The sequence below is a fragment of the Streptococcus mitis genome (assembly GCF_005144795.1).
Taxonomy (GTDB): Bacteria; Bacillota; Bacilli; order Lactobacillales; family Streptococcaceae; genus Streptococcus; species Streptococcus mitis_BB.
This window is the reverse complement of the sequence record NZ_SWFJ01000001.1, coordinates 57,672-173,014: the sequence shown is the minus strand read 5'-3', so window position 1 is coordinate 173,014 and position 115,343 is coordinate 57,672. Positions and strand designations below refer to the sequence as shown.

The window sequence follows — 115,343 nt, the reverse complement described above, 5'->3', positions numbered from 1 at the left end:
GCTTGCCAAAGTTGAAGAGAATACCAATGGCTGCCCAGGTCAGTGTGCAGTAGAGCAAGACCAGGGCACCGTGAACCTGATGTTGAGCCATCACTTGGCCGATGAGAGAGTCGGAACTTAGTGGTGCGTAGGTATTTGGTGCATAAATGAGTGAAAAGATGATAGAGAGGATGAGGCCGATAAGAACACCAGTGACTGCATCGTGAAATACTTGTTTTTTCATAGTTCTAATTTCTCCTTGATGGTTTTTAGGTAACGGCGTGAAGAGTAGGTGAAGCTTTCGTTTTTCAAGAAAATTTCTACTAGGCCGTTGGGGGTGAGCTTGAGATGAGAGATGTAATCGATATTGATGATTTCTGATTGGGAAATTTGGATAAAATTGGTTGGCAGAATTTCAAGGACCTGATAGAGTCGCAAATCAATGCTGTAGGTCTGACTCGCCGTTTCTGCTAGAACCTTCCGATTCTCGATATAGAAGCGTTGTATCTTACCAACCTTAACTAGATAGACTTGATCATCAATCTTTCCTTTGATTGTTTCTTTTTGGTCAAGATTTTCTGCGAACTCGATGACTTTCTGGACTTTATCTGTCGGCTGAGGTGCTTGAACAATCAGCTTTTCCTCTTCGTAAGTTTCACTAATCTGTAGTTCTACTTTCATAAATTTCTCTCCTTGTTTTTCATACAAAATTGTGATCACTTCTTGTACACCTTTATTAAACACTATTTTACGACACCTAGCAAGGGACTTTGTCTATGTGGAGGGATTTGTATCCTATGTGGTGGAGCTTTTCTGTCCTATCTGAAATATGGTATAATAGCACTAATCAATTTCTAGGAAAATAGATACAGAAAGGGGCTGAAAAATGTCTCATATTATTGAATTGCCAGAGGTGCTGGCAAACCAGATTGCGGCAGGAGAGGTCATTGAACGTCCTGCCAGTGTGGTCAAAGAATTGGTAGAAAACGCCATTGACGCGGGTTCTAGTCAGATTATCATTGAGATTGAGGAAGCTGGTCTCAAGAAGATTCAAATCACAGATAATGGTCATGGAATTGCCCACGATGAGGTAGAGCTGGCTCTGCGTCGTCATGCGACCAGTAAGATAAAAAATCAGGCAGATCTCTTTCGAATTCGGACGCTTGGTTTTCGTGGTGAAGCTCTGCCTTCTATCGCATCCGTCAGCGTTTTAACTCTTTTTACAGCAGTTGAGGGCGCAAGTCACGGAATCAAGCTAGTCGCGCGTGGGGGAGAAGTTGAAGAAGTCGTCCCAGCGACTAGTCCTGTGGGAACCAAGGTTTGTGTGGAGGATCTATTTTTCAACACGCCTGCCCGCCTCAAGTATATGAAGAGTCAGCAAGCAGAGTTGTCTCATATCATTGATATTGTCAACCGTCTGGGCTTGGCCCATCCTGAGATTTCTTTTAGCTTGATTAGTGATGGCAAGGAAATGACACGGACAGCAGGGACTGGTCAACTGCGCCAAGCTATCGCAGGGATTTACGGTTTAGCTAGCGCCAAGAAGATGATTGAAATTGAAAATTCTGACCTTGATTTCGAAATTTCTGGCTTTGTGTCCTTGCCTGAGTTAACTAGAGCTAATCGCAACTATATCAGTCTCTTCATCAATGGCCGTTATATCAAGAACTTTTTACTCAATCGTGCTATTTTAGATGGTTACGGAAGTAAGCTCATGGTGGGACGTTTTCCACTGGCTGTCATTCACATCCATATCGACCCTTATCTAGCGGATGTCAATGTGCATCCTACTAAGCAAGAGGTGCGAATTTCCAAGGAAAAAGAACTGATGACGTTGGTTTCAGAAGCTATTGCAAATAGTCTCAAGGAACAAACCTTGATACCAGATGCTTTGGAAAATCTTGCTAAATCGACTGTGCGCAATCGTCAAAAGGTGGAGCAGACCATTCTTCCCCTCAAAGAAAATACTCTCTACTATGAGAAAACAGAGCCGACAAGATCTAGCCAAGCTGAGGTGGCTGATTATCAGGTGAATCTGACTGAAGAGAAACAGGATTTAACCCTGTTTGCCAAGGAAACCTTGGATCAATTGACCAAGCCAGCAAAACTGCATTTTGCAGAGAGAAAACCTGCTAACTACGATCAGCTAGATCACCCAGAGTTAGACCTTGCGAGTCTTGATAAGGCTTATGACAAGCTGGAGCGAGAAGAATCATCAAGCTTCCCAGAGTTGGAATTTTTCGGGCAAATGCATGGAACCTATCTCTTTGCCCAAGGGCGAGACGGGCTCTACATCATAGACCAACACGCAGCTCAGGAACGGGTTAAATATGAGGAATACCGTGAAAGCATTGGCAATGTTGACCAGAGCCAGCAGCAACTCCTAGTGCCCTATATCTTTGAATTTCCAGCGGATGATGCTCTGCGTCTCAAGGAAAGAATGGCACTTTTGGAGGAAGTGGGCGTCTTTCTAGCAGAGTACGGGGAAAATCAATTTATCTTACGTGAACATCCTATTTGGATGGCAGAAGAAGAGATTGAATCAGGCATCTATGAAATGTGTGACATGCTATTCTTGACCAAGGAAGTTTCTATCAAGAAATACCGAGCAGAGTTGGCTATTATGATGTCCTGCAAACGGTCTATCAAGGCCAACCATCGTATTGACGACCATTCGGCTAGACAGCTCCTCTATCAGCTCTCTCAATGTGACAATCCCTACAACTGTCCCCACGGACGTCCTGTTTTGGTGCATTTCACCAAGTCGGATATGGAAAAGATGTTCCGACGTATTCAGGAAAATCACACTAGTCTTCGTGAATTGGGGAAATATTAATACTCTTTGAAAATCTCTTCAAACCACGTCAACGTCCCCTTACCGTACTCAAGTACAGCTTGCGGCTAGCTTCCTAGTTTGCTTTTTGATTTTCATTGAGTATACAAAGTACAAAAAGTCTGGGAAAAATTTTCAAAATCAGAAAAACGCATAAAATCAGGTGTTCAAAAACCTTGATTCTATGCGTTTTATCATGGAAATATTTACTTTTTTTTCTTCCGAATACTCGTCAAAAATCTCTTTAAACTATGTCCGTTTTATCAGTAATCTCAAAATAGTGTTTTGAGCTAATTCTGCCAGTTTTGTCTGTAACATCGAAGCTGTGTCTTACCAATCTGCGACTGACTTCCTAGTTTGCTCTATGATTTTCATAGAGTATTAAATTGCGATTTTGCTTAGTTTCTTTATTCGTTTAAAAGTAGAGTCTGTTCTATGCATCCAATGTGCGAATTAGGTTGACCATTTCAATAGCTCCTTGTGCACACTCAGAACCCTTATTTCCTGCTTTAGTGCCAGCTCGCTCTATGGCTTGTTCAATTGTATCTGTCGTTAGCACACCAAACATAACTGGGATTTCGCTATTTAAACTGATTTGGGCGATTCCCTTAGATACCTCGCTACATACATAATCATAATGACTTGTACTACCTCTAATGACAGCTCCCAAGCAGATAATTGCATCATATTTTTTACTTTTTGCCATTTTTGATGCAATCAGTGGTATTTCAAAAGCTCCTGGAACCCAGGCTATTTCGATATCTTTCTCGTTTACATTCTCTCTTTTGAGATTATCTAGTGCTCCAGATAATAATTTTGACGTTATAAATTCATTAAATCTCGCTACAACAATACCGATTTTAATATCGTTCGCTACTAAATTACCTTCATAAGTGTTCATTTATTTTTCCTCCATATTTAAAATGTGACCCATTCGATTTTTCTTTGTCTTTAAATAAAAACTGTCGTAAGGATTAGCTTCTATTTCGATTGGTATTCTACTGGAAATGGTAATTCCATATTTTTCTAACTGTTCAACTTTGTCAGGATTATTTGTCAGTAAATGTAGTGACTGTAGTCCCAGGTCTTTAAGCATTTGTGCTCCAATATGATATTCTCTTAAATCACCTTCAAAGCCTAAGGCAAGATTGGCATCAAGCGTATCCATTCCTTGATCTTGTAAATGATAGGCTTTTAATTTATTGATAAGTCCAATTCCTCGTCCCTCCTGTCGTAAGTAAAGTAAGACACCTGAACCATTCTCAGCAATCATTTTCATAGCTTTATCGAATTGCTGTCCACAATCGCACCGTAAAGAGCCTAAAACATCCCCTGTTAAACATTCAGAGTGGACACGACATAATACATTGGCTTCGTCCTCTATATTTCCTATAATAAGAGCAAGATGATGTTCCCCATTTAATTTATCTATATAGCTAATTGCTTTGAAATTACCGTATCTAGTAGGCATATTGACAGTTGAAACTCGTTCTACCAGCTGATCATATATTTTCCTATATTCTTGTAATTCTTTGATGGTAATTAGTGGAATGTTGTGTTTCTTCGAGAACTGAATTAAATCATCTGTTCTCATCATTTTGCCATCATGATTCATTATTTCACAACATAGGCCACACTCTTTTAGTCCAGCTAATTTTAATAAATCAACAGTTGCTTCTGTGTGTCCATTTCTTTCTAGAACACCACCTTTTTTTGCAATTAAAGGAAACATATGTCCTGGCCTGCGAAAATCAGAAGGTGTTATATCTTCAGCTACACACATACGTGCGGTCAGTCCTCTTTCCTCGGCAGAAATACCTGTGGTCGTTTCTTTATAATCAATTGAAACTGTAAAAGCAGTCTTATGATTATCTGTATTGTTTTCAACCATAGGTGAAAGCATTAATTGATTAGCTAAACGTTCGCTCATAGGCATACAAATTAATCCTTTGGCATAAGTAGCCATGAAATTAACATTTTCAGTTGTAGCTGCTTGTGCAGAACAAATTAAGTCTCCTTCGTTTTCTCTATCCTTGTCATCTATAACAAGAACAAGTCGTCCCTTCTGCAATGCTTCTAATGCTTCTTGTATTTTTCGATATTCCATTGACTGATCATCCTTTCTGCTAAAATCCATTTTGATATAATAGTTCCTTAGATATTTCTGATTTTGGAGAGTTATCCATCAGTTTTTGCACATATTTACCTAAGATATCATTTTCAAGATTTACTGTACTCCCGACTTGTTTACTCTTAAGAATGGTTTGTTCCAAGGTATGAGGGATAACAGATACTGAAAAGTTTACTTTGGAGACTTTAGCGACAGTCAGACTAATGCCGTCAATTGTAATAGATCCTTTTTCAACTATTAAATCTAAAATTTCTTTTTGTGTGTTGATTTGATACCATACAGCATTATCATCTTTTTTTATTGACGAGATTTTTCCTGTACCATCAATGTGTCCTGTAACGACATGACCCCCAAGTCGACCGTTGACAGATAAGGCTCTTTCTAGATTTACCTCACTTCCATGTTTTAATAGAGTAAGAGCTGTTCGACTCCATGTTTCATTCATTACATCAACTGTAAAGGCTTGATGATTGAAATGAGTAACTGTAAGACAGATACCATTTACTGCTATACTATCGCCTAAATGAATATCCGTTAATATTTTTGAGGCTTTAATTGATAGTTTACAATTACGAGAGTCTTTCTGTATTCTTTCAACTTTTCCGATTTCTTCAATTATTCCTGTGAACATGGATAAATCACTTCACTTTCTATGAGATAGTCATCTCCTATTTGAGAAAAAGCATAAGGTTTCAAGCTAATAGCGTCATTTGGCAAAGAAATACCTTCGCCTCCGACAGGAAACTTGGCACGGCCTCCAAAAATTTTTGGTGCAATATATATTTTCAGATCATCAACAATTTGTTGTTCCAAAGCACTCCAATTCATTAGACTGCCCCCTTCTAGAAGTAGGATATCAATCTGCATGTTTCCTAGATGTTGCATTAAACTTGATAAGTCTATATGATTGCCTCTTTTCTTTATGGAAAGTATTTCACAGCCATGATTTTGATATAGCTTCATTTTATTTTTGTCTTCAGAGGAAGTGGCGATGTAAGTTTTAATATCATTTGCTGTTTTTACGATTTTAGAGGTAAGAGGAGTTCGTAAATGTGTATCGCATATGATACGGATAGGATTTTTCCCTTCCTCCAATCTACATGTTAGCAAAGGATCGTCTTGAATAACAGTATTGACTCCCACCATAATCGCACTGACATGGTGTCGTAACTGATGAACATGCTTTCTTGCCTCTTCTCCAGTAATCCATTTGGATTGATTTGTTTTAGTGGCTATTTTTCCATCCATTGTCATTGCATATTTCATAAAAACATAGGGTACATGCTGGGTAATATACTTTCTAAAACTTTTTATTAAGTTAAGACACTCATTTTCTAAAACTCCAACAGTAACTTGAAGATTATTTTCCTCAAGTATCTTTACTCCTTTTCCAGATACAATAGGATTACAGTCTAAACTTCCAATGACTACTCTTGTAATACCACTATCGATTATAGCATCTATACAAGGAGGTGTTTTCCCGAAGTGACAACAGGGTTCAAGTGTTACATAAAGCGTTGCTCCGACAGGGGATTCTCTACAGTTTTTAAGAGCATTTCTCTCAGCATGTGGGCCACCAAAAAACTCATGATATCCTTGTCCGATAATGTGATTATCTTTTACAATAACTGCGCCGACCATAGGATTGGGATTGACGTAACCAGCCCCTTTTTGTGCCAGTTTTATTGCTAATTTCATATATTCTGAGTCGCTCATCTCACTACCTCCAAAAAATATACCTTGAATAGGGGACTATTCAAGGCATACAAAAGAAAACTTATGCGATTAACAAAAATGCTCTGAAATGACAAGTAATCATTTCAGAGCACACAAAAAGCACAAATATACTTTTATCTTCTTTCATCCAGACTATACTGTCGGCTTTGGAATTTCACCAAATCATGCCTTTCGGCTCGTGGGCTATACCACCGGTAGGGAATTGCACCCTGCCCTGAAGATAGTTATTCAATTACAGATGATTATAGTACTTAATTTTGAATATGTCAACAGATAAACATAAATTATTTTTGATATACTGTATTTGTGATAATCAATTCTCGCTCCTCGGATAAAGAAAATATGATATACTAGATAAACGAAATAAGAGAAAAGGAAAACTATGTACGAATATCTTAAAGGAATCATTACCAAAATCACTGCCAAATACATTGTTCTTGAAGTCAACGGTATCGGTTATATCTTGCATGTGGCTAATCCCTATGCCTACTCAGGACAGGTCAACCAAGAAGCTCAAATTTATGTGCATCAGATCGTGCGTGAGGACGCTCATCTGCTTTATGGATTTTGCTCAGAAGACGAGAAAAAGCTCTTTCTCAGTCTGATTTCGGTTTCTGGGATTGGTCCTGTATCAGCTCTCGCTATTATCGCTGCCGATGACAATGCTGGCTTGGTTCAAGCCATCGAAACCAAGAATATCACTTATTTGACCAAGTTTCCTAAAATTGGTAAGAAAACAGCCCAGCAGATGGTGCTAGACTTGGAAGGCAAGGTAGTAGTTGCAGGAGATGACCTTCCTGTCAAGGTGGCAGTGCAAGCTAGCGCTGAAAACCAAGAATTGGAAGAAGCTATGGAGGCCATGTTGGCTCTGGGCTACAAGGCAACAGAGCTCAAGAAAATCAAGAAATTCTTTGAAGGAACGACAGATACAGCAGAGAACTATATCAAGTCGGCCCTTAAAATGTTGGTCAAATAGGAGCAGAGCATGACAAAACGTTGTTCGTGGGTCAAGATGACCAATCCGCTCTATATCGCCTATCATGATGAGGAGTGGGGCCAACCCCTCCATGATGACCAAGCATTGTTTGAGTTGTTGTGTATGGAAACCTATCAGGCAGGCCTGTCTTGGGAAACGGTACTCAACAAACGCCAAGCTTTCCGAGAAGCCTTTCATGGCTATCAAATTCAAGCGGTCGCAGAAATGACAGATGCCGAATTGGAAAACTTGCTGGAGAATCCAGCCATCATCCGAAATCGAGCGAAAATTTTTGCTACACGCGCTAACGCCCAAGCCTTTCTACGGTTACAGGCAGAATATGGCTCTTTTGATGCCTATCTTTGGTCTTTTGTTGAGGGGAAAACTGTCGTTAACGATATTCCTGATTATCGCCAAGCCCCAGCTAAAACACCTTTGTCTGAGAAATTAGCTAAAGATTTCAAAAAACGAGGCTTCAAGTTCACAGGCCCAGTCGCCGTCTTGTCTTTTTTACAAGCAGCAGGCCTGGTTGATGACCATGAGAACGATTGTGAGTGGAAAAGCGGTCATTAGTGTGTACAGGTAACTCGCATATCTGAGAATAGAATATAGAAAAAAGCTGAGAAACTTTTCCCAGCTTTTTATATATACTATTAGATTTGTTAGAGTGAAGTCAAAAAAGTGATTCCACCTAAAATAACACCAGCTGAATTTGGAATGATTAGTATCCAATCCTTCTTAGGTTCCTTTGTCCATCCATAAATAACCCAGATTAAGCAAGATATAGCAGCTGATAAAGGTTGAAATGGTTGAGCTTTATTTCCCTGTAAATTAGCGATAATTTGAGGTATGTAGGCAATAAATACTATAATTCCAATAAAGGCACCAATAGAACCTACGATTCGATTAATTTTTTGTTTTGTCATATACACCTCCTTCAAAAGGATAACATAGAAATTAGCGAAATGCAATAAATTCAGATACAAATTGTAACGAAAACGAATACAAAAGCACAAAAATAGAGAAACTATTTATTTTTTGTTATAGTCAAAGCGAATGACTTGCTCCTGTGCATCTACATGGGCATGGACGCCAAAGGGGACAATTGCTCTTGGAGTTGCGTGGCCGACATTTAGATTATAGAGAATCGGAATATTGCTGTCAATAATATCCAATAGTGCCTCTTTATAGTCGTCATAGAAAGTTTCATCCATAGGTTTTCCGACCAGGAGTCCACTGATGGCCTCGAATATACCAGTGTTCTTTAAAGTCTGCAACATCTTTTTGAAGTCTTCTGGCTCAGGCTTTTCTTCGCTTGTTTCTAGTAAGAGGATTTTGCCTTCCCAGTCTGACAAGTCAGGGAAAAGTTTGTATTTTTGACAGAGCTCCGTGCTATCTGCGTATCGAGAGTTGTCAAAGATATCGTAGAGGGATTCGAGGCAACCACCGAGGATTTTTCCCTCGAACTGGGCAGTTCCTTGCAACAAGTCAAAACCAGTATTTGCATGACTGATACGATGTGTCCCCAGAGCCTTGGGACTAAAATCCGTTCGTTCCTCATACCAAACATTGCTAGGGCGGATTTCTGAGATTCTTCCCGTCTCAATCAATTCTTTAAAGTAGTGAAGGCTATAGGCTAACATTTCTTTGTCTAATTCACAAATGTCAGCTAAAAAGGATTGGCCATAAAAAGTCTTGATTCCTAGTTTATGCAACATGAGATGGTTCATGGTTGTATCCGAGAAACCAAGAAATATTTTTTGGTTGATAACCTTTTGTAGTTGGTCATTTTCAAAAAGATAAGGTAGTAAGCGATAGGTATCGTCTCCACCGATGGCGCATAGGATTATGTCGATGCTATCATCAGAAAAGGCATGCATCAAATCCTCTGCACGCGCTTCAGGATGGTCTTTGATAAAGTCTAATCCTTTTAGCGAATGGGGCAAAAAGATAGGATTGAGTCCCAGATCCTTGAGACGTTGGACACCCAAGTCAACTTCATGTTTGACAAAGTCCTCTCCGATAATGCCACTAGATAAACTAACAATACCAATAGTAGAAACCATATCTTATCCTCCTAGAAATAGATTGAGCCTATTTTATCACAAAAGATAAGAGAAAGCTATGTGGGATGTCAGAAGAATACTTTTAATACTCTTCGAAAATCTCTTCAAACCACGTCAGCTTTGCCTTGCCGTATATATGTTACTGACTTCGTCAGTTCTATCTACAACCTCAAAGCACTGCTTTGAGCAACCTGCGGCTAGCTTCCTAGTTTGCTCTTTGATTTTCATTGAGTATGAGCCTATTTTATCATAAAAGATTAGATAGGGCTATGTGGGATTTCAGAAGAATGCTTTTAAATCAAGAAAGTAGTAAAAAAGCAACCGCACCTGCAGTTGCTTTTATCATTCTCTTAATAGCGTGTTGGTCCTGCACTTGCGCTGCGGATGTTCAAGCGCTTCTTGAGATAGAAGCGAAGGGCTAGGAGGGCTGCTCCGATAATAGCTAGTGGCAATGGAGCAAGTACGGGGTTAAGGTTAGCTGGTAGGAAGCTTGTTGCAAAGAAAACAAGCAACCAAAGGAACATAGAAGCTAGGATAACCAGTACAGATTTCCAGAAAGGTGGACGTTGACTGCGGTCCATATCTGGTCCATAGTATTGGTAAACAAAGTAGTACATCAAGTAGAAGGCAAATCCACCAACCAGTCCAACTAGCAGGAGGGTGACAAATCCATAGCCGAAAGCTTGATCTGCCGCAAAGAAGGTTGTGAGGGCGCTGACGAGGGCAAAGAGGCTAGTGATGAAAAGAGCTGAGTCCATAATCATCAGTTTTGGATCATCATTTTCTTTTGGATGCTCTTTTTCATATTGTTCCTTGACAGTGAAACTATGAGCCCAATGAGTTGGCGCGCCATAGAGGGAACGAGCAGTCGTACCCTTGGCTTGCTCTTCAAGGATTTGAGGAATGACTTCCTCAAAAATAGTCTTGATTTCAGCGTCTGTTTTCCCATCTTTGATGAATTGTTGGGTAGCGATGTGGATAAACTCTTGGTTTTTCTTAGTTAATTTTTGTAGATCAATCTGAGACATAAATATTCCTCTTAGAACCATTTTTTATGGATGAGATAGAGAGTGAGCGAGACACTCATAGCAAAGGCGATAAAGACGATTAACCAGAAGGCATTTGGCTCACCGTTTAGGGGGATTTCATTATCCTTAAAGTTCATCCCGTAGGCAGAAAAGACCATGGTTGGGATGGACATGACGATGGTCACAAGGGCCAAGGTTTTCATGATGTTGTTCTGGTTGTTGGAAATGATAGAGGCAAAGGTCTCTGTCATAGAGTGTAAGACATTTCCATAAATATCTGCCATCTCGATGGCCTGTTGGGTTTCAATCAGGGTGTCTTCAAGCAGATCTTCGTCCTCAAGGTATTTCTTGATATTGCTGGTTGAGCTGGTCAATTTCTTAATCACACGCTCATTTGTTTTGAGGGAAGCCTTGAAATAGACGATGGTTTTTTCCAATTCCATGAGCTCAATCAATTCTTCATTACGAGTTGATTGATGCAGTTGACTTTCGATTTGTTCACTCTTACGGTCAATCGAACGAAGGGCTGTTAGGTATAGTTCTGCATTGCGATAAAGAATCTGAAAGATAAAACGCGAACGCATGAAAGTGTAGAAATTACGCAAGCGACGGTTGATAAAGACATCAAGGACTGGTAATGGTTCCAAACACGTAGTGATAATGGTTTCCTCGGTGATGATAATACCAAGCGGGATGGTTACGTAGTAGGTGCGGTTATTTCTTTCCTCTGTGACTGGCACGTCAACGATAATCAGGGTGTACTCGTCTTCAATGGTAATACGAGACATTTCTTCCGCATCGAGCGGTGCTCGAAGGTCGGCGATATCAATATCGAAGGCGTTGGCGATTTCGAGTGATTCATTTTGAGTCGGATTGACGAGATTGATCCAAGTACCCGGTTCAAGCGTATCGATCTCTTTAAATTCAGTTGTTGTAGAGAGAAAAACTTGTTTCATATCCCTTATCCTTTCTCATTTTTCAGATTTTTTCACACCGTACTATTATACTACAAATTCAGCCTTTTGGGTAATAGAATCTCACTTTTTTTGGTATAATGGTAAGCAATAATGGACTAGAAAGAACAAAGATGCAAGATAAAATTGTCATTCATGGGGCGCGTGCCCATAATTTAAAAAATATTGATGTGGAGATTCCACGAGACAAGTTGGTTGTCGTGACAGGCTTGTCAGGTTCAGGGAAATCCAGTCTGGCCTTTGATACCCTCTATGCCGAGGGACAACGGCGCTATGTAGAGAGTTTGTCAGCCTATGCTCGTCAATTCTTGGGAAATATGGAGAAGCCTGATGTAGATGCTATTGATGGTCTCAGCCCAGCTATTTCCATCGACCAGAAAACGACTAGTAAAAATCCTCGCTCGACGGTGGGAACAACGACTGAAATCAATGACTATCTGCGTCTCCTCTACGCACGTGTGGGGACGCCTTACTGTATCAACGGGCATGGGGCTATCAAGGCCTCTTCGGTGGAGCAAATCGTTGATAAGGTTTTGGAGTTACCTGAACGCCAGCGCTTGCAGATCTTGGCCCCTGTCATCCGCAAGAAAAAAGGCCAACATAAGGGTGTTATCGAGAAGGTTCAGAAAGATGGTTATGTTCGAGTCCGTGTGGATGGGGAAGTCTATGATGTGACCGAAGTACCAGAGTTGTCTAAGAGCAAGCAACACAATATTGATGTCGTGGTTGACCGTATTGTCATCAAGGAGGGCATCCGTAGTCGTCTCTTTGACTCCATTGAGGCTGCCCTTCGTATCGCAGAAGGTTATGTCATTATCGACACTATGGACGACTCTGAGTTATTGTTCTCTGAGCACTATGCCTGCCCAGTTTGTGGATTTACTGTTCCAGAGTTAGAGCCTCGTCTCTTCTCTTTCAATGCACCTTTTGGTTCTTGTAGTGAATGTGACGGCTTGGGCATCAAGCTGGAGGTGGATATCGACCTAGTAGTGCCAGATGCCAGCAAAACGCTACGTGAGGGGGCGCTAGCACCTTGGAATCCTATCTCATCTAACTACTATCCAAATATGCTAGAGCAGGCCATGACAGCTTTTGGAGTGGATATGGATAAGCCTTTTGAGGACTTGTCAGAAGAAGATAAGAACTTGATTCTCTATGGATCAGATGGTAAGGAATTCCATTTCCACTATGAGAATGAATTTGGTGGCGTGCGTGATATCTATATTCCTTTTGAGGGAGTTGTTAATAATATCAAACGTCGCTACCATGAAACCAATAGTGACTACACCCGCACCCAGATGCGCCTCTACATGAATGAGCTGACCTGCGGAACCTGTTACGGCTATCGTCTCAATGACCAGGCCTTGTCTGTCCGTGTGGGTGGCGAGCAAGGTCCACATATCGGAGAAATTTCAGACCTGTCTATCGCAGATCACTTGGACTTGGTGAGTCAGCTAACCTTGTCTGAAAATGAAGCTATTATTGCTCGTCCCATTCTCAAGGAAATCAAGGACCGTTTGACTTTCCTTAATAACGTGGGTCTTAACTATCTAACCCTGTCACGTTCGGCAGGAACCCTTTCAGGTGGGGAAAGTCAGCGTATTCGCTTGGCGACCCAGATTGGCTCTAACTTATCAGGTGTCCTCTATATCCTAGACGAGCCGTCAATCGGTCTTCACCAGAGGGACAATGACCGTCTGATTGCCAGTCTCAAAAAGATGCGTGATTTGGGCAATACTCTTATCGTGGTGGAACATGATGAAGATACCATGCGTGAGGCGGATTATCTGATTGACGTTGGTCCCGGTGCCGGTGTTTTTGGTGGGGAAATTGTTGCGGCAGGTACGCCCAAACAGGTGGCTCGTAACAGTAAGTCTATCACAGGCCAGTACTTGTCAGGAAAACGTGCCATTCCAGTGCCAGAAGATCGCCGTACCGGAAATGGTCGTTTTATCGAAGTGACAGGAGCGCGTGAGAACAACCTGCAAAATGTCACAGCTCGTTTCCCACTAGGAAAATTCATCGCGGTGACAGGGGTATCAGGTTCAGGGAAGTCGACCTTAATCAACAGCATCCTCAAAAAAGCTATTGCCCAGAAGCTCAACCGTAATTCAGATAAGCCTGGTAAATTCAAGACCATCACAGGGATTGAGCATGTAGACCGCTTGATTGATATTGACCAGAGTCCAATCGGACGAACGCCGAGGTCTAACCCGGCTACCTATACGGGAGTTTTTGACGACATCCGTGACCTCTTTGCCCAGACAAATGAGGCCAAGATTCGAGGTTACAAGAAGGGGCGTTTCAGTTTCAACGTCAAGGGTGGTCGCTGTGAAGCCTGCTCAGGTGACGGGATCATCAAGATTGAGATGCACTTCTTGCCAGATGTTTATGTGGCTTGTGAAGTCTGCCACGGAACCCGCTACAACAGTGAGACCCTAGAAGTTCATTACAAGGAAAAAAATATCTCGCAAGTCTTGGACATGACCGTCAACGATGCGGTGGAGTTTTTCCAACACATTCCAAAGATTCAACGTAAACTTCAGACCATCAAGGATGTGGGACTTGGTTATGTGACATTGGGGCAACCTGCTACCACCCTTTCTGGAGGAGAAGCTCAGCGTATGAAGCTGGCTAGTGAACTCCACAAACGCTCGACAGGTAAGTCATTCTACATTCTGGATGAGCCGACGACAGGTCTTCATACCGAGGATATTGCTCGCTTGCTTAAGGTTTTAGCTCGCTTTGTAGACGATGGCAATACAGTCCTCGTCATTGAGCACAATCTAGACGTTATCAAGACAGCAGACCATATCATCGACTTGGGACCTGAGGGCGGTGTCGGTGGTGGAACCATCATCTCAACGGGAACTCCAGAAGAAGTAGCGGCCAACGAAGCCAGCTACACAGGACAGTATTTGAAAGGAAAGTTACATCATGAATAAACGCGTACAAGCATTTCTATCTAAAATGCAAGAAAAGGAACTGGATGGCATTATCATCAATAACCTTAAAAACGTCTATTATTTGACTGGTTTTTGGGGTTCAAATGGAACAGTATTCATCAGTCGTGACCGTCAGGTTTTGGTGACAGACTCTCGCTATATCATTGCAGCCAAGCAAGAAACCAGTGGTTTTGAGATTGTGGCTGACCGTGATGAATTGGCTGTCATTGCAGGAATTGTCAAGGACATGGGCTTGTCTCGTATCGGTTTTGAAGATGAGATTTCAGTCTCTTATTATCACCGTATGCAGGCAGCTTTTGCAGGTTTGGACTTGCTTCCACAAACTCAGTTTGTTGAAGGCCTTCGAATGATTAAGGATGAGGCAGAGATTGCAGCTATTCGCAAGGCTTGTTCTATCTCAGACCAAGCTTTTCGCGATGCGCTTGACTTTATCACACCAGGAAAAACTGAAATTGAGATTGCCAACTTCCTTGACTTCCGTATGCGTGAGTTGGGAGCATCTGGCTTGTCTTTTGACACTATCCTAGCTAGCGGTATCAACTCTTCCAAACCTCATGCTCATCCCATGCACAAACCAGTGGAGCTAGGGGAAGCTATTACCATGGATTTCGGTTGCCTCTATGACCACTATGTTAGCGATATGACACGAACTATCTATCTGGGGCATGTCAGCGACGAGCAGGCGGAAATTTACAATACGGTTCTGAAAGCCAACCAAGCCTTGATTGACCAGGCTAAGGCAGGATTAGCTTTCCGAGACTTTGACAAAATTCCTCGTGATATTATCATCGAGTCAGGCTATGGCGACTACTTTACCCACGGTATTGGACACGGTATTGGACTGGATATCCATGAAGAGCCTTACTTTAGCCAAACTTCTACAGAAATTATTAAGGCAGGTATGGCCTTAACCGATGAACCAGGTATCTATATCGAAGGCAAATATGGCGTTCGTATTGAGGATGATATCTTGATTACAGAGACAGGTTGTGAATTATTGACCCTAGCTCCAAAAGAGTTGATAGTCATTTAATAGTCAAACAGCTCAAATGATTGACTTTTAAAATTTAAAGGTTTATACTGAAAGACGAAAACGGTAGGTGAGGCTACCATAGGGATACGGATGACTACCGCAAAGCAGTGGAGACACTACTCGTTGGTCAACAGTTTTGGTCGCGAAGGCTAAGACTAAGCTCATTACATTGCCCTATGGAGTTAAAGCTTGAACGAAAAAACAGATAATTAGTTTTTTAATCCTGCCATTTTTTGATGGTAGGATTTTCTACTGTTAAAAATAAAGAAAGGAGAAGAGTATGCAAATTGATGATCATCCAGAGCCGCAGTATATGAGTCAGTTACTGTTTTGTATACTCGCCTTTGAGATTTATACTCTTCTAAAATCAAATTCAAACCACGTCAACGTCGCCTTGCCGTACTCAAGTACAGCCTGTGGCTAGTTTCCTAGTTTGCTCTTTGATTTTCATTGAGTATTAGACAGTGAGTGACTCCTTGTTTAGAGTGAGAAAGTGAGTAAAAATTGCTATTCTCACTAAGGAAGGAGAATACATGAAAACTACAAAAGAAAGATTAGCGACAGCTATTCAAGTCCCTTTAGACGAGAGTCTAACTTTTTATCATACCAGTTTAAACGGATTGACAGAGGAACAAGTCGAAAAAAATCGTAGCCTCTATGGAGAAAATATGATTACCAAAGGCCAAGAAGATTCGATTTTGAAAAAGATTTACGAATCGATTATCAATCCTTTCACAATTATCTTGCTTGTCATTGCTACTATATCTTTAGTGACCAATGTTTGGTTGGCAAAATCAGGTCAAGAGGATCCCACGACTTCTATTATCATTGTTGTCCTAGTCCTCATTTCTGGTGGCATTCGATTTGTTCAAGAACTCCGCAGTGATAAGGCAGCCACCAATCTTTCAAAAATGATTGTTAACACAGCGACTGTCATTCGTCAAGGGGAAATTCAAGAAGTACCTATCGATGATTTGGTAGTAGGTGATGTGGTTAAATTAAGCGCTGGTGATATGATTCCAGCAGATCTTCTTTTATTTGAGTCGCGCGATTTCTTTGTACAACAGTCTGGTTTGACAGGAGAAAGTGATGCAGTTGAAAAATTGGCCTTGACCAGGGCAATAGACCAACAATCTGATAGCCTTCTCGAAGCTGAATCCTTGGCCTTTATGGGAACCAATGTCTTGTCTGGTAGTGCTAAGGCTGTAGTTTTGGCGGTTGGTGATGCTACCATGATGGGAGCCATTGAGCAGACTCTAAACACCTATGATGAGCCTACTTCGTTTGAACGGGAGATGAATAGTATTTCTTGGCTCTTGATTCGCTTGATGTTGGTTATGGTTCCCATCGTTTTCTTGTCCAATGGTTTAACAGATGGTGATTGGTTAGAGGCAGGTGTATTTGCACTGAGTGTCGGTGTTGGATTGACACCTGAGATGCTGCCTATGATTATTACCGCTAGCCTAGCAAAGGGTTCTATTATCATGGCCAAGGAAAAAGTGGTTATCAAAAAACTCAATGCCATACAGGATTTAGGGGCGATTGATATCTTGTGTACAGATAAAACAGGAACTTTAACCCAAGATGAAATCGTTCTAGAATATCCCTTGGACATCCACGGGCGCTTGGATTTGACCGTCTTGAGACGGGCCTATCTCAATTCCTATTTTCAAACTGGTCTGAAAAATTTGATGGACAGAGCTATTATCAAGCGGACTGAAAAGGAAGCAAAAGAACACGCCCTCTTGCAAAATCTGGCTCAAACCTTTCAAAAAATAGATGAACTTCCCTTTGATTTTGAACGTAGACGGATGAGTGTTATCGTTAAGGATGAACACGAAACGGTTAGTTTGGTAACTAAGGGAGCCCTTGAGGAAATGTTGATGATTTCCAGTCATGCGGAATATCATGGAATGATTACTCCCTTGACAGATGCTATTAGAGAAGAAATCTTAGCAGAAGTCAGACAGCTAAATCAACAAGGTTTGCGTGTCTTGGGAGTGGCCTATAAGTCAGGTTTGAGGGAAGGTCATGCCTATACAGTTGATGACGAAGGAGATATGATTCTAACTGGTTATTTAGCTTTCCTAGATCCTCCTAAACCATCTGCAGCACCAGCAATTAAGGCACTGTTAGAGCATGGGGTTCAAACAAAGATTTTGACGGGAGACAACGAAAAAGTTACCCAAGCAGTCTGTGAAAAGGTTGGTTTGGATATCAATCAGATGCTGTTGGGGTCTGAAATTGATCAGATGAGTGATCAAGAATTGGCCCAAGCCGTAGAGGAGGTAACAGTCTTTGCCAAACTTTCTCCTGATCAAAAAGCAAGGATTATTTTGCAATTTAAGGCCAATGGTCATGCTGTTGGCTATATGGGAGATGGAATCAATGATGCTCCTTCTATGAAAGTTGCAGATGTGGGGATTTCTGTTGATACAGCAGTAGATATTGCCAAAGAAACAGCTGATGTTATCCTGCTTGATAAGGATCTAATGGTGCTTGAAAAAGGACTTGTTGAAGGTCGTAAGGTTTATGCCAATATGACCAAATATATCAAAATGACAGTGAGTTCTAATTTTGGAAATATCTTATCCCTATTGGTCTCTGGAATCTTTTTACCATTTTTACCGATGGCTCCAGTTCATTTGATTATCCTAAATCTAGTCTATGATTTGTCTTGTATTGCCTTGCCTTTTGACAAGGTGGATAAAGATTTTTTGAGAAATCCGCATACCTGGGAAGCTAAGTCCATCACACGTTTCATGATTTGGATGGGACCTATCTCTTCTGCCTTTGATATTTTGACCTTCAGTTTGCTTTATTTTATCATTGTACCTATGACAACAGGTCAAACTTACGTTCATGGGGCAGAGTCTGCCGTAGGCTTTATTGTTTTGTTCCAAACGGGTTGGTTTATCGAGTCCATGTGGTCGCAGACCATGGTTATCCATATGTTGCGTTCAGCCAACATTCCTTTTTTACAAAGTCGTCCAGCTTGGCTAGTCCTTGTGACAACCTTATTGGCTGCAGCCTTTGTGACCTTCCTTCCCTACAGTCTACTAGCTAGCTTTCTTCATTTAACTCCTTTGAAACCGATTTATTTCATCTTTTTGATTTTTATCATCATTTTGTACATGATTAGCGTGACAATTGTGAAAAAAATCTATATCAAGAAATATAAAGAATGGCTGTAAATTTCATTTTGTCAAGAAAAAAGTACGAAAATGACGAAAAAAGTCAAAAAAATTTAAAAATAGGTCGCAAGTCGGATGTTTTTTATGGTATAATAGACTAAACTGATAGTAACATGTAGCGAAAGGGGTAGGTACATGATTAAAATTTATACAGTCTCAAGTTGTACTAGCTGTAAAAAAGCGAAAACCTGGCTCAATGCCCACCAGTTAAGTTATAAAGAACAAAACCTTGGTAAAGAAGGAATTACTAGAGAAGAATTACTGGATATTCTAACCAAAACAGATAACGGAATAGCCAGCATTGTTTCATCTAAAAATCGCTATGCCAAAGCCCTTGGAGTGGATATTGAAGATTTGAGTGTCAATGAAGTCCTCAATCTGATTATGGAAACACCGAGAATTTTAAAGAGCCCAATCCTTGTAGATGAAAAACGCCTGCAAGTTGGCTATAAGGAAGACGATATTCGTGCCTTCCTACCACGCTCTGTCCGTAATGTAGAAAATGCAGAAGCACGTTTGCGTGCAGCTCTATAAACATCAAGGCTGGGAGTGCTTCCTAGCCTTGTTTACTCTTTTAATTCAAAAATGATGTGAGGAATTATGAAAAAAATACTGATTACAAGTTTTGCACTACTTTTCTTGCTTGCTGGATGTGGGCAAAAAAAAGCGACAACTGCGTCCTCTAGTAGTGAATCTGAAACGTTACAGTCAACCTTACCTGTCCTAGAGAATGCTGAGAAGAATACAGTAGTTACAAAAACATTTATGCTACCGAAGTCAACAGACGGTAGTCAGCAGATTCAAACGGTCACATATAAAGGAAAACAATTTTTAAGTTTGACTATTATTCAGAAAAGACCAGTTACCGATGAATTGAAGACTTTTGTAACTGAGCATGGTGTAGAGGCTACCCAAAAAGCCCTTATTGAAGCTGAAGGTAAAGATACCTCGATTCAGGAAGCACGCAAGTTGCCAGGTTTTACTCTTGAGACGAAGCTACTAAGTGAAACAGAAATTCAAACAACAACTACTTATGATTTTCAGGTTTTAGATATCAAAAAAGCTTCACAGGTTGAATATCTAAAGAATATTGGCTTGGAAAATCTTTTGAAAAATGAACCGAGTCAATATGTAGCAGACAGATTGGCAAATGGCGCGACAGAACAGTAGAAAATCCAAATCAATAGACTGCCTGAATTGTAGAACGTAAGGAATTATGCTATAATGGTACTATTCTAAGGAAAGAGGGTGTTAGAATGGGATTTACTGAAGAAACAGTACGTTTTAAATTGGACGATTCCAATAAAAAAGAAATTAGCGAAACTTTGACTGATGTCTATGCTTCGTTGAACGATAAGGGCTACAACCCAATTAACCAAATCGTAGGTTACGTATTGAGTGGAGACCCTGCCTACGTTCCTCGTTATAATAATGCACGAAATCAAATCCGTAAGTATGAGCGTGATGAAATCGTTGAGGAATTGGTTCGCTACTACCTAAAAGGACAAGGAGTCGATCTATAATCTATGAGAATTATGGGATTGGACGTCGGTTCAAAAACGGTAGGGGTGGCCATTAGCGATCCGCTCGGTTTTACAGCTCAAGGGCTTGAAATCATCCAAATCAATGAGGAACAAGGCCAATTTGGTTTTGATCGCGTTAAAGAGTTGGTTGATACATACAAGGTGGAACGATTTGTAGTGGGCTTGCCTAAAAACATGAACAATACAAGCGGACCGCGCGTGGAAGCTAGTCAAGCTTACGGAGCAAAGTTAGAAGAGCTTTTTGATTTACCAGTAGACTATCAAGATGAACGCTTGACAACAGTTGCCGCAGAGCGCATGTTGATTGAACAAGCAGATATCAGCCGTAACAAGCGTAAGAAAGTCATTGATAAGTTAGCAGCTCAGCTGATTTTACAAAATTATTTAGATAGAAAATTTTAATACAAAGGAGAGGCTATGTCACACGATCATAACCACGACCACGAAGAACGTGAATTAATTACACTAGTAGATGAGCAAGGAAATGAAACCTTGTTTGAAATCCTTTTGACGATTGACGGAAAAGAAGAATTTGGTAAAAACTATGTTCTTCTAGTACCAGTTAACGCAGAAGAAGACGAAGACGGACAAGTTGAAATCCAAGCTTACTCATTCATCGAAAACGAAGATGGAACAGAAGGCGAATTGCAACCAATCCCAGAAGACTCAGAAGACGAATGGAACATGATTGAAGAAGTCTTCAACAGCTTTATGGAGGAGTGATACAGTCTGGGAGACTGTATCAGCCCAACTCCCAGAAATTGGGAAGAGTTGGAACGTCCAGTGGATGTTTTTATCCCTGCGCCCGAAATTAGAAACGCAGGAACGTCCAGTGGACGTGTTTAGCCTTGCACTAGAAATTAGAAATGCAGGCACATTCAGTGGATGTTTTTAGCCCAGCTCTTTGAAATAAAAAAGAGCTGGTAAGTCCGGGGACGTTTTTACCCTTACGCTAAAAATAAAGACCGTAAGTAAGTCTGGGAGACTGTATCACTAAAACTCCTAGAAATTGGAAGAGTTGGAACATCAAGTGGATGTTTTTAGCTCAAGTTAATATTCATAGTAGCTAGTTATTAGCTAACCAGGTTAGAGGTCGGGACGAAAATCCTGGCCTTGTTTTTATTAGTCATCATGCTTTGATGTGGTAATTGATTGGACTTTTGTCAAGGAGATATATATGTTTGAAGTAGAAGAATGGCTTCACAGTCGGATTGGTTTGAATTTTCGATCAGGTTTGGGGCGAATGCAACAAGCGGTGGATTTGTTAGGAAATCCCGAAAAGTTTTACCCTATTATCCACGTCACTGGGACTAATGGGAAAGGATCTACCATTGCTTTTATGAGGGAGTTATTTATGGGGCATGGCAAAAAAGTTGCGTCCTTTACCTCCCCTCATATCGTCTCTATCAATGATCGAATCTGCATTAACGGGCAACCTATAGCAGACATAGACTTTATTCGTTTGGCTGAGCAGGTCAAGGAGATGGAGAAAACGCTTCTGCAAACCCATGATCAGTTGTCCTTTTTTGAATTGCTGACCTTGATTGCTTTTCTTTATTTTAGAGAGCAAGAGGTTGATTTGGTTCTACTGGAAGTGGGAATTGGTGGCTTACTTGACACGACCAATGTGGTAACCGGAGAGATTGCTGTCATCACTTCCATCGGACTTGACCATCAGGAGACTCTGGGCGATAGTCTAGAAGCAATCGCAGAGCAGAAAGCTGGTATTTTTAAGGCTGGTAAGAAGGCAGTGATTGCGAAGTTGTCTTCAGAAGCTAGGCTTGTTTGTCAGGAAAAAGCCGAATCTTTAGCTGTTGACCTTTATCAGACAGGTCAGGATTTTTCAATGTTGAATGGTGATTTTTCAAGTTCTTTACTAAATATTTTGCAGCTGAAAATAGGTTTAGAAGGAGCTTATCAGCAGGAGAATGCGGCCTTGGCGTTGCAAACTTTTCTTCTCTTTATGAGGGAAGAAAAGGAAGTTGTTAATGAGCAGGCTGTAAGACAGGCTTTGGAGAAGACCTATTGGGCTGGTCGTTTAGAGCGTATTCGTCCTCAGATTTATTTGGACGGTGCTCATAACCTCCCTGCCTTGACCCGCTTGGTTGAATTTATCAAAGAAAAAGAGCAGGAAGGTTATCGTCCTCAAATCTTATTTGGAGCCTTGAAACGTAAGGATTATCAAGGGATGTTAGGTTATCTGACTGAGAATTTGCCTCAGGTGGAACTCAAGGTAACTGGCTTTGATTATCAGGGTTCTTTAGATGAGACAGATATAACAGGTTACGATGTAATTCTTTCTTATCGCGAATTTATCAGCAGTTTCGAAGAAAGAGCAGACACTCAAGACTTGTTATTCATTACAGGGTCTCTCTATTTTATCTCAGAAGTACGGGGCTACTTGCTGGCCCATGAGCAGATAAATTGACCTCCTTTTTTGAACTTGTTATACTAGTGGAACCACCAGTTAGAAGAAACATTCTCTAAATTGGTAGAAGAAAGGAAATTCATCATGAAATTAAAAATATTCACACTTTCTCTTGCTTCTCTAGCAAGTCTTAGTCTCTTAGTAGCTTGCTCACAAAGAGCTCAACAGGTTCAACAACCAGCAGCTCAATCGCAAACTCAACAAACTCAGCAATCACAACCTGCTGCTTCATCTTCGGCAGAAAATTCAAACCAGGCAACAACAAGTTCTTCACAAAATACAGTTACAGCCCAACCAACTAATATTGATGGAACTTATACTGGTCAGGACGAAGGAGACCGTATCACTTTAGTGGTAACTGGAACAACTGGTACATGGACACAGGTAGAAACTGACGGAGATCAAGAAATCAAGCAGGTTAGCTTCGATGCCGCCAATCAACGCATGATTATTGGGGATGATGCCAAGATTTATGCAATTAATGGAAATCAGATGATTATTGACGATATGGATAGAGACGCTTCAGATCGTATCGTTTTATCTAAGTAAAGCTTATTTATCAAAAATTCCGATAGATTCTATTGGAATTTTTTGGTTTTAAAAGTCTCAAACATTATCTAAAAAGATTTGTTGAAACGTACTGAAATTTCCAAGGTAAAATACCTTAACTACCTTTCTAGGGATATTTTAATTTTATCAAAGCTTTCCTATGAAGATAAAATCAAGTGGATGGTATATTTGAAAATAGAGCTTATCATAAAAAGAAGGATTATCTTGAAAACTCTTTTTATATCATGTAAGATTAGGATATTGATTTCCCATACTGGTACTGGGATTGTAAACTTGATCGAATGCCTACTAAATTCAAGGAGAAAAAGAGTAAATTGTTGCCATCTAGCTGTGAACTGATGTATACTAATGGAAACAACTATTAACTAGGTGGTTAGGGAGAAGGATAAAAAAGAAAGGGGATGTATGAAAACTAGAAAAATACAGTTGCTCATGTCCAAGTATGGTTTTAGTATTACCATTATGCTGACTGAGTTAGTTCTTGTTTTTGGTGTATTTCTCTATCTGGGGCGAATGGCGCCTATTATTTGGATTATACTTGTTATTTTAGTGAGTTTAGCGACCATTGTATCGATTGTTAATCGTTCTATGAATCCCGAGAGTAAGGTAACATGGCTTTTAGTAGCCTTTGTTCCAGTGTTTGGGCCTTTGCTGTATATCATGTTTGGAGAACGTCGTTTGTCCAAGAAAGAAATGAAGCAACTGGAACAATTGCAATCCATGGTTCATCGTGAGGATAACAGTAGAGCTTTGCGTTTGGAATTAAAGGAACAAGACAAATCTGCTTATGGAGTTATTAAATCACTTCTCAGTATGGATACAAATGCAGATGTATATGATCAAACAGATACAAAGTTTTTTGCTTCTGGAGAAAGTATGTGGCAACAGATGCTGGAGGATCTTAGGAAAGCAGAAAAGTTCATCTTCTTAGAGTATTATATTGTAGAAGAAGGTTTGATGTGGAATAGTATTTTAGAGATTTTGGGAGAAAAAGTCGCCCAAGGTGTAGAAGTGAAAATGCTTTATGATGACATCGGTTGTATGGCAACATTACCTGGTGATTATACTATTCAGCTTCGGGGAAGAGGAATTGAGGCCCATAAGTTTAACAAGGTAATTCCTCGTTTGACAGTTGCTTATAACAATCGTGATCACCGTAAAATCTTAATTATTGATGGTCAGATTGCCTACACTGGTGGTGTTAACCTTGCAGATGAGTATATCAATCATGTAGAGAGATTTGGATATTGGAAGGATAGTGGTATCCGTTTAGATGGTTTAGCGGTCAAGGCTTTAACAAGACTCTTTTTAGCAACTTGGTATATAAATTGTGGGGAAATTAGTGATTTCGATCAATATCACCTTGAGAATCAACCGAGAGATGGTCAAGGGTTTTGTATACCATATAGTAGCGGACCTAAACCCATTTATCGAGCTCAGGTGGGAAAAACTGTTTATCAGAATCTCATCAATCAGGCGACAGATTATATCTATATTACGACCCCTTATCTTATCATTGACTATGATTTGACTGAAAGTATTAAAAATGCTTCCCTGCGAGGGGTAGATGTGCGAATTGTTACACCTTATATTCCAGATAAGAAAGTAATACAATTAGTTACTAGAGGAGCGTACTTAGATCTGCTTTCGGCAGGAGTCCGTATTTACGAATACAGTCCAGGTTTCCTTCACAGTAAACAAATGATCGTTGATGGCGAGGTAGCAACCGTTGGGACTATTAATTTTGATTATCGTAGTCTGGTTCATCACTATGAAAATGCAGTGTTGTTATATCGAACCCAATCAATTCTGGATATTGCGGAGGATTTTAGAGGAATTTTCCAAGTTTCACGAGAAATCAATTCCTACACCATTAAACCAAGGTGGTATCAAACTCTTATCAAAGAAATTGTGCAATTATTCGCACCGATGCTTTAAAAACAAAAAGATTTGACCTTGAGTTAAATCTTTTTTATATGGTTAAGGGAGACTTTCAATTCGGGAGGCTAGATTGTTTTTGTAGCATCAAATGAATCGCTATTCTAGATAGGATATAAGGTAAATATCAATCCCGGGCTGACATTCCGGTAAGATTTTGATATACTAAAACAGATAAACTTGGAGGAAAAATGAATGAATGTATATGGAAAAAAAGATGAGAGCTATGAAGAATCTCGTTATCCAGATTGGACATTACCAGAAAAAAAGGAAACTCTGCTTCCGCTTTTTAGTATTTTGATTGGAAGCTTGATTGCAACAGTGATTTCTGTTGTCCTACCTTTTATTTTTGATTTAATGAGCCCTCAACAGACTCAGGACCTTTATATTGGATGGGCCTTGCATCAAACTGGTCAGATTTATACAGACTACTTTGGGACTAATGGCTTGCTTTATTATTTAGTAGCTTATCTTTTGAAAGGGAGTGTTTTAATTTCTCTTGTGGAATGGTTGGCTCTGTTTGGGGCAGGTATTTTCCTTTTTAAAGCAGCAGATACTCTTACCGACCAAAGTGAGCAGGCCAAGCAAGTTGTGTTTGTATTTTATCTCCTCGTTGCAGGACTTGGTTTTGGTGGAGGTTATGCCCTTTTCCTAGCATTACCATTTTTATTTTACTCTTTGCACATTGTGACGCAGTATTTGTCTTATCCGGATAGTGATAAAGGATTTTTGCGACTTGGAATGAGTTTTGCTCTAGCATTCTTCCTTGCTCCATTGCCTACAGCTTTATTTGTAGCTACGATTGCCTTGGCATTGATCGGTTTTAATGTGGCGGAGCATCGATTTGTTCATGGATTGTATCAATTTTTTGCAGCTGCTCTTGGATTTTCTATTGTCTTTTATCCTTTAGGTTATTTTACGGTCTTGCAAGGAAGTTTTGGTGATGCGATTAGTCAAACTTTTTACCCCTTAAATACAGTGAGTCTGTTTGCAAATAATCTTTTGATTGAAAATGCAATTTTCTATGGATTGCTTGCTATTGGGGTTGGTTTTCTCACTCTTCTCTTTAAGGGCTTATTCCAATTAAAACCAGCCAAGCAATATTCATTATCACTTGTTGCTAGTTTAGGATTGCTGTTTGTGTTGTCTATGTTGATTTTATCTAAAGAGTCAGCGTATGGTTCACGTTTAGTCCTGCTGATTCCATTCTTGATATTACTCCTTATAACAGAAATTAAGGGTAAGGATAGAGTGAATCGTCGTCGGAGAAATGATGGCGATGGTTCTTTCCTAAAAAGTAATTTATATTTACCGCTTGTTGCAATAGCTTATTTATTGCTTCTACCAGTTTTGAGTCGTTATGTTTTTCATCCATCAGCATATCAAGAAAGAGCCCGTCTTGCGAGTGTCGTCAAAAAGGAAACGAGTGTTGAAGATCGTGTATATGCGTGGGATAACCGTCCCGAGTTTTATCTAGAAAGTGAACGTCTAGCACCAAGTTCTTTATTGATCCCAACTCTCTATACTGCAAGCGATGAGAATAAAACCAAGCTTATGAATGACCTGAAGGAGAATCAACCGAAGATGATTATGGTTAATCAACAGGTGGCTTTGTGGTCAGATGTAGAGACTTTGCTTAGTGAAAAATATGAACTTATTAAGACGGATACGAACGAATTCAAACTATATAAATTAAAATAATCAAATCAATATCTTGTGTATTTTTAAAAATTTTAGGATTTTTACCACAAGATATTGATTTTTCTTTTTAGAGTGGTATAATACTTTTTAGAAAGAACATTTTAGAAAAGAGCATGCATATGATTGCACTAGAAGAAAAAATTACAATTTTGACAACTCTCTTCGTCGAGAAACGAGATGGGAGACGTGTTGTATTTGATGTGGACAAGATTGACAAGGCTCTCCACAAGGCGGCAGACAAGGTTATGGATGTGACACCCTTGGTCGAAAAACGCCTCAATGCTCTGACCGAGCGAATTGTCATAGAAATTCATAGTCGCTTTCCACAGGGGGTTAAGATTTACGAAATTCAAAATATCGTAGAACATGAACTCCTTGAAGCCAAAGAATATGCGCTAGCTGAGGAGTATATTACTTATCGGACACAAAGGGATTTTGAGCGTTCAAAAGCGACGGATATCAACTTTAGCATCCATAAACTTCTCAACAAAGACCAGGCCGTTGTCAATGAGAATGCTAATAAAGACAGTGATGTCTTTAATACCCAGCGTGATTTGACAGCGGGTATCGTTGGGAAATCAATTGGACTGCAAATGCTGCCTAAGCATGTAGCCAATGCTCACCAAAAGGGAGATATCCACTATCACGATTTGGACTACAGTCCCTATACACCTATGACCAACTGCTGTTTGATTGATTTCAAGGGTATGTTGGAAAATGGTTTTAAGATTGGAAATGCAGAGGTAGAAAGTCCTAAGTCTATTCAGACTGCAACAGCTCAGATTTCGCAAATCATCGCCAACGTTGCTTCTAGCCAGTACGGTGGCTGTTCAGCTGACCGTATAGATGAAGTTTTGGCGCCTTATGCAGAGAAGAATTATCAAAAACACCTCAAGGATGCGGAAGAATGGGTCTTACCTGACAAACGGGAAGATTACGCTTGGAAGAAAACCCAAAAAGACATCTACGATGCCATGCAATCTCTTGAGTATGAAATCAATACTCTCTTCACTTCAAATGGACAAACACCTTTTACTTCGCTAGGTTTTGGTCTGGGAACCAATCGTTTTGAGCGTGAAATTCAAAAGGCAATTTTAAATATTCGCATCAAGGGTCTTGGTTCGGAGCATCGTACGGCTATCTTTCCTAAACTCATCTTTACGCTAAAAAGAGGACTCAATTTAGAGGAAGGAACTCCAAACTACGACATCAAGCAGTTGGCTCTAGAGTGTGCAACCAAGCGGATGTATCCAGACGTCTTATCTTATGATAAGATTGTTGACTTAACAGGATCCTTCAAGGTGCCTATGGGATGCCGTTCGTTCCTCCAAGGATGGAAGGATGAAAATGGTGTCGAGGTCAATTCAGGTCGGATGAATCTAGGTGTTGTGACAGTTAATCTGCCTCGTATCGCCCTCGAATCTGAAGGTGATATGACCAAGTTCTGGGAAATCTTCAACGAGCGGATGAATATCGCAGAAGATGCTCTGGTTTACCGTGTCGAACGGACCAAGGAAGCGACACCAGCCAATGCTCCTATCCTGTATCAATACGGTGCTTTTGGTCATCGTCTAGGTAAAGAAGAAAGTGTTGACCAGCTCTTTAAGAATCGTAGAGCAACAGTATCACTGGGCTATATCGGCTTGTATGAAGTAGCGACTGTTTTCTTTGGTAACAGCTGGGAAAGCAATCCAGATGCTAAGGAATTCACGCTAGACATCATTCGCGATATGAAACGCCGTGTAGAAGAGTGGTCAGATCAATATGGCTACCATTTCTCTATCTACTCAACACCATCTGAAAGTTTGACAGACCGTTTCTGCCGACTAGATACAGAGAAGTTTGGTTCTATTCCTGATATTACAGATAAGGAATACTACACCAATTCTTTCCATTACGATGTTCGTAAAAATCCAACACCGTTTGAAAAATTGGACTTTGAGAAAGTCTATCCAGAAGCAGGTGCGTCAGGTGGCTTTATCCACTATTGTGAGTATCCAGTCCTTCAGCAAAATCCAAAGGCCTTGGAAGCTGTCTGGGACTATGCCTATGACCGTGTCGGCTATTTAGGCACCAATACACCAATTGACCGTTGCTACAAGTGTGACTTTGAAGGGGATTTTGAACCAACTGAGAGAGGATTTGCTTGTCCAAACTGTGGAAATAGCGACCCTAAAACAGTAGACGTTGTTAAGCGGACTTGTGGCTATTTAGGTAATCCTCAAGCTAGACCTATGGTCAATGGACGTCACAAGGAAATCGCTGCACGTGTCAAACACATGAATGGCTCAACGATTAAAATAGCTGGGCATCAAGTAACAAATTAGGAAGAAGTGAAATGGGAAAATATCAATTAGACGATAAGGGGCGTGCACAAGTGACCCGTTATCACGAGAAACACTCTAAAGGTGGAGCTGGTAAAAAAGAACGCTTGCTCAACCTCAGAGAACAATTTTTAAATAAGAATAAGAAGAAATAAAAGTGAGAGTCAGCTCTCGCTTTTCTCTTAGTGGGAGGTAAGGATGGAATTACGCAGACCAAGATTAGCAGATAAAGAAACAGTTTTAGAGATGATGGCAGAGTTTGAAAAATATCAGTCGCCTCACGACGGTGGTTTCTGGGATACAGAAAATTTTTCTTATGAGGAATGGTTGGAAAGTAATCAGAATCAGGAAATGGGGATTAATTTGACTGAAGGATGGGTTCCCGCAATTCAGTTAGTAGCTTTTTCTGAGAAAGGTCAAGCACTTGGATTTCTTAATCTTCGGTTGCGCCTCAGTAACTTTCTCCTAGAAGAAGGTGGCCACATTGGCTACTCCATTCGTCCATCAGAAAGAGGCAAGGGTTATGCTAAGGAAACTCTCCGTCAGGGCTTGCAAGTTGCTAAGGAAAAGAACATCAAGAGAACTCTTGTGACCTGTAGCGTGAATAATCCTGCTAGCAGAGCAGTCATTTTAGCAAATGGTGGGCTCCTTGAGGATGTTCGTAACGGAGTCGAGCGTTATTGGATAGAGGTAGCGAATGAATAATCCAAAACCACAAGAATGGAAAAGCGAGGATCTTAGTCAAGGGCGTATTATTGATTACAAGGCCTTTAATTTTGTGGATGGAGAGGGTGTGCGTAACTCTCTCTATGTATCAGGCTGCATGTTTCACTGTGAGGGGTGTTATAATGTAGCGACTTGGTCCTTCAATGCTGGCATTCCCTATACAGCAGAATTAGAAGAACAGATCATGGCAGACCTTGCCCAGCCTTATGTTCAGGGATTAACCTTACTGGGAGGGGAGCCCTTTCTCAATACGGGTATTCTCTTGCCACTCGTTAAGCGGATTCGGAAGGAATTGCCAGATAAGGATATCTGGTCCTGGACGGGCTATACATGGGAAGAAATGATGTTGGAAACTCCAGATAAACTGGAACTCTTATCATTGATTGACATTCTTGTCGATGGACGATACGATCGAACTAAGAGGAATCTCATGCTCCAGTTTCGAGGTTCTTCCAATCAACGAATTATCGATGTGCAAAAATCCCTCAAAAGTGGGCAAGTAGTGATTTGGGACAAACTCAATGACGGAAAAGAAAGCTATGAACAGGTGAAGAGAGAATGAAGAGAAAAGACTTAATAGACCAGCTTGTTTCAGAAATAGAAAAGGGAAAAGTCAGGACACTGGGAATATACAGTCATGGAGCTTCAGGTAAATCAATCTTTACACAGGAATTGTACCAAGCTTTAGATTCTACTACAGTAAATTTGCTAGAAACAGATCCTTATATCACCTCGGAACGCCATCTGGTAGTACCAAAGGATGCGCCGAATCAAGAGGTGACAGCCTGTCTGCCAGTGGCGCATGAATTGGCGAGTTTGCGGAGAGATATCTTAGCCTTGCAGGCGGGTATGGATGTCTTGACAATTGAAGAGCCTTGGAAGGCTAGTGAGGTCTTGTCTGGAGCAAAACCAGTTCTGATTGTCGAAGGGATGTCTGTAGGCTTTTTACCCAAGGAACTCTTTGACAAAACCATCTGTTTCTACACGGATGAGGAGACCGAATTAAAGCGGCGTCTAGCTCGAGATACGACTGTGAGAAATCGTGATGCATCCTTTGTATTGGCTAGTCATCAGATGAGACGGGAGCAGTATCTGCGATATTATAAAGAAACGGAGTCTAAGGCGAATATCTTAGTGGACCAATCAGAAGGTAAATTTGAGGTCAAGAGAACTCAATTTATATAGAAGAAAATCTCTAATTTTAGAAAGAAAAAATAAGAAAACAGTTTCATCGTAAAAAAAACGAAAAAACAGCAACAAATCCCTTGCAATCGCAGGGGCTTTGTGTTATTCTATTATGGTGCTGTAAATTACAGCCTTAGCTTTGATGCAAGAGGTTGCGACACGCTCGGTTGCATTGCCACGCAACATCGCGTCGGTTTTCTTGTGGAGCTAGCCTATTATCTTAAATAGACGAAAAGGAGAAAAAGATGGCAAACAAAAAAATCCGTATCCGTTTGAAGGCTTACGAACACCGTACGCTTGACACAGCGGCTGCAAAAATCGTAGAATCAGCTACTCGTACAGGCGCACAAGTTGCGGGTCCAATCCCACTTCCAACTGAACGTAGCCTCTACACAATCATTCGTGCGACTCACAAATATAAAGACTCTCGCGAACAATTTGAAATGCGTACACACAAACGTTTGATCGATATCGTTAACCCAACTCAAAAAACAGTTGATGCGTTGATGAAATTGGATCTTCCAAGTGGTGTAAACGTAGAAATCAAACTTTAATCTAAAATATAAAAGAGCAGAGGCTGGTGTTTCAATCTAATTGAACACGGGCTAAACTCGGTGTGAAAAAGATAAACTTCCTAGTGTCTGCTAGACACTGCGTCAGTTTCCTATTTTCACTTTGAGTTTGACGCCCTTTGTATCTTAGACTTGAGCATAAAAAACGCTCGTTAAAAACTTTTTGAATAAAAAATATAGAAAAGGAACTATTTTCTCATGACAAAAGGAATCTTAGGGAAAAAAGTGGGAATGACTCAAATCTTCACTGAAGCTGGCGAATTGATCCCTGTAACAGTTATTGAAGCAACTCCAAACGTTGTTCTTCAAGTTAAAACTGTTGAAACAGACGGATACAATGCTATCCAAGTTGGTTTCGATGACAAACGCGAAGTATTGAGCAACAAACCTGCTAAAGGACATGTAGCGAAAGCTAACACGGCTCCTAAGCGCTTCATTCGTGAATTCAAAAACGTTGAAGGCTTGGAAGTTGGTGCTGAAATCACAGTTGAAACATTCGCAACTGGAGACGTTGTTGACGTAACTGGTACTTCTAAAGGTAAAGGTTTCCAAGGTGTTATCAAACGCCACGGACAATCACGTGGACCAATGGCTCACGGTTCTCGTTACCACCGTCGTCCAGGTTCAATGGGACCTGTTGCGCCTAACCGCGTATTCAAAGGTAAAAACCTTGCAGGACGTATGGGTGGCGACCGTGTAACAATTCAAAACCTTGAAGTTGTACAAGTTGTTCCAGAAAAGAACGTTATCCTTATCAAAGGTAACGTACCAGGTGCTAAGAAATCTCTTATCACTATCAAATCAGCAGTTAAAGCTGGTAAATAATAAAGAAAGGGGAAATCAGTCACAATGGCAAACGTAACATTATTTGACCAAACTGGTAAAGAAGCTGGCCAAGTTGTTCTTAACGATGCAGTATTTGGTATCGAACCAAATGAATCAGTTGTGTTTGATGTGATCATCAGCCAACGCGCAAGCCTTCGTCAAGGAACACACGCTGTTAAAAACCGCTCTGCAGTATCAGGTGGTGGACGCAAACCATGGCGTCAAAAAGGAACTGGACGTGCTCGTCAAGGTTCTATTCGCTCACCACAATGGCGTGGTGGTGGTGTTGTCTTCGGGCCAACTCCACGTTCATACGGCTACAAACTTCCACAAAAAGTTCGTCGCCTAGCTCTTAAATCAGTTTACTCTGAAAAAGTTGCTGAAAACAAATTCGTAGCTGTAGACGCTCTTTCATTTACAGCTCCAAAAACTGCTGAATTTGCAAAAGTTCTTGCAGCATTGAGCATCGATTCTAAAGTTCTTGTTATCCTTGAAGAAGGAAATGAATTCGCAGCTCTTTCAGCTCGTAACCTTCCAAACGTGAAAGTTGCAACTGCTACAACTGCAAGTGTTCTTGACATCGCAAATAGCGACAAACTTCTTGTCACACAAGCAGCTATCTCTAAAATCGAGGAGGTTCTTGCATAATGAATTTGTATGATGTTATCAAAAAACCTGTAATCACTGAAAGCTCAATGGCTCAACTTGAAGCAGGCAAATATGTATTTGAAGTTGACACTCGTGCACACAAACTTTTGATCAAGCAAGCTGTTGAAGCTGCTTTCGAAGGTGTTAAAGTTGCTAATGTTAACACAATCAACGTAAAACCAAAAGCTAAACGTGTTGGACGTTACACTGGTTTTACAAACAAAACTAAAAAAGCTATCATCACACTTACAGCTGATTCAAAAGCAATCGAGTTGTTTGCTGCTGAAGCTGAATAATCTAAGGAGGAAATATCGTGGGAATTCGTGTTTATAAACCAACAACAAACGGTCGCCGTAATATGACTTCTTTGGATTTCGCTGAAATCACAACAAGCACTCCTGAAAAATCATTGCTTGTTGCATTGAAGAGCAAGGCTGGTCGTAACAACAACGGTCGTATCACTGTTCGTCACCAAGGTGGTGGACACAAACGTTTCTACCGTTTGGTTGACTTCAAACGTAACAAAGACAACGTTGAAGCAGTTGTTAAAACAATTGAGTACGATCCAAACCGTTCTGCAAACATCGCTCTTGTACACTACACTGACGGTGTGAAAGCATACATCATCGCTCCAAAAGGTCTTGAAGTAGGTCAACGTATCGTTTCAGGTTCAGAAGCAGATATCAAAGTCGGAAACGCTCTTCCACTTGCTAACATCCCAGTTGGTACTTTGATCCACAACATCGAGTTGAAACCAGGTCGTGGTGGTGAATTGGTACGTGCTGCTGGAGCATCTGCTCAAGTATTGGGTTCTGAAGGTAAATACGTTCTTGTTCGTCTTCAATCAGGTGAAGTTCGTATGATTCTTGGAACTTGCCGCGCTACAGTTGGTGTTGTCGGAAACGAACAACACGGACTTGTAAACCTTGGTAAAGCAGGACGTAGCCGTTGGAAAGGTATCCGCCCAACAGTTCGTGGTTCTGTAATGAACCCTAACGATCACCCACACGGTGGTGGTGAAGGTAAAGCACCAGTTGGTCGTAAAGCGCCATCTACTCCATGGGGCAAACCTGCTCTTGGTCTTAAAACTCGTAACAAGAAAGCGAAATCTGACAAACTTATCGTTCGTCGTCGCAACGAGAAATAATATTAAACTAGTTGCTTAAGCAACTAGTAAATCCGCCAGCTCGGTAGCGCTCCATAGGAGCGCAAGCCGCTGTGGTACAACATTTAAAGGAGAAAATATAAAAATGGGACGCAGTCTTAAAAAAGGACCTTTCGTCGATGAGCATTTGATGAAAAAAGTTGAAGCTCAAGCTAACGACGAAAAGAAAAAAGTTATTAAAACTTGGTCACGTCGTTCAACGATCTTCCCAAGTTTCATTGGTTACACTATTGCAGTTTATGACGGACGTAAACACGTACCTGTTTACATCCAAGAAGACATGGTAGGTCACAAACTTGGTGAATTTGCACCAACTCGTACTTACAAAGGTCACGCTGCAGACGACAAGAAAACACGTAGAAAATAAGGAGAACATAAATGGCAGAAATTACTTCAGCTAAAGCAATGGCTCGTACAGTACGTGTTTCACCTCGTAAATCACGTCTTGTTCTTGATAACATCCGTGGTAAAAGCGTAGCCGATGCAATCGCAATTTTGACATTCACTCCAAACAAAGCTGCTGAAATCATCTTGAAAGTTTTGAACTCAGCTGTAGCTAACGCTGAAAACAACTTTGGTTTGGATAAAGCTAACTTGGTAGTATCTGAAGCATTCGCAAACGAAGGACCAACTATGAAACGTTTCCGTCCACGTGCGAAAGGTTCAGCTTCACCAATCAACAAACGTACAGCTCACATCACTGTAGCTGTTGCAGAAAAATAAGGAGGTAAAATCGTGGGTCAAAAAGTACATCCAATTGGTATGCGTGTCGGCATCATCCGTGATTGGGATGCCAAATGGTATGCTGAAAAAGAATACGCGGATTACCTTCATGAAGATCTTGCAATCCGTAAATTCGTTCAAAAAGAACTTGCTGACGCAGCAGTTTCAACTATCGAAATCGAACGCGCAGTAAACAAAGTTAACGTTTCACTTCACACTGCTAAACCAGGTATGGTTATCGGTAAAGGCGGTGCTAACGTTGATGCACTCCGTGCGAAACTTAACAAATTGACTGGAAAACAAGTACACATCAACATCATCGAAATCAAACAACCTGATTTGGATGCTCACCTTGTAGGTGAAGGAATTGCTCGTCAATTGGAGCAACGTGTTGCTTTCCGTCGTGCACAAAAACAAGCAATCCAACGTGCAATGCGTGCTGGAGCTAAAGGAATCAAAACTCAAGTATCAGGTCGTTTGAACGGAGCAGATATCGCCCGTGCTGAAGGATACTCTGAAGGAACTGTTCCACTTCACACACTTCGTGCAGATATCGATTACGCTTGGGAAGAAGCAGATACTACATACGGTAAACTTGGTGTTAAAGTATGGATCTACCGTGGTGAAGTTCTTCCAGCTCGCAAAAACACTAAAGGAGGTAAATAACCAATGTTAGTACCTAAACGTGTTAAACACCGTCGTGAATTCCGTGGAAAAATGCGCGGTGAAGCAAAAGGTGGAAAAGAAGTAGCATTCGGTGAATACGGTCTTCAAGCTACAACTAGCCACTGGATCACTAACCGCCAAATCGAAGCTGCTCGTATCGCCATGACTCGTTACATGAAACGTGGTGGTAAAGTTTGGATTAAAATCTTCCCACACAAATCATACACTGCTAAAGCTATCGGTGTGCGTATGGGATCTGGTAAAGGGGCGCCTGAAGGTTGGGTAGCACCAGTTAAACGTGGTAAAGTGATGTTCGAAATCGCTGGTGTATCTGAAGAGATCGCTCGCGAAGCGCTTCGTCTTGCTAGCCACAAATTGCCAGTTAAATGTAAATTCGTAAAACGTGAAGCAGAATAAGGAGAAGGCATGAAACTTAATGAAGTAAAAGAATTTGTTAAAGAACTTCGTGGTCTTTCTCAAGAAGAACTCGCGAAGCGCGAAAACGAATTGAAAAAAGAATTGTTTGAACTTCGTTTCCAAGCTGCTACTGGTCAATTGGAACAAACAGCTCGCTTGAAAGAAGTTAAAAAACAAATCGCTCGTATCAAAACAGTTCAATCTGAAGCGAAATAATAGACTAGGGAAGGAGAAATTTCAATGGAACGCAATAATCGTAAAGTTCTTGTTGGACGTGTTGTATCTGACAAAATGGACAAGACAATCACAGTTGTAGTTGAAACAAAACGTAACCACCCAGTCTATGGTAAACGTATTAACTACTCTAAAAAATACAAAGCTCATGATGAAAACAATGTTGCCAAAGAAGGCGATATCGTACGTATCATGGAAACTCGCCCGCTTTCAGCTACAAAACGTTTCCGTCTTGTAGAAGTTGTTGAAGAAGCGGTCATCATCTAATCAAACCTGAAAGGAGAAAACTGAAATGATTCAAACAGAAACTCGTTTGAAAGTCGCAGACAACAGCGGTGCTCGCGAAATCTTGACTATCAAAGTTCTTGGTGGTTCAGGACGTAAATTTGCAAACATCGGTGATGTTATCGTGGCATCTGTAAAACAAGCTACTCCTGGTGGTGCGGTTAAAAAAGGTGACGTTGTTAAAGCAGTTATCGTTCGTACTAAATCAGGTGCTCGTCGTGCTGATGGTTCATACATCAAATTTGACGAAAACGCAGCAGTTATCATCCGTGAAGACAAAACTCCTCGCGGAACACGTATCTTTGGCCCAGTTGCACGTGAATTGCGTGAAGGTGGCTTTATGAAGATCGTGTCACTTGCTCCAGAAGTACTTTAATTTTTAGAAACAAACTAGTCCCCTAGCTTCAAGCTAGGGTGCCCTTATGGGCGTAAGAAAAATCAAGGAGAAACCTAATGTTTGTAAAAAAAGGCGACAAAGTTCGCGTAATCGCTGGTAAAGATAAGGGAACAGAAGCTGTTGTCCTTACTGCCCTTCCAAAAGTAAACAAAGTTATCGTTGAAGGTGTTAACATCGTTAAGAAACACCAACGTCCAACTAACGAGCTTCCTCAAGGTGGTATCATCGAGAAAGAAGCAGCTATCCACGTATCAAACGTTCAAGTTTTGGACAAAAATGGTGTAGCTGGTCGTGTTGGTTACAAATTTGTAGACGGTAAAAAAGTTCGCTACAACAAAAAATCAGGCGAAGTGCTTGATTAATCACGAAGGAAAGGAGAAGTATAATGGCAAATCGTTTAAAAGAAAAATATCTTAATGAAGTAGTTCCTGCTTTGACAGAACAATTCAACTACTCATCAGTGATGGCTGTGCCTAAAGTAGATAAGATCGTTTTGAACATGGGTGTTGGTGAAGCTGTATCAAACGCTAAAAGTCTTGAAAAAGCTGCTGAAGAATTGGCACTCATCTCAGGTCAAAAACCACTTATCACTAAAGCTAAAAAATCAATCGCCGGCTTCCGTCTTCGTGAAGGTGTTGCGATCGGTGCAAAAGTTACCCTTCGTGGTGAACGTATGTACGAATTCTTGGATAAATTGGTTTCAGTTTCACTTCCACGTGTACGTGACTTCCACGGTGTTCCAACAAAATCATTTGACGGACGCGGAAACTACACACTTGGTGTGAAAGAACAATTGATCTTCCCAGAAATCAACTTCGATGACGTTGACAAAACTCGTGGTCTTGACATCGTTATCGTAACAACTGCTAACACTGACGAAGAGTCACGTGCATTGCTTACAGGCCTTGGAATGCCTTTTGCAAAATAATATAGGAGGTAAATCTAATGGCTAAAAAATCAATGATTGCTAAGAACAAACGTCCAGCGAAGTTCTCTACTCAAGCTTATACTCGTTGTGAAAAATGTGGTCGTCCACATTCAGTTTACCGCAAATTTAAACTTTGCCGTGTTTGCTTCCGTGAATTAGCTTATAAAGGACAAATTCCTGGTGTAACTAAAGCATCTTGGTAATTTAAGATATCAAGGGCGTCAAAACTCTAAGTGAAAATAGGAAATTTGACGAAGAAACTGAAGTTTCTAGGAAAGTTTATCTTTTTCACACAGAGTTTAGCCCGGGTTCAGTTGGGCTTGCCAATTTGAACACGAACTACAGCTTTGGCAAAAAAGACCAATTTGCTTTGGAGCATCGCTCCTGCATCAAATTGCCTATTTTTGCTCGTGCTGTTACGCTCTTTGTATCATGTATTAACTAGCAAGTGCAACTTGCAAACTACTAGTAAGAGGAGAAAAACAAAATGGTTATGACTGACCCAATCGCAGACTTCCTAACTCGTATTCGTAACGCTAACCAAGCTAAACACGAAGTACTTGAAGTACCTGCATCAAACATCAAAAAAGGGATTGCTGAAATCCTTAAACGCGAAGGTTTTGTAAAAAACGTTGAAATCATCGAGGATGACAAACAAGGCATCATCCGTGTATTCCTTAAATACGGACCAAACGGTGAAAAAGTTATCACTAACTTGAAACGTGTTTCTAAACCAGGACTTCGTGTCTACAAAAAACGTGAAGACCTTCCAAAAGTTCTTAACGGACTTGGAATTGCTATCCTTTCAACTTCTGAAGGTTTGCTTACTGATAAAGAAGCACGCCAAAAGAATGTTGGTGGGGAAGTTATCGCTTACGTTTGGTAATATTTAGCTTCCAATTTCTTTGTGACTCTTCGTTATCGTCTCTTGCCTAACCCAAAGTTATGCCTGCGAGACGATGCCTAGATTCACTTTGAAATTGAAACCTAAATGTTCCTTTAAATCGAGAAATCGATTTAACCCCGTGAAAACTGGCCGTTCTGGCCTGACAATTTAACAGGAGAAAATAAACATGTCACGTATTGGTAATAAAGTTATCGTGTTGCCTGCTGGTGTTGAACTCACTAACAATGACAACGTTGTAACTGTAAAAGGACCTAAAGGAGAACTTACTCGTGAGTTCTCAAAAGATATTGAAATCCGTGTGGAAGGTACTGAAGTAACTCTTCACCGTCCAAACGATTCAAAAGAAATGAAAACTATCCACGGAACTACTCGTGCCCTTTTGAACAACATGGTTGTTGGTGTATCAGAAGGATTCAAGAAAGAACTTGAAATGCGCGGGGTTGGTTACCGTGCACAACTTCAAGGATCTAAACTTGTTTTGGCTGTTGGTAAATCTCATCCAGACGAAGTTGAAGCTCCAGAAGGAATTACTTTTGAACTTCCAAACCCAACAACAATCATTGTTAGCGGAATTTCAAAAGAAGTAGTTGGTCAAACAGCTGCTTACGTACGTAGCCTTCGTTCACCAGAACCATATAAAGGTAAAGGTATCCGTTACGTTGGTGAATTCGTTCGCCGTAAAGAAGGTAAAACAGGTAAATAATGTTGAGTGGTTGATTCTCAACCACCAACCTATTTTCCAACTTTGTGCATAGCACACGATTTAAAACTAAAGAGGTGAAAACTGTGATTTCAAAACCAGATAAAAACAAAGTCCGCCAAAAACGCCACCGTCGCGTTCGCGGAAAACTCTCTGGAACTGCTGATCGCCCACGTTTGAACGTATTCCGTTCTAATACAGGCATCTACGCTCAAGTGATTGATGACGTAGCGGGTGTAACGCTCGCAAGTGCTTCAACTCTTGACAAAGAAGTTTCAAAAGGAACTAAAACTGAACAAGCCGTTGCTGTCGGTAAACTCGTTGCAGAACGTGCAAACGCTAAAGGTATTTCAGAAGTGGTGTTCGACCGCGGTGGATATCTATATCACGGACGTGTGAAAGCTTTGGCTGATGCAGCTCGTGAAAACGGATTGAAATTCTAATAGGAGGACACTAGAAAATGGCATTTAAAGACAATGCAGTTGAATTAGAAGAACGCGTAGTTGCTGTCAACCGTGTTACAAAAGTTGTTAAAGGTGGACGTCGTCTTCGTTTCGCAGCTCTTGTTGTTGTTGGTGACCACAACGGTCGCGTAGGATTTGGTACTGGTAAAGCTCAAGAAGTTCCAGAAGCAATCCGTAAAGCAGTAGATGATGCTAAGAAAAACTTGATCGAAGTTCCTATGGTTGGAACAACAATCCCACACGAAGTACTTTCAGAATTTGGTGGAGCTAAAGTATTGTTGAAACCTGCTGTAGAAGGTTCTGGAGTTGCCGCTGGTGGTGCAGTTCGTGCCGTTGTGGAATTGGCAGGTGTGGCAGATATTACATCTAAATCACTTGGTTCTAACACTCCAATCAACATTGTTCGTGCAACTGTTGAAGGTTTGAAACAATTGAAACGCGCTGAAGAAGTTGCTGCCCTTCGTGGTATTTCAGTTTCTGATTTGGCATAAGAAAGGGGATAAAATGGCTCAAATTAAAATTACTTTGACTAAGTCTCCAATCGGACGCATTCCATCACAACGTAAAACTGTTGTAGCACTTGGACTTGGCAAATTGAACAGCTCTGTTATTAAAGAAGATAACGCTGCTATCCGTGGTATGATCACAGCAGTATCTCACTTGGTAACAGTTGAAGAAGTAAACTAATGAATTTTTAGGGGATGTGCACTATACCATCCCCTAAAACTAGATATAGTCATCTATGATGACGTCGTATAGGCGAGTTGATGAGGGAGACAACCTTTTCTTCCTTATCGGCGCTAGCATTTTACAAAAGAGGAGAAAATAAAAATGAAACTTCATGAATTGAAACCTGCAGAAGGTTCTCGTAAAGTACGTAACCGCGTTGGTCGTGGTACTTCATCAGGTAACGGTAAAACATCTGGTCGTGGTCAAAAAGGTCAAAAAGCTCGTAGCGGTGGCGGAGTTCGCCTTGGTTTTGAAGGTGGACAAACTCCATTGTTCCGTCGTCTTCCAAAACGTGGATTTACTAACATCAACGCTAAAGAATACGCAATTGTGAACCTTGACCAATTGAACGTCTTTGAAGATGGTGCTGAAGTAACTCCAGTTGTTCTTATCGAAGCAGGAATTGTTAAAGCTGAAAAATCAGGTATTAAAATTCTTGGTAACGGTGAGTTGACTAAGAAATTGACTGTGAAAGCAGCTAAATTCTCTAAATCAGCTGAAGAAGCTATCACTGCTAAAGGTGGTTCAGTAGAAGTCATCTAAGAGAGGTGACCTATGTTTTTTAAATTATTAAGAGAAGCTCTTAAAGTCAAGCAGGTTCGATCAAAAATTTTATTTACAATTTTTATCGTTTTGGTCTTTCGTATCGGGACTAGCATTACAGTTCCTGGTGTGAATGCTAATAGCTTGAATGCTTTAAGTGGATTATCCTTCTTAAACATGTTGAGCTTGGTGTCAGGAAATGCCATGAAAAACTTCTCAGTTTTTGCTCTTGGTGTTAGCCCCTACATTACGGCCTCTATCGTTGTCCAACTCTTGCAAATGGATATTTTACCCAAGTTTGTAGAGTGGGGTAAACAAGGGGAAGTAGGTCGAAGAAAATTAAATCAAGCTACTCGTTATATTGCTCTTGTTTTAGCCTTTGTGCAATCTATCGGGATTACAGCTGGTTTTAATACTTTGGCTGGAGCTCAATTGTTGAAAACAGCTCTTACTCCACAAGTCTTTATCATGATTGGTATCATCTTAACAGCTGGTAGCATGATTGTGACTTGGTTGGGAGAGCAAATTACAGATAAGGGATACGGAAATGGTGTTTCTATGATTATCTTTGCCGGGATTGTTGCCTCAATTCCAGAGATGATTCAGGGCATCTATGTGGACTACTTTGTGAACGTCCCAAGTAGCCGTATCAGCTCATCTATCATTTTCATAATCATTTTGATTATTACTGTGTTGTTGATTATTTACTTTACAACTTATGTTCAACAAGCAGAATACAAAATTCCAATCCAATATACTAAGGTTGCACAAGGTGCTCCATCTAGCTCTTACCTTCCTTTGAAAGTAAACCCTGCTGGAGTTATCCCTGTTATCTTCGCAAGTTCGATTACTGCAGCGCCAGCGGCTATTCTTCAGTTTTTGAGCGCTACAGGTCATGATTGGGCTTGGGTAAGAACAGCACAAGAAATGCTAGCAACAACTTCACCAACTGGTATTGCCATGTATGCTTTATTGATTATTCTCTTTACATTCTTCTATACGTTTGTACAGATTAATCCTGAAAAAGCGGCAGAGAACCTACAAAAGAGCGGTGCCTATATCCATGGAGTTCGTCCTGGTAAAGGTACAGAAGAATATATGTCTAAACTTCTTCGTCGTCTTGCAACTGTTGGTTCCCTCTTCCTTGGTGTGATTTCCATTTTACCGATTGTAGCAAAGGATGTTTTCGGACTTTCAGAAGCAGTTGCTTTTGGAGGAACCAGTCTTTTGATCATTATCTCTACAGGTATTGAAGGAATCAAACAATTGGAAGGTTACCTATTGAAACGTAAGTATGTTGGTTTCATGGACAGAACAGAATAAGAGTATTTACTGAATTGGTAAATACTGAGGGAGTGGAGGTTTAAACTCTGACATTTGTGAGAGTTTGGTCTCCCCTCTTCTATTTTGTTTTTAAATAGGGGTGAAAAGACTTTTTGCTTCTATTTAAAAATAAAATAAGGAGATCAGATCATGAATCTTTTGATTATGGGCTTACCTGGTGCAGGTAAGGGAACTCAAGCAGCAAAAATCGTAGAACAATTCCATGTTGCACATATCTCAACAGGTGATATGTTCCGCGCTGCAATGGCAAATCAAACTGAAATGGGTGTTCTTGCTAAGTCATACATTGACAAGGGTGAATTGGTTCCTGACGAAGTTACAAATGGGATCGTAAAAGAACGTCTTTCACAAGATGATATTAAAGAAACAGGATTCTTGTTGGATGGTTATCCACGTACAATTGAACAAGCTCATGCCTTGGACAAAACATTGGCTGAACTTGGCATTGAACTAGAAGGGGTCATCAACATTGAAGTAAATCCAGACAGCCTCTTGGAACGTTTGAGTGGTCGTATTATCCACCGCGTAACTGGAGAAACTTTCCACAAGGTCTTTAACCCACCAGTTGACTATAAAGAAGAAGATTATTACCAACGTGAAGATGACAAACCTGAGACAGTAAAACGTCGTTTGGACGTTAATATTGCTCAAGGAGAACCAATCATTGCTCACTACCGTGCTAAAGGTTTGGTTCATGACATCGAAGGTAATCAAGATATCAATGATGTCTTTTCAGATATCGAAAAAGTATTGACAAATTTGAAATAAAGCGTTTTTCACACTTGCAAAAATCTGCTACAAATGTTATACTGAGATAGTCTGACTTATAATTGTTGTCTCTGTGTCTAGAGGCATCGAATCGAAATTTATGGAGGTGCTTTTGCGTGGCAAAAGACGATGTGATTGAAGTTGAAGGCAAAGTAGTTGATACAATGCCGAATGCAATGTTTACGGTTGAACTTGAAAATGGACATCAGATTTTAGCAACAGTTTCTGGTAAAATTCGTAAAAACTATATTCGTATTTTAGCGGGAGATCGTGTTACTGTCGAAATGAGTCCATATGACTTGACACGTGGACGTATCACTTACCGCTTTAAATAATCGAAAAACTTGGAGGGATAAGAAATGAAAGTAAGACCATCGGTCAAACCAATTTGCGAATACTGTAAAGTTATTCGTCGTAATGGTCGTGTTATGGTAATTTGCCCAGCAAATCCAAAACACAAACAACGTCAAGGATAAGATAGAAAGGAGAAAACATGGCTCGTATTGCTGGAGTTGACATTCCAAATGACAAACGCGTAGTAATCTCATTGACTTATGTTTATGGTATCGGACTTGCAACATCTAAGAAAATTTTGGCTGCTGCTGGAATCTCAGAAGATGTTCGTGTACGTGATCTTACATCAGATCAAGAAGATGCTATCCGTCGTGAAGTGGATGCAATCAAAGTTGAAGGTGACCTTCGTCGTGAAGTAAACTTGAACATCAAACGTTTGATGGAAATCGGTTCATACCGTGGTATCCGTCACCGTCGTGGACTTCCTGTCCGTGGACAAAACACTAAAAACAACGCTCGCACTCGTAAAGGTAAAGCTGTTGCGATCGCTGGTAAGAAAAAATAATATAGGAGGTAAAAGTCTTGGCTAAACCAACACGTAAACGTCGTGTGAAAAAGAATATCGAATCTGGTATTGCTCATATTCACGCTACATTTAATAACACTATTGTTATGATTACTGATGTGCATGGTAATGCAATTGCTTGGTCATCAGCTGGTGCTCTTGGTTTCAAAGGTTCTCGTAAATCTACACCATTCGCTGCTCAAATGGCTTCTGAAGCTGCTGCTAAATCTGCACAAGAACACGGTCTTAAATCAGTTGAAGTTACTGTAAAAGGTCCAGGTTCTGGTCGTGAGTCAGCTATTCGTGCGCTTGCTGCCGCTGGTCTTGAAGTAACAGCAATTCGTGATGTGACTCCAGTGCCACACAATGGTGCTCGTCCTCCAAAACGTCGCCGTGTATAATCATCGCATTACACTGCTTTTCGTTTAAGAGGGAGTAACTAAATGATCGAGTTTGAAAAACCAAATATAACAAAAATTGATGAAAATAAAGATTATGGCAAGTTTGTAATCGAACCACTTGAACGTGGCTACGGTACAACTCTTGGTAACTCTCTTCGTCGTGTACTTCTAGCTTCTCTACCAGGAGCAGCTGTGACATCTATCAACATTGATGGTGTGTTACATGAGTTTGACACAGTTCCAGGTGTTCGTGAAGACGTGATGCAAATCATTCTGAACATTAAAGGAATTGCAGTGAAATCGTACGTTGAAGACGAAAAAATCATCGAACTAGATGTTGAAGGTCCTGCTGAAGTAACAGCTGGTGACATTTTGACAGATAGCGATATTGAAATTGTAAATCCAGATCATTATCTCTTTACAATCGGTGAAGGTTCTTCCCTAAAAGCGACTATGACTGTTAACAGTGGTCGTGGATATGTACCTGCTGATGAAAATAAAAAGGATAATGCACCAGTTGGAACACTTGCTGTAGATTCTATTTATACACCAGTTACAAAAGTCAACTATCAAGTGGAACCTGCTCGTGTAGGTAGCAATGATGGATTTGACAAATTAACCCTTGAAATCTTGACAAATGGAACAATTATTCCAGAAGATGCTTTAGGGCTTTCAGCACGTATCTTGACAGAACATCTTGATTTGTTTACAAATCTTACTGAGATTGCTAAGTCAACTGAAGTGATGAAAGAAGCTGACACTGAATCTGACGACCGTATTTTGGATCGTACGATTGAGGAACTGGACTTGTCTGTGCGTTCATACAACTGTTTGAAACGTGCCGGTATCAATACTGTGCATGATTTAACAGAAAAATCTGAAGCAGAGATGATGAAAGTACGAAATCTTGGACGCAAGAGTTTGGAAGAAGTGAAACTCAAACTCATTGATTTAGGTCTTGGATTAAAAGATAAATAAAGGAGGAATACATGGCTTACCGTAAACTAGGACGCACTAGCTCACAACGTAAAGCAATGCTTCGCGATTTGACAACTGACCTTTTGATCAACGAATCAATCGTGACAACTGAAGCTCGTGCTAAAGAAATCCGTAAAACTGTTGAAAAAATGATTACTCTAGGTAAACGTGGTGATTTGCATGCACGTCGTCAAGCAGCTGCTTTCGTACGTAATGAAATCGCATCTGAAAACTATGATGAAGCAACTGATAAGTACACTTCTACTACAGCACTTCAAAAATTGTTCTCAGAAATCGCACCTCGTTATGCTGAACGTAACGGTGGATACACTCGTATCCTTAAAACTGAACCACGTCGTGGTGATGCAGCGCCAATGGCGATCATCGAATTAGTATAAAATCATCAATTTTGTTGAGTGTTATGATGATGGAGTCTTGTGCTCTTAGTCTAGCTCTGGTCTACCGCTAGGATTTCGGTCCTAGCGGGAACACTCATCATAAGTTGAGATAGTGGACGCTTGTTTACGAAATTGTTTTTTTCCTAAGAACAACTTCGTAAGCAGGCGTTTTTGAGTATTTTAGTTGGAATTATGCTATACTATTTAAGAAGAAATCTGCTGAATGTTCAGGTTTCCTATTTTAAGAAGAATTGGAGTTTGCTTATGAAAGCGATTATAACTGTTGTTGGTAAAGATAAATCTGGAATTGTTGCAGGTGTTTCTGGTAAAATTGCAGAATTGGGTTTGAATATTGACGATATCTCTCAAACTGTTTTGGATGAATATTTCACGATGATGGCTGTCGTCTCTAGCGATGAAAAGCAAGATTTTACCTATCTTCGTAATGAATTTGAAGCTTTTGGGCAAACTTTGAATGTAAAAATCAATATTCAGAGTGCAGCGATTTTCGAAGCTATGTATAATATCTAGGAGGTGCACATGGATATTAGACAAGTTACTGAAACCATTGCTATGATTGAGGAGCAAAACTTCGATATCAGAACCATTACCATGGGGATTTCCCTATTAGACTGTATCGATCCAGATATTAATCGTGCTGCGGAGAAAATTTATCAAAAGATTACGACCAAGGCGGCTAATTTAGTGGCTGTTGGCGATGAAATTGCAGCTGAGTTGGGAATTCCTATCGTTAATAAGCGTGTATCGGTGACCCCTATTTCTCTGATTGGAGCAGCTACAGATGCGACAGACTATGTGGTTCTGGCAAAAGCGCTTGATAAGGCTGCGAAAGAGATTGGTGTGGACTTTATTGGTGGTTTCTCTGCCTTGGTACAAAAAGGGTATCAAAAGGGAGATGAGATTCTCATCAATTCCATTCCTCGCGCTTTGGCTGAAACGGATAAGGTTTGCTCGTCAGTTAATATTGGCTCAACCAAGTCTGGTATTAATATGACGGCTGTGGCAGATATGGGACGAGTTATTAAGGAAACGGCTAATCTATCAGATATGGGAGCGGCCAAGTTGGTTGTATTCGCTAATGCTGTTGAGGACAATCCATTTATGGCGGGTGCCTTTCATGGTGTTGGGGAGGCAGATGTTATCATCAATGTCGGAGTTTCTGGTCCTGGTGTGGTGAAACGTGCCTTGGAAAAAGTTCGTGGACAGAGCTTTGATGTAGTAGCCGAAACAGTTAAGAAAACTGCCTTTAAAATCACTCGTATCGGTCAATTGGTTGGTCAGATGGCTAGTGAAAGACTGGGTGTGGAGTTTGGTATTGTGGACTTGAGTTTGGCGCCAACTCCTGCGGTTGGAGATTCTGTAGCACGTGTCCTAGAAGAAATGGGACTAGAGACAGTTGGTACGCATGGAACGACGGCTGCCTTGGCTCTCTTGAACGACCAAGTTAAGAAGGGCGGAGTTATGGCCTGCAACCAAGTCGGTGGTTTATCTGGTGCCTTTATTCCTGTTTCTGAGGATGAGGGGATGATTGCTGCAGTGCAAAATGGTTCTCTTAATTTGGAAAAACTAGAAGCTATGACGGCTATCTGTTCCGTTGGTTTGGATATGATTGCCATTCCAGAGGATACACCTGCTGAAACCATTGCGGCTATGATTGCGGATGAGGCTGCAATTGGTGTTATTAACATGAAGACAACGGCTGTTCGTATCATTCCCAAAGGAAAAGAAGGCGATATGATTGAGTTTGGTGGCTTATTAGGAACTGCGCCTGTTATGAAGGTCAATGGGGCTTCGTCTGTTGATTTCATCTCTCGTGGAGGACAAATCCCAGCACCAATTCATAGTTTTAAAAATTAAGAAAATAAGAGAAATTTTAAGTTCTATTTAAGGTTGGATGTGTATACTATAATCATTAAATAAAGACCTCCTAATATTATTTGAAACAGATAACTCTGATTTAGTTTGAATTTGATTTTCATCTAATATCTTTATTTAATAGAACTCCTAAACTTTTTCATAATAATCTCCTGCAAAAGTCGCCTGTATGGGTGGCTTTTGTTTTATCATCCATGATATAATAGAAGCAAACGGAGGACGGAAAATGGTAAAAGTACGATTGTATTTGGTACGTCATGGCAAGACCATGTTTAACACGATTGGTCGCGCGCAAGGTTGGAGCGATACTCCTTTAACAACTGAAGGTGAACGAGGGATTCAAGAATTAGGAATCGGTTTGAGAGAATCTAGTTTGCAGTTTGAGCGTGCTTATTCGAGTGATTCAGGGCGTACCATTCAGACAATGGGAATTATCCTTGAAGAACTTGGTCTGCAGGGGAAAATCCCTTATCGCATGGACAAGCGTATCAGAGAATGGTGTTTTGGTAGTTTTGACGGGGCCTACGATGGCGATCTTTTCATGGGCATTATTCCTCGTATCTTTAATGTGGACCATGTTCACCAATTGTCTTATGCTGAACTGGCTGAGGGATTGGTAGAGGTCGATACAGCTGGTTGGGCTGAAGGCTGGGAAAAACTCAGTGGTCGGATCAAGGAAGGCTTTGAAGCTATTGCTAAAGAAATGGAAGAACAAGGTGGGGGCAATGCCCTTGTCGTCAGCCACGGAATGACTATTGGAACCATTGTTTATCTGATTAATGGCATGCATCCGCATGGTCTCGATAATGGTAGCGTGACGATACTTGAATATGAGGACGGCCAGTTTAGCGTTGAGGTTGTCGGCGGCCGTAGTTACCGAGAACTAGGACGGGAGAAGATGGAGGAAGCCTCTATTTAATCAGTATAGACTTGCTTGCTAGGAACTGAGTATTTGATAGGAATATCAAGATAAGAAAAAACAGCCGAAGTAATCCTTTCGGCTGTTTTTGATGGGGAAAACTAAAGTGTAATGCTATTGCTTTTAGAGATTTTCATAAACAAGAGCAAGGAACCTACTGTTAGAACAGTCAGGATAGTTGATAAGGCTGCGGCTACACCGTAATTCCCTCTGAGAACCTCTGTATAAATAGCTACAGTCATTGTTCTTGTTTTGACATTGTAGAGGAGGATAGAAGTAGAGAGTTCTGAAATCATTGTAACCCAAGATAGGATAGCTCCAGAAATAATACCAGATAGCATCATTGGAGTTGTAACCTTGGCAAAGGTATTGAAACGGCTACTTCCTAAGCTTTCAGCAGCTTCTTCAATACTTGGTGCTATTTGTTGCAAGCTAGCAACAGATGAGCGAATAGTATAAGGTAATCTTCTGACAGATAGAGACATAATTAAGATGAAAGCAGTCCCTGTAATCATAAGAAATCCACTTCCAAATAGACCAGTATTGAAGGAAGAAATGAAGGCAATCCCTAGAACGGTTCCTGGTACAATATAAGGGACCATACTGAGGCTGTCAATTAAGTTTGTAAATAAATTCCGTTTTCTAACGGCTAGGTAGGAGATAAATATTGCGAATAGGACAACTAGAACTAAGGCAATCAAAGGGATACGAATGGTATTGAAAATAGCAGACCCCATACGATTGAAAGCTACCTTGTAACTGTTTAGAGAATAACCTTTGACAAATACCATACCTGATGTTTTTAGGAAAGAAGTATAAATCAAGTAGACTTGAGGTAGAACAGAGAACAAGATAATTCCGTAGACTGTTGCATAAATGGCAACCATTTTTCCTTTTGTGGTTTTTTTAGGCTCAATTGGATGGAGCGAATTCATACTGAAACTGTAGCGGTTTGAAATGTATTTTTGGATAAGGAAAATCGCCAAGGCAATGATAATCGCCATAACTGCTAAAGCAGATGCAAAAGCAGAATTTCCTCCAACCTCGCTAATAAATTGGGTATAAATCAGGACAGGGAAAGTCCGATATCCTTCACCAATTAACATAGGTGTTCCAAAGTCTGAGAATGCTCTCATAAATACAAGCAGGGCAGCCGCTAGTAAGGTTGGAACTAGAAGAGGTAAAACAACCGTTACGATACGCTTAAATCCGAAGGACCCCATGCTTTCAGCGGCTTCAAGTAGAGAATTGTCAATACTTTTCATTGTTCCGGCAACGTATAGAAATACCAGTGGGAATAGTTGCAGTGTAAAGACAAGTACAATTCCTTTGAATCCATAAATATCGATAGCTGGAAGATGAAGGGTATTTGTCAAGAATTTAGTGATGACCCCATTTCGTCCCAGCAAGAGAATCCAGGAGTAGGCTCCCACAAAAGGAGCTGACATGGAAGCAATGATAATTAATATTTGTAGAAATTTCTTTCCCTTGAAGTCATACATAGAGAAGAGATAAGCTAATAAGGTTCCTACGACTAAGGAAGTGACAGTGGCGGTAATGGAAACCTTGAAACTGTTGACGAGTGTCTCAGAATAGTAGGCTTTACTAAAGAAAGTGACAAAATTAGCTAGTGAGAATTGTCCTTCATGTATGAGTGCTTGCTTGAGCACGGTAACGATAGGATAAACGAGAAAGACAAGATAGGTAAGAAAGATGAAGAAAGAGGAGGCTGTCCAAATATTTAGTTTTTTACGTTCCATGGTTGACTCCTTTTATCAGGTTTTGGGAACCATCTGCAGAAAAAACGTTTAATTTTTTAGTATTGATTCGTAGACGAATACGATCGCCTTTTTGTAGATCTTCTTCAAAAGTTGATTCTTCGCTAACTTGAATTTTTGAGGCAAATCCTGTCTCGATGAAATATTCAGTATTTAGTCCAAGATAGACGCTATCGCTAATAGTTCCTTCAATATCTCCAGATTCATCTTTGATAAACTCTTCAGGACGAATGCTTACATGAATAGCTTGCTCCTCAGCCTGATCAAGAGCTGGCATTCGAAGGGCATAGCCATCTGAAAAGACTATATAAGCGCCGTCGCTCCGTTTTTCGAGATTGGCGGGGATAATATTTGTTCGTCCGATAAAGGTTGCTACAAACTCATTAGCTGGTTTATGATAGAGTTCTTTTGGTCGGCCGATTTGTTGGATAACTCCATCTTTCATAACAGCAATTTGGTCTGAAATCGCCATGGCTTCTTCTTGGTCGTGGGTCACATAAACAGTTGTAATTCCCACTTCGTGTTGGATTTCTCGAATGGCTTGACGCATATCCAAGCGAAGTTTGGCATCCAGATTACTAAGTGGCTCGTCCATGAGGAGAACACTTGGATTAACCGCTAAGGCACGTGCCAAGGCGACACGTTGTTGTTGTCCACCACTGAGTTTATCAGGCTTTCGGTCTGCATATTGAGCAATTTGCATGAGTTCAAGATACTTGTTGGTCTGTTGAATCAATTCTTCTTTTGGAACCTTCTTTTGCTTAAGACCAAAAGCAACATTGTCTCGGACAGTCAAATGTGGGAAAATAGCGTAGTTTTGGAAAACCATCCCGATATTGCGTTTGCTGGGTTCCATATTATTGATTTTTGTATCATCAAAGTAAAATTCTCCGCCTTCGATACTGTTGAAACCTGCAATCATGCGAAGAAGGGTCGTTTTCCCACACCCTGAAGGACCAAGGATGGTAAAGAGACTTCCTTTGGGAACTGTAATGTTTAAATTATCAATAACAGGGACATCGTGGTAGATTTTTTTGGCGTTAATAATTTTGATCTCACTCATAGTGAACCTCTTTTACTGTTTAGATTGGATATCTGTAAAAATGTCATTGTACTTTTTAAGAATAGTGGATTTATTTTTAATGACATAATCTGAATCTTCGGTAGCAATCTTGATTTCTGTCATAGCCTTCATATTTTTATTGGTTTTAGCATTTTTACGAATAGGTCTGATTGTAGTTTCAGTTCCTAGCTTATCTTGGATTTCTTGAGAAAGGATGAAATCGATAAATTTCTTAGCGTTTTCCATGTGTTTGGCGTTTTTGACGATGGCCGCGTTACCAGGTAAAAAGACGGTTCCTTCTTTTGGATAAATGACTTTTACATCAACTCCATCATTTAAGAGTTTTAAGGCAGGATCTTCATAGGTGAGTCCAACAGCCATTTCCCCATCAGCGACAGCTTTGTAAACATTTGAAGAGCTAGATGCAATTTTTCCATCTACTAGGGTAAATAGATTTTTCACATAGGTCCAAGCTTGTTCATTTTCGTATCCACCTTGGTCTACAAGCATGTTTGTTAGTTGTGCAAAGGCGCTAGAAGCATTACTTGGATCAGCAGTAGCGATTTTTCCTTTTAATTTAGGATTGAGTAAATCATTGTAACCTTCAATTTTAATATCTTTTGTAAGAGATGAATTGGCAATGATGACACTGACATCAAGTGTATAAGGCGTGTAGAATCCAGTTTTATTTTGATATTCAGGGATTATCTGGTCGTTTTCTTGGGAAATATAAGGTTCAAAAAGTTTTTCGTTAGAAGAGAAGAGGGCATAGGAGCCTCCGAAAATGACATCGGCTACTGGGGATTCTTTTTCGGCCTCAGCTTTTTTGAACAATTCACCCGTGCTGGCTTGTACTAAATCAACCTTAATACCATATTTTTCTTCGAAGGCAGGGATTGTCTCTTCGATAAGGTCTTCAGGGTTAGGCGAATAGATAACCAAAGCATTATCCGAATCTGTTTCAGTGTTAGTTTCCGCTTCTGTTGTTGAAGAACATCCTGATAAAGTAAGAAATATCCATCCACAAGAGAGAAAGAATAGTAGTTTTTTCATAAGAATCTCCTTTTTTACGAACATTTTCACTCCACAACTTGCTTAATATTTATAATTTGCAGAGTTCTATAGGATATAATAAAAACCTTAAAGAAATCTAAAACTGGGAATATGAGTCAAAGACGCTAGGGGGAAAAGATGGAAGAGACAAATAATCGATATAAGTTAATTTCAAGTGCTAGCTAATTTTTTATACTGCTAAATAAGTTGGATTTGCTATTCGAACTTTCTTACCATCCAAGCCCAAAAGAACATTTCTCGTCTTTCAAATTCCCTCAAAAATGGTATAATAGTAGCATCACAAAATTGGAGAGAGACCATGAGTTTTTACAATCATAAAGAAATTGAGCCTAAGTGGCAGGGCTACTGGGCAGAACATCATACCTTTAAGACAGGAACAGATGCATCAAAACCAAAGTTTTATGCGCTTGATATGTTCCCTTATCCATCTGGAGCGGGTCTGCACGTAGGACACCCAGAAGGCTATACAGCAACCGATATCCTCAGCCGTTACAAACGTGCGCAAGGCTACAATGTCCTTCACCCAATGGGTTGGGATGCTTTTGGTTTGCCTGCAGAGCAATACGCTATGGATACAGGTAATGACCCAGCAGAATTTACAGCGGAAAATATTGCCAACTTCAAACGACAAATCAATGCGCTTGGATTTTCTTATGACTGGGATCGTGAAGTCAATACAACAGATCCAAATTACTACAAATGGACGCAATGGATTTTCACTAAGCTTTATGAAAAAGGCTTGGCCTATGAAGCTGAAGTGCCAGTAAACTGGGTTGAGGAATTGGGAACAGCCATCGCCAACGAAGAGGTTCTTCCTGATGGAACATCTGAGCGTGGAGGTTATCCAGTTGTCCGTAAACCGATGCGTCAATGGATGCTCAAAATTACGGCCTATGCGGAGCGCTTGCTCAATGACTTAGACGAGCTTGACTGGCCAGAGTCCATCAAGGACATGCAACGCAACTGGATTGGTAAATCAACTGGTGCTAATGTAACTTTTAAAGTTAAGGGAACAGACAAGGAATTCACAGTCTTTACCACTCGTCCAGATACCCTTTTCGGTGCGACTTTCACTGTTTTGGCACCTGAACATGAATTAGTAGACGCTATCACAAGTTCAGAGCAAGCAGAGGCAGTAGCAGACTACAAACACCAAGCTAGCCTCAAGTCTGACTTGGCTCGTACAGACCTTGCCAAAGAAAAAACAGGGGTTTGGACTGGTGCTTATGCCATCAACCCTGTCAATGGTAAGGAAATCCCAATTTGGATTGCGGACTATGTTCTTGCTAGTTATGGAACAGGTGCGGTAATGGCTGTTCCTGCCCACGACCAACGTGACTGGGAATTTGCCAAACAATTTGACCTTCCAATCGTAGAGGTGCTGGAAGGTGGAAATGTAGCAGAAGCTGCCTACACAGAAGATGGCCTTCATGTCAATTCAGACTTCCTAGATGGACTCAACAAAGAAGATGCAATTGCTAAGATTGTGGCTTGGTTGGAAGAGAAAGGTTGTGGACAAGAGAAGGTTACCTACCGTCTCCGCGACTGGCTCTTTAGCCGTCAACGTTACTGGGGTGAGCCAATCCCAATTATTCATTGGGAAGATGGGACTTCAACTGCTGTTCCTGAAAGTGAATTGCCACTTGTCTTGCCTGTAACCAAGGATATCCGCCCTTCAGGGACAGGGGAAAGTCCACTAGCTAACTTGACAGATTGGCTTGAAGTGACTCGTGCAGATGGTGTCAAAGGTCGTCGTGAAACCAACACCATGCCACAATGGGCAGGTTCAAGCTGGTACTACCTCCGCTATATTGACCCACACAATACTGAGAAATTGGCTGATGAGGACCTCCTCAAACAATGGTTGCCAGTAGATATCTACGTGGGGGGAGCAGAGCATGCTGTTCTTCACTTGCTTTACGCTCGTTTCTGGCACAAATTCCTCTATGACCTCGGTGTTGTTCCAACTAAGGAACCATTCCAAAAACTCTTTAACCAAGGAATGATTTTGGGAACTAGCTACCGTGACCACCGTGGGGCTCTTGTGGCAACTGACAAGGTTGAAAAACGTGACGGTTCCTTCTTCCATGTGGAAACAGGAGAAGAATTGGAACAAGCGCCAGCCAAGATGTCTAAGTCCCTCAAGAACGTTGTTAACCCAGACGATGTGGTAGAACAATACGGTGCCGATACCCTTCGTGTTTATGAAATGTTTATGGGACCACTTGATGCTTCGATTGCTTGGTCAGAAGAAGGTCTGGAAGGAAGCCGTAAATTCCTTGACCGTGTTTACCGTTTGATTACAAGTAAAGAAATCCTTGCGGAAAACAATGGCGCTCTTGACAAGGTTTACAACGAAACAGTCAAAGCTGTCACAGAGCAAATCGAATCATTGAAATTCAACACAGCCATTGCCCAACTTATGGTCTTTGTTAATGCGGCTAACAAGGAAGACAAGCTCTATGTTGACTATGCCAAAGGATTTATCCAATTGATTGCCCCATTTGCACCTCACTTGGCAGAAGAGCTCTGGCAAACTCTTGCAGCAACAGGAGAATCTATCTCTTATGTAGCTTGGCCAACTTGGGATGAAAGCAAATTAGTTGAAGACGAAATCGAAATCGTTGTCCAAATCAAAGGAAAAGTTCGTGCTAAACTCATGGTAGTCAAAGACCTATCACGCGAAGAATTGCAAGAAATTGCTCTAGCGGATGAAAAAGTCAAAGCAGAAATTGATGGTAAGGAAATCGTGAAAGTGATTGCGGTACCGAATAAATTAGTTAACATTGTTGTGAAATAAGATAGGAATCCTTCAGAGTAGAATCTGGAGGATTTTTTATTTGACAGGAAGTTTCTATTTTGTTAATATGATTAACAAAGGGAAGAGAGATTATGGATAAAAAAGAATTTATTGCATTTAATAATCGCTTCAATAGATTTATTTTAGCGTTTGACCAGTTAAAAAAAAATCAACATAAAAGTGGTGTTGACAAATCTATTACGTTGAATGAGGTGCATTTGATTGTTGTGATTGGGAAAAATCAACCCTTAAATCTAGTAAAATTATCTGAATTATTAGAAGTTTCGAGAAGTGCAATAACTCAAAGTGTTAGAAGATTGATTCAAAAAAATTTAGTTGTTTTTGATTTTGATCCGAATAATGGGAAAAATAAATATTTGAGATTATCTGAAAAAGGCATCGAAATTTTTAAAATCCATAAGGAGCAACAAGCATATATTGAAAAATCAATCTTTTCAGTTTTAAACAACTATAGCGAGGTGGAACTTAAAACAGTTGTGAAATTGATGGATGATATTGAAAAGGTGTGGGGAGAATTACCGTGGTAAAAGTCACGGTAAATTTCAAATATAATTGTTAAGTAAATTAACAAAAAGGAGAAGACATGACTGTAAACATAGAACTGATTTCACAAACAGATTTAGCGGATGAATCTTTTTATATTGCTATTAATGGTTTAGAACCAAGGGCAATGTATTGTGTAGAAATGTACCTGTCTGATTATTACTGTATAAATGCTCCCTTGCTTTTAGATCATGATGTTATATGGAAATCAACTGCCATTTTTTTATCTGATCAGGACGGTATGATTGATACCTCTCAGACAGCATCTATTTCAGGATCTTATAAAGGCGTTTCAGAAATGGGCTTATTCTTTAATGCGAAGCCGTTAAAGAATAGGAAAAGGAGATTACCTAGTTCTCTTGATAGAATTCCATTGCGAGATTATTTTGGTATTGAAATTAAAATCAGGCTGGGGAAAGATGTGGTCGCGGAGCAAAGTTTTGTAAGGCGTTATATGAATCTGGGAATAAGGTATCAAGATATTTATGACAAGCATTTTCAAGGTCGATTATTTTATGATGAAAAGTTAAGAAGGGCGCCAGCCGTGATTATTGTTAGCGGTAGTGAGGGAAGAATTGAAAAAGCTCAGAATATTGCCCAACTTTTATCTTCTAGGGGCTATATTTGTCTTGCGATAGCTTATTTTGGTTTAGAGGGATTACCCCCAAATTTAGAACGCATTCCGATAGAATCTCTGGAAGAGGCGAAAGATTTTCTATATCATCATCCTCAAGTTGATAATACAAAAATAGGAATATATGGTCGCTCTAAAGGAGCAGAGCTTGTTCTGGCTGGACAAAGTATTTTGGAAGATGTGCAATGTTTGGTACTCAATTCCCCCTCAAATGTAATATTTGAGGGAATAAAGGGAAAACTCAACTCTCATTCATCTTCTTGGACATATTTACAAAAGGAACTTCCGTATCAAAAATTTCAGTTAGGAAATTATTTGTTAAACAAGTTTTTTGGAAAACAGATTCCTGAAGACAGTAGGGCTCAGATTGATGTGAGTAAAATTGCCTCTCCTTTATTATTACTAGGAAGTGATGTTGATGAAATATGGAATGCATCATCCGCGATAGATGATATCATTTCACACTATAAAGGGGAATCCATTTTGTTTAAAAAATACCATGAAACAGGGCATATGTTGACGGTTGCTTATCAACCGAATCATCGTTATCGAAAAGATTGGCGCTTATTAATGAAAGAAAGTGTGGACTCATGGTTTGCCACGATAAATTATTTTGATACATATCTGAAAAATTTGTAGATAGTGCTGAACCGTACTATAATAGTCCCAACTAAGATAAAAACACAGTTCTAGTTGGTAGTCCAGTCTACAAAAGCAATTGTTCAAACAAGAGAAATTTGAACTCAAACAGTAAAAACGTAGAGAGAACTACAAGAGTTACTAGTGACTTTCTCTTTCATAAAATAGAACAGCTCTTCTCGGATAAAAAGAGCTGTTTTTTGCTTGTATTGAAAATTCTTTTCATCTATTATTTCCTAATAGATTTACTTGTCGTCAAAAATTTGGCTAATGGAAGTTTCAAATTCAGGACAATACTTACTTGCTTCAAATTCAATCATATCATATTCAGCAGTTTCATTTTGATAGAAGGGATTGTGTGTCATGATTTCTAGTTAATTTTTTATTGTTTGATTTGTCGAGAATAATACTACCGATTCTTGAATTTTTCGGCCAGATGCGATAAAACATCTCTTTTATAGCGCATATTTAAAAATATAATGTGTTCTTGTGAGTGTTTTTAAGCTTCATTTAGCAATTCGGTAGGAGAAAAATGGCTGTAGCCTTCTCTACTTTAACTTAACCCTAATCATCTCACCACTTAACCTCTCATTTTAACCACTTATCTCAAAAGTCGATTTTTCTTTCATACTTTTTGTTAAACTGATGAGGTAAAGAGGAGGAAATAAATATGATTTTACAAGCTAAACATTTGACTAAACGTTACGGCGATCATATGGCTGTTGACGATATTCAGTTAGAGTTTGAAAAAGGGAGTTTTAATGCTATTTTGGGTCCAAATGGTGCAGGAAAATCAACCACCATTTCCATGTTAATCGGTTTGAAAAAGCCTACAAAAGGTCAGATTCGATATGCGCCAAATACGAAAATCGGAGTTGTTTTTCAAGCTAGTGTACTGGATGAGATGTTGACGGTTAGAGAAAATCTTACGATTCGTGCTCAACAGTATAAGGAGATTGTAGCAAGTCGTGTGGATGATTTGATCCATCAACTGGGTTTGACTGCTTTCCAGAAGCAACTATATGGGACTTTGTCAGGTGGGCAAAAACGTAGGGTTGATATTGCGCGTGCTCTTCTTTCACAGCCAGATATTCTTTTCTTAGATGAACCAACGACAGGTCTAGATATTCAGACTCGCAAAGCCATTTGGGATTTACTGTCTCGACTACAAAAGGATGAAGGGATGACTATTATCTTAACGACTCATTATCTAGATGAATCGGATGAAGCGGATCAAATTTATATCGTTGATCATGGGAAAGTGATTGCGCAAGGTTCTGCGACGGTTATTAAAAGTCAGTATGCATCTAATATTCTAAAAATTCGTTTTAAGGAAATGAAGGATTTAGAAAAGTTGCTACAGACTGAAATGACAGTAAAGGAAGAAAATGAGTTGGAATATCTTTTTTATCCAAGGACATTACTGGAAGCTATTGAATATTTGGCAAAAGTACGAGAAGAAATTGATTCTTTTGAGTTTCGTCCAGGTACCATGGATGATGCCTTTATTGCACTTACAGGAAGAGAGGTTCGCTAATGTTAGCTTTATTGAAACGGAATTTTATCTTATATTTTCGTAATCGTTCAGGAGTATTTTTCTCATTATTGGGGGCATTGATTTCCTTCCTCCTTTATATCATTTTTTTGCAGAAGAACTTGACGGATGCTTGGTTCCAACTCCCTGATAATACGAACCTTTTAAATAACTGGCTGATGGGTGGGACCTTGGCTGTAACTGGGATTACAACCAGTTTTACGGCTCTTACACAAATGGTACAGGATCGTGAAAATCAAGTGGATCAAGATCTCTTCTTGACAGATTTAGGTAGCTGGGGTTTACAGGTGTCCTATCTAATCAGTAGTATTGCCATCTCTTTTGTCATGCAGGTGTTTATGTTTGCTGTTATGGGGCTTTATTTTAAAGAGAGTCCAGTTATCAGTCATTTACCGGAAATTGCTTTGATTATGTTGTTAAGTAGTCTGCTTTCAAGTTTGATAAATATTCTCTTGATTTACCGTTTTCAATCTGTAGACAGCCTTGGCAAACTGGCAACTATAGTGGGAACTGCTTCTGGATTTTTAGTAGGAACTTATGTCCCTATTGGAGTATTACCTGATTTTGCACAGATTATCATGAAGTGTACCCCTGCAACTTATATTGCTTCTCTCTATAGACAAATTTTAATGAAAGAACCATTAGAGACTGCATTTACAGGAAATAGCAGATTGTTACAGGAATTTCAAGAAAAAATGGGAATCCAAATCAACTGGCAAGAACTATTGACAAAGGAAGAGACATACTTTATAGTGGTTATTATCAGTCTCGTCGCTATTCTTCTTTGGCTTTTATTTGTTAAAGTATTTAGCAAGAGAAAATAAAAGTACATTGGAGAGAAAATGAAGATTCGTTTTGAAATGAAGACAGAGTTTTCAGAAAAGGACCCACATATTGTAATTCAGGCAGCTCAGTTAACCGACCAAGCAAGGGAAGTCATGGAGTATTTAGAACAATTTTCAACGACCAATCAGGTGGTCATTCCTATTCGAACGGATGATCATCTGGTAATGGTGAAGATTGAGGATCTTATTCTAGCAGATATCGATAAGAACTTGTTAACCATTTATACGGTAGATGGGATTTATAAAACTAAGGAAACATTGATAAACTTTCAGAATCGGATTAATCGGCGTAACTTTATACAGATATCACGCCATTCAATTATAAACATTGACCATTTAGAGTCATTATCGGATAGCTTTTCAGGGAACATGATGGCTAAAATGACTCGGGGTATCAAATCTAGTGTGAGTCGGAAATACGTTAAGTCCTTAATGAATTATCTAGGTTTATAGGAGAAAATCATGAAACGATTAATTGATTATTTTGTATCGGGAATGCGTACGGCTTCCTTCTTTTATTTGAGTATGATGGTGTTGACTCAGTTTTATCCAGGTATTACCTATCCTGAACCAATGATAAAAAATATTCTAGCTCTGTTTTTAATGGGTGGAATTATGGGGGTATTGACTTTAATACTTGAAAAGCTAGAGTTTCTTGCTTTTAGTATACGTGTAGGAGTTCATTTATTAGTGACAGCTACTATTTTAGTATTGACCTCTCTATTTTTTGGTTGGGGTTCAGCCTTGTGGAGTCCCTTGCTTTGGTTCTTTTTCTTGTTAATTTATGGATTGATATGGTTGTATCAAATCTGGCAAACTCACAAACTCACCCAACGAATTAATCAAGCCTTAGAGGATAAAAGACAGAAAACGGGTCACTAATATAGTGTTGAGGATGAAGTTTGAAGACAGTGCCAGTTTCCAAAGAGAACAATTTGTGATATAGTATTTTCAGCGTAAAACAAGGAGAAGAAAAATGCCAGTAAACGAATATGGTCAGATGATTGGTGAGTCAATGGAAGGTTATACTCCAGGTGAATTGCCTTCTATTAATTTCTTAGAAGGGCGTTATGCTCGAATAGAAGCTCTTTCAGTGGAGAAGCATGCGGAGGATTTATTAGCTGTTTATGGCCCTGATACGCCTCGGGAGATGTGGACCTACCTCTTTCAGGAACCAGTGGCAGATATGGAGGAGCTGGTTACCCTTTTAAATCAGATGTTAGCTCGTAAGGATCGTTTTTACTATGCAATCATAGACAGGTCAACTGGTAAGGCTTTGGGAACTTTTTCTCTTATGCGCATTGACCAGAATAACCGAGTAATAGAAGTGGGAGCAGTCACTTTTTCTCCAAAACTCAGGGGGACACGGATAGGGACAGAAGCTCAGTATCTCCTGGCTCGCTATGTCTTTGAAGAACTCAACTATCGTCGCTACGAATGGAAATGTGATTCTCTTAATCTACCGTCCAGACGAGCTGCGGAGCGTTTGGGATTTGTCTATGAAGGAACCTTCCGTCAGGCAGTGGTTTATAAGGGGCGTACGAGGGATACGAATTGGTTGTCTACGATTGATAAGGACTGGCTTCAAGTCAAAGCTCGATTGGAAGCATGGTTGGATCCTGAAAATTTTGATAAAAATGGGCGGCAGTATAAGAGCTTGAGAGAGTTTTAAGAGGGGTTGAGATGATCACTATTAAAAAGCAAGAATTTGTCAAGCTAGAGGATGTTTTGCATCTCTATCAGGCTGCCGGTTGGACAAATTATACCGATCAATCAGAGATGCTGGAGCAGGCCTTATCTCATTCATTAGTGATTTATGTGGCGCTTGATGGTGATACTGTGGTGGGCTTGGTCCGTTTAGTCGGAGATGGTTTCTCATCGATTTTTGTCCAGGATTTGATCGTTTTACCTATCTATCAGCGTAAAGGGATTGGTAGTGCCCTAATGAAAGAGGCTTTAGAGGCTTACAAAGATGTCTATCAAGTCCAGCTGGTGACAGAACAGACAGAAAGAACCTTGGGCTTCTATCGTTCTATGGGCTTTGAAATCTTATCCACCTATAATTGTATAGGAATGACTTGGATGAATCGAGAAAAATAACAAAACTTGTTTTTTCTTAAGCAAAGTTTAAGGATGGTCTAGTATCATATAGTCATTAAATAAAGACCTCCTAACTTTATTTAATGAAATCCTAAAACTTTTTTTCATCATAATCTCCTAATGAAGTCACCAAATCAGGTGGCTTTTTTGTGTGTGGGGGGGATAGATGCTGATAGAAATTTTTGGCAAAATGGTAGAATTTGAGAAAAGTTAAGCTAGTTTTAAGCTTCGTCTTGTATCATATAATCATTAAATAAAGACCTCCTAACTTTATTTAATAAAATCCTAAACTTTTCTTTTTCATAATAATCTCCCTTAACTCCACCCAATCAGGTGGAGTTTTTTGGCTCTATTTCAGGCTTTTGGGGATTATTCTAAAAATCATTTTTCGATATTTTCCGGTATTTTCGGATTTTGGTCGGGGAATTGGCGGGGACTTTTTTAGAAAATATGACTAAAAAATAGGTCTGTTGTCGCTTCGGCTACTTCAAACTCAATTTGATTGTAAGTGACTGTTAATTGAAGGACTGGAACTGCTGTAATAATGATTTTGCTTGTCCAGTAGTGGCGTATTAAATGAGGAGTGACATGTAAGATTGTCTCTTCGTTTACTAAATCAAAATTTCTATGAAATTGATAGAATCCCTAACTTTCTCTTAAACTTGAAAGTCTTGTTGTAAAGCGGTTAAAGCTTAAGAAGCTGAGAATGTAAAGTTTTGACAAATTTTGTGAACTATGGGATAATAAAAGGGAATTAAGTATTGTGTCTATATCATAGGCTAGAAAAGACCCCAAGCTCACGTCCAAATAAGCTTGGGGTCTTTTTGACACTATTTGTTCTTGTTTAGCCATTTATCGACTAATCGAAGAACGACACCGACCACAATTGGTCCGATGATAGTTTTAAGTATTGTATCCATCATGGGCTAATTCACCTCCTCTCGCAGGCGGTGTAGAAGTGCCGAACAATATTATATCATAAAATACTCTACTCTCTCAGTAGGATAGAGTGCTTTTGCATTTGGAAAGGAGGAAGTTATAGCTTATTTACTCCTTCTCCCAGTAATTTTTTAGCAGTAGGAGGGATTCTCATACTGTTATGGAGACTCTTTCTTATTGCTAGTGGACTTTTTCTTATTGGTTTTGTCAGTTTCCTTATTTTTGTGGAGGGCTATGGAATTTATCTGTTCTTTACAGAGACTGAACTTTACACGGCAGATTTAGTTCAAAATGGATTATTTGGTTTTACGACATTCTTTATTATCTTTCATTTAGTTTTACTTGTATTAGTAAGTTTGGCGAGATACAAATGGAAGAGGGGATATTAACAAAAGTGGAGAAAACGATATTAGTTCCTCTCCACTTTTACGTTTCTAGCTAATTGGTAATTATAACTTATTACGATTGAAGTCACCTATCCTTATCTTTCAAGAAATGATCAATCTTAGCCATCATGAGCTTGTGCTCGTATATTTTACAGATATCACGAGCCTGTAAATAATAGTCAAGAATTTCATCGTGCTTTAAAAAATCTTTTCCGGCATTTGCAACGATAGTTAAAAGAGGTGCTAGCTGATAGCTGGTCTCTTTTTGTTTACAAAAGTCAATGGTTTCTAAGGCTTCTTGGACAGCTTCTAACTCCTTACCTTTAGAGTGTAAATAATAGGCAAAATTATGTTTAACTCGAATATAACCAAATAAATACTCTTGGTGGTTTAAATCTTTTTCCTGATACAAACTGATAAGAAGTGAGTTATTTTCTTCGTATTCTGCATCACGCCCTACAGAAAAATAAAAATTAGATAAAGTATTGAGGAGTTTAAGATACACAGATGAGCTGACCGAAAGCTTTGGCAAAGCGTTTTCTAGACTGGCGATAGCTTCATCTTTGGAACTATGTAAGTAGAAAAGGATAATCGCTTGAATCCATAGAAGATAAAATTCATCCTCAGTAGATAGATACTGAGACTTTTCTTTTTCTAAGTTTAAGAGGTATTCTAAATCCTCGTAATTACGATCTTCAAGTAATTTTTCTGCTAATTTCTTAAACGGTGTTATATTGGAAGTCATTTCAATCTGTTCATCGAAAAAATAATCTAAGGGAACTTGAAGCCGATTTGCAAGTTTATAGAGTAAATCAGCAGCAGGCATATAGTTGCCACGTTCTATTTTGCTGATTTGGCTTTGCTCACAAATTCCTTCGGAAAGTGTTTTTTGTGAGAAGCCTTTTTCTTTTCTCTTGGCTTTTAGTTTATCAGATAATATGCTCATCTCTAACCCTCTTTAAATAAATTTACGATTAATTATATACTTTTAATCTCGATTTTTCAACTTTCTAACACAAAAATAGTCATAAAAAAATAAATAAAAAAAAAACTGAAAAAAAGAATACTTTTTATTGACAAAGAATATTTAAAGTAGTACACTTACAAGTGTAAAGATAAGAAAAAGGTGGTTAATATGAGTATTTTAGTAAAGTTTCGTAAAATCATTTTTGTATTATCCTTTTTAGAATTATTTGGAAGCGGTTCCTTTTTTTGAAAAACCTGTAAATCAATCACAATATATTTTGGTTCTAGAATTATACAACAAGCTTCAACAATTAGTGGAGTTGATCTGGTACTGTCGGATTGATTTGTTAAACTTTTTGTGAAGTAACATTTATACAATGGATCGTGTCACAGATTGAAGAGCTTAAAGGGGGCTTGTAAGTTTGATATACTCTATTACCCTCTCATATAACTAGTTATACAGGAACTACTCTATTATATCTCTTGATGTGGGTGTATAGATATTAGGAGGAGAATAAAATGAGAAATTCAGTAATACAGACATCTAATTTATCAAAATCCTATGATGGGAAAATTATCTTGGATAAGATAGACTTTACGCTAAAACAGGGAGAAATCTATGGCTTACTAGGAAGAAATGGCGCTGGAAAGACAACATTTATCAAAGCTATTTTAGGTTTGACAGTGATGGATAGTGGTGAAGTGAAGATTCTATCTGAAAAACTGTCAGGGGACTTTTCTAAGGACTTGCTATCTCAAATCGGTGTGGTATTGGACAGTGCTTCTTTTTATCCTAATTTAACGGGACCTGAAAATCTCTCTATTTTTGCAAGATTGAGAGGAATTTCGCTAAAACAGGTAGAGCAAGCTTTACAAGTAGTAGGATTAGATGGGGAAAATAAAAAACTATTCAAGCAGTATTCTCTGGGAATGAAGCAAAGGTTAGCAATTGCTAACGCTATTATGCACCAGCCGAAAATTCTGATATTAGATGAACCAACAAATGGTTTGGATCCTATTGGTATCCTTGAAATGCGCCGTTATCTAAAGGAACTCAGTACCAATCATGGCATTTCAATTTTAATATCCAGTCACATTATTTCAGAACTTGAAAAGCTTGTAGATAGAGTTGGGATACTGCATGATGCCCACCTTATGGCTGAAAAGACTATGCAGGAATTAATAGATGGTGCAGATAAAAGGAAAATCCACCTAATTGTTTCAGATGCTTCTCAAGCTAAGGAAGTGCTTTGCAGGATAAATCTGCAAGAACAGATCAGTATTCTTTCGGATACAGAACTTGAACTTCAGGGAGAATCACCTGCTTTTGACATTGCGGTCGTATCTAACTCCTTAAAAGACAACGGAATAGTTCTAAAAGAATATTATTATAAAAACAATGAAAGTTTAGAGGATTACTTTAAGCGGGTAACAGGAGGTGAGGGAATTGCTTGATTTAGTGAAGATTGAATTTCTCAAACAAAGGCATCAAAAATTGAATTTTGTCGTATATGGTGTTGTTTCCCTCTACCTAGCTCTCATCTGTTATTATGTAAATGATGCGAGAGGCTTGTTTGACTCCTTCCCCTTTGTCTATAAATTTTCTTTGTCTTATTTAAACTTTTTGATTCTCCCTTTGTATTGTGTTTCCTATACAATACAGGCATTTGGTGTAGAATATCGCTATCGCATCATGAACAACTTGAAACTCGCTTCAGCAAATCTAATGAAGACATTCTGGGCTAAGATTTTGTATATAGAAATCAATGCTCTGTGTATCATGTTATTCACCTATATTTCGGTTTCCTTATTTGCACTACTATCTCGCTTTTCTTCAACAGTCAGTTTGTCTTTATTATTAAGATTCTTCTATCTTTGTATGAGTAGTGGTGTCTTAATTCCCATGGGAGTATTTCCTTTAGTTGCTTTGGTCATGATAAAAGTAAGAGGCAAGGAGATAGTTGGAAATTTGGTCGGCGTCATGTATGTTTTAGTGTCATTTTTTTTAGCAAGGACGAGTCCAAATATCAGTCCAGTAACAAGTGCTAACAGTTTAATCTGGGAAGGAAACAGAGAAGGAGTGGTGCTTCAACAGCCAGCTATCTTATCGATTATTGTACTAGGTTTATCTTTACTTGTTTTGTCTTTCTTGTCCATTAAATCTTGGTTAAGAAAGGTGGATGAATAAATGTTGATGCTAGAATTGACTAAACTAAGAAGGCGAAAGATACTGTATATGATTCCCTTTGTAGCCATCCTGCTCTTTTTGTTAGAGTTTATGATTGGTCATCAGATTTATCAAGGGCATTCGTACGGTAGTGTGAATGGTTGGTATGTAGAAAATGGTTTCTTCTTTTTGAACTACTATTTTCTCCTCCCTTTTTCGAGCATGATTTTAGTGGATTTGATAAGAATAGAACAAGTGTCTAAAACGATTTCAAATCTCAGACTGATTCCTGTCGATTTGAAACAATTACTCCAAGCGAAGTTTATGCTTGCTTTGTTGATTAATCTACTAGTCAGTGAATTCACTTTTTTGTCTATGCTGGTCCTAGAGCTAATGGATGGTGACTTTGCTTTCTCTAGTCTTGCAATGTTATCTTGGGGACTTGTTTATGGAGCAATTGCTTTTGCTTATACACTGTCTGCTGGTATTATTGTCCTCTTCTTAGGAAAATATCGGAAGGAACTTATCCTTGCCCTACCACTTGCCTTTTTATTGTCATTTGCAGGTTTGTTTACTTTAACAACGGTTGTTGGGCGGTATTATCTGGCAAATTTACTACTAATCATCATGGAGGAATTCACGGTTTTAACAGTTTCTGTATATGCCATTTGGTTGGTTACCTTGGTGGCATGTCTCCTTTATTTGTTGGCAGATAAACGCATGATGAACATTATTTTTGCTTATAAATGACAAGCCGAGAATGTAAACCTTTGACAAAATGTGTGAACTGTGGGATAATGGAGAGGAATTAAGGATTAGTTCTATATCATGGACTAGAAAAGACCCCAAGCTAACTTCCACATTAAGCTTGGGGTCTTTTTTGACACTATCTATCTTTGTTTAGCCATTTATCGACTAAGCGAAGGATGACACCGACCACAATCGGTCCGATGATAGTTTTAAGGATTAGTTCCATCATGGGCTATCTCACCTCCTTTCGTAGGCGGTGTAGCAGTGCCGTAGAATATTATACCACATAATTGCTAAACTTAGGAGTCACCCAATCAGATGGCTTTTTTGTTTGTGGCTTGGTTTTTTGATATAATAGAGCCATGAGTAGAATTTTAGATAATGAGATAATGGGGGATGAGGAGTTAGTAGAACGCACGCTCCGTCCTCAGTACTTACGTGAATATATTGGGCAGGACAAGGTCAAGGACCAGCTCCAAATCTTTATCGAGGCTGCCAAAATGCGGGATGAAGCGCTGGATCATGTGCTCTTATTCGGGCCTCCAGGTTTGGGAAAAACGACCATGGCTTTTGTTATTGCCAATGAACTGGGTGTCAATCTCAAGCAAACTTCTGGTCCAGTCATTGAAAAAGCCGGAGATCTGGTAGCGATTTTGAATGACTTAGAGCCTGGTGATGTCCTTTTTATTGATGAGATTCATCGCTTGCCCATGTCGGTGGAGGAGGTGCTTTATAGTGCCATGGAGGACTTCTACATTGATATCATGATTGGAGCTGGTGAAGGTAGTCGCAGTGTTCATTTGGAGTTACCACCTTTTACATTGATTGGTGCGACGACTCGGGCTGGTATGCTCTCAAATCCGCTACGGGCACGTTTTGGAATTACAGGTCATATGGAGTATTATGCTCATGCTGATTTGACGGAAATTGTTGAGAGGACGGCAGATATTTTTGAGATGGAAATTACTCATGAGGCAGCATCTGAGTTGGCTCTACGTAGCCGTGGAACCCCTCGTATTGCCAATCGTCTCCTCAAGCGCGTGCGCGATTTTGCCCAGATAATGGGGAATGGGACTATTGATGATCTTATTACCGATAAGGCTTTGACCATGCTGGATGTTGACCATGAAGGTCTGGACTATGTGGATCAAAAAATCCTTCGCACCATGATTGAGATGTACGGCGGTGGTCCTGTCGGCTTAGGAACTCTTTCTGTCAATATCGCAGAAGAGCGCGAGACTGTCGAAGACATGTATGAACCTTACTTAATCCAAAAAGGTTTTATCATGCGGACGCGGTCTGGACGGGTGGCAACAGCTAAGGCATATGAGCATTTAGGTTATGAATACAGTGAAAAATAAGCAAGAAATACTAAACGCTTTTAGAGAAAATCTGGATATGATGGCTATTCTGACGATTATCCGAAACCTTGGTCTGAAAGACTCGTGGTTGGCAGCAGGTTCTGTCAGAAATTTCATCTGGAATCTCTTGTCAGACAAATCACCTTTTGACTGTGAAACAGATGTGGATGTCATTTTCTTTGATCCAGATATTTCTTATGAGGAAACCTTGTCCCTAGAGAAAAAGCTACGAGAGGACTTTCCTCAGTATCAATGGGAGTTGAAAAATCAGGTCTATATGCATCAACATAGCTCTCATACTGCTCCTTATACTAGTTCCCGTGATGCTATGAGTAAGTATCCAGAACGATGTACAGCTGTTGGACTACACTTGAATGAAGAATCCACTTTGGAACTCTTTGCACCTTATGGTTTGGAGGACATTTTGAATTTTCAAGTTCGACCAACTCCTCATTTTTTAGGGAATGAAGACCGAATGGAACTTTACCAAATACGTCTATCCAAGAAAAATTGGCAGGAGAAATGGAAAAATTTGATTTTTAAAAATACTTAAGGAAACTTTAAGCTAGGAAGTGTATACTAAGTTCATAAGTTAAGAAGACCTTAACTTAAACTCCTAAAACTTTTTCATAATAATCTCCCTATAAAAATAGAGTCGCCAAATCAGGCGGCTTATTTTTTTGAAAAATGGGCTTGGTGCCTGAGAATAAATAGCTTAGTGATAGAAGAAAATAGGGAAATATGGTATAATGAAACGATAGATTTTTGAATAGGAATAAGATCATGTTTGGATTTTTTAAGAAAGATAGGGCTGTGGAAGTAGAGGTTCCGACACAGGTTCCTGCTCATATCGGCATCATCATGGATGGCAATGGCCGTTGGGCTAAAAAACGTATGCAACCGCGAGTCTTTGGACACAAGGCGGGCATGGAAGCATTGCAAACTGTGACCAAGGCAGCCAACAAACTAGGCGTTAAGGTTATTACGGTCTATGCTTTTTCTACAGAAAACTGGACCCGCCCAGATCAGGAAGTCAAGTTTATCATGAACTTGCCAGTAGAGTTTTATGATAATTATGTCCCGGAATTGCATGCGAATAATGTTAAGATTCAAATGATTGGGGAGACAGACCGCTTGCCTAAGCAAACCTTTGAAGCTCTGACCAAGGCTGAAGAATTAACTAAGAACAACACAGGCTTGATACTTAATTTCGCCCTCAACTATGGTGGACGTGCTGAGATTACACAGGCTCTTAAGTTGATTTCCCAGGATGTGTTAGATGCCAAAATCAACCCAGGTGACATCACAGAGGAATTGATTGGCAACTATCTCTTCACCCAGCATTTGCCTAAGGAGTTACGAGACCCAGACTTGATTATCCGCACTAGTGGAGAATTGCGTTTGAGCAATTTCCTTCCATGGCAGGGAGCCTACAGTGAGCTCTATTTTACAGATACCTTGTGGCCTGATTTTGACGAGGCGGCCTTGCAGGAAGCCATTCTTGCCTACAATCGTCGTCATCGCCGATTTGGAGGAGTTTAGGAGGAAATATGACACAGGATTTACAGAAAAGAACCTTGTTTGCAGGGATTGCCCTGGCTATTTTCCTACCAATTTTAATGATTGGGGGACTCTTGCTTCAGATAGCAATTGGAATCATAGCCATGCTAGCCATGCATGAACTTTTGAAGATGAGAGGTCTAGAGACCATGACGATGGAGGGTCTCTTGACCCTCTTTGCAACCTTTGCTTTGACCATTCCCTTGGAGAATTACCTGACTTTTTTGCCAGTTGATGGGAATGTGGTTGCTTATAGTGTGTTGATTTCAATTATGTTAGGAACGACTGTATTTAGCAAGTCGTATACGATTGAGGATGCGGTTTTCCCTCTTGCTATGAGTTTCTATGTGGGCTTTGGTTTTAATGCTCTATTAGATGCTAGAATTGCAGGTTTAGATAAGGCACTATTAGCCTTGTGTATTGTTTGGGCAACAGACAGTGGTGCCTATCTTGTTGGGATGAACTATGGGAAACGAAAATTAGCTCCGACAGTTTCTCCTAATAAAACCCTTGAGGGTGCCTTGGGTGGTATTTTAGGTGCTATTTTAATAACCATCATCTTTATGATGTTTGACAGAACAGTTGCTCTTCCGTATGGAATTTACAAGATGTCAGTCTTTGCTATTTTCTTTAGCATTGCTGGACAATTTGGTGATTTACTAGAAAGTTCGATCAAGCGTCACTTTGGTGTTAAGGATTCTGGGAAATTTATCCCTGGACATGGTGGTGTTTTGGATCGTTTCGATAGTATGTTGCTTGTATTTCCAATCATGCACTTGTTTGGACTCTTTTAATCAAAAGATGGAGGAAATACTATGCTCGGAATTTTAACCTTTATTCTGGTTTTCGGGATTATTGTGGTGGTACACGAGTTTGGGCACTTCTACTTTGCCAAGAAATCAGGGATTCTAGTGCGTGAATTTGCCATTGGTATGGGACCCAAAATCTTTGCTCACATTGGCAGGGATGGAACGGCCTATACCATCCGAATCTTGCCTCTGGGTGGCTATGTTCGTATGGCTGGTTGGGGTGATGATACAACTGAAATCAAGACAGGAACTCCTGTCAGTTTAACGCTTACTGATGATGGTAAGGTTAAACGCATCAATCTCTCAGGTAAAAAATTGGATCAAACAGCTCTTCCTATGCAGGTGACCCAGTTTGACTTTGAAGATAAGCTCTTTATTAGGGGCTTGGTTCTGGAAGAAGAAAAAACATTTGCAGTAGATCACGATGCAACGGTTGTGGAAGCAGATGGAACTGAGGTTCGGATTGCTCCTCTAGATGTTCAATATCAAAATGCAACTATCTGGGGGAAACTCATTACTAATTTTGCAGGCCCTATGAACAACTTTATCTTAGGTGTCGTTGTTTTCTGGATTTTAATCTTCATGCAGGGTGGTGTCAGAGATGTCGATACCAACCAGTTCCGTATTATGCCCCAAGGGGCCTTGGCTAAGGTAGGAGTACCAGAAACGGCCCAGATTACCAAGATTGGCTCACATGAGATTAGCAACTGGGAAAGTTTGATTCAGGCTGTGGAATCAGAAACCAAAGATAAGACGGCCCCGACCTTGGATGTGACTATTTCTGAAAAGGGGAGTGACAAACAGGTCACTGTTACCCCAGAAGAAAGTCAAGGCCGATATCTTCTAGGTGTTCAACCGGGAATTAAGTCAGATTTTCTGTCCATGTTTGTAGGTGGTTTTACAACTGCTGCTGACTCGGCCCTCCGAATTCTATCAGCTCTGAAAAATCTGATTTTCCAACCGGATTTGAACAAGCTAGGTGGACCTGTTGCCATCTTTAAGGCAAGTAGTGATGCCGCTAAAAATGGAATTGAGAATGTCTTGGACTTCTTGGCAATGATTTCCATCAATATTGGGATTTTTAATCTTATTCCGATTCCAGCCCTGGATGGTGGTAAGATTGTGCTCAATATCCTGGAAGCCATTCGCAGCAAACCATTAAAACAAGAAATTGAAACCTATGTCACCTTGGCCGGAGTGGTCATCATGGTTGTCTTGATGATTGCTGTGACCTGGAATGACATTATGCGACTCTTTTTTAGATAATCGAGGAATATTATGAAACAAAGTAAAATGCTTATCCCAACGCTTCGCGAAATGCCAAGTGATGCTCAAGTTATCAGCCATGCTCTTATGTTGCGCGCTGGTTATGTTCGTCAAGTATCTGCAGGTGTTTATTCTTACTTACCACTTGCCAACCGTGTGATTGAAAAAGCTAAAAATATCATGCGCCAAGAATTCGACAAGATTGGTGCTGTTGAGATGTTGGCTCCTGCCCTTCTTAGTGCAGAATTGTGGCGCGAATCAGGTCGTTACGAAACTTATGGTGAAGACCTTTACAAACTAAAAAACCGTGAAAAATCAGATTTTATTCTAGGTCCAACTCACGAAGAAACCTTTACAACTATTGTTCGTGATTCTGTTAAGTCTTACAAGCAATTACCACTCAATCTCTATCAAATTCAACCTAAGTATCGTGATGAGAAACGCCCACGTAATGGACTTCTACGTACACGTGAGTTCATTATGAAAGACGGTTATAGCTTCCACTCTAATTATGATAGCTTAGATGTAACTTATGATGAGTACAAGGCTGCCTATGAGCGTATTTTCACTCGTAGTGGTTTAGACTTCAAGGCTATCATCGGTGACGGTGGAGCCATGGGTGGTAAGGACAGCCAAGAATTTATGGCCATTACACCTGCTCGTACAGACCTTGACCGCTGGGTTGTATTGGATAAATCTGTTGCCTCATTTGATGAAATTCCTGCAGAAGTGCAAGAAGAAATCAAGGCAGAATTGCTCAAATGGATGGTTTCTGGTGAAGATACCATTGCCTACTCAAGTGAGTCTAGTTATGCGGCTAACTTAGAAATGGCCACAAATGAGTACAAACCAAGCAACCGTGTTGTCGCTGAAGAAGAAGTGACTCGTGTTGCAACACCAGATGTTAAGTCAATCGATGAAGTCGCAGCCTTCCTCAACGTTCCAGAAGAACAAACAATTAAAACTCTCTTCTACATGGTAGATGGTGAGCTTGTTGCAGCCCTTCTAGTTGGAAATGACCAACTCAACGAAGTCAAGTTGAAAAACCACTTGGGAGCAGATTTCTTTGACGTTGCTAGCGAAGAAGAAGTAGCAAGTGTTGTTCAAGCAGGTTTTGGTTCACTTGGACCAGTTGGTTTGCCAGAGAATGTTAAAATCATTGCAGACCGTAAGGTGCAAGATGTTCGCAATGCAGTGGTCGGTGCTAACGAAGATGGCTACCACTTGACTGGTGTGAATCCAGGTCGTGATTTTACTGCAGAATATGTGGATATCCGTGAAGTTCGTGAGGGAGAAATTTCTCCAGACGGACAAGGTGTCCTTAACTTTGCGCGTGGTATCGAAATTGGTCACATCTTCAAACTCGGTACTCGCTATTCTGCAAGCATGGGAGCAGATGTTTTGGATGAAAATGGTCGCGCTGTGCCAATCATCATGGGTTCATATGGTATCGGTGTCAGCCGTCTCCTTTCAGCAGTGATGGAGCAGCACGCTCGCCTCTTTGTTAATAAAACGCCAAAAGGTGAATACCGTTACGCTTGGGGAATCAATTTCCCTAAAGAGTTAGCACCATTTGATGTGCACTTGATTACTGTCAATGTCAAGGACGAAGAAGCACAAGCTCTGACAGAAAAACTTGAAGCAAGCTTGATGGGAGCTGGTTACGAAGTCTTGACGGATGACCGTAACGAACGTGTCGGTGTTAAATTTAGCGATAGCGACTTGATTGGATTACCAATCCGTATTACTGTTGGTAAAAAAGCGGCCGATGGCATCGTAGAAGTGAAGATTAAAGCGACTGGTGACACCATCGAAGTTCATGCAGATAACTTGCTTGAAACGCTTGAAATTCTCAGCAAGAAATAAAAACTATAATCAGAAGAAAAACAAGGAAAAAATGTAACTAGTTTTTACCTTGTTTTTTCTGTATAATGGGAAAAATGAGTAGATAAAGAGGTAAATGTATGCTAAGATTTCCAAAGGATTTTGTCTGGGGATCCTCTACTTCTGGGCCGCAGACAGAAGGACGTATAGCTGGTGACGGTAAGGGAGATAATCTCTGGGATTATTGGTACCAAGTGGAGCCAAATCGTTACTATAATGGGATTGGTCCAGATAAAACATCAACCTTTTATGAAAACTGGGAACAGGATATTGAGCTACTGTTAGAAACTGGTCACACGGCCTTTCGGACTTCTATTCAATGGTCACGGATTTTTCCACAAGGGCGTGGGGAGGTCAATCCTCAGGGTGTAGACTTTTACCGTAAGGTTTTTGAGGCTATTAAGGCCAAAGGGATTCGTCTTTTAGTCAATCTTTATCATTTTGATTTGCCTTTTGCCCTTCAAGAGGATGGTGATGGTTGGGAAAATAAGGCGACTGTCTCAGCCTATGAAGACTATGCTCGTTTTTGTTTTGAGACCTATGGAGATTTAGTGGATCAATGGATTACCTTTAACGAGCCCATCGTTCCTGTAGAATTTGGTTATTTTTACGATGCCCATTATCCACATAAGGTGGATGCAGAGGCAGCCGTTAAAGTAGCCTATCACACACAATTGGCTAGCAGTCGGGCGGTTAGGACCTGTCATGAACTCTTGCCTGATTCCAAGATTGGGATTGTCCTCAACTTGACACCGGCTTATCCACGTAGCCAGCATCCTGCTGATGTCAAGGCTGCTCGTATTGCGGATCTTTTTCAGGCCCAATCTTTCTTAGATCCGTCTGTTTTGGGGACTTATCCACAGGAGTTGGTAGAAATCTTGCATGAACAAGGTCTCTTGCCTGATGCTACAGAGGAGGAGTTGGAGCTCATTCGTGATAATACGGTGGACTTCCTTGGTGTCAACTACTATCAACCTTTACGTGTTAGGGCTCCTCGATTTGCTAAGAATCCAGAGAGTCCTCTTTTGCCAGAACATTTTTACGAGCCTTATGTGATGCCTGGACGTAAAATCAATCCTCATCGTGGCTGGGAGATTTATGAGCAAGGGATTTATGACATTTCCCAAAATATCAAGGAAAATTATGGCAATATTGAGTGGATGTTGACAGAGAATGGTATGGGTGTTGAAGGGGAAGAAAAATTCCGTGAGAATGGAATGATTCAAGATGATTATCGTATTGATTTTGTAAAAGGTCATCTTCGCGAACTTCACCGTGCTATTGAAGATGGAGCTAACTGTAAAGGATACTTAATCTGGACCTTTATCGATTGCTGGTCATGGCTCAACAGCTATAAAAATCGCTATGGTTTAGTCGAATTAGACTTGGAAACGCAAGAACGTCGTCTGAAGAAATCAGGGCACTGGTTCAAGGAATTAAGCGATAATAATGGATTTTAAAAAAGACTCTGACTGATTATCCTAATTGGTCAGAGTCTTTTGCTTACAGGAGTGTAATTTAAACTATACCAATTTTTACTCTTGACAAGTGAAAGAAACAAGTATATACTGTTTTTGCTGATTCTATAAAAGAGGAATTAGACTATACCAATTTTAAGGAGAAAGCACAGCTGGTCTGTGTCGTATATACTATGTGTGGAATTGTTGGTGTTGTTGGAAACACAAATGCAACTGATATTTTGATTCAAGGGCTTGAAAAGCTCGAATACCGTGGCTATGATTCTGCGGGAATTTTTGTCCTAGGTGGTGCTGAAAACCACCTAGTAAAGGCTGTAGGCCGTATCGCAGAATTGTCTGCCAAGACAGCTGGTGTTGAGGGAACAACTGGGATCGGACATACTCGTTGGGCGACTCACGGAAAACCAACGGAAGACAATGCTCATCCACATCGCTCTGAGACAGAACGTTTTGTTTTGGTGCACAATGGGGTGATTGAGAACTACCTTGAAATCAAGGAAGAATACCTTGTTGGGCACCACTTCAAGGGGCAAACAGATACGGAAATCGCCGTTCACTTGATTGGAAAATTTGCGGAAGAAGATGGCTTGTCAGTTCTTGAAGCCTTCAAAAAAGCTCTTCACATCATCCGTGGTTCTTATGCCTTTGCCTTGGTTGACTCACAAGCTCCTGAAGTCATCTATGTGGCTAAGAATAAATCACCACTCTTGATTGGTCTTGGTGAAGGTTATAACATGGTCTGCTCAGATGCTATGGCTATGATTCGTGAAACCAACCAATACATGGAAATTCATGACCAAGAGTTGGTAATCGTCAAGGCTGATAGTGTGGAAGTTCAAGACTATGATGGAAATCGTCGTGAGCGTGCTAGCTACACTGCTGAACTTGACTTGTCAGATATCGGTAAGGGAACTTACCCTTACTACATGCTCAAGGAAATCGATGAGCAACCAACAGTGATGCGTAAGTTGATCCAAGCCTACACAGATGAGGCTGGTCAAGTAGTAGTAGATCCAGCTATCATTAAGGCTGTTCAAGATGCAGACCGTATCTACATCCTTGCAGCTGGAACATCTTACCACGCAGGATTTGCTTCTAAGAAGATGTTGGAAGAATTGACTGATACACCAGTGGAACTTGGAATCTCATCTGAGTGGGGCTATGGTATGCCACTTCTCAGCAAGAAACCACTCTTCATCTTTATCAGCCAATCTGGTGAAACAGCGGATAGTCGTCAAGTTTTAGTCAAGGCTAATGAAATGGGAATCCCAAGCTTGACAGTGACAAACGTCCCAGGTTCAACTCTTTCTCGTGAAGCCAACCATACCATGCTCCTTCATGCAGGTCCTGAAATTGCTGTGGCATCAACTAAAGCCTATACAGCACAAATTGCAGCCCTTGCCTTCCTTGCAAAAGCAGTTGGAGAAGCGAACGGCAATGCTAAAGCGCAAGACTTTGACTTGGTTCATGAATTGTCAATTGTAGCTCAGTCTATCGAATCAACTCTTTCAGAGAAAGAAACCATTGAAGCCAAGGTTCGTGAGCTTCTTGAAACAACTCGCAACGCCTTTTATATTGGGCGTGGTCAAGATTACTACGTAGCTATGGAAGCAAGCCTTAAACTCAAAGAGATTTCTTACATCCAGTGTGAAGGCTTTGCGGCAGGAGAACTCAAGCACGGAACTATTGCCTTGATTGAAGAAGGAACGCCTGTCTTGGCTCTCTTGTCAGATCCAGTCCTTGCTAACCATACTCGCGGAAATATCCAAGAAGTGGCAGCCCGTGGTGCCAAAGTCCTCACTATCGCAGAAGAAAATGTTGCCAAAGATACAGACGATATCGTCCTTACGACCGTACACCCTTACCTCTCACCAATCTCAATGGTTGTACCAACGCAATTGGTCGCTTACTTTGCAACTCTACACCGTGGTCTGGATGTGGATAAACCACGTAACCTTGCTAAATCAGTAACGGTAGAATAAGCTAAAAAAGTCTAGTTATCTAGGCTTTTTCTTGTGAGCAAACTGGTTGCTTGTACTCAAGATTCGTGTTAGAATAATTTGTCAAATTGAAGGACAGAGGTAGACAAGGAGAATCACTGTGGTAGAATTGGGAATTTCAACATTTGGGGAAACAACTGAGGTTGAAGGAACTGGGCAAACTTACAGTCATGCCGAACGCATTCGTCAGTTGGTGGCGGAGATTGAACTGGCTGACAAGGTTGGTTTGGATGTGTATGGGATTGGTGAGCACCATCGAGCGGATTTTGCGATATCTGCTCCAGAGATTGTTCTGGCAGCTGGGGCAGTCAATACCAAGAAAATCCGTTTGACCAGTGCAGTCAGCATTCTCTCGAGCATGGATCCGATTCGTTTGTTCCAACAGTATGCCACTATTGATGCTTTGTCAAATGGACGTGCGGAGATTATGGCCGGAAGGGGTTCTTTCACGGAATCTTTTCCCTTGTTTGGCTATGATTTGAAAGACTACGAAGCTCTTTTTGATGAGAAATTAGACTTGCTTCAATTAGTCAATGAGAAGACCAAGATAGACTGGCAAGGACGATTGACTCAAACAATTTCCGGCAAAGAAGTTTATCCTCGTCCAGTTCAGGACAAATTACCCTTGTGGATAGCGACAGGTGGTCATGTCGAATCAACAGTGAAGATTGCTCAGGCTGGTCTACCGATTGTCTATGCCATTATTGGTGGTAACCCTCGTTATTTTAAAAAGTTGATTCAAGCTTACCGTGAGATTGGGAGCGAAGCGGGCCATGCCAGTCAGGAACTAAAGGTTGGAGCCCATTCTTGGGGCTGGATTGCTGAAGATGGCGAGCAGGCTGTGAAAGATTATTTCCATCCGACCAAGCAAGTAGTGGATGCTATTTCCAAAGACCGTCCTCATTGGCAGGAATTGAGTTATGAGCAATACCTTGAACAGGTCGGACCAAATGGTGCTATGTTTGTGGGCAATCCAGATCAGGTGGCAGAAAAATTAATTCGTATGATTAAGGATTTAGGATTGGACCGCTTTATGTTGCACCTACCTCTTGGTTCTATGCCTCATGAACAAGTCCTGAGAGCTATTGAACTTTTCGGAACGCAAGTGGCTCCAAAAGTACGGGCTTATTTTGCCATGAAAGAGGCTTAATAAAAAATCCTAATCAAGTTTATTATGACGGCAAATATTGTGCAAAAATCAATCCCCCGAGCGTTAAGGCTTGGGGGATAGTTCTATAGGAGGGCTAGTTTAGTTCTCTTTTTTGTTTTTTAGCAAGAACCCGAGACCTAGAAGAGCAAGGAGACTAATTCCTGCAAACAGGAGTTTGTGATCATTTTTGGTTCCTGTATTTGGTAGTTCAGCTTGTGAATCAGCTGTAGCTTGGTTAGGTTTATTTTCTGCATCAGCTACTTTTGTATCTGGTTTTGCAGAATCAGGTTTAGTTTGTGGAGCTGGAGTTTGCTGTTCCGGTTTGACTACTCGGTTTGACATATTGTCTTGGCTGTTATTTTGCCCTTGTTCTTGTTTTAAGCTAGAAAGGTCAAATTCTGGTTTTTCTTCCACAGCTGGGGCAACGATGGCACCACCTTGAGAGATTCTAAGAACAGTAGCTGTAAGGGCATTTAATTTCAAGCCTTTTTCAGTCCATTCAAGTCCTTTCGGGTTGGCAATTCCTACTGATCCTGCTTGGTTTTCATCTGCTAAAACTTCAGCATTTCTGAGGTGGGCAAAGGCAGTTCCCAAATTAAATTCGCGGGCTTTTTCGTCAGCATTGACAAAGACTGCATAGATGTCTCCATTTGGAGCAGTGATTTGGTAGCCAATCACCACGTCCTCTTTTTCCACACCATTTTGACCTGGGACAGTGATGAGGTGGACACGGTCTTTGATATCTTGGAGGCTCTTAAGTCGGAAGGCATCTGTAGATTGACGAAGGGCAATCAACCCTTTCATATAGTCACGGCTCTTGACATTTTCAGGATAAGCTTTACCATCTGTAGCCTTAGTCCAGTCAAACTTATTGATAGCATCGCTAGAATCGTAAGAGTCATGGATGAAGTAAGGATAGTCAAATGGATTGCCGTCCTTATCACGCAACAAGTGAGATTTGTTTGGAACCTTATCCTCTGCTACTGGAGTCTTGTAGGCTGGATCACGGAATTGTTTGGTACGTCCATATTCCTGACCAGAGTGGATAAATGGAGTTCCTTGAGCTGTCAAGACCATGAGGTTTCCAAGTCGCAAACGACGATGGATTTCAGCATAGTTCTCAGCCTTGCTTGGGTCTTTTTTGATAGACTGGGCAATGATATCAAAGAGGGTCAAGTTATCATGGGCTGCGATGTATTGGATGACATCTCCAGGGCTGTCAGCTTCAAAGTTGGTTGGTTGAGCAATCAGATTTTTAAAGATAGTGTTGATATCTCGCTTGCCACCTGTGATAAAGGCAGGTTGGCCTTCGTTTGGATAGCCAGACTTGAGGTTGTTACGGATGTCATCTGAAAAGACAGCGACAGTATCGGTATGTTTCATCCAATCTTGGTCAGCAGCTTTAGTAGGCATGTTTTCATCACCAGCATAGGTTCTCCAACCTTCACCAAGCATGATGAGGTTTGGATTGAGGGCGCGTGCAGCCTTGTACGCTTCTTCGATAGAAGCGGCATCATGGTCTCCCATCATATCGAAACGGAAGCCATCAACTTTGTAGGTATCAACTAGATATTTGATAGAGTCAACTAGGAGCCGTTTGGTCATATGGTGGGTTGTCCCCAAGCGTCCACCACCAAAGCTAGTTCGAGGTGTTCCGTCAGCATCCATAAAGTGGTAGTAGTTTGGCTCTAAATCTTCAAAGATATCGACCTTGGCTGTATGGTTATAAACGACATCTAGGATAGCTCCCATGCCACGTTTGTGGATTTCGTTGATGAGGTTTTTAAATTCTGCGATTCGTTTTTCTGGATTTTTAGGATCGCTTGAATACATACCAGTCAAGGAGAAGTAGTTTTGAGGATCATATCCCCAGTTATAGTTGCTGTTGCTTGAAGCATAGTCAGACAAGCGTTCATGGTTTTTCAATTCATTGACAAAGTAGTAAGATAAGACTGGAAGGAGCTGGATGTGGGTTACCCCCAAGTCTTTGAGATAGTCTAGTTTTTCAATAAAGGCTTCAAAAGTACCAAATGGTTTGGTCAAATCTTTTGCAATGGCCGGATCTGAAGTGAAGTCACGCACATGAGCTTCGTAGATAACGGCATCTTCACGAGTCTTGAAGTTGTGAATCTTACCATAAGTCAAGTCTTGAGGTCCTAGTTTGGCTGGATCTACAAAGGCGGCTTTAGCCACTTTATGGGCATCGTCAATCTTAGCATCGTCACTATTCCAAGCAGCGAGGGATTTAGCGTAAGGATCGAGTGCAAGAACAGTTTTACCCTGACGCTCGATTTGGTATTGATAATAGTAGCCAGTGAAATCTGTGATGCCTAATTTGTTTGTGCTATCTAGAGTTTGTTTCCAGGTTCCCTTTTCACCTTTTTCAAGAGCGACAGTTCCAACCACTTTGTTAGGGTCATTTTTGTCGTAGACAACAACAGAAACCTTATCAGCACTTGGTGACCAAAGGGTTAAATCAACTTGTTTTCCTTCTTCTTTGAGGTCAGCTCCAAGTTTGCCATCATAGCTGTAAGTCTCATCTTTAAGGCGCCAGCTTGTTTTGGTAGTGAGTTGGTCGGAATTGTAGCTAACAGTATATGGATGTTTTGTGTCAGAGAAATCTCCGCTGTAGGTCACTTTTTTACCAGCTTCATCGATTGCAACATCGGTGATAGTTACCTTGTTTCCTAGGTGATTAGTGATGTTGGAGTGCTTGAGGATATCTTCTTTTTTAGCACCGACTAGTGTTGAAAAACTACTTTCAATGCTAGAAGTTCCTACGTGCTGAGCCCCTGTCATACGGATATCATGAACGTAGTATGGATTTGTGTAGATTGATTCGTCATCGTCTTTGAGGAAGATTTGGCTATGATTTTTCAAATCTGTGAACTTATAATCTTCTTTACGGATTTTCACATCGTCTCCTTGTTTGTTTCTGTCTAGTAATAAAAATCCAAGGTCTTTAGCTGCATCTTTGAGTGGAATATCGATATAGCGACCATATTTGCCTGTGGCAGTAAAGTCTGTTCCATTTGGCCATTCACCACTACTTGGCTCCTTTACATCTCCCCAGTACCAGAGAGATTTCTTGTCATAATTTCCATCTGTGCGGTAGTAGTTGACACGGATAGTTCCTGCAGGTTGTGGTTCGTAAGAGAAAATCTTGTAATCTTGGTCCAACCAAGCCTCATTCATCTTTGGTGCCAGTTTTTCTACCGATTTATCGCCGGTCAGATTTTTCCCAGCTGTATTATTGATGAGGAAGCTAATTTTCTTGGCTTGCTCTCCCTTTAATTTGATATCTAGGTAATAGCCATAGTCATCTTTTTTGGCATCCTTGAAGGACAAGGCTCCGTTTGGCCAATTTTCAGATGGTTTTTCAACATCGTCCCAAGTCCATAGCCCTTGAGCATCCTTGTTTTCTTCAGGAAGTTTTTTGACATGGATACGGAAGTAGTTGTCTTCGATTGGCTCTTCTGCTTTAGTTTCATTTGTTACTGGACTCGTAGAAGTAGTTGGTTCACTTGAACGATCTTGCCCGGTTTGTGGTGCTGAATCGGCTGGGGTTGCAGCAGGAGTGGTTGCCTCTGTTGCAGGTTTTTCTTCTGTTTTCTCTAGGGAAGCGTTTGCATTATTAGGCGAAGAAATATCACTTTCGTTCTTACCAGAGTTAACTACTGTATCAGTAAGAGGTTGTGCAAGGGCAGTAGTAGTTTCATTACTAGTTCCCTTATTGCTTGTAGTATTTTCGTTTGCTGAGATAGTTGGTGTAGCCATGGCAAGCAGGACAAGGCTTGCTCCAATAAGGACAGAACCAGTTCCATTTTTGAGGGAACGGATGCTGTAAACCATTTTTTTCTCAGTGTGAGATGGTGTTCTTTTCATAATCAATCTCCTATAAATGAATTTCTTTATCAGTATAGCACGTAGTAAAACAATATGCAAGCGTTTTCCTAAAATTAAACTAAAAGAAAAATCGCAACAAATTTTGTTATGATTCAGCCAGTCTTCCTTATAGGAAAAGATTTTGTCAAAAATTCGTCAATCTCCTTGAAAAATCTGGCTAAATAGGGTATAATATAAATAATCATTTGTCGTAGGTTTTGTCTGAAATATTGTCCAGACAAGGCTCACAGCAGTTAAATCTTCTGAAAAAGTCAGATTTAGCTGCTCTTTTTGTGCTTTTTTTCAGGATTTTGAGTACTTGTAACAAAGATTTAAAGATTCTGAAAATTCATCAAGAGGACACGGTGATAGGGGTTTTTAAAACCATATGACGATTAGAAAAGCCTGATTGACAAGGCTTGGAACTTATTTACAAAGGAGAATCATCTTGGCAGGACATGACGTTCAATACGGGAAACATCGTACCCGTCGTAGTTTTTCAAGAATCAAAGAAGTTCTTGACTTACCAAATTTGATTGAAATTCAAACTGACTCATTCAAAGATTTCCTAGACCATGGTCTTAAGGAAGTGTTTGAAGATGTATTGCCAATTTCAAACTTCACAGACACAATGGAGTTGGAATTTGTTGGATATGAAATCAAGGAACCAAAATACACGCTAGAAGAGGCTCGTATCCACGATGCTAGCTACTCAGCACCAATTTTTGTAACCTTCCGCTTGATCAATAAAGAAACAGGCGAAATCAAAACTCAAGAAGTTTTCTTTGGTGATTTCCCAATCATGACAGAAATGGGTACTTTCATCATCAATGGTGGTGAACGTATCATCGTATCTCAGTTGGTCCGCTCACCAGGTGTTTACTTTAACGATAAAGTTGATAAAAACGGTAAAGTGGGCTACGGTTCAACTGTCATCCCTAACCGTGGAGCTTGGTTGGAACTTGAAAGTGACTCAAAAGATATCGCCTACACTCGTATCGACCGTACTCGTAAGATTCCATTTACGACATTGGTTCGTGCGCTTGGTTTCTCAGGTGATGATGAAATCTTTGATATCTTTGGTGATAGCGAATTGGTTCGCAACACTGTTGAAAAAGATATCCACAAGAACCCAATGGACTCTCGTACCGACGAAGCTTTGAAAGAAATTTACGAACGCCTTCGTCCAGGTGAGCCTAAGACTGCTGAAAGTTCACGTAGCTTGCTTGTGGCTCGTTTCTTTGACCCACGTCGCTATGACCTAGCAGCAGTTGGTCGTTACAAGATCAATAAAAAACTCAATGTTAAAACACGTTTGCTCAACCAAACCATTGCGGAGCCATTGGTAGATCCTGAAACTGGAGAAATCTTGGTAGAAGCTGGTACAATCATGACTCGTAGCGTGATTGAAAGTATTGAAAGCCATTTGGATGGTGATTTGAACAAGATTGTTTACATTCCAAATGATGCAGCGGTTGTGACTGAGCCAGTTGTTCTTCAAAAATTCAAGGTTGTTGCACCAACTGATCCAGACCGTGTTGTAACGATCATCGGTAATGCTAATCCAGATGACAAGGTTCGTATCGTTACTCCTGCAGATATCCTTGCTGAAATGAGCTATTTCCTCAACTTGGCTGAAGGACTTGGCCGTGTAGACGATATCGACCACCTTGGAAACCGTCGTATCCGTGCCGTTGGTGAACTGCTTGCCAACCAAGTACGCCTTGGACTTTCTCGTATGGAACGTAATGTCCGTGAACGTATGTCTGTTCAAGATAACGAAGTCTTGACACCACAACAAATCATCAATATCCGTCCTGTAACAGCTGCGGTTAAAGAATTCTTTGGTTCATCACAGTTGTCACAGTTCATGGACCAACACAACCCGCTTTCTGAGTTGTCTCACAAACGCCGTTTGTCAGCCTTAGGACCTGGTGGTTTGACACGTGACCGCGCAGGATATGAAGTACGTGACGTGCACTACACTCACTATGGTCGTATGTGTCCAATCGAGACACCTGAAGGACCTAACATCGGTTTGATCAATAACTTGTCATCTTACGGGCACTTAAATAAATATGGTTTTGTTCAAACACCATACCGTAAAGTTGACCGTGAAACAGGTGTTGTCACAAACGAAATCGTTTGGTTGACAGCCGATGAAGAAGATGAATTTACTGTAGCACAGGCTAATTCTCGTCTTAACGAAGATGGAACCTTTGCTGAAAAAGTTGTCATGGGACGTCACCAAGGGGTCAACCAAGAGTATCCAGCTAACGTTGTTGACTACATGGACGTATCTCCAAAACAGGTAGTTGCCGTTGCGACAGCATGTATTCCTTTCTTGGAAAACGATGACTCCAACCGTGCCCTCATGGGAGCCAACATGCAACGTCAGGCTGTGCCATTGATTGATCCAAAAGCACCTTACGTTGGTACTGGTATGGAATACCAGGCAGCCCACGATTCTGGAGCGGCTGTGATTGCTCAGTATGATGGTAAAGTTACTTATGCAGATGCTGACAAGGTAGAAGTACGCCGTGAAGATGGTTCATTGGACATTTACCACATCCAAAAATTCCGTCGTTCAAACTCAGGTACTGCTTACAACCAACGTACGCTCGTAAAAGTTGGTGATGTCGTTGAAAAAGGCGATTTCATCGCTGACGGGCCTTCTATGGAAAATGGAGAAATGGCGCTTGGACAAAATCCAATCGTTGCCTACATGACATGGGAAGGTTATAACTTCGAGGATGCCGTTATCATGAGCGAACGCTTGGTCAAAGACGATGTTTATACATCTGTTCACCTTGAAGAATACGAATCAGAAACGCGCGATACAAAGCTTGGGCCTGAAGAAATTACTCGTGAAATTCCAAACGTTGGTGAAGATGCCCTCAAAGACCTTGACGAAATGGGTATTATCCGTATCGGTGCTGAGGTTAAAGAAGGCGATATCCTTGTAGGTAAAGTAACACCTAAGGGTGAGAAAGATCTTTCAGCTGAAGAACGCCTCTTGCACGCTATCTTCGGAGACAAATCTCGTGAAGTACGTGACACTTCTCTTCGTGTACCACACGGTGCCGATGGTGTCGTTCGTGATGTTAAGATCTTTACACGTGCAAATGGAGATGAGTTGCAATCAGGTGTTAATATGCTGGTTCGCGTCTACATCGCTCAAAAACGTAAGATCAAGGTCGGAGATAAGATGGCCGGACGTCACGGAAATAAAGGGGTTGTCTCTCGTATCGTTCCTGTAGAAGACATGCCTTACCTTCCAGATGGAACTCCAGTCGATATCATGTTGAACCCACTTGGGGTGCCATCACGTATGAATATCGGTCAGGTTATGGAGCTCCACCTTGGTATGGCTGCTCGTACTCTGGGTATCCACATTGCAACACCAGTCTTTGACGGAGCAAGTTCTGAAGATCTTTGGTCAACCGTTAAAGAAGCAGGTATGGATAGCGATGCCAAAACAATCCTTTACGATGGACGTACTGGGGAGCCGTTTGATAACCGTGTTTCTGTCGGAGTCATGTACATGATTAAACTCCACCACATGGTTGACGATAAATTGCACGCTCGTTCAGTCGGGCCATACTCAACTGTTACCCAACAACCACTCGGAGGTAAAGCTCAGTTTGGTGGACAACGTTTCGGTGAGATGGAGGTTTGGGCTCTTGAAGCCTACGGTGCGTCAAATGTTCTTCAAGAAATCTTGACTTACAAGTCTGACGATATCAACGGACGTTTGAAAGCTTATGAAGCTATTACAAAAGGAAAACCAATTCCAAAACCAGGTGTTCCAGAATCCTTCCGAGTTCTTGTCAAAGAATTGCAATCTCTTGGTCTAGACATGCGTGTCCTAGACGAAGATGACCAAGAAGTGGAACTTCGCGACTTGGATGAAGGAATGGACGAAGATGTCATCCACGTAGATGACCTTGAAAAAGCCCGCGAAAAAGCAGCCCAAGAGGCTAAAGCAGCCTTTGAAGCTGAAGAAGCTGAGAAAGAAGCAAAAGTGGAAGCAACAGAAGAAGCTGCTGAAGAATAAGCAGTTCACTTAGAATAGAAAGGGAAGAAATAGTGGTTGATGTAAATCGTTTTAAAAGTATGCAAATCACCCTAGCTTCTCCAAGTAAAGTCCGTTCATGGTCTTATGGAGAAGTCAAAAAACCTGAAACAATCAATTACCGTACCTTGAAACCAGAACGTGAAGGACTATTTGATGAAGTTATCTTTGGTCCTACAAAAGACTGGGAATGTGCTTGTGGTAAATACAAACGCATTCGCTACAGAGGAATTGTTTGTGACCGTTGTGGGGTTGAAGTAACGCGTACGAAAGTTCGTCGTGAGCGTATGGGGCACATCGAATTGAAAGCTCCTGTATCTCACATCTGGTACTTCAAGGGGATTCCAAGCCGTATGGGCTTGACCCTTGATATGAGCCCTCGTGCCCTCGAGGAAGTTATCTACTTTGCGGCTTATGTGGTGATTGATCCAAAGGATACACCACTTGAGCACAAGTCTATCATGACAGAGCGCGAATACCGAGAGCGCTTGCGTGAATATGGTTATGGATCATTCGTTGCCAAGATGGGTGCTGAAGCTATCCAAGACCTCTTGAAACAAGTAGATCTTGAAAAAGAGATTGCTGAACTCAAAGAAGAGTTGAAAACAGCGACTGGACAAAAACGTGTCAAAGCAATCCGTCGTTTGGATGTTTTGGATGCCTTTTACAAGTCTGGAAACAAACCTGAATGGATGATTCTCAACATCCTTCCAGTTATTCCACCAGATCTTCGTCCAATGTTGCAGTTGGATGGTGGCCGTTTTGCCTCATCTGACTTGAACGACCTGTATCGCCGTGTTATCAACCGTAACAACCGTTTGGCTCGTTTGCTTGAGTTGAATGCACCAGGTATCATCGTTCAAAATGAGAAGCGTATGCTTCAAGAAGCGGTTGACGCTTTGATTGACAATGGTCGTCGTGGTCGTCCAATCACAGGACCAGGTAGCCGTCCACTGAAATCATTGAGCCACATGCTTAAAGGTAAACAAGGACGCTTCCGTCAAAACTTGCTCGGTAAACGTGTTGACTTCTCAGGACGTTCTGTTATCGCAGTTGGTCCAACTCTTAAGATGTACCAATGTGGTGTGCCACGTGAAATGGCGATCGAGCTCTTTAAACCATTCGTGATGCGTGAAATTGTTGCCCGTGATATCGTGCAAAACGTCAAAGCTGCTAAACGCTTGGTGGAACGCGGAGATGAGCGTATCTGGGATATCCTTGAAGAAGTGATTAAAGAACACCCAGTGCTTTTGAACCGCGCACCGACCCTTCACCGTTTGGGTATCCAAGCCTTCGAGCCAGTCTTGATTGATGGTAAGGCCCTTCGCTTGCACCCGCTTGTCTGTGAAGCCTACAATGCCGACTTTGACGGGGACCAAATGGCCATCCACGTACCGCTTTCAGAAGAAGCCCAAGCAGAAGCTCGTATCTTGATGCTAGCTGCTGAGCACATCTTGAACCCCAAAGATGGTAAACCAGTTGTTACTCCGTCTCAGGACATGGTTTTGGGTAACTACTACTTGACGATGGAAGAAGCTGGTCGTGAAGGTGAAGGAATGGTCTTCAAAGACCGTGACGAAGCGGTTATGGCTTACCGTAATGGTTATGTTCACCTCCACTCACGTGTTGGTATCGCAACAGACAGCCTCAACAAGCCTTGGACAGAAGAGCAAAAACACAAGGTCTTGCTTACAACAGTTGGTAAAATCCTCTTCAACGACATCATGCCAGAGGGTCTACCATACTTGCAAGAACCAAACAATGCCAACTTGACAGAAGGCGTTCCAGCTAAATACTTCTTGCCACTTGGTGGAGATATCAAGGAAGCTATTAACAATCTTGAACTCAACCCTCCATTCAAGAAGAAAAACCTTGGAAATATCATCGCTGAAATCTTCAAACGTTTCCGTACGACAGAAACTTCTGCCCTACTTGACCGCATGAAGAACCTCGGTTACCACCACTCAACTCTTGCAGGATTGACAGTGGGTATTGCCGATATCCCAGTCGTTGATGACAAGGCTGAAATCATTGAAGAATCACACAAACGTGTAGAACAAATCACAAAACAATTCCGTCGTGGTATGATCACAGACGACGAGCGTTACAATGCTGTTACAGCTGAATGGCGTGCTGCCCGTGAAAAACTAGAGAAACGTTTGATTGCCAACCAAGATCCTAAGAACCCAATCGTTATGATGATGGACTCTGGAGCCCGTGGTAACATCTCAAACTTCTCACAGCTTGCCGGTATGCGTGGTCTGATGGCTGCTCCGAACGGACGTATCATGGAATTGCCAATCCTTTCAAACTTCCGCGAAGGTTTGTCAGTACTCGAAATGTTCTTCTCAACTCACGGTGCCCGTAAAGGTATGACCGATACGGCCCTTAAGACAGCCGACTCAGGTTACTTGACTCGTCGTTTGGTTGACGTTGCCCAAGATGTTATCATCCGTGAGGACGACTGTGGAACTGACCGTGGTCTCTTGATCCGCTCTATCGCAGAAGGAAAAGAAATGATTGAGTCTCTCGAGGAGCGTCTCAATGGTCGTTACACTAAGAAAACTGTTAAACATCCAGAAACTGGTGCAGTGATTATCGGTCCAAATGAATTGATTACAGAAGACAAGGCGCGTGAAATTGTCAATGCTGGTGTGGAAGAAGTGACTATCCGTTCCGTATTTACATGTAACACTCGTCACGGTGTCTGCCGTCACTGTTACGGTATCAACTTGGCGACTGGTGATGCGGTTGAAGTTGGTGAAGCAGTTGGTACAATCGCTGCCCAATCTATCGGGGAACCTGGTACACAGCTTACAATGCGTACCTTCCACACGGGTGGGGTTGCCTCAAATACCGATATCACTCAGGGTCTTCCTCGTGTTCAAGAAATCTTTGAAGCCCGCAATCCTAAAGGGGAAGCGGTTATCACAGAGGTTAAAGGACAAGTTACTGCTATCGAAGAAGATGCATCAACTCGTACTAAGAAAGTCTTTGTTAAGGGTGAAACTGGCGAAGGTGAATATGTCGTTCCATTTACCGCTCGTATGCGTGTTGAAGTTGGAGACCAAGTAGCGCGTGGTGCTGCTCTTACAGAAGGTTCAATCCAACCAAAACGTCTCCTTGCAGTTCGTGATGTCTTGTCAGTTGAAACTTACCTTCTTGGTGAAGTGCAAAAAGTTTACCGTAGCCAAGGGGTAGAAATCGGTGACAAACACATCGAGGTAATGGTGCGTCAAATGATCCGTAAAGTTCGTGTCATGGATCCAGGTGACACAGATCTTCTCATGGGTACCCTCATGGATATCAATGACTTTACAGATGCCAACAAAGATGTTCTTATCGCAGGTGGAGTTCCAGCGACAGGTCGCCCAGTTCTTATGGGAATTACCAAAGCCTCACTTGAAACAAACAGTTTCTTGTCAGCGGCTTCCTTCCAGGAAACAACTCGTGTCCTTACTGACGCAGCTATCCGTGGTAAGAAAGACCATCTCCTTGGACTTAAAGAAAATGTTATCATCGGTAAGATCATCCCAGCAGGTACTGGTATGGCCCGTTACCGTAACCTTGAACCACAAGCTATCAACGAAGAAGAATACCTTAATCCTCCAGTAGAGGAAGAAGGAAATGAAGAAACAACAGAAGTAGTTGTGGATACTGTCGTTGAAACTGTGGAAGAAACAGTAGAATAAAAGAGAATGAGAGAGCCTTCGGGTTCTCTTTCTATTTTCTGAAAACTTTCTCCATTTTTCTATGAAATGTGGTAAAATAAAAGAAAGAAGCTGACAAAGGAGACGGGTATGGAACAAACATTTTTTATCATTAAACCAGACGGTGTAAAAAGAGGATTAGTGGGTGAGGTGTTGAAACGCATCGAACAACGTGGATTTACAATCGAAAAATTGGAGTTGCGTACAAAGGTTTCAGAAGGGTTAATTGATCAGCACTATCAGGACTTGGTTGGTCAAAGTTTTTACCCACCGATTCGTGAATTTATGACTTCAGGACCGGTTCTTGTAGGTATCATTTCTGGTCCCAAAGTAATTGAAACTTGGCGGACTATGATGGGTGCGACTCGTCCAGAAGAAGCTTTACCAGGAACTATTCGAGGTGATTTTGCAAAAGCTGCTAGTGAAAATCAACCTATCCAAAATGTTGTACATGGTTCAGATTCAGAAGAGTCAGCTAAGAGAGAAATTGCTCTTTGGTTTGAGAATTAAATAAGTGCAAGAACAGTTCTATTGCAATGGAGCTGTTTTTTTGTACCGTTCAGCGTCTGAATGTGACATTTTAGGGGTCATTATTATTTTCTAATCCTATCAGAGTATAATTTCATTTAGGGAGGAGAAGGAAATGATGAAATCAATTCGTGTTTTATTATTATTAGCTGTCGTTCAAATTTTATTTGGAAGTTGTTTGTTGTGGAAGGAAACATTTTTATCTTTAAGACAAGTTAATGTATATTTTTTAATTCTCATAGTCGGAATTTCTGGCTTTTGTGCTGGCATTAATTACTTTCATACCTCGGGTCAGAAACGTCATAGCATTTTGCATTCTCAGAAGAAAGTCTGGATGGTTTATACGATTCTTTTAGTGGTCAATTTGTTAGCGTCTTGTCTGGTTTTGTCAGAAAGTATCCAAATTCACAACAAACTACAGCAGGATTTGGTTGATCTTTTTTTACCGTCATTCTTTTTTTTACTAGGTATTGATATGTGGATTTTTCTGCCTTTTGATAAATACCATCGTGATTTAGAAAATTTACTGAACAGGAAGAAAACAGGATTGTTATCCATCTTGGCAACTGTTATTTTTTTGAGAAATCCCTTGACGATTTCTTCAATTCTTGTCTATATAGTTTTGGGATTTCTATGTGCACGATTTATTTTCCCAAAATCTATTCAGAGAGAAATTTCATTTTATGGCCATATTATTCGAGATATTTTATTTGTGATTAGTATGTTTGTTTTCTTTTAAGTTAATCAGCTAAAGTGCTAGTGATTTCCAAATTTATAATAGTAAATTTTAAAGAAAATTTACACAAAAAGAAACTTTCTGGTATAATAGTAACATGTACACAAAAAATGAAGAAGAGCTTTTAGCTCTTGGAGAAAGATTAGGAAACCTGCTTAAAAAAAATGATGTCTTAATTTTGACTGGAGAGTTGGGGGCAGGAAAAACAACTTTTACAAAAGGTTTAGCAAAGGGATTGGATATCCATCAAATGATTAAGAGTCCAACCTACACCATTGTGAGAGAGTATGAAGGTCGTCTTCCGCTTTATCATTTAGATGTTTATCGTATTGAGGGCGACGCTGATTCTATTGACTTGGATGAGTTTCTCTTTGGTGGTGGGGTGACCGTCATCGAGTGGGGGCATCTTTTAGGTGAGGATTTACCGGATTCATATTTAGAATTGGAAATTCTAAAAGAGGATGAGGGCCGTCAATTGCGCTTTAATGCTCAAGGTCATAGACCGGAACAACTTCTTAAGGAGCTTTCAGATGGAGTATGAGTTGTGTATTCGTGAGGCTGAAGTTCAAGATGCAACTGATTTGATTGCTTTTTTAAATCTTGTAAGCAAGGAAACAGATTTTACTAGTTTAGATGAAGAGGGAATCATGATGAGCGAATCAGAAATGGTACTTTTTATCGGAAAACAAGCTAGTTCAGAAAATCAAATTACTCTCTTAGCTTTATTAAATGATACAATTGCAGGAGTCCTGAGTATTACTGCAGATTCTCGTTTAAGGGTTCGGCATATCGGAGATATTTTTTTAGTTGTTCAAAAGAAATTTTGGAATCAAGGCTTGGCCGGTATTCTTTTAGAGGAAGGTATCGAGTGGGCTAAATCAAGTGGTATTTTACGTCGTTTGCAACTAAGTGTGCAAAAAAGAAATGAGGCTGCTATTCACCTATACTCTAAAATGGGATTTACCATGGAGGGATTGCAGGAAAGAGGAGCCTATCTAGAAGAAGGGACATTTTTGGATGTTTGTCTCATGGGCAAACTGATAGATGAATAATGATATGGTTAAAAAATTAATCGGAACAGTACTTGCTTTTCTAGTAGTAACAGTGTTAGGTGTTGGAGTCTATGCCTATACAATTTATCAACAGGGAACAGCAACGTTGAGTCAAAAAACTTATAAAAAGATTGGTGAAGAAACAAACGTAATTGAAGCGACGGAGCCTCTGACTATTCTTTTGATGGGAGTGGACACTGGGAATATCGAACGTACGGATCGTTGGGAAGGAAATAGTGATTCTATGATTCTCATTACAGTCAATCCTAAAACAAAGAAAACAACCATGATGAGTTTGGAACGGGATATTTTAACAAAAATTCAGCAAAAAGATGGTAGTGTTGAGGAAGCTAAACTAAATGCCGCCTACGCTGGTGGTGGTGCGGAATTGGCAATCTCAACTATCCAGAAAATGATGAATATTCATATTGATCGTTACGTTATGGTGAATATGCAGGGGCTGCAACAATTGGTTGATGCAGTTGGCGGGGTGACTGTAAATAATACACTCGGTTTCCCAATTTCGATTACTGACCAGGAAGAATTTAATAAAATTTCCATTGGTGTTGGACAGCAGACTTTAAATGGTGAGGAAGCGCTTGTTTATTCTCGTATGCGTTATCAAGACCCTGAAGGAGACTATGGTCGTCAAAAACGTCAGCGTGAAGTGATTCAAAAAATTGTTGAGAAGGTCTTGAGTCTGAACAGTGTGAGTCATTATCAAGGGATTTTAAAAGCTTTGACTGATAATATGCAAACAAACGTTGATTTGTCAGCGAAAAGTATTCCACAATTACTTGGTTATCAAGATTCTTTCAAGAATATTGAAACACATCAATTGCGCGGAGAAGATGCGGAATTGCAGGGGATTTCTTACCAGATTGTTACAACTGAGCATATGTTAGAAATGCAAAATCTCTTACGTCGTTCACTAGGTAAAGAGGAAGTAACTGAAGTAGAAACCAATGCTGTTTTATACGAAGTGGCCCTTGGAAGAACCGCTACATCAACGAATGCTTCAAGTGTAGAAATAGAACAAAATTAATAATGAAATCGTGGGAAATTTCCTGCGATTTTTTCAAAAAAATACGAATAGATAGGTAGGAGGAAACATGAAAGCAGAAATCATTGCTGTTGGAACAGAGATTTTGACAGGACAGATTGTCAATACCAATGCCCAGTTTTTATCGGAAAAACTAGCAGAGATTGGGGTAGATGTATATTTTCAAACGGCTGTAGGAGACAATGAAGCTCGTCTCTTATCCCTGCTTGAGATTGCCAGTCAACGTAGCAGTCTGGTGATTTTGACAGGTGGTTTGGGGCCAACTGAGGACGATTTGACCAAACAAACCCTGGCTAAATTCTTAGGAAAAGAATTAGTCTTTGATTCTCAGGCTCAGGAGAAGTTGGATGTCTTTTTTGCCCAGAGACCAGACTATGCCCGAACACCGAATAACGAAAGACAAGCTCAAATTGTAGAAGGGGCGATTCCACTACCAAACGAAACAGGACTGGCTGTGGGAGGAATATTGGAAGTCGATGGAGTGACCTATGTCGTCCTTCCAGGGCCGCCAAGTGAATTGAAACCTATGGTCTTAAACCAACTTCTACCCAAGTTGATGACAGGAAGCAAGCTATATTCCCGAGTTCTTCGTTTCTTTGGGATCGGCGAGAGCCAGCTGGTGACGATTTTGGCTGATTTGATTGATAATCAGACCGATCCAACCTTGGCACCTTATGCCAAGACAGGAGAGGTAACCCTGCGTCTATCAACAAAGGCTAGTGATCAAGAAGAGGCGAATCAAGCGCTGGATATCTTGGAAAATCAAATCTTAGGTCGCCAAACCTTTGAAGGCCTTTCTTTACGAGACCTTTGTTATGGCTATGGGGAAGAAACTAGTTTAGCTAGCATTGTGGTAGAAGAACTGAAAAAACAAGGGAAAACTATCACAGCTGCAGAGAGTTTGACGGCAGGGCTTTTCCAAGCCACTGTGGCAGATTTTTCGGGTGCTTCAAGTATATTTAAGGGTGGTTTTGTAACCTATAGCTTGGAGGAAAAATCAAGGATGTTGGATATTCCTACCAAGGATTTAGAAGAACATGGTGTAGTGTCTGAATTTACAGCGCAGAAGATGGCTGAGCAGGCACGAAGTAAGACCCAGTCTGATTTTGGTCTTAGTTTGACTGGAGTGGCAGGACCAGATAGCCTAGAAGGACATCCAGCTGGGACAGTCTTCATAGGCTTGGCTCAAGAGCAAGGAACTGAGGTTATCAGGGTTAATATTGGAGGTAGAAGTCGAGCAGATGTACGTCACATTGCGGTTATGCATGCCTTTAACCTAGTTCGCAAGGCTTTATTAAGTGACTAACTTTTGATATAATAGTAGATAGGTCTGAGGACCATTAGAATGTAGGAGAATAGAATGGCGAAAAAACCAAAAAAATTAGATGAAATTTCAAAAAAATTCGGGGCTGAACGTGAAAAAGCCTTGAATGATGCTCTTAAATTGATTGAGAAAGATTTCGGTAAAGGATCAATCATGCGTTTGGGTGAACGTGCCGAGCAAAAGGTGCAAGTGATGAGCTCAGGTTCTTTGGCTCTTGACATTGCCCTTGGTTCAGGTGGTTATCCTAAGGGACGTATCATCGAAATCTATGGGCCAGAGTCATCTGGTAAGACAACGGTTGCCCTTCATGCAGTTGCGCAAGCACAAAAAGAAGGTGGTATTGCAGCCTTTATCGATGCGGAACATGCCCTCGATCCAGCTTATGCTGCGGCCCTTGGTGTCAACATTGACGAATTGCTCTTGTCTCAACCAGACTCAGGAGAGCAAGGTCTTGAGATTGCAGGAAAATTGATTGACTCAGGAGCTGTGGATCTTGTCGTAGTCGACTCAGTTGCTGCCCTTGTACCTCGTGCGGAAATTGATGGAGATATCGGAGATAGCCACGTTGGTTTGCAGGCTCGTATGATGAGCCAGGCTATGCGTAAGCTCGGTGCTTCTATCAATAAAACAAAAACAATTGCCATCTTTATCAACCAATTGCGTGAAAAAGTTGGTGTCATGTTTGGGAATCCAGAAACAACTCCTGGTGGACGTGCTCTGAAATTCTACGCATCAGTCCGTTTGGATGTTCGTGGAAGCACACAAATCAAGGGAACTGGTGACCAAAAAGACACCAATGTCGGTAAAGAAACCAAGATCAAGGTCGTGAAAAACAAGGTGGCTCCACCATTTAAGGAAGCCTTCGTTGAAATCATGTACGGAGAAGGGATTTCTAAGACTGGTGAACTCTTGAAAATTGCAAGCGATTTGGATATCATCAAAAAAGCAGGAGCTTGGTACTCTTACAAGGATGAGAAAATCGGGCAAGGTTCTGAAAATGCTAAGAAATACTTGGCAGATAACCCAGAAGTCTTTGATGAAATCGACCATCAAGTCCGTGTTCAATTTGGTTTGATTGATGGAGAAGAAGCTGCTGAAAGCAAAAAAGATGAAGTAGCTCAAGTAGAATCTGTGAATGAAGAAGTAACTCTTGACCTAGGCGATGAGCTTGAAATCGAAATTGAAGAATAAGCTGTCAAAGTAGTGGAGAAATCCACTGCTTTTTCGATGCCTTATTCTGGTTTTCTGCTCACGCATAGTTTGCTGTTTCTTGTCGCTCCCCTAGAAAGCTGATATAATAGCCTTATGAATAAAAAACGAACAGTGGACCTGATACATGGTCCTATTCTTCCCTCGCTTGTGAGTTTTGCCTTCCCAATCTTGCTGTCAAATATTTTTCAACAGCTCTATAATACTGCTGATGTCTTGATTGTTGGGCGTTTTCTTGGTCAAGAATCCTTGGCTGCAGTAGGAGCGACAACAGCGATTTTTGACCTGATTATAGGTTTTACTCTTGGTGTTGGCAATGGCATGGGGATTGTCATTGCCCGTTATTATGGTGCTCGGAATTTTACAAAAATCAAGGAAGCAGTAGCAGCCACCTGGATTTTAGGTGCACTTTTGAGTATTGTAGTTATGTTGCTGGGATTTGTCGGTTTGTATCCTCTCTTGCAATACCTAGATACTCCTGCAGAAATTCTTCCTCAGTCCTATCAATATATTTCTATGATTGTGACCTGTGTCGGTGTTAGTTTTGCTTATAATCTTTTTGCAGGCTTGTTGCGGTCCATTGGGGACAGTCTGGCTGCGCTTGGTTTTCTGATTTTCTCTGCTCTGGTTAATGTGGTTCTGGATCTCTATTTCATTACGCAATTGCATCTGGGAGTTCAATCCGCGGGACTTGCTACCATCATTTCGCAAGGCTTATCAGCGGTTCTCTGTTTTTATTATATCCGTAAGAGTGTGCCAGAACTTTTGCCTCAACTCAAGCATTTCAAATGGGACAAGGCCTTATACGCCGATCTCTTGGAGCAAGGTTTGGCTATGGGCTTGATGAGTTCGATTGTGTCCATCGGCAGTGTGATTTTACAGTCTTCTGTTAATACCTTTGGTGCCGTAATTATCAGTGCTCAGACGGCAGCTCGCCGCATTATGGCTTTCGCCCTTCTTCCTATGACCGCTATTTCTGCCTCAATGACGACCTTTGCTTCTCAGAATCTAGGAGCTAAGCGACCAGACCGCATTGTTCAAGGCCTTCGAATCGGCAGTCGTTTAAGCATGTCCTGGGCAGTTTTGGTTTGTATCTTCCTCTTTTTTGCCAGTCCAGCCTTGGTTTCCTTCTTGGCTAGTTCGACAGATGGTTACTTGATAGAAAATGGAAGTCTCTATCTGCAAATCAGCTCAGCTTTTTATCCTATTTTGAGTCTCTTATTGATTTATCGCAATTGCTTGCAGGGCTTGGGACAAAAGGTCCTTCCTCTGGTTTCTAGCTTTATCGAACTAATCGGGAAAATCGCTTTTGTGGTCTTGATTATCCCTTGGGCGGGCTATAAGGGTGTTATCCTTTGTGAACCCCTTATCTGGGTTGCCATGGCCATCCAACTGTACTTTTCTCTTTTCCGTCACCCCTTGATAAAAGAAGGCAAGACCATCTTGGCAACAAAAGTGTCATCCTAGCTTGATTTACTGAATAAAATCTATTTCCTCTAGTGAAAATCGAAAAAACTTGTGTTATAATAAGAAAGATTAAAATGTGAAAAAAGGAGATTCCTAATGGGACGTAAATGGGCCAATATCGTAGCCAAGAAGACGGCTAAAGATGGAGCTAACTCTAAAGTATATGCAAAATTTGGTGTAGAAATCTATGTAGCAGCTAAAAAAGGTGATCCAGATCCAGAATCAAACTCAGCCTTGAAATTCGTTATCGACCGTGCTAAACAAGCCCAAGTGCCAAAACACGTTATCGATAAGGCTTTGGACAAGGCTAAAGGAAACACAGACGAAACCTTTACAGAAGGACGTTACGAAGGTTTTGGACCAAATGGTTCTATGTTGATTGTTGATACTTTGACTTCAAACGTTAACCGTACAGCGGCCAATGTCCGTGCAGCCTTTGGTAAAAACGGCGGAAACATGGGTGCTTCAGGTTCGGTTTCATACCTCTTTGACAACAAGGGAGTTATCGTATTTGCAGGTGAAGATGCGGATGCAGTCTTTGAGCAATTGCTTGAAGCAGATGTGGATGTGGATGATGTAGAAGCAGAAGAAGGTACAATCACAGTTTACACAGCTCCAACTGACCTTCACAAGGCTATCGTTGCCCTTCGTGAGTCAGGTATCGAAGAATTCCAAGTGACTGAATTGGAAATGATTCCTCAGTCAGAAGTGGAATTGTCAGGCGATGACCTTGAAACTTTTGAAAAACTTTACAGTGTCCTTGAGGACGACGAAGACGTACAAAAGATTTATACGAATGTAGATGGATTCTAATTTAACCTAGAAAACATGATCCTAAGTGAGAAACTCACTTGGGATTTTTTGAATGAAGAAAATAGTTCTCTAGGAAACTTTTCCTTGACATCTCTTTTCAAAGTGGTAAAATAGTTCCCATGGAAACTTATTTAGTTCCTAGGAGAACTAAATGTAATAGTTAGAAAGGAGTTAGTATGGATAAACCGATGTTAGTCTTTAAGCGTTTTGGTCATCAGATTCACCTGATGGTGCAAAAGGAAGCTAAACGTTGTGGTATTGAATTTATGGGTGGGCCTCAAGGTCAGGTTGTGCGTTTTTTGGATAATCGTGAGAAAAACCAAGACTTGGTCTTGATTAAAGATATCGAGCAGGAACTCAATATTACCAAGTCTGTTGCTAGTAATTTGGTCAAGCGTATGGTGCAAAATGGTTTGGTGGAATTGGAGGCGAGTCCTGTTGATAAGCGGGCAAAATTTGTTCGTTTGACGGACAAAGCACGTTCTCAGATGCAACAGGTTAAGGCTTTTTTTGAACGGATAGACAAGCAGTTGATGGAAGGTATTGATGAAGATGAATTACTGATTTTTGAGAAAGTTCTGGCTCAACTACAGGAAAATATCAAGAGAATAGGAGGAGATAATGAAGAAATTAGCAAAACGAATTAGTGGAAAAGAATGGGGGATGATTTTACTAGCCATTCTCTTTACCTGCTTTTCAGTTTATCTAGAGTTGGAAGTGCCGACCTATATCTCTAAAATCACGGATTTACTAGGAACTCAGGCTACCAACTTGGATGAGTTATGGCAACCAGCAGGTATGATGGTGGGAATGTCCTTTCTAGCCTTCTTATCCGCAGTTGCAGTTGGATTTTTTGCGTCCAGAGTGGCGGCTTCTTATACTAGTAGGCTGAGAAGTGATATTTTTAACCGAGTTTTGGATTACTCGCAGACAGAGATTAAGAAATTCTCTATTCCCAGTCTCCTAACTCGTACCACCAATGACATTACTCAGGTTCAGATGTTGATTACCATGGGCTTGCAAGTAGTTACGCGTGGTCCGATTATGGCTATCTGGGCTATCGGGAAGATTTTAGGTCATTCAGAATACTGGCTCTGGGCCGTACTTGTGGCAGTGATTGTCAACGTTTTAATGACGACTGTTTTGATGACGTTAGCCTTTCCAAAACAGTCCTTGATTCAAAGTCTGACTGATAAATTGAACAGTATTACTCGTGAAAGTTTAACAGGTATTCGTGTCGTTCGTGCCTATAATGCAGAGGATTACCAAAATGAAAAATTTGCAGCAGCAAATGATGAATTGACACGCTTGAATTTGTTTGTCAACCGTCTTATGGCCATTTTAAATCCCATCATGATGGGGATTTCAAGTGGTTTGAGTGTGGCGATTTACTGGATTGGGGCCTATGTAATCAACGATGCTGCTCCGACAGCGCGTCTGCCTCTCTTTAGTGACATGGTTGTTTTCATGTCTTATGCCATGCAGGTTGTCATGGGCTTCCTTCTCATGGGGGCGCTCTTCATCGTTCTTCCCCGAACTATGGTCTCTGCCAAGCGGATTAATCAAGTTTTAGATTTGCATTCTTCTATCCAAAATCCTGCTCAAGTACAGCTGGCTGATGAAAACCTCAAAGGTCAGGTCGAATTTAAGGATGTGACCTTCCGCTATGCGGCAAATTCGGAGGCGGTTATTGAGAATGTTAGCTTTAAAGCGGAAGCTGGTCAAACAGTGGCCTTTATTGGGTCAACAGGTTCTGGTAAATCAACTCTGGTCAATCTGATTCCACGTTTCTACGACGTATCAGCAGGAGAAATTCTGGTGGACGGTGTCAATGTTCAAGACTATGCCTTAGAAGATTTGCGCAACAAGGTTGGTTATATTCCTCAGAAAGCGGTTCTCTTTTCAGGTGATGTCAAGGGCAATCTAGACTTTGGACAGAGTCAAGAAACACCGCTTAGTGAGCAGGCTATGTGGCAGGCTTTGGAATTGGCCCAGTCTAAGAACTTTATCGAAGACAAGGAAGCGGGTTTAGAGTCAGAAGTAGCCCAAGGAGGAACCAACTTCTCAGGTGGTCAAAGACAGCGTCTAGCAATTGCGCGTGCCTTGGCTCGGAAGACAGAAATCCTCATCTTTGATGACTCCTTCTCAGCCTTGGACTACAAGACAGACCGTGTCCTACGCCAAGAGCTAGCAGAGAAAACAAAATCTATGACCAAACTTATCGTTGCACAACGTATTTCAACGATTATGGATGCAGATTTGATTTTGGTCTTGGATCAAGGAAAAGTCGTGGGACAAGGCACCCACAAGGAACTTCTAGCTAATAACGAAGTTTACCAAGAAATTGCCTATTCACAACTATCGAAAGAGGAATTGGAACATGGAAAATAAGAAAATGTCTCTCTGGAAACAGAGTAAACCCTATCTTGCAGGCCTCCAGTTTGCCCTTCTGATAGCCTTTCTAGCAACAATCGTATCCAATATCATTACTGTATATGGTCCAACCCGCATCAAGGAAATGACCAACATCATTGCCAGTGGTCTGGAAACCAGTGTGGATGTCGCTGCGGTTGCAGCTATTGGTGGTTTTTTGGCCGTGATTTATGTGATTGGACTCCTATCAAATTATTTGCAGGCCTTTCTGTTTACAACAGCCATTCAACGTTTTTCAGAGCGTTTGAGAACAGCCATTGCAGATAAAATTAATCGCCTACCATTGAGATATTTTGATGGACACTCTCAAGGGGATACCTTGTCTCGTGTAACCAATGACGTTGACACTGCAGCTCAGTCCCTCAATCAAAGTCTAGGAACAGTTCTCTCATCTAGTTTACTGGTCGTGGCGGTCTTAGTAACCATGTTTGGCATGAACTGGATTTTAGCCTTGGTGACGGTTGTGTCAACCCTTATTGGTTTTGCTTTCGTGTCTGTCTTTATGGGCAAATCACAGGGATTTTTTAAGAGTCAGCAACAGGATTTGGCAGCTGTAAATGGTTATGTGGAAGAAATGTACTCTGGCCATAATGTGGTGACCAGTTACAATGCCATCGAGAGTACGAAAGAAGAGTTTGCGAAATTAAACAATAGTCTGTATGATAGTATCTGGAAATCTCAATTTATTTCAGGAATTATGATGCCGATTATGATGTTTATTGGGAACTTTAGCTATGCCTTGGTGATTATCGTTGGTGCAGCCTTGGCTCTGAATGGACAGATTAGTATCGGGATTATCGTTGCCTTTATGGCCTACGTTCGTATCTTTTCTCAGCCTCTTTCACAAATTGCCCAAGGGATTACTAGTCTTCAGCAGGCTAGTGCAGCCATGGGACGTGTCTTCGAATTCCTAGCTGAAGAGGAAATGGAAGACGAATCCCATAAAGAAAGACAATTGAGCGATATGAAAGGTCAAGTAGTCTTTGATAGAGTCTCCTTTGGTTATACACCAGAGCGAACCATTATTCATGACTTTTCTGCGACGGCTCATGCAGGTCAAAAGGTTGCCATTGTCGGACCGACTGGGGCTGGTAAGACAACTATTGTCAATCTTTTGATGAAGTTCTATGAGATTGATAAGGGAAGTATCCGTATCGATGGTGTGGATACCAAAGAGATGAAGCGTTCGGAAGTACATGATGCCTTTTCAATGGTCTTGCAGGACACTTGGCTCTTTGAAGGGACCATTCGCGACAATCTCATCTATAACCAAACAGGTATTAGTGATGAGCGTGTGATTGAAGCCAGCAAGGCTGTAGGGATTCACCACTTTATTATGATCCTACCAGATGGTTACGATACAGTCTTGGATGAAACGGTAACCTTGTCTGTCGGGCAAAAACAACTCTTGACCATTGCTCGTGCTTTGCTGAAAGATGCGCCACTCCTAATCCTAGATGAAGCGACTTCTTCTGTTGATACTCGGACGGAAGAATTAATCCAGAAAGCCATGGACCGTTTGATGGAAGGCAGAACTTCCTTTGTCATCGCCCACCGCTTGTCAACCATCCGTAATGCTGATTTGATTCTTGTTATGAAGAATGGTAATATCATCGAGCAAGGAAATCATGATGAGCTGATGGCGCAAGCTGGTTTCTACGCTGCCCTCTACAACAGTCAATTTACAGAAGATGAAGTAGAAGGATAAATCGAAAGAAGGCTTGACGGCCTTCTTTTTCTGCACTATACTAGAAGACAAGTGCTTCCCTGCAAGTAAAATTTGAGTAAGTGATGAGAAAATATATGAAAAATTATCAAGAATGGTATGACCACATTGCTGGTAACATTGAAAATAAGCTCTTTCTTCTGAGCTTGTTAAGATCTTTCAATCGGTTTATGACAGTAGTTATGCCTATGATTTATCTAACCTTGTTAGCCACTACCTATCTCCAACAAGGATTTGGAAAACAGGTCTTGATCTATGTGTTTATCCCTGCATCAGGTTTTGTGATTTTGTCCTTTCTTCGTAAGAAAATCAATGCCCCTAGGCCTTATGAGGAATGGACTATTAAACCCTTGCTTGACAGAGATAGTCCTGGTCAGTCTATGCCCAGCCGTCATGTCTTTTCAGCAACCATTATTTCCATGGCTTGCTTTCATGTTAGTTTATCTGTAGGGGTTATCTTATTGGTCTTGTCAGCCCTCCTCGGCCTAGTGAGAGTCTTAGGTGGCGTGCATTATGCCAGGGATGTAGTGGTTGGTTATATTTGTGGTCTTGTGTGGGGGATGATTTTCTTTCTATTTTGACCTGTAAGTTAAGGCGGTCCTACAACCACTTACGGGGTTAAAGTAACCACTTGCTTTTTTGCTCTTGTTTTCTTATTTTAGCTTTGATATAGTAGAGTCAGAAAGGAGATGGAATGAAGTTACGAATCGAAATTGACAGCAATTTAGAGGAAACTGAAATTGTCATCAAGGCAGCGGCTTTGACAGATGAGATTGCGGATTTACAGCGTCTCTTGCAAGAGTCCAAGTCTCCTAGGTTGATTTTTTACAAGGGGACGGGTGAATATTATCTGGACTTGTCGGAAATTCTCTTCTTTGAGACAGAAGGTAGCAAGATTTACGCCCATACCCAGAAAGATGCCTACGAGGTTCGGCTTAAACTCTATGAGTTAGAGGCTATCCTTCCTCGTTATTTTAGTCGGGTATCCAAGTCGACTATTGCAAATATCCGTCAGGTTTACTCGGTGGACAAGTCCTTTTCAGGAACGGGCACCATTTCCTTTTATCAGACCCACAAGGAGGTTCATGTGTCACGGCATTACCAATCCCTCCTAAAAGAAAATCTAAGAAACATGAGGTAAGAACATGAAAAAGAAAGCATTTGGTATTGTGTTGCTTATTTTTGCAGCTTTAATATTATTACAAGGAAATTTTGGAATCCCTTCATTCGGTGGGCAAATTTGGCCCTTGATTGGTATTGCTTTTTTTGCCTACCAATCAATTGGAGCTTTGTTGCGTCGCCACTTAACTTCAGCCTCTTTTACAGCTCTAGTAGCCTTAATGATTGCTAACCACTTTTATGGCATTTTACCAATTCCCAATCAGTCATTGTTCTGGGCAAGTATTTTAATCGTAATGGGTGTCAGCGCACTCACTCATTCTAACAGAACTTGGAATGGGAAAAAATGGTGGTATGATGGTAAAAAGACCATTCTAACAGATAAGGAAGTTGCTTTTGGAAGTGGGACTTTCTACAAGCAAGAGCAAGAATTGGTAGAAGATCAAGTAGAAGTTGGTTTTGGCAATGCCAAGATATATTATGACAATGCAGAGATTTTAGGAGATACCGCAACCCTGAAAGTGGAAGTCGGTTTTGGGAATGCAGTTATCTATGTTCCTCAACATTGGGGAGTTGATTTAAAGGTAGAAACTTTCTGTGGTGTAGCCAAGGCAGATACTTCTCTAGCCCCAACCAGCAAAACCTTGATTATCCGTGGAGATGTGGCTTTTGGGAAGTTGGGGATTGTCTACGTTAAATAAAAAAATCTTCCAATTCCCTTGCAAAAATGAAGAAAGTGTGATAACATAGTACGGTATGTGGTGCTAGCACATCCGCTATATTAGATCTAATAGGAGGAAAACACAATGGCTAAAGTATGTTACTTTACAGGTCGTAAGACTGTATCAGGAAACAACCGTTCACACGCGATGAACCAAACAAAACGTGCCGTAAAACCAAACCTTCAAAAAGTTACTGTTCTTATCGATGGTAAACCTAAAAAAGTTTGGGCTTCAGCTCGTGCTTTGAAATCAGGTAAAGTTGAACGCGTTTAATAATAAAAGCAAAGGAGACCTTAGGGTCTTTTTTCTTTTATTGTGGGTATAAAATCATTTGAAAAACGGAGTAAATATCCGCTGATACAGTATTCTGCTTTTACACTTGGGCTGAAATATGATAAAATAGAGTATCAACTAGTTGAGGTAAAAAGGATGACTGTAAAAATTAATACAAAAGATGGTCAAATCGAACTAACAGATGAAGTGATTGCAACTGTCGTAGGCGGTGCAACAACTGAGATTTTTGGTGTGGTTGGTATGGCTAGTAAAAATGCCCTCAAAGATAATTTCCAAGCTCTGCTAGGTAAGGAAAATTATTCCAAAGGTGTCGTCGTAAAGGCTGCCGAAGATGGCAGTATTGCAGTTGATGTATATACCGTGTTGAGCTACGGAACAAAGATTAGCGAAGTGTCAAAAAACATTCAAGAGCGTGTTCGTTTTAGTTTGGAAAACCAACTTGGAATTACTGCTCAGACTGTAAATGTCTACATTCAAAATATCAAAGTTGTAGGAGAATAACCGTGTCAAAAATTACTACTAGCTTATTTCAAGAAATGGTGCAGGCTGCATCAACTCGCTTGAATAAGCAAGCTGAATATGTTAATTCATTAAACGTCTTTCCAGTTCCAGATGGAGATACTGGTACAAATATGGGAATGACCATTGAAAATGGTGCTAAGGAAGTTGCAGATAAGCCAGCTTCTACAGTTGGAGAGGTAGCGAGCATTCTTGCCAAAGGTCTTTTGATGGGTGCGCGTGGGAACTCAGGAGTTATTACGTCTCAGCTTTTCCGTGGATTTTCACAAGCTATCAAGGATAAAGACGAGTTAACAGGTCAAGACTTGGCCCTTGCCTTCCAATCAGGTGTGGAGGTTGCCTATAAGGCAGTGATGAAACCTGTTGAAGGAACGATTTTGACAGTTTCTCGTGGAGCTGCTATCGGTGCTAAGAAAAAAGCTGAGCAAACAGATGATGCTATTGAAGTCATGCGCGCAGCCTTGGAAGGTGCTAAAACAGCTCTAGCTAAAACGCCAGACATGCTTCCAGTATTGAAAGAAGTTGGCGTTGTGGATTCAGGTGGTCAAGGTCTGGTCTTCATCTACGAAGGTTTCCTTTCAGCCCTTACTGGTGAATATATCGCATCTGAGGACTTTGTAGCGACTCCTGCCAACATGAGTGAAATGATCAATGCAGAGCACCACAAGTCTGTAGCTGGTCATGTAGCGACTGAGGACATCACCTTTGGTTACTGTACTGAAATCATGGTAGCTCTTAAGCAAGGTCCAACCTATGCCAAAGATTTTGACTACGATGAATTCCGTAACTACTTGAATGAACTTGGAGATTCTCTCCTCGTTGTTAATGATGATGAAATCGTCAAAGTCCATGTCCATACAGAAGATCCAGGTCTTGTTATGCAAGAAGGTCTCAAATATGGTAGCTTGGTCAAGGTAAAAGTTGACAATATGCGTAACCAACACGAAGCACAGGTTGAGAAAGAAGCTGCCCAAGTTAGCAAGCCTGCTGAAGAAAAAGAATATGCTTTGATTGCTGTGGTGGCTGGTAAAGGTCTAGCAGATATCTTCCGTTCTCAAGGTGTGGATTATGTTATCGAAGGTGGTCAAACCATGAACCCTTCAACAGAAGACTTTATCAAGGCTGTTGAACAGGTCAATGCTCGTAACATTATCTTCCTGCCAAACAACAAAAATATCTTCATGGCAGCTCAATCTGCAGCAGAAGTTTTGGAGCAACCAGCAGTAGTGGTAGAGGCTCGTACTCTTCCTCAAGGTTTGACAAGTCTTCTTGCCTTTGATCCAAGCAAGTCTATCGAAGAAAACCAAGAGCGTATGACTGCTGCTCTTAGCGATGTCGTTAGCGGAAGCGTCACAACAGCCGTTCGTGATACAACCATTGATGGTTTAGAAATCCATGAAAACGATAATCTTGGTATGGTTGATGGGAAAATTCTTGTGTCAAACCCTGACATGCACCAAACCTTGACAGAAACATTGAAACATATGTTGGATGAAGATAGTGAAATCGTAACCTTCTATGTCGGTGAAGACGGAAGCGAAGAACTTGCCAATGAAATTGCTCAAGAAATCGCAGAAGAGTTCGAAGATGTTGAAGTCGAGATTCACCAAGGTCAACAACCAGTTTACCCATACCTATTTAGTGTGGAATAAAAATTTAATAGATAAAAAAGAAAGTTGATTTTGCAACTTTCTTTTTTTTATGACATTTGTCATATCTCCTCATGACAGAAGCTTCTAGTGATTCTACCTTTAAAGAATTATACTCGATGTATCAAATGGAGGAAGAAAAAAATGAAACATAAAGTAATTGTCGCAATGAGTTTAGTAGCAGCAGGAGTCATGACTTATCTCATATTCTCAGGATTGGATGAAGGTTTCTATCATTTTCCTTGGGAGCTCTTTGCAGGATTTGGAATGATGTCTTGGTTGATCCGAGAAGGTTTGAAATTAGTCTCAGATGTGAAAAAGGAGTTTGAAAAATGAAAAAAGCGTTTCTCTATCTTTTTATTGGACTATCACTAGTGGTATGGTTGGTAGAAATGTTTACAGGTTGGTTTGATCAAGCCTTCCTTCACCAATTCATCCGTGGTGCCTGGGGACTAGGATTTATGATTTTTATCGCCTTTCCTATGGGAATGGAGTGGCTGAAAGGAGAATATCATGGACATGATTAAGGTTCAAGGATTACATAAAAACATCAAGGGAAAGGCTATTTTGAAGGATATTTCCTTTGAGATAGCTGAAGGTGAATGCGTCGCCTTGATTGGGCCCAATGGTGCTGGGAAGACCACACTCTTGGACTGTCTGCTTGGAGATAAACTGGTCACAAGCGGTCAAGTATCCATCCAAGGCTTGTCAGTGACGAGTTCTCAGTTAGACTATATTAGAGGTTATCTGCCTCAAGAAAATGTCATCGTTCAGAAATTAAAGGTCAAAGAGTTGGTTGCTTTCTTTCAAAGCATTTATCCAAATCCCTTGAGCAACCAGGAAATCGATCAACTGTTGCAGTTTGGCAAGCAACAAAAAGAACAATTGGCAGAAAAATTGTCAGGTGGGCAAAAGCGTCTCTTCTCTTTTGTCTTGACCTTGATTGGCCGACCAAAACTTGTCTTTTTAGATGAGCCAACTGCGGCCATGGATACCTCAACTCGCCAACGTTTTTGGGAAATTGTTCAGGATCTAAAAGCGCAGGGAGTTACCATTCTCTATTCGTCCCATTACATCGAAGAGGTAGAGCATACAGCGGACCGAATCTTGGTCTTGAATAAGGGAGAGTTGATTCGCGATACAACACCTCTAGCCATGCGCAGTGAGGAGATTGAAAAGCACTTTATCCTTCCTCTAGCATATAAGGAAGTTGTCGAACAGTCAAACTTGGTTGAAAACTGGTCACAAAAACAGGATGCTCTACAAGTAGTCACACGCGAAGCGGACGCTTTCTGGGAACTATTAGTTCAGGCAGGATGTAGGATTCAAGAAATTGAAGTCAATAATCGTAGCTTGCTGGATACAATCTTTGAAGAAACACAAAAGGGAGATGACTAAGATGAAACGATGGATCGCACTAAACAAGATAGAATTTCTATTGACCAAACGACAATTAGTCTATTATCTGTTATCCGTAGGGATGCCGACAGCCTTCTATTTATTTTTTTCTGGCATGTACCAGGACACACCAGGTGGGCCCGCGAATTTTATGCGTGATTACCTCATCTCCATGACAGCCTTTTCCATGATGTCGACAGCTATGTTTTCATTCCCAGCTGTTTTACATACCGATAAAATCAACAATTGGCAGAAAACATTACGCCATACTCCAGTAAATATGGTAGAATATTATCTATCAAAGATAACAAGTATGATGGTTGATTATTTGGTCTCAATCCTGGTTGTTTTCTCAGTTGGGCACTTGGTCAGAGGTGTGGATATGTCTCTAGGAAGCTGGATTGGGGCTGCACTTTTGCTGATAGTAGGAAGTGTTGCCTTTGTAGCGCTTGGATTAACCTTGACACTCTTGCCTTCTAGTCAGCTGATGTCTGTCGTGGGCAATCTTCTCTATCTAGGCTTGGCTGTTTTAGGCGGACTCTGGATGCCCATCTCTTTATTTCCAGACTGGATGCAAGCAATCGGGAAGTGCCTACCAACTTATCAGTTGATGGAGTTGCTCAAGGCTTTCTTAAACGAGGGTGGCATCAATCTATCAGCCACAGTTTATCTACTTGTTTTTTCAGCAGTTTTGTTTGGTTTGACCATTTACCTTCAAGGTCATAAGGAGAATGCTTAATGTTTGAAAGACTGAAAAGCATACATTATATGTTCTGGGTCAGTTTAATTTTTATGGTTTTCCCCATCCTGCCTGCAGTGACTGGGTGGCTTTCTGCCTGGCATTTATTGATTGATATTCTATTTGTAGTGGCGTATTTGGGTGTTTTAACAACTAAGAATCAGCGCCTATCTTGGCTATATTGGGGCCTCATGCTGGTCTATGTAGCTGGGAATACCGCCTTTGTTGCTGTAAATTATATCTGGTTTTTCTTTTTCCTAGCCAATCTCTTAATTTATCATTTTGGCGTACGTAGTTTAAAGTCTTTACATGTCTGGACTTTTCTCCTTACTCAAGTGCTTGTTGTGGGCCAACTTTTGATTATTCAGAGAATCGAAGTTGAGTTTCTATTCTATCTACTTGTAATTCTTGCTTTTGTCGATTTAATGACTTTTGGCTTGGTTCGGATTCGTATTGTGGAGGATTTGAAAGAAGCTCAGGCTAAGCAAAATGCCCAGATAAATCTCTTGCTTGCTGAAAATGAACGCAGTCGTATCAGTCAAGATTTGCATGATAGTCTGGGGCATACCTTTGCTATGCTTAGTGTTAAAACTGATCTAGCCTTGCAGTTATTTCAAATACAGGCTTATCCACAGGTGGAAAAGGAATTAAGAGAAATACAGCAAATTAGCAAAGAATCAATGCGTGAAGTGCGAACCATTGTGGAAAATCTTAAGTCTAGAACTTTGACATCCGAACTAGAGACTGTGAAAAAGATGTTAGAAATTGCTGGAATTGAGGTAGAAATAGCTAATCAACTAGATACAGCTAGCCTTACTCAAGAATTGGAGTCAACGGCTTCCATGATTTTGCTTGAATTAGTGACCAATATCATCAAACATGCCAAAGCTTCTAAAGTCTACTTAAAATTAGAACGGACAGAGAAAGAACTCATTCTAACAGTGGGAGATGATGGCTGTGGCTTTGTTTCTATAAAGGGGGATGACCTCCATACAGTTCGAGATCGTGTTCTTCCATTTTCGGGAGAAGTAGAGGTAATTAGTTGGAAACAACCGACAGAAGTTCAGGTTCGACTACCTTATAAGGAGAGAAACTAAGATGAAACTACTTGTTGCAGAAGATCAAAGTATGTTGCGAGATGCCATGTGCCAGTTGCTCACGCTTCAACCAGGTGTAGAGTCTGTCTTTCAAGCCAAGAATGGGCAAGAAGCAATCCAACTATTAGAAAAGGAGTCTGTAGATATCGCCATCCTTGACGTAGAAATGCCTGTTAAGACGGGCCTCGAAGCCTTGGAGTGGATACGAGCAGAAAATCTAGAAACAAAGGTGGTTGTGGTGACGACCTTCAAGCGTCCTGGGTATTTTGAACGTGCGGTCAAGGCTGGAGTAGATGCTTATGTATTAAAAGAAAGAAACATTGCAGACCTCATGCAAACCTTGCACACCGTCCTCGAAGGACGCAAGGAGTATTCGCCTGAATTGATGGAAGTGGTGATGACGCATCCCAATCCATTAACAGAACAAGAAATCGCAGTTTTAAAGGGAATTGCTCAAGGCTTCTCTAACCAAGAAATTGCAGACAAACTTTATCTATCCAACGGAACAGTCCGAAACTATGTCACCAATATTCTTTCGAAATTAGATGCAGGTAATCGAACAGAGGCAGCTAATATCGCGAAAGAATCTGGTTGGTTGTGATACTATCATATCTCGAAAACCATTATGTGCTAAAATTGAAATTATTCAATCAAACAATTTTGTAACTTAAGGAGGCTTAGTTTCCTCCTTTTTGTTTCGTCTAATCCTCTTCGAAAATCTCTTCAAATCACGTCATCTTCACCTTGGATTATATATGTGACTGACTTTGTCAGTCTTATCTACAACCTCAAAGCAGCGCTTTGAGCAGAGTGCTGCTAGCTTCCTAGTTTGCTCTTTGATTTTCATTGAGTCTAAGGTAGTACCAAAGAGCTAAAATTAACAATAAAAAAGAAAAACGTCTTGACAACCAATGGAAAATTTTGTTACAATAATAGACGGTACTTTTTACTTTTGGTCTCTCAAGAGTGTACAGGGACGTGCTGACAAATGTTGCAAAAGTACACACAGATGATAGCTGTCACCAAGTGTATCATCACCAAAAATAAAAAAACACAGGAGAATGTAGATGCCTACAATTAACCAATTGGTTCGCAAACCGCGTAAATCAAAAGTAGAAAAATCTAAATCACCAGCTTTGAACGTTGGTTACAACAGTCATAAAAAAGTTCAAACAAACGTTTCTTCACCACAAAAACGTGGTGTTGCAACTCGTGTTGGAACAATGACACCTAAAAAACCTAACTCAGCCCTTCGTAAATTCGCTCGTGTACGTTTGAGCAACCTTATCGAAGTTACTGCCTACATCCCAGGTATCGGACACAACTTACAAGAGCACAGCGTGGTTCTTCTTCGTGGTGGACGTGTAAAAGACCTTCCAGGGGTACGTTACCATATCGTCCGTGGTGCACTTGATACTGCAGGTGTTAACGATCGTAAACAAGGCCGTTCTAAATACGGTACTAAACGTCCAAAAGCATAAGGAAAGGGGATAAAGAGAAATGAGTCGTAAAAATAGAGCTCCAAAACGTGACGTATTGCCAGATCCGCTTTACAATTCACAACTAGTTACTCGTCTTATCAACCGCGTTATGCTTGATGGTAAACGTGGTACAGCTGCTTCAATCGTTTACGGTGCCTTTGAGCAAATCAAAGAAGCTACTGGTAACGATGCACTTGAAGTGTTTGAAACAGCTATGGAAAACATCATGCCTGTACTTGAAGTACGTGCACGTCGTGTTGGTGGTTCTAACTACCAAGTCCCAGTTGAAGTTCGTCCAGAACGTCGTACAACACTTGGACTTCGTTGGTTGGTAACAATCGCTCGTCTTCGTGGTGAACACACAATGCAAGACCGTCTTGCAAAAGAAATCTTGGATGCTGCTAACAACACTGGTGCAGCTGTTAAGAAACGTGAAGACACTCACCGTATGGCTGAAGCTAACCGTGCATTCGCACACTTCCGTTGGTAATATAGGATGCGAAAGCGTTAAGAAAGTCCCAGAGAAAATAGGGAATCAAAGCAGGTTGCGATTGCAACCAATGAGATTCATCTTTTTCTCCAGACTTTTAGCTTGAGCTCAACTCAACTAACTTGAGCTTTTAGCCCGAGTTCAATTCAACTTATAAATCTACAAGTTGAAACCAACAATAGCATGAAAACATTGAGAACGGGTAGGTCCTGCCTATCCGTTTTTATTAAAATCGTGTTATAATAGAATAGAAATCAAAAATAAATAGGAGAAACAAACCTCATGGCACGCGAATTTTCACTTGAAAAAACTCGTAATATCGGTATCATGGCTCACGTCGATGCTGGTAAAACAACAACTACTGAGCGTATTCTTTACTACACTGGTAAAATCCACAAAATCGGTGAAACTCACGAAGGTGCGTCACAAATGGACTGGATGGAGCAAGAGCAAGAACGTGGTATCACTATCACATCTGCTGCGACAACAGCTCAATGGGACAACCACCGCGTAAACATTATCGACACACCAGGACACGTGGACTTCACAATCGAAGTACAGCGTTCTCTTCGTGTATTGGATGGTGCTGTTACCGTTCTTGACTCACAATCAGGTGTTGAGCCTCAAACTGAAACAGTTTGGCGTCAAGCAACTGAGTATGGAGTTCCACGTATCGTATTTGCCAACAAAATGGACAAAATCGGTGCTGACTTCCTTTACTCTGTAAGTACACTTCACGATCGTCTTCAAGCAAATGCACATCCAATCCAATTGCCAATCGGTTCTGAAGATGACTTTCGTGGTATCATCGACTTGATCAAGATGAAAGCTGAAATCTATACTAACGACCTTGGTACAGATATCCTTGAAGAAGACATCCCAGCTGAATACCTTGACCAAGCTCAAGAATACCGTGAAAAATTGGTTGAAGCAGTTGCTGAAACTGACGAAGAATTGATGATGAAATACCTCGAAGGTGAAGAAATCACTAACGAAGAATTGAAAGCTGGTATCCGTAAAGCGACTATTAACGTTGAATTCTTCCCAGTATTGTGTGGTTCTGCCTTCAAGAACAAAGGTGTTCAATTGATGCTTGATGCGGTTATTGACTACCTTCCAAGCCCACTTGATATCCCAGCGATCAAAGGTATTAACCCAGATACAGATGAAGAAGAAACTCGTCCAGCATCTGATGAAGAGCCATTTGCAGCTCTTGCCTTCAAGATCATGACAGACCCATTCGTAGGTCGTTTGACATTCTTCCGTGTTTACTCAGGTGTGCTTCAATCAGGTTCATACGTATTGAACACTTCTAAAGGTAAACGTGAACGTATCGGACGTATCCTTCAAATGCACGCTAACAGCCGTCAAGAAATCGACACTGTTTACTCAGGTGATATCGCTGCTGCCGTTGGTTTGAAAGATACTACTACTGGTGACTCATTGACAGATGAAAAAGCTAAAATCATCCTTGAGTCAATCAATGTTCCAGAACCAGTTATCCAATTGATGGTTGAGCCAAAATCTAAAGCTGACCAAGATAAGATGGGTATTGCCCTTCAAAAATTGGCTGAAGAAGATCCAACATTCCGCGTTGAAACAAACGTTGAAACTGGTGAAACAGTTATCTCAGGTATGGGTGAGCTTCACCTTGACGTCCTTGTTGACCGTATGCGTCGTGAGTTCAAAGTTGAAGCGAACGTAGGTGCTCCTCAAGTATCTTACCGTGAAACATTCCGCGCTTCTACTCAAGCACGTGGATTCTTCAAACGTCAGTCTGGTGGTAAAGGTCAATTCGGTGATGTATGGATTGAATTTACTCCGAACGAAGAAGGTAAAGGATTCGAATTCGAAAACGCAATCGTCGGTGGTGTGGTTCCTCGTGAATTTATCCCAGCGGTTGAAAAAGGTTTGGTAGAATCTATGGCTAACGGTGTTCTTGCAGGTTACCCAATGGTTGACGTTAAAGCTAAGCTTTACGATGGTTCATACCACGATGTCGACTCATCTGAAACTGCCTTCAAGATCGCGGCTTCACTTGCTCTTAAAGAAGCTGCTAAATCAGCACAACCAGCTATCCTTGAGCCAATGATGCTTGTAACAATCACTGTTCCAGAAGAAAACCTTGGTGATGTTATGGGTCACGTAACTGCTCGTCGTGGACGTGTAGATGGTATGGAAGCACATGGTAACAGCCAAATCGTTCGTGCTTACGTTCCACTTGCGGAAATGTTCGGTTACGCAACAGTTCTTCGTTCTGCATCTCAAGGACGTGGTACATTCATGATGGTATTTGACCACTACGAAGATGTACCTAAGTCAGTACAAGAAGAAATCATTAAGAAAAACAAAGGTGAAGACTAATCTGTCCTCGCTCTAAAAGGAAGTCACTTAGTGGCTTCCTTTTTTGTATAGTTATTATAAATTTCATTAACTCTGCAAACGTGCAGTGCGCTCAAAAAAATTCATATAGAAATGAGTTAAAGAAATTTACAATATAAATGCAAATAAATTACTAAAGAATGTGAATTATATTTTAAAACTTATAAAAAATAGAATAATATTCATAAATAAACGTTAAAATAGAAAATTCAGAAAATTTCTTCTTTTCTCTTGAAAAATTTTGAAAAAATGGTATGATAGTAACAAGTTATTTTTAAGAGAAGAGAAAGGGGAACAATGGAGAAAATCAGTTTAGAATCTCCTAAGACGGGGTCGGACCTAGTTTTGGAAACACTTCGTGATTTAGGAATTGATACCATCTTTGGTTATCCTGGTGGTGCGGTCTTGCCTTTTTATGATGCGATATATAATTTTAAAGGTATTCGCCACATTCTAGGACGCCATGAGCAAGGTTGTTTGCATGAAGCTGAAGGTTATGCCAAATCAACTGGAAAGTTGGGTGTTGCTGTCGTCACTAGCGGACCAGGAGCAACAAATGCCATTA

General features: G+C 40.7%; 121 protein-coding genes and 2 riboswitches (2 of these 123 cut by a window edge). Of the genes, 104 read left to right on the top strand and 17 right to left on the bottom strand.

What is annotated here, in order from left to right; genetic code table 11:
• Both FBF73_RS00805 and FBF73_RS00800 read right to left on the bottom strand, forming a co-directional pair.
• Positions 1-223, bottom strand: the 5' end (the start) of a protein-coding gene (locus FBF73_RS00805) for a DUF3021 domain-containing protein (RefSeq protein ID WP_136936664.1). 236 nt of this gene lie to the left of the window's left edge; the window shows 223 of its 459 coding nt (coding positions 1-223); it begins with the start codon at positions 221-223; its stop codon lies off the left edge, out of view.
• On the bottom strand, positions 220-660 hold the full coding sequence (locus tag FBF73_RS00800) for a LytTR family DNA-binding domain-containing protein (RefSeq protein WP_049510494.1): 441 nt from the start codon (positions 658-660) through the stop codon (positions 220-222). Before FBF73_RS00800 ends, FBF73_RS00805 begins: the two co-directional genes overlap by 4 nt.
• A gap of 205 nt (positions 661-865) precedes the next feature.
• On the opposite strand from FBF73_RS00800, the gene mutL reads away from it, so the two are divergent.
• Entirely contained in the window at positions 866-2,815 is a 1,950-nt protein-coding gene (gene mutL / locus FBF73_RS00790; RefSeq protein ID WP_124787514.1) for a DNA mismatch repair endonuclease MutL, read from the top strand.
• A 430-nt stretch (positions 2,816-3,245) separates the two neighbouring features.
• Here mutL and ribE (FBF73_RS00780) read toward each other — a convergent pair whose 3' ends face one another.
• From ribE (FBF73_RS00780) to ribD, 4 genes are read right to left on the bottom strand one after another with little or no spacing between them, the layout of a single operon-like run.
• Positions 3,246-3,713, bottom strand: a complete 468-nt coding sequence (gene ribE, locus FBF73_RS00780) for a 6,7-dimethyl-8-ribityllumazine synthase (protein ID WP_124787515.1) — start codon at positions 3,711-3,713, stop codon at positions 3,246-3,248.
• The gene (locus tag FBF73_RS00775; RefSeq protein ID WP_124787516.1) at positions 3,714-4,919 is read right to left on the bottom strand and encodes a bifunctional 3,4-dihydroxy-2-butanone-4-phosphate synthase/GTP cyclohydrolase II; all 1,206 of its coding nucleotides are present in this window, start codon (positions 4,917-4,919) and stop codon (positions 3,714-3,716) included.
• 19 nt (positions 4,920-4,938) lie between these two features.
• Positions 4,939-5,574 carry a riboflavin synthase gene (ribE, locus tag FBF73_RS00770; protein ID WP_119947911.1) on the bottom strand — a complete coding sequence of 212 codons (636 nt, stop codon included), beginning with the start codon at positions 5,572-5,574 and terminating at the stop codon, positions 4,939-4,941.
• Positions 5,559-6,659, bottom strand: a complete 1,101-nt coding sequence (gene ribD / locus FBF73_RS00765; protein WP_136936663.1) for a bifunctional diaminohydroxyphosphoribosylaminopyrimidine deaminase/5-amino-6-(5-phosphoribosylamino)uracil reductase RibD — start codon at positions 6,657-6,659, stop codon at positions 5,559-5,561. The genes ribE (FBF73_RS00770) and ribD overlap by 16 nt, the downstream gene beginning before the upstream one ends.
• Positions 6,660-6,791: 132 nt before the next feature.
• Positions 6,792-6,906, bottom strand: a riboswitch (FMN riboswitch).
• A gap of 156 nt (positions 6,907-7,062) precedes the next feature.
• Here ribD and ruvA point away from each other — a divergent pair.
• A complete protein-coding gene (ruvA, locus tag FBF73_RS00760) occupies positions 7,063-7,656 on the top strand; it encodes a Holliday junction branch migration protein RuvA (protein ID WP_125410853.1) in 594 nt (197 codons plus the stop codon).
• A gap of 9 nt (positions 7,657-7,665) precedes the next feature.
• Complete coding sequence (locus FBF73_RS00755) at positions 7,666-8,229, top strand: DNA-3-methyladenine glycosylase I (RefSeq protein ID WP_125410854.1); 564 nt, start codon at positions 7,666-7,668, stop codon at positions 8,227-8,229.
• 89 nt (positions 8,230-8,318) lie between these two features.
• Here FBF73_RS00755 and FBF73_RS00750 read toward each other — a convergent pair whose 3' ends face one another.
• From FBF73_RS00750 to FBF73_RS00735, 4 genes are all read right to left on the bottom strand, one after another.
• Complete coding sequence (locus FBF73_RS00750) at positions 8,319-8,582, bottom strand: SemiSWEET family transporter (protein ID WP_000166114.1); 264 nt, start codon at positions 8,580-8,582, stop codon at positions 8,319-8,321.
• 105 nt (positions 8,583-8,687) lie between these two features.
• The gene (locus tag FBF73_RS00745; RefSeq protein WP_125410855.1) at positions 8,688-9,722 is read right to left on the bottom strand and encodes a S66 family peptidase; all 1,035 of its coding nucleotides are present in this window, start codon (positions 9,720-9,722) and stop codon (positions 8,688-8,690) included.
• A gap of 350 nt (positions 9,723-10,072) precedes the next feature.
• Positions 10,073-10,750 (bottom strand): DUF1129 domain-containing protein, encoded by a 678-nt coding sequence (locus FBF73_RS00740; RefSeq protein ID WP_124787521.1) that lies wholly within the window; start codon positions 10,748-10,750, stop codon positions 10,073-10,075.
• 11 nt (positions 10,751-10,761) lie between these two features.
• On the bottom strand, positions 10,762-11,706 hold the full coding sequence (locus FBF73_RS00735) for a magnesium transporter CorA family protein (protein WP_000815623.1): 945 nt from the start codon (positions 11,704-11,706) through the stop codon (positions 10,762-10,764).
• 131 nt (positions 11,707-11,837) lie between these two features.
• On the opposite strand from FBF73_RS00735, the gene uvrA reads away from it, so the two are divergent.
• The 49 genes from uvrA (at position 11,838) to FBF73_RS00475 (ending at position 49,099) form a co-directional block, all read left to right on the top strand.
• A complete protein-coding gene (uvrA, locus tag FBF73_RS00730; RefSeq protein ID WP_124787522.1) occupies positions 11,838-14,669 on the top strand; it encodes an excinuclease ABC subunit UvrA in 2,832 nt (943 codons plus the stop codon).
• Positions 14,662-15,723, top strand: coding sequence for a M24 family metallopeptidase (locus tag FBF73_RS00725; protein ID WP_124787523.1), 1,062 nt, complete (start codon positions 14,662-14,664; stop codon positions 15,721-15,723). The genes uvrA and FBF73_RS00725 overlap by 8 nt, the downstream gene beginning before the upstream one ends.
• Positions 15,724-15,780: 57 nt before the next feature.
• Positions 15,781-15,932: riboswitch (M-box (ykoK) riboswitch) on the top strand.
• Between the two features lie 324 nt (positions 15,933-16,256).
• The gene (mgtA, locus tag FBF73_RS00715) at positions 16,257-18,917 is read left to right on the top strand and encodes a magnesium-translocating P-type ATPase (protein WP_124787524.1); all 2,661 of its coding nucleotides are present in this window, start codon (positions 16,257-16,259) and stop codon (positions 18,915-18,917) included.
• 135 nt (positions 18,918-19,052) lie between these two features.
• Entirely contained in the window at positions 19,053-19,451 is a 399-nt protein-coding gene (gene spx, locus FBF73_RS00705; RefSeq protein WP_000591165.1) for a transcriptional regulator Spx, read from the top strand.
• A 66-nt stretch (positions 19,452-19,517) separates the two neighbouring features.
• Entirely contained in the window at positions 19,518-20,087 is a 570-nt protein-coding gene (locus tag FBF73_RS00700; protein ID WP_124787525.1) for an SP0191 family lipoprotein, read from the top strand.
• An 86-nt stretch (positions 20,088-20,173) separates the two neighbouring features.
• Entirely contained in the window at positions 20,174-20,440 is a 267-nt protein-coding gene (locus tag FBF73_RS00695; RefSeq protein ID WP_000507059.1) for an IreB family regulatory phosphoprotein, read from the top strand.
• Positions 20,441-20,443: 3 nt separating this feature from the next.
• On the top strand, positions 20,444-20,863 hold the full coding sequence (gene ruvX, locus FBF73_RS00690) for a Holliday junction resolvase RuvX (RefSeq protein WP_033628869.1): 420 nt from the start codon (positions 20,444-20,446) through the stop codon (positions 20,861-20,863).
• Positions 20,864-20,878: 15 nt separating this feature from the next.
• On the top strand, positions 20,879-21,184 hold the full coding sequence (locus FBF73_RS00685; protein ID WP_000017620.1) for a DUF1292 domain-containing protein: 306 nt from the start codon (positions 20,879-20,881) through the stop codon (positions 21,182-21,184).
• A gap of 454 nt (positions 21,185-21,638) precedes the next feature.
• The gene (locus tag FBF73_RS00675) at positions 21,639-22,889 is read left to right on the top strand and encodes a folylpolyglutamate synthase/dihydrofolate synthase family protein (RefSeq protein ID WP_125410856.1); all 1,251 of its coding nucleotides are present in this window, start codon (positions 21,639-21,641) and stop codon (positions 22,887-22,889) included.
• Positions 22,890-22,973: 84 nt separating this feature from the next.
• A complete protein-coding gene (locus FBF73_RS00670; protein ID WP_125410857.1) occupies positions 22,974-23,438 on the top strand; it encodes an SP_0198 family lipoprotein in 465 nt (154 codons plus the stop codon).
• A 426-nt stretch (positions 23,439-23,864) separates the two neighbouring features.
• A complete protein-coding gene (gene cls / locus FBF73_RS00665) occupies positions 23,865-25,397 on the top strand; it encodes a cardiolipin synthase (RefSeq protein WP_136936661.1) in 1,533 nt (510 codons plus the stop codon).
• Positions 25,398-25,592: 195 nt separating this feature from the next.
• Entirely contained in the window at positions 25,593-27,098 is a 1,506-nt protein-coding gene (locus FBF73_RS00660) for a damage-inducible protein CinA (RefSeq protein WP_136936660.1), read from the top strand.
• Between the two features lie 119 nt (positions 27,099-27,217).
• The gene (nrdD, locus tag FBF73_RS00655; protein WP_169435147.1) at positions 27,218-29,425 is read left to right on the top strand and encodes an anaerobic ribonucleoside-triphosphate reductase; all 2,208 of its coding nucleotides are present in this window, start codon (positions 27,218-27,220) and stop codon (positions 29,423-29,425) included.
• An 11-nt stretch (positions 29,426-29,436) separates the two neighbouring features.
• On the top strand, positions 29,437-29,577 hold the full coding sequence (locus FBF73_RS00650) for a hypothetical protein (protein WP_000521618.1): 141 nt from the start codon (positions 29,437-29,439) through the stop codon (positions 29,575-29,577).
• A gap of 43 nt (positions 29,578-29,620) precedes the next feature.
• Positions 29,621-30,127, top strand: a complete 507-nt coding sequence (locus FBF73_RS00645; protein WP_124787530.1) for a GNAT family N-acetyltransferase — start codon at positions 29,621-29,623, stop codon at positions 30,125-30,127.
• Positions 30,120-30,710: an anaerobic ribonucleoside-triphosphate reductase activating protein gene (gene nrdG, locus FBF73_RS00640; RefSeq protein WP_136936658.1), complete on the top strand. Its 591-nt coding sequence runs from the start codon at positions 30,120-30,122 to the stop codon at positions 30,708-30,710. The genes FBF73_RS00645 and nrdG overlap by 8 nt, the downstream gene beginning before the upstream one ends.
• Positions 30,707-31,333 carry a uridine kinase family protein gene (locus tag FBF73_RS00635; RefSeq protein ID WP_136936657.1) on the top strand — a complete coding sequence of 209 codons (627 nt, stop codon included), beginning with the start codon at positions 30,707-30,709 and terminating at the stop codon, positions 31,331-31,333. The genes nrdG and FBF73_RS00635 overlap by 4 nt, the downstream gene beginning before the upstream one ends.
• Before the next feature lie 245 nt (positions 31,334-31,578).
• The gene (gene rpsJ, locus FBF73_RS00630; protein WP_001284513.1) at positions 31,579-31,887 is read left to right on the top strand and encodes a 30S ribosomal protein S10; all 309 of its coding nucleotides are present in this window, start codon (positions 31,579-31,581) and stop codon (positions 31,885-31,887) included.
• Between the two features lie 216 nt (positions 31,888-32,103).
• A complete protein-coding gene (rplC, locus tag FBF73_RS00625) occupies positions 32,104-32,730 on the top strand; it encodes a 50S ribosomal protein L3 (protein WP_061764350.1) in 627 nt (208 codons plus the stop codon).
• Between the two features lie 24 nt (positions 32,731-32,754).
• Positions 32,755-33,378, top strand: coding sequence for a 50S ribosomal protein L4 (rplD, locus tag FBF73_RS00620; RefSeq protein WP_000024537.1), 624 nt, complete (start codon positions 32,755-32,757; stop codon positions 33,376-33,378).
• On the top strand, positions 33,378-33,674 hold the full coding sequence (locus tag FBF73_RS00615; RefSeq protein WP_001055347.1) for a 50S ribosomal protein L23: 297 nt from the start codon (positions 33,378-33,380) through the stop codon (positions 33,672-33,674). Before rplD ends, FBF73_RS00615 begins: the two co-directional genes overlap by 1 nt.
• 17 nt (positions 33,675-33,691) lie before the next feature.
• A complete protein-coding gene (gene rplB / locus FBF73_RS00610; RefSeq protein WP_136936656.1) occupies positions 33,692-34,525 on the top strand; it encodes a 50S ribosomal protein L2 in 834 nt (277 codons plus the stop codon).
• Between the two features lie 103 nt (positions 34,526-34,628).
• Entirely contained in the window at positions 34,629-34,910 is a 282-nt protein-coding gene (gene rpsS / locus FBF73_RS00605; RefSeq protein ID WP_000533766.1) for a 30S ribosomal protein S19, read from the top strand.
• A gap of 11 nt (positions 34,911-34,921) precedes the next feature.
• Complete coding sequence (gene rplV, locus FBF73_RS00600) at positions 34,922-35,266, top strand: 50S ribosomal protein L22 (RefSeq protein ID WP_000818137.1); 345 nt, start codon at positions 34,922-34,924, stop codon at positions 35,264-35,266.
• A gap of 12 nt (positions 35,267-35,278) precedes the next feature.
• Positions 35,279-35,932 (top strand): 30S ribosomal protein S3, encoded by a 654-nt coding sequence (gene rpsC, locus FBF73_RS00595; RefSeq protein ID WP_000529936.1) that lies wholly within the window; start codon positions 35,279-35,281, stop codon positions 35,930-35,932.
• A 3-nt stretch (positions 35,933-35,935) separates the two neighbouring features.
• Positions 35,936-36,349, top strand: coding sequence for a 50S ribosomal protein L16 (gene rplP, locus FBF73_RS00590; RefSeq protein ID WP_000960946.1), 414 nt, complete (start codon positions 35,936-35,938; stop codon positions 36,347-36,349).
• A 9-nt stretch (positions 36,350-36,358) separates the two neighbouring features.
• Positions 36,359-36,565, top strand: a complete 207-nt coding sequence (gene rpmC / locus FBF73_RS00585) for a 50S ribosomal protein L29 (protein ID WP_000772918.1) — start codon at positions 36,359-36,361, stop codon at positions 36,563-36,565.
• 24 nt (positions 36,566-36,589) lie between these two features.
• Positions 36,590-36,850 carry a 30S ribosomal protein S17 gene (gene rpsQ, locus FBF73_RS00580; protein ID WP_000440801.1) on the top strand — a complete coding sequence of 87 codons (261 nt, stop codon included), beginning with the start codon at positions 36,590-36,592 and terminating at the stop codon, positions 36,848-36,850.
• A 25-nt stretch (positions 36,851-36,875) separates the two neighbouring features.
• Positions 36,876-37,244 carry a 50S ribosomal protein L14 gene (gene rplN, locus FBF73_RS00575; protein WP_000616545.1) on the top strand — a complete coding sequence of 123 codons (369 nt, stop codon included), beginning with the start codon at positions 36,876-36,878 and terminating at the stop codon, positions 37,242-37,244.
• A gap of 77 nt (positions 37,245-37,321) precedes the next feature.
• Positions 37,322-37,627 carry a 50S ribosomal protein L24 gene (gene rplX, locus FBF73_RS00570; RefSeq protein WP_000497691.1) on the top strand — a complete coding sequence of 102 codons (306 nt, stop codon included), beginning with the start codon at positions 37,322-37,324 and terminating at the stop codon, positions 37,625-37,627.
• A 23-nt stretch (positions 37,628-37,650) separates the two neighbouring features.
• Positions 37,651-38,193 carry a 50S ribosomal protein L5 gene (gene rplE, locus FBF73_RS00565; RefSeq protein WP_000013542.1) on the top strand — a complete coding sequence of 181 codons (543 nt, stop codon included), beginning with the start codon at positions 37,651-37,653 and terminating at the stop codon, positions 38,191-38,193.
• Positions 38,194-38,210: 17 nt separating this feature from the next.
• Positions 38,211-38,396 carry a type Z 30S ribosomal protein S14 gene (locus FBF73_RS00560; RefSeq protein ID WP_001085697.1) on the top strand — a complete coding sequence of 62 codons (186 nt, stop codon included), beginning with the start codon at positions 38,211-38,213 and terminating at the stop codon, positions 38,394-38,396.
• Between the two features lie 284 nt (positions 38,397-38,680).
• Positions 38,681-39,079 (top strand): 30S ribosomal protein S8, encoded by a 399-nt coding sequence (gene rpsH, locus FBF73_RS00555; protein WP_000245504.1) that lies wholly within the window; start codon positions 38,681-38,683, stop codon positions 39,077-39,079.
• Positions 39,080-39,266: 187 nt separating this feature from the next.
• On the top strand, positions 39,267-39,803 hold the full coding sequence (gene rplF, locus FBF73_RS00550) for a 50S ribosomal protein L6 (protein ID WP_000086639.1): 537 nt from the start codon (positions 39,267-39,269) through the stop codon (positions 39,801-39,803).
• An 83-nt stretch (positions 39,804-39,886) separates the two neighbouring features.
• Positions 39,887-40,243, top strand: coding sequence for a 50S ribosomal protein L18 (gene rplR / locus FBF73_RS00545; protein ID WP_136936655.1), 357 nt, complete (start codon positions 39,887-39,889; stop codon positions 40,241-40,243).
• 17 nt (positions 40,244-40,260) lie between these two features.
• Positions 40,261-40,755, top strand: coding sequence for a 30S ribosomal protein S5 (gene rpsE, locus FBF73_RS00540; RefSeq protein WP_000874202.1), 495 nt, complete (start codon positions 40,261-40,263; stop codon positions 40,753-40,755).
• Positions 40,756-40,768: 13 nt separating this feature from the next.
• A complete protein-coding gene (gene rpmD, locus FBF73_RS00535; protein WP_000057241.1) occupies positions 40,769-40,951 on the top strand; it encodes a 50S ribosomal protein L30 in 183 nt (60 codons plus the stop codon).
• 144 nt (positions 40,952-41,095) lie between these two features.
• The gene (gene rplO / locus FBF73_RS00530) at positions 41,096-41,536 is read left to right on the top strand and encodes a 50S ribosomal protein L15 (protein WP_000766087.1); all 441 of its coding nucleotides are present in this window, start codon (positions 41,096-41,098) and stop codon (positions 41,534-41,536) included.
• A 12-nt stretch (positions 41,537-41,548) separates the two neighbouring features.
• Positions 41,549-42,859, top strand: coding sequence for a preprotein translocase subunit SecY (gene secY / locus FBF73_RS00525; protein ID WP_136936654.1), 1,311 nt, complete (start codon positions 41,549-41,551; stop codon positions 42,857-42,859).
• 150 nt (positions 42,860-43,009) lie between these two features.
• Positions 43,010-43,648: an adenylate kinase gene (locus tag FBF73_RS00520; protein ID WP_001050436.1), complete on the top strand. Its 639-nt coding sequence runs from the start codon at positions 43,010-43,012 to the stop codon at positions 43,646-43,648.
• Positions 43,649-43,764: 116 nt separating this feature from the next.
• Positions 43,765-43,983, top strand: a complete 219-nt coding sequence (gene infA / locus FBF73_RS00515; RefSeq protein WP_001029883.1) for a translation initiation factor IF-1 — start codon at positions 43,765-43,767, stop codon at positions 43,981-43,983.
• A 24-nt stretch (positions 43,984-44,007) separates the two neighbouring features.
• Positions 44,008-44,124: a 50S ribosomal protein L36 gene (gene rpmJ / locus FBF73_RS00510; protein ID WP_001808836.1), complete on the top strand. Its 117-nt coding sequence runs from the start codon at positions 44,008-44,010 to the stop codon at positions 44,122-44,124.
• A 17-nt stretch (positions 44,125-44,141) separates the two neighbouring features.
• Entirely contained in the window at positions 44,142-44,507 is a 366-nt protein-coding gene (gene rpsM, locus FBF73_RS00505; protein WP_000090781.1) for a 30S ribosomal protein S13, read from the top strand.
• 17 nt (positions 44,508-44,524) lie between these two features.
• Positions 44,525-44,908, top strand: coding sequence for a 30S ribosomal protein S11 (gene rpsK, locus FBF73_RS00500; protein WP_001118385.1), 384 nt, complete (start codon positions 44,525-44,527; stop codon positions 44,906-44,908).
• Between the two features lie 42 nt (positions 44,909-44,950).
• Positions 44,951-45,886: a DNA-directed RNA polymerase subunit alpha gene (locus tag FBF73_RS00495; RefSeq protein ID WP_000568988.1), complete on the top strand. Its 936-nt coding sequence runs from the start codon at positions 44,951-44,953 to the stop codon at positions 45,884-45,886.
• A gap of 11 nt (positions 45,887-45,897) precedes the next feature.
• Positions 45,898-46,284 carry a 50S ribosomal protein L17 gene (gene rplQ, locus FBF73_RS00490; protein WP_000331493.1) on the top strand — a complete coding sequence of 129 codons (387 nt, stop codon included), beginning with the start codon at positions 45,898-45,900 and terminating at the stop codon, positions 46,282-46,284.
• Positions 46,285-46,548: 264 nt separating this feature from the next.
• A complete protein-coding gene (locus FBF73_RS00485) occupies positions 46,549-46,815 on the top strand; it encodes an ACT domain-containing protein (RefSeq protein WP_000644124.1) in 267 nt (88 codons plus the stop codon).
• A 9-nt stretch (positions 46,816-46,824) separates the two neighbouring features.
• The gene (locus tag FBF73_RS00480; RefSeq protein WP_000354901.1) at positions 46,825-48,162 is read left to right on the top strand and encodes a PFL family protein; all 1,338 of its coding nucleotides are present in this window, start codon (positions 46,825-46,827) and stop codon (positions 48,160-48,162) included.
• 244 nt (positions 48,163-48,406) lie between these two features.
• Entirely contained in the window at positions 48,407-49,099 is a 693-nt protein-coding gene (locus FBF73_RS00475) for a histidine phosphatase family protein (RefSeq protein WP_136936653.1), read from the top strand.
• Positions 49,100-49,200: 101 nt separating this feature from the next.
• Here the strand turns inward: FBF73_RS00475 and FBF73_RS00470 are convergent, their stop codons facing one another.
• Genes FBF73_RS00470 through FBF73_RS00460 form a run of 3 tightly spaced genes read right to left on the bottom strand, consistent with a single transcriptional unit; the run spans position 49,201 to position 52,993 of the window.
• The gene (locus FBF73_RS00470; protein WP_124787598.1) at positions 49,201-50,859 is read right to left on the bottom strand and encodes an ABC transporter permease; all 1,659 of its coding nucleotides are present in this window, start codon (positions 50,857-50,859) and stop codon (positions 49,201-49,203) included.
• On the bottom strand, positions 50,849-51,940 hold the full coding sequence (locus tag FBF73_RS00465) for an ABC transporter ATP-binding protein (RefSeq protein WP_124787597.1): 1,092 nt from the start codon (positions 51,938-51,940) through the stop codon (positions 50,849-50,851). The genes FBF73_RS00470 and FBF73_RS00465 overlap by 11 nt, the downstream gene beginning before the upstream one ends.
• A 12-nt stretch (positions 51,941-51,952) precedes the next feature.
• Positions 51,953-52,993, bottom strand: coding sequence for an ABC transporter substrate-binding protein (locus tag FBF73_RS00460; RefSeq protein WP_124787596.1), 1,041 nt, complete (start codon positions 52,991-52,993; stop codon positions 51,953-51,955).
• Positions 52,994-53,312: 319 nt separating this feature from the next.
• Here FBF73_RS00460 and leuS point away from each other — a divergent pair, with 319 nt between their 5' ends.
• The 9 genes from leuS (at position 53,313) to FBF73_RS00410 (ending at position 62,151) form a co-directional block, all read left to right on the top strand.
• Positions 53,313-55,814 (top strand): leucine--tRNA ligase, encoded by a 2,502-nt coding sequence (gene leuS, locus FBF73_RS00455; RefSeq protein WP_136936652.1) that lies wholly within the window; start codon positions 53,313-53,315, stop codon positions 55,812-55,814.
• A gap of 92 nt (positions 55,815-55,906) precedes the next feature.
• On the top strand, positions 55,907-56,362 hold the full coding sequence (locus FBF73_RS00450; protein WP_136936651.1) for a MarR family winged helix-turn-helix transcriptional regulator: 456 nt from the start codon (positions 55,907-55,909) through the stop codon (positions 56,360-56,362).
• A gap of 56 nt (positions 56,363-56,418) precedes the next feature.
• A complete protein-coding gene (locus FBF73_RS00445; protein WP_136936650.1) occupies positions 56,419-57,651 on the top strand; it encodes an acyl-CoA thioesterase/BAAT N-terminal domain-containing protein in 1,233 nt (410 codons plus the stop codon).
• Positions 57,652-58,321: 670 nt separating this feature from the next.
• Positions 58,322-59,188 (top strand): ABC transporter ATP-binding protein, encoded by an 867-nt coding sequence (locus FBF73_RS00435; RefSeq protein WP_136936649.1) that lies wholly within the window; start codon positions 58,322-58,324, stop codon positions 59,186-59,188.
• Positions 59,188-60,030: an ABC transporter permease gene (locus tag FBF73_RS00430; protein WP_136936648.1), complete on the top strand. Its 843-nt coding sequence runs from the start codon at positions 59,188-59,190 to the stop codon at positions 60,028-60,030. The genes FBF73_RS00435 and FBF73_RS00430 overlap by 1 nt, the downstream gene beginning before the upstream one ends.
• 18 nt (positions 60,031-60,048) lie before the next feature.
• Entirely contained in the window at positions 60,049-60,504 is a 456-nt protein-coding gene (locus FBF73_RS00425) for a LytTR family DNA-binding domain-containing protein (protein ID WP_000701943.1), read from the top strand.
• 9 nt (positions 60,505-60,513) lie between these two features.
• The gene (locus FBF73_RS00420; protein WP_000825504.1) at positions 60,514-60,933 is read left to right on the top strand and encodes a DUF3021 domain-containing protein; all 420 of its coding nucleotides are present in this window, start codon (positions 60,514-60,516) and stop codon (positions 60,931-60,933) included.
• A gap of 94 nt (positions 60,934-61,027) precedes the next feature.
• Positions 61,028-61,723 carry a GNAT family N-acetyltransferase gene (locus FBF73_RS00415; RefSeq protein ID WP_136936647.1) on the top strand — a complete coding sequence of 232 codons (696 nt, stop codon included), beginning with the start codon at positions 61,028-61,030 and terminating at the stop codon, positions 61,721-61,723.
• 11 nt (positions 61,724-61,734) lie between these two features.
• Positions 61,735-62,151: a GNAT family N-acetyltransferase gene (locus FBF73_RS00410; protein ID WP_136936646.1), complete on the top strand. Its 417-nt coding sequence runs from the start codon at positions 61,735-61,737 to the stop codon at positions 62,149-62,151.
• An 830-nt stretch (positions 62,152-62,981) separates the two neighbouring features.
• Here FBF73_RS00410 and FBF73_RS00405 read toward each other — a convergent pair.
• Positions 62,982-63,074, bottom strand: coding sequence for a type I toxin-antitoxin system Fst family toxin (locus tag FBF73_RS00405; protein WP_094753251.1), 93 nt, complete (start codon positions 63,072-63,074; stop codon positions 62,982-62,984).
• Between the two features lie 45 nt (positions 63,075-63,119).
• Here FBF73_RS00405 and FBF73_RS10065 point away from each other — a divergent pair, with 45 nt between their 5' ends.
• Positions 63,120-63,479: a DUF5966 family protein gene (locus tag FBF73_RS10065; RefSeq protein ID WP_419991803.1), complete on the top strand. Its 360-nt coding sequence runs from the start codon at positions 63,120-63,122 to the stop codon at positions 63,477-63,479.
• Positions 63,480-63,561: 82 nt separating this feature from the next.
• Here FBF73_RS10065 and FBF73_RS00395 read toward each other — a convergent pair whose 3' ends face one another.
• Positions 63,562-64,422 carry a helix-turn-helix domain-containing protein gene (locus FBF73_RS00395; RefSeq protein ID WP_000025783.1) on the bottom strand — a complete coding sequence of 287 codons (861 nt, stop codon included), beginning with the start codon at positions 64,420-64,422 and terminating at the stop codon, positions 63,562-63,564.
• 539 nt (positions 64,423-64,961) lie between these two features.
• Between FBF73_RS00395 and FBF73_RS00390 the strand changes: the two genes are divergently transcribed.
• The 3 genes from FBF73_RS00390 to FBF73_RS00380 are packed head-to-tail and all read left to right on the top strand — an operon-like array spanning position 64,962 to position 67,359.
• Positions 64,962-65,897: an ABC transporter ATP-binding protein gene (locus FBF73_RS00390; RefSeq protein ID WP_136936645.1), complete on the top strand. Its 936-nt coding sequence runs from the start codon at positions 64,962-64,964 to the stop codon at positions 65,895-65,897.
• On the top strand, positions 65,890-66,630 hold the full coding sequence (locus FBF73_RS00385) for an ABC transporter permease (protein WP_125423434.1): 741 nt from the start codon (positions 65,890-65,892) through the stop codon (positions 66,628-66,630). Before FBF73_RS00390 ends, FBF73_RS00385 begins: the two co-directional genes overlap by 8 nt.
• Complete coding sequence (locus tag FBF73_RS00380) at positions 66,631-67,359, top strand: ABC transporter permease (protein ID WP_136936644.1); 729 nt, start codon at positions 66,631-66,633, stop codon at positions 67,357-67,359.
• Positions 67,360-67,495: 136 nt separating this feature from the next.
• On the opposite strand, the gene FBF73_RS00375 is transcribed toward FBF73_RS00380, so the two are convergent.
• Positions 67,496-67,588: a type I toxin-antitoxin system Fst family toxin gene (locus tag FBF73_RS00375; RefSeq protein WP_000970294.1), complete on the bottom strand. Its 93-nt coding sequence runs from the start codon at positions 67,586-67,588 to the stop codon at positions 67,496-67,498.
• A gap of 133 nt (positions 67,589-67,721) precedes the next feature.
• Here FBF73_RS00375 and ruvB point away from each other — a divergent pair, with 133 nt between their 5' ends.
• The 9 genes from ruvB (at position 67,722) to FBF73_RS00330 (ending at position 78,867) form a co-directional block, all read left to right on the top strand.
• A complete protein-coding gene (gene ruvB, locus FBF73_RS00370; RefSeq protein ID WP_080982914.1) occupies positions 67,722-68,720 on the top strand; it encodes a Holliday junction branch migration DNA helicase RuvB in 999 nt (332 codons plus the stop codon).
• Entirely contained in the window at positions 68,701-69,273 is a 573-nt protein-coding gene (locus FBF73_RS00365; protein WP_124787592.1) for a nucleotidyltransferase family protein, read from the top strand. Before ruvB ends, FBF73_RS00365 begins: the two co-directional genes overlap by 20 nt.
• A 230-nt stretch (positions 69,274-69,503) precedes the next feature.
• Entirely contained in the window at positions 69,504-70,262 is a 759-nt protein-coding gene (locus FBF73_RS00360; protein ID WP_136936643.1) for an isoprenyl transferase, read from the top strand.
• An 8-nt stretch (positions 70,263-70,270) separates the two neighbouring features.
• Positions 70,271-71,074, top strand: a complete 804-nt coding sequence (locus FBF73_RS00355; RefSeq protein WP_136936642.1) for a phosphatidate cytidylyltransferase — start codon at positions 70,271-70,273, stop codon at positions 71,072-71,074.
• Positions 71,075-71,095: 21 nt separating this feature from the next.
• Positions 71,096-72,355: an RIP metalloprotease RseP gene (rseP, locus tag FBF73_RS00350; protein WP_136936641.1), complete on the top strand. Its 1,260-nt coding sequence runs from the start codon at positions 71,096-71,098 to the stop codon at positions 72,353-72,355.
• Positions 72,356-72,367: 12 nt separating this feature from the next.
• Positions 72,368-74,221: a proline--tRNA ligase gene (locus tag FBF73_RS00345; protein WP_136936640.1), complete on the top strand. Its 1,854-nt coding sequence runs from the start codon at positions 72,368-72,370 to the stop codon at positions 74,219-74,221.
• 98 nt (positions 74,222-74,319) lie between these two features.
• On the top strand, positions 74,320-75,699 hold the full coding sequence (bglA, locus tag FBF73_RS00340; protein WP_136936639.1) for a 6-phospho-beta-glucosidase: 1,380 nt from the start codon (positions 74,320-74,322) through the stop codon (positions 75,697-75,699).
• 191 nt (positions 75,700-75,890) lie between these two features.
• On the top strand, positions 75,891-77,699 hold the full coding sequence (gene glmS, locus FBF73_RS00335; protein ID WP_136936638.1) for a glutamine--fructose-6-phosphate transaminase (isomerizing): 1,809 nt from the start codon (positions 75,891-75,893) through the stop codon (positions 77,697-77,699).
• A 118-nt stretch (positions 77,700-77,817) separates the two neighbouring features.
• Complete coding sequence (locus tag FBF73_RS00330; RefSeq protein WP_136936637.1) at positions 77,818-78,867, top strand: LLM class flavin-dependent oxidoreductase; 1,050 nt, start codon at positions 77,818-77,820, stop codon at positions 78,865-78,867.
• Between the two features lie 99 nt (positions 78,868-78,966).
• Here FBF73_RS00330 and FBF73_RS00325 read toward each other — a convergent pair whose 3' ends face one another.
• Entirely contained in the window at positions 78,967-82,752 is a 3,786-nt protein-coding gene (locus FBF73_RS00325; protein WP_136936636.1) for a pullulanase, read from the bottom strand.
• 448 nt (positions 82,753-83,200) lie between these two features.
• Here FBF73_RS00325 and rpoB point away from each other — a divergent pair, with 448 nt between their 5' ends.
• The 30 genes from rpoB to FBF73_RS00170 form a co-directional block, all read left to right on the top strand.
• Positions 83,201-86,809, top strand: a complete 3,609-nt coding sequence (rpoB, locus tag FBF73_RS00320) for a DNA-directed RNA polymerase subunit beta (protein ID WP_136936635.1) — start codon at positions 83,201-83,203, stop codon at positions 86,807-86,809.
• 32 nt (positions 86,810-86,841) lie between these two features.
• On the top strand, positions 86,842-90,519 hold the full coding sequence (rpoC, locus tag FBF73_RS00315; RefSeq protein ID WP_169435146.1) for a DNA-directed RNA polymerase subunit beta': 3,678 nt from the start codon (positions 86,842-86,844) through the stop codon (positions 90,517-90,519).
• Between the two features lie 108 nt (positions 90,520-90,627).
• Complete coding sequence (ndk, locus tag FBF73_RS00310) at positions 90,628-91,047, top strand: nucleoside-diphosphate kinase (RefSeq protein WP_136936634.1); 420 nt, start codon at positions 90,628-90,630, stop codon at positions 91,045-91,047.
• 133 nt (positions 91,048-91,180) lie between these two features.
• The gene (locus tag FBF73_RS00305) at positions 91,181-91,804 is read left to right on the top strand and encodes a hypothetical protein (RefSeq protein ID WP_136936633.1); all 624 of its coding nucleotides are present in this window, start codon (positions 91,181-91,183) and stop codon (positions 91,802-91,804) included.
• Between the two features lie 94 nt (positions 91,805-91,898).
• Entirely contained in the window at positions 91,899-92,342 is a 444-nt protein-coding gene (gene tsaE, locus FBF73_RS00300) for a tRNA (adenosine(37)-N6)-threonylcarbamoyltransferase complex ATPase subunit type 1 TsaE (RefSeq protein WP_136936632.1), read from the top strand.
• Positions 92,332-92,853: a GNAT family N-acetyltransferase gene (locus tag FBF73_RS00295; protein WP_136936631.1), complete on the top strand. Its 522-nt coding sequence runs from the start codon at positions 92,332-92,334 to the stop codon at positions 92,851-92,853. The genes tsaE and FBF73_RS00295 overlap by 11 nt, the downstream gene beginning before the upstream one ends.
• A gap of 4 nt (positions 92,854-92,857) precedes the next feature.
• Complete coding sequence (gene brpA / locus FBF73_RS00290; RefSeq protein ID WP_136936630.1) at positions 92,858-93,898, top strand: biofilm formation/cell division transcriptional regulator BrpA; 1,041 nt, start codon at positions 92,858-92,860, stop codon at positions 93,896-93,898.
• 67 nt (positions 93,899-93,965) lie between these two features.
• Positions 93,966-95,222, top strand: a complete 1,257-nt coding sequence (locus FBF73_RS00285) for a competence/damage-inducible protein A (protein ID WP_136936629.1) — start codon at positions 93,966-93,968, stop codon at positions 95,220-95,222.
• 54 nt (positions 95,223-95,276) lie between these two features.
• Positions 95,277-96,431 carry a recombinase RecA gene (recA, locus tag FBF73_RS00280; protein WP_136936628.1) on the top strand — a complete coding sequence of 385 codons (1,155 nt, stop codon included), beginning with the start codon at positions 95,277-95,279 and terminating at the stop codon, positions 96,429-96,431.
• A 114-nt stretch (positions 96,432-96,545) separates the two neighbouring features.
• Positions 96,546-97,916, top strand: coding sequence for an MATE family efflux transporter (locus FBF73_RS00275; protein ID WP_136936627.1), 1,371 nt, complete (start codon positions 96,546-96,548; stop codon positions 97,914-97,916).
• 96 nt (positions 97,917-98,012) lie between these two features.
• Positions 98,013-98,729 (top strand): YebC/PmpR family DNA-binding transcriptional regulator, encoded by a 717-nt coding sequence (locus FBF73_RS00270; protein WP_000532882.1) that lies wholly within the window; start codon positions 98,013-98,015, stop codon positions 98,727-98,729.
• 176 nt (positions 98,730-98,905) lie between these two features.
• Positions 98,906-99,376 (top strand): MarR family winged helix-turn-helix transcriptional regulator, encoded by a 471-nt coding sequence (locus tag FBF73_RS00265; RefSeq protein ID WP_136936626.1) that lies wholly within the window; start codon positions 98,906-98,908, stop codon positions 99,374-99,376.
• Positions 99,351-101,120, top strand: a complete 1,770-nt coding sequence (locus tag FBF73_RS00260; RefSeq protein WP_136936625.1) for an ABC transporter ATP-binding protein — start codon at positions 99,351-99,353, stop codon at positions 101,118-101,120. Before FBF73_RS00265 ends, FBF73_RS00260 begins: the two co-directional genes overlap by 26 nt.
• Positions 101,110-102,870 carry an ABC transporter ATP-binding protein gene (locus FBF73_RS00255; protein ID WP_136936624.1) on the top strand — a complete coding sequence of 587 codons (1,761 nt, stop codon included), beginning with the start codon at positions 101,110-101,112 and terminating at the stop codon, positions 102,868-102,870. The genes FBF73_RS00260 and FBF73_RS00255 overlap by 11 nt, the downstream gene beginning before the upstream one ends.
• A gap of 95 nt (positions 102,871-102,965) precedes the next feature.
• Complete coding sequence (locus FBF73_RS00250; protein ID WP_169435145.1) at positions 102,966-103,469, top strand: phosphatase PAP2 family protein; 504 nt, start codon at positions 102,966-102,968, stop codon at positions 103,467-103,469.
• 113 nt (positions 103,470-103,582) lie between these two features.
• On the top strand, positions 103,583-104,029 hold the full coding sequence (locus tag FBF73_RS00245) for a LytTR family DNA-binding domain-containing protein (RefSeq protein WP_000776606.1): 447 nt from the start codon (positions 103,583-103,585) through the stop codon (positions 104,027-104,029).
• Positions 104,030-104,033: 4 nt separating this feature from the next.
• The gene (locus FBF73_RS00240) at positions 104,034-104,708 is read left to right on the top strand and encodes a LiaF transmembrane domain-containing protein (protein ID WP_136936622.1); all 675 of its coding nucleotides are present in this window, start codon (positions 104,034-104,036) and stop codon (positions 104,706-104,708) included.
• A gap of 105 nt (positions 104,709-104,813) precedes the next feature.
• Positions 104,814-105,002, top strand: a complete 189-nt coding sequence (gene rpmB, locus FBF73_RS00235) for a 50S ribosomal protein L28 (protein WP_001140948.1) — start codon at positions 104,814-104,816, stop codon at positions 105,000-105,002.
• 156 nt (positions 105,003-105,158) lie between these two features.
• Positions 105,159-105,524 carry an Asp23/Gls24 family envelope stress response protein gene (locus tag FBF73_RS00230; RefSeq protein WP_000216442.1) on the top strand — a complete coding sequence of 122 codons (366 nt, stop codon included), beginning with the start codon at positions 105,159-105,161 and terminating at the stop codon, positions 105,522-105,524.
• A gap of 2 nt (positions 105,525-105,526) precedes the next feature.
• Positions 105,527-107,194: a DAK2 domain-containing protein gene (locus FBF73_RS00225; RefSeq protein ID WP_136936621.1), complete on the top strand. Its 1,668-nt coding sequence runs from the start codon at positions 105,527-105,529 to the stop codon at positions 107,192-107,194.
• A gap of 141 nt (positions 107,195-107,335) precedes the next feature.
• Positions 107,336-107,527 carry a hypothetical protein gene (locus tag FBF73_RS00220; RefSeq protein ID WP_136936620.1) on the top strand — a complete coding sequence of 64 codons (192 nt, stop codon included), beginning with the start codon at positions 107,336-107,338 and terminating at the stop codon, positions 107,525-107,527.
• Entirely contained in the window at positions 107,524-107,718 is a 195-nt protein-coding gene (locus FBF73_RS00215) for a hypothetical protein (RefSeq protein ID WP_115256131.1), read from the top strand. The genes FBF73_RS00220 and FBF73_RS00215 overlap by 4 nt, the downstream gene beginning before the upstream one ends.
• A complete protein-coding gene (locus tag FBF73_RS00210; protein ID WP_136936619.1) occupies positions 107,705-108,589 on the top strand; it encodes an ABC transporter ATP-binding protein in 885 nt (294 codons plus the stop codon). Before FBF73_RS00215 ends, FBF73_RS00210 begins: the two co-directional genes overlap by 14 nt.
• A 1-nt stretch (position 108,590) precedes the next feature.
• Positions 108,591-109,328, top strand: coding sequence for an ABC transporter permease (locus FBF73_RS00205; RefSeq protein WP_136936618.1), 738 nt, complete (start codon positions 108,591-108,593; stop codon positions 109,326-109,328).
• Positions 109,328-110,425, top strand: a complete 1,098-nt coding sequence (locus tag FBF73_RS00200) for a sensor histidine kinase (RefSeq protein WP_136936617.1) — start codon at positions 109,328-109,330, stop codon at positions 110,423-110,425. Before FBF73_RS00205 ends, FBF73_RS00200 begins: the two co-directional genes overlap by 1 nt.
• Position 110,426: 1 nt before the next feature.
• Positions 110,427-111,026, top strand: coding sequence for a response regulator transcription factor (locus FBF73_RS00195; protein WP_136936616.1), 600 nt, complete (start codon positions 110,427-110,429; stop codon positions 111,024-111,026).
• Between the two features lie 466 nt (positions 111,027-111,492).
• Positions 111,493-111,906, top strand: coding sequence for a 30S ribosomal protein S12 (rpsL, locus tag FBF73_RS00185; RefSeq protein ID WP_001142332.1), 414 nt, complete (start codon positions 111,493-111,495; stop codon positions 111,904-111,906).
• 19 nt (positions 111,907-111,925) lie between these two features.
• Positions 111,926-112,396, top strand: coding sequence for a 30S ribosomal protein S7 (gene rpsG, locus FBF73_RS00180; RefSeq protein ID WP_000087873.1), 471 nt, complete (start codon positions 111,926-111,928; stop codon positions 112,394-112,396).
• A 282-nt stretch (positions 112,397-112,678) separates the two neighbouring features.
• On the top strand, positions 112,679-114,760 hold the full coding sequence (fusA, locus tag FBF73_RS00175; protein ID WP_049552296.1) for an elongation factor G: 2,082 nt from the start codon (positions 112,679-112,681) through the stop codon (positions 114,758-114,760).
• A gap of 315 nt (positions 114,761-115,075) precedes the next feature.
• Positions 115,076-115,343, top strand: the beginning of a protein-coding gene (locus tag FBF73_RS00170; protein WP_136936615.1) for an acetolactate synthase large subunit. Its footprint extends 1,433 nt past the window's final position; the window shows 268 of its 1,701 coding nt (coding positions 1-268); the start codon lies at positions 115,076-115,078; its stop codon lies beyond the right edge, outside the window.

Bases quoted from the DNA above. Each gene is read 5' to 3' on its own strand.
- rpsL (WP_001142332.1), top strand. From the start codon at position 111,493: ATGCCTACAATTAACCAATTGGTTCGCAAACCGCGTAAATCAAAAGTA.
- FBF73_RS00755 (WP_125410854.1), top strand. From the start codon at position 7,666: ATGACAAAACGTTGTTCGTGGGTCAAGATGACCAATCCGCTCTATATC.
- FBF73_RS00615 (WP_001055347.1), top strand. From the start codon at position 33,378: ATGAATTTGTATGATGTTATCAAAAAACCTGTAATCACTGAAAGCTCA.
- rpsS (WP_000533766.1), top strand. From the start codon at position 34,629: ATGGGACGCAGTCTTAAAAAAGGACCTTTCGTCGATGAGCATTTGATG.
- FBF73_RS00450 (WP_136936651.1), top strand. From the start codon at position 55,907: ATGGATAAAAAAGAATTTATTGCATTTAATAATCGCTTCAATAGATTT.
- spx (WP_000591165.1), top strand. From the start codon at position 19,053: ATGATTAAAATTTATACAGTCTCAAGTTGTACTAGCTGTAAAAAAGCG.
- FBF73_RS00345 (WP_136936640.1), top strand. From the start codon at position 72,368: ATGAAACAAAGTAAAATGCTTATCCCAACGCTTCGCGAAATGCCAAGT.
- rpsJ (WP_001284513.1), top strand. From the start codon at position 31,579: ATGGCAAACAAAAAAATCCGTATCCGTTTGAAGGCTTACGAACACCGT.
- secY (WP_136936654.1), top strand. From the start codon at position 41,549: ATGTTTTTTAAATTATTAAGAGAAGCTCTTAAAGTCAAGCAGGTTCGA.
- FBF73_RS00460 (WP_124787596.1), bottom strand. From the start codon at position 52,993: ATGAAAAAACTACTATTCTTTCTCTCTTGTGGATGGATATTTCTTACT.
- rplV (WP_000818137.1), top strand. From the start codon at position 34,922: ATGGCAGAAATTACTTCAGCTAAAGCAATGGCTCGTACAGTACGTGTT.
- FBF73_RS00735 (WP_000815623.1), bottom strand. From the start codon at position 11,706: ATGAAACAAGTTTTTCTCTCTACAACAACTGAATTTAAAGAGATCGAT.
- nrdG (WP_136936658.1), top strand. From the start codon at position 30,120: ATGAATAATCCAAAACCACAAGAATGGAAAAGCGAGGATCTTAGTCAA.
- FBF73_RS00215 (WP_115256131.1), top strand. From the start codon at position 107,524: ATGAAAAAAGCGTTTCTCTATCTTTTTATTGGACTATCACTAGTGGTA.
- cls (WP_136936661.1), top strand. From the start codon at position 23,865: ATGAAAACTAGAAAAATACAGTTGCTCATGTCCAAGTATGGTTTTAGT.
- FBF73_RS00405 (WP_094753251.1), bottom strand. From the start codon at position 63,074: ATGATGGATACAATACTTAAAACTATCATCGGACCAATTGTGGTCGGT.
- FBF73_RS00395 (WP_000025783.1), bottom strand. From the start codon at position 64,422: ATGAGCATATTATCTGATAAACTAAAAGCCAAGAGAAAAGAAAAAGGC.
- rpsQ (WP_000440801.1), top strand. From the start codon at position 36,590: ATGGAACGCAATAATCGTAAAGTTCTTGTTGGACGTGTTGTATCTGAC.
- brpA (WP_136936630.1), top strand. From the start codon at position 92,858: ATGGTTAAAAAATTAATCGGAACAGTACTTGCTTTTCTAGTAGTAACA.
- FBF73_RS00325 (WP_136936636.1), bottom strand. From the start codon at position 82,752: ATGAAAAGAACACCATCTCACACTGAGAAAAAAATGGTTTACAGCATC.
- ribE (WP_119947911.1), bottom strand. From the start codon at position 5,574: ATGTTCACAGGAATAATTGAAGAAATCGGAAAAGTTGAAAGAATACAG.
- FBF73_RS00220 (WP_136936620.1), top strand. From the start codon at position 107,336: ATGAAACATAAAGTAATTGTCGCAATGAGTTTAGTAGCAGCAGGAGTC.
- FBF73_RS00205 (WP_136936618.1), top strand. From the start codon at position 108,591: ATGAAACGATGGATCGCACTAAACAAGATAGAATTTCTATTGACCAAA.
- FBF73_RS00635 (WP_136936657.1), top strand. From the start codon at position 30,707: ATGAAGAGAAAAGACTTAATAGACCAGCTTGTTTCAGAAATAGAAAAG.
- FBF73_RS00495 (WP_000568988.1), top strand. From the start codon at position 44,951: ATGATCGAGTTTGAAAAACCAAATATAACAAAAATTGATGAAAATAAA.
- rplO (WP_000766087.1), top strand. From the start codon at position 41,096: ATGAAACTTCATGAATTGAAACCTGCAGAAGGTTCTCGTAAAGTACGT.
- ruvX (WP_033628869.1), top strand. From the start codon at position 20,444: ATGAGAATTATGGGATTGGACGTCGGTTCAAAAACGGTAGGGGTGGCC.
- fusA (WP_049552296.1), top strand. From the start codon at position 112,679: ATGGCACGCGAATTTTCACTTGAAAAAACTCGTAATATCGGTATCATG.
- FBF73_RS00520 (WP_001050436.1), top strand. From the start codon at position 43,010: ATGAATCTTTTGATTATGGGCTTACCTGGTGCAGGTAAGGGAACTCAA.
- FBF73_RS00650 (WP_000521618.1), top strand. From the start codon at position 29,437: ATGGGAAAATATCAATTAGACGATAAGGGGCGTGCACAAGTGACCCGT.
- FBF73_RS00485 (WP_000644124.1), top strand. From the start codon at position 46,549: ATGAAAGCGATTATAACTGTTGTTGGTAAAGATAAATCTGGAATTGTT.
- FBF73_RS00390 (WP_136936645.1), top strand. From the start codon at position 64,962: ATGAGAAATTCAGTAATACAGACATCTAATTTATCAAAATCCTATGAT.
- FBF73_RS00375 (WP_000970294.1), bottom strand. From the start codon at position 67,588: ATGATGGAACTAATCCTTAAAACTATCATCGGACCGATTGTGGTCGGT.
- FBF73_RS00355 (WP_136936642.1), top strand. From the start codon at position 70,271: ATGACACAGGATTTACAGAAAAGAACCTTGTTTGCAGGGATTGCCCTG.
- nrdD (WP_169435147.1), top strand. From the start codon at position 27,218: ATGATTGCACTAGAAGAAAAAATTACAATTTTGACAACTCTCTTCGTC.
- FBF73_RS00740 (WP_124787521.1), bottom strand. From the start codon at position 10,750: ATGTCTCAGATTGATCTACAAAAATTAACTAAGAAAAACCAAGAGTTT.
- leuS (WP_136936652.1), top strand. From the start codon at position 53,313: ATGAGTTTTTACAATCATAAAGAAATTGAGCCTAAGTGGCAGGGCTAC.
- FBF73_RS00750 (WP_000166114.1), bottom strand. From the start codon at position 8,582: ATGACAAAACAAAAAATTAATCGAATCGTAGGTTCTATTGGTGCCTTT.
- FBF73_RS00295 (WP_136936631.1), top strand. From the start codon at position 92,332: ATGGAGTATGAGTTGTGTATTCGTGAGGCTGAAGTTCAAGATGCAACT.
- FBF73_RS00230 (WP_000216442.1), top strand. From the start codon at position 105,159: ATGACTGTAAAAATTAATACAAAAGATGGTCAAATCGAACTAACAGAT.
- rpsH (WP_000245504.1), top strand. From the start codon at position 38,681: ATGGTTATGACTGACCCAATCGCAGACTTCCTAACTCGTATTCGTAAC.
- FBF73_RS00645 (WP_124787530.1), top strand. From the start codon at position 29,621: ATGGAATTACGCAGACCAAGATTAGCAGATAAAGAAACAGTTTTAGAG.
- FBF73_RS00800 (WP_049510494.1), bottom strand. From the start codon at position 660: ATGAAAGTAGAACTACAGATTAGTGAAACTTACGAAGAGGAAAAGCTG.
- FBF73_RS00275 (WP_136936627.1), top strand. From the start codon at position 96,546: ATGAATAAAAAACGAACAGTGGACCTGATACATGGTCCTATTCTTCCC.
- FBF73_RS00210 (WP_136936619.1), top strand. From the start codon at position 107,705: ATGGACATGATTAAGGTTCAAGGATTACATAAAAACATCAAGGGAAAG.
- FBF73_RS00260 (WP_136936625.1), top strand. From the start codon at position 99,351: ATGAAGAAATTAGCAAAACGAATTAGTGGAAAAGAATGGGGGATGATT.
- FBF73_RS00425 (WP_000701943.1), top strand. From the start codon at position 60,049: ATGAAGATTCGTTTTGAAATGAAGACAGAGTTTTCAGAAAAGGACCCA.
- FBF73_RS00415 (WP_136936647.1), top strand. From the start codon at position 61,028: ATGCCAGTAAACGAATATGGTCAGATGATTGGTGAGTCAATGGAAGGT.
- FBF73_RS00250 (WP_169435145.1), top strand. From the start codon at position 102,966: ATGAAAAATTATCAAGAATGGTATGACCACATTGCTGGTAACATTGAA.
- glmS (WP_136936638.1), top strand. From the start codon at position 75,891: ATGTGTGGAATTGTTGGTGTTGTTGGAAACACAAATGCAACTGATATT.
- FBF73_RS00445 (WP_136936650.1), top strand. From the start codon at position 56,419: ATGACTGTAAACATAGAACTGATTTCACAAACAGATTTAGCGGATGAA.
- rpmJ (WP_001808836.1), top strand. From the start codon at position 44,008: ATGAAAGTAAGACCATCGGTCAAACCAATTTGCGAATACTGTAAAGTT.
- FBF73_RS00240 (WP_136936622.1), top strand. From the start codon at position 104,034: ATGAAAAAGAAAGCATTTGGTATTGTGTTGCTTATTTTTGCAGCTTTA.
- FBF73_RS00270 (WP_000532882.1), top strand. From the start codon at position 98,013: ATGGGACGTAAATGGGCCAATATCGTAGCCAAGAAGACGGCTAAAGAT.
- FBF73_RS00695 (WP_000507059.1), top strand. From the start codon at position 20,174: ATGGGATTTACTGAAGAAACAGTACGTTTTAAATTGGACGATTCCAAT.
- FBF73_RS00305 (WP_136936633.1), top strand. From the start codon at position 91,181: ATGATGAAATCAATTCGTGTTTTATTATTATTAGCTGTCGTTCAAATT.
- ribD (WP_136936663.1), bottom strand. From the start codon at position 6,659: ATGAGCGACTCAGAATATATGAAATTAGCAATAAAACTGGCACAAAAA.
- FBF73_RS00430 (WP_136936648.1), top strand. From the start codon at position 59,188: ATGTTAGCTTTATTGAAACGGAATTTTATCTTATATTTTCGTAATCGT.
- FBF73_RS00560 (WP_001085697.1), top strand. From the start codon at position 38,211: ATGGCTAAAAAATCAATGATTGCTAAGAACAAACGTCCAGCGAAGTTC.
- FBF73_RS00685 (WP_000017620.1), top strand. From the start codon at position 20,879: ATGTCACACGATCATAACCACGACCACGAAGAACGTGAATTAATTACA.
- ruvA (WP_125410853.1), top strand. From the start codon at position 7,063: ATGTACGAATATCTTAAAGGAATCATTACCAAAATCACTGCCAAATAC.
- FBF73_RS00660 (WP_136936660.1), top strand. From the start codon at position 25,593: ATGAATGTATATGGAAAAAAAGATGAGAGCTATGAAGAATCTCGTTAT.
- FBF73_RS00255 (WP_136936624.1), top strand. From the start codon at position 101,110: ATGGAAAATAAGAAAATGTCTCTCTGGAAACAGAGTAAACCCTATCTT.
- FBF73_RS00670 (WP_125410857.1), top strand. From the start codon at position 22,974: ATGAAATTAAAAATATTCACACTTTCTCTTGCTTCTCTAGCAAGTCTT.
- rpsG (WP_000087873.1), top strand. From the start codon at position 111,926: ATGAGTCGTAAAAATAGAGCTCCAAAACGTGACGTATTGCCAGATCCG.
- FBF73_RS00200 (WP_136936617.1), top strand. From the start codon at position 109,328: ATGTTTGAAAGACTGAAAAGCATACATTATATGTTCTGGGTCAGTTTA.
- FBF73_RS00245 (WP_000776606.1), top strand. From the start codon at position 103,583: ATGAAGTTACGAATCGAAATTGACAGCAATTTAGAGGAAACTGAAATT.
- mgtA (WP_124787524.1), top strand. From the start codon at position 16,257: ATGAAAACTACAAAAGAAAGATTAGCGACAGCTATTCAAGTCCCTTTA.
- rseP (WP_136936641.1), top strand. From the start codon at position 71,096: ATGCTCGGAATTTTAACCTTTATTCTGGTTTTCGGGATTATTGTGGTG.
- FBF73_RS00465 (WP_124787597.1), bottom strand. From the start codon at position 51,940: ATGAGTGAGATCAAAATTATTAACGCCAAAAAAATCTACCACGATGTC.
- ribE (WP_124787515.1), bottom strand. From the start codon at position 3,713: ATGAACACTTATGAAGGTAATTTAGTAGCGAACGATATTAAAATCGGT.
- rplQ (WP_000331493.1), top strand. From the start codon at position 45,898: ATGGCTTACCGTAAACTAGGACGCACTAGCTCACAACGTAAAGCAATG.
- FBF73_RS00410 (WP_136936646.1), top strand. From the start codon at position 61,735: ATGATCACTATTAAAAAGCAAGAATTTGTCAAGCTAGAGGATGTTTTG.
- FBF73_RS00380 (WP_136936644.1), top strand. From the start codon at position 66,631: ATGTTGATGCTAGAATTGACTAAACTAAGAAGGCGAAAGATACTGTAT.
- FBF73_RS00435 (WP_136936649.1), top strand. From the start codon at position 58,322: ATGATTTTACAAGCTAAACATTTGACTAAACGTTACGGCGATCATATG.
- FBF73_RS00475 (WP_136936653.1), top strand. From the start codon at position 48,407: ATGGTAAAAGTACGATTGTATTTGGTACGTCATGGCAAGACCATGTTT.
- recA (WP_136936628.1), top strand. From the start codon at position 95,277: ATGGCGAAAAAACCAAAAAAATTAGATGAAATTTCAAAAAAATTCGGG.
- rpmB (WP_001140948.1), top strand. From the start codon at position 104,814: ATGGCTAAAGTATGTTACTTTACAGGTCGTAAGACTGTATCAGGAAAC.
- FBF73_RS00745 (WP_125410855.1), bottom strand. From the start codon at position 9,722: ATGGTTTCTACTATTGGTATTGTTAGTTTATCTAGTGGCATTATCGGA.
- rplX (WP_000497691.1), top strand. From the start codon at position 37,322: ATGTTTGTAAAAAAAGGCGACAAAGTTCGCGTAATCGCTGGTAAAGAT.
- bglA (WP_136936639.1), top strand. From the start codon at position 74,320: ATGCTAAGATTTCCAAAGGATTTTGTCTGGGGATCCTCTACTTCTGGG.
- FBF73_RS00700 (WP_124787525.1), top strand. From the start codon at position 19,518: ATGAAAAAAATACTGATTACAAGTTTTGCACTACTTTTCTTGCTTGCT.
- FBF73_RS00675 (WP_125410856.1), top strand. From the start codon at position 21,639: ATGTTTGAAGTAGAAGAATGGCTTCACAGTCGGATTGGTTTGAATTTT.
- rplD (WP_000024537.1), top strand. From the start codon at position 32,755: ATGGCAAACGTAACATTATTTGACCAAACTGGTAAAGAAGCTGGCCAA.
- FBF73_RS00775 (WP_124787516.1), bottom strand. From the start codon at position 4,919: ATGGAATATCGAAAAATACAAGAAGCATTAGAAGCATTGCAGAAGGGA.
- rpsE (WP_000874202.1), top strand. From the start codon at position 40,261: ATGGCATTTAAAGACAATGCAGTTGAATTAGAAGAACGCGTAGTTGCT.
- rpmC (WP_000772918.1), top strand. From the start codon at position 36,359: ATGAAACTTAATGAAGTAAAAGAATTTGTTAAAGAACTTCGTGGTCTT.
- FBF73_RS00480 (WP_000354901.1), top strand. From the start codon at position 46,825: ATGGATATTAGACAAGTTACTGAAACCATTGCTATGATTGAGGAGCAA.
- FBF73_RS00360 (WP_136936643.1), top strand. From the start codon at position 69,504: ATGTTTGGATTTTTTAAGAAAGATAGGGCTGTGGAAGTAGAGGTTCCG.
- FBF73_RS00195 (WP_136936616.1), top strand. From the start codon at position 110,427: ATGAAACTACTTGTTGCAGAAGATCAAAGTATGTTGCGAGATGCCATG.
- FBF73_RS00365 (WP_124787592.1), top strand. From the start codon at position 68,701: ATGAATACAGTGAAAAATAAGCAAGAAATACTAAACGCTTTTAGAGAA.
- rplN (WP_000616545.1), top strand. From the start codon at position 36,876: ATGATTCAAACAGAAACTCGTTTGAAAGTCGCAGACAACAGCGGTGCT.
- FBF73_RS00420 (WP_000825504.1), top strand. From the start codon at position 60,514: ATGAAACGATTAATTGATTATTTTGTATCGGGAATGCGTACGGCTTCC.
- mutL (WP_124787514.1), top strand. From the start codon at position 866: ATGTCTCATATTATTGAATTGCCAGAGGTGCTGGCAAACCAGATTGCG.
- tsaE (WP_136936632.1), top strand. From the start codon at position 91,899: ATGTACACAAAAAATGAAGAAGAGCTTTTAGCTCTTGGAGAAAGATTA.
- rplF (WP_000086639.1), top strand. From the start codon at position 39,267: ATGTCACGTATTGGTAATAAAGTTATCGTGTTGCCTGCTGGTGTTGAA.
- uvrA (WP_124787522.1), top strand. From the start codon at position 11,838: ATGCAAGATAAAATTGTCATTCATGGGGCGCGTGCCCATAATTTAAAA.
- rpmD (WP_000057241.1), top strand. From the start codon at position 40,769: ATGGCTCAAATTAAAATTACTTTGACTAAGTCTCCAATCGGACGCATT.
- rplP (WP_000960946.1), top strand. From the start codon at position 35,936: ATGTTAGTACCTAAACGTGTTAAACACCGTCGTGAATTCCGTGGAAAA.
- ruvB (WP_080982914.1), top strand. From the start codon at position 67,722: ATGAGTAGAATTTTAGATAATGAGATAATGGGGGATGAGGAGTTAGTA.
- rplC (WP_061764350.1), top strand. From the start codon at position 32,104: ATGACAAAAGGAATCTTAGGGAAAAAAGTGGGAATGACTCAAATCTTC.
- FBF73_RS00265 (WP_136936626.1), top strand. From the start codon at position 98,906: ATGGATAAACCGATGTTAGTCTTTAAGCGTTTTGGTCATCAGATTCAC.
- FBF73_RS00725 (WP_124787523.1), top strand. From the start codon at position 14,662: ATGAATAAACGCGTACAAGCATTTCTATCTAAAATGCAAGAAAAGGAA.
- FBF73_RS00470 (WP_124787598.1), bottom strand. From the start codon at position 50,859: ATGGAACGTAAAAAACTAAATATTTGGACAGCCTCCTCTTTCTTCATC.
- rplE (WP_000013542.1), top strand. From the start codon at position 37,651: ATGGCAAATCGTTTAAAAGAAAAATATCTTAATGAAGTAGTTCCTGCT.
- FBF73_RS00285 (WP_136936629.1), top strand. From the start codon at position 93,966: ATGAAAGCAGAAATCATTGCTGTTGGAACAGAGATTTTGACAGGACAG.
- ndk (WP_136936634.1), top strand. From the start codon at position 90,628: ATGGAACAAACATTTTTTATCATTAAACCAGACGGTGTAAAAAGAGGA.
- rpsM (WP_000090781.1), top strand. From the start codon at position 44,142: ATGGCTCGTATTGCTGGAGTTGACATTCCAAATGACAAACGCGTAGTA.